Below are 115,343 nucleotides of genomic sequence, written 5' to 3' on the forward strand. Positions count from 1 at the left end.
GGACAGCGGCACCGCAGTGGTTCAACAGCAAAGGTAGACGCGCCGCACCGCGCGCGATCCTCCTACTGCAAGATCCACTTCTGAAACACGCCCTAGTGCCGCGCGTCGGGCCGGTAGGCGGATCCGCCGTACCGGCCCGGCGCTTTCACCGCCCTTGCGCGACGGCCTCCGCGACGATCTCCCCGACCGCCTTCCGGGCCCGCTCGGCGTCCGCCGCGACCAGCCCGATCCTGGTCCGCCGGTCGAGCACGTCGGCCGCGTCCAGCGCGCCCTCGTGGCTGACGGCGTAGGCGATCTCGGCCCGGGTGACGTCCAGGCCCTCCACGATCGGCTCCGGCTCCCCCGCCGCCAGCACCTCGTGGGCCGCGCCGCCGTGCCGGGCGAGCAGCGAGGCGGGCACCTCCCCGGCCGGGCGCGGCCGGCTGTCCCGGTGGCCGGGCGCGCCGACCAGCGGCAGCCGGGCCGTCCAGCAGGTCCGGGCGGGCAGCCCGCGCAGCCGGACGGCGGTGTCCACCGCGTCCTCGGCCATCCGGCGGTAGGTGGTGAGCTTGCCGCCGACCACGGTGACCACCCCCGACGGGGACTCCAGCACCGCGTGCTCGCGGGAGATGTCGGCGGTGCTGCCGTCCCCGGTGTCGATCAGCGGACGCAGCCCGGCGTGCGCGCCGATCACGTCCGACCTGGTCAGGGCGGTGGCAAGGGCGGCGTTGACGGTGCCGAGGAGGAAGGAGAGCTCGGCCTCGGTGGGCTGCGGCTCGTCCGGCACCGGGCCCGGGGCGTCCTCGTCGGTCAGCCCGACCGCCACCCGGCCGAGCTGCTGCGGCAGGGCGAAGACGAAGCGGCTGGTGGAGCCGGGCACCGGCACGGTGAGGGCGGCGGCCGGGTGGCCGAGCAGGCCGGCGTCCACCAGCAGGTGGGTGCCCCGGCTGGGCCGGAGCCGGATCGAGGCGTCCACCTCGCCCGCCCAGACGCCGGTGGCGTTGACCACCGCGCCCGCCCGGAGGTCGAGCCCCTGGCCGGTCAGGGTGTCGACCAGCCGGGCCGAGGTGCCGGTGACCTCCTCGGCGCGCACCCTGGTCAGCACGCTCGCGCCGTACTGCGCAGCGGTCCGCGCCAGCGCGACCACCAGCCGTGCGTCGTCGACGAGTTGGCCGTCATGGGCGACCAGGGCGCCGCGCAGGCCGGCCGTCCGCACGGCCGGCACCAGCCGGCGGGTCCGCTCGGCGTCGATCCGGCGCACCCGGGGCAGCAGCGCGCCCGGGGTGCCGGCACCCAGGCGCAGCGCGTCCCCGGCGTGGAAGCCGGCGCGGATCAGCGCGGCCTGGCCGGGGCGCAGCAAGTCCGGTATCAGCGGCACCAGTTGGGGCAGGGCGCGGATCAGGTGCGGGGCGGTGCGGGTCATCAGCACGCCGCGCTCGACGGCGCTCTCCCGGGCCACCTTGATCCGCCCGGAGGCGAGGTAGCGCAGGCCGCCGTGCACCAGCTTGGAGCTCCAGCGGCTCGTCCCGAAGGCCAGGTCGCGGGCCTCGACCAGCACCGTGCGCAGGCCGCGCGAGGCGGCGTCCAGGGCCACCCCGGCGCCGGTGACGCCGCCGCCGATCACCAGGAGGTCGATCCGGGGATCGTCGCCGAGCGCCCGGAGTTCCGACGCCCGCCGGGTGGCGTCGAGTCGGGCGGTGCCGGCGTACGGGCCTGCGGTGGGGGTCATGGCGTGAGGTATCCGTTCAGCGCTCTGGCCAGTTCGCGCCGCCAGGCCGCCTCGGGCAGCAGGGAGGCGACCATGCGGTGCGACTGGACGGTGGACTGGGCGATCAGCAGGACCATGGTGGCCAGTTCGAGCGGCTCGCCGGCCCGGATCGAGCCGTGCGCCTGGCCCCGCTCGATGCCGGTGCGCAGCGCCTCCAGCAGACCGCGCTGGCTGGCGCCGAGCCGCTCGACGACGTACTGGAGCAGCAGGTCGGAGTCGTCGGAGCGGAGCAGCGCGCCGATCACCGGGTGCTCGCGCAGCCGCACGGCGATCGCCACCATCCGCTCGACGAAGGCCTCCCGGTCCGGCCCGGTCTGCGGGGTGCCCTCCAGGGTGGCCAGGACCTCCCGGGTGAGCAGCGCGCCGATCACCGCCCGGACGTCCGGCCAGCGGCGGTAGACGGTCGGGCGGCTGACCCCGGCGCGGCGGGCGATCTCGGCCAGCTGGGTGCGGCGCACGCCGAGGTGGACGACCAGGTCGGCGGCGGCGTCCAGGATCGCGTCGTCGGTGCCGCGCTCGGTGGCGGTCTGCGCTCGCGGACGGGGCTGGGGCTCGGCGTTACTACTTGACATGATGTGTGAAACTGTAACGCATGCCACCTGAGACGCAAGCGGGACCGGCCGGCGCCGCGCTTCCGCTCCCCCCGATGAAGTGGGACGCCTGGGGCGACCCGGCCCTGGCCAAGGAGCTGTCCGCCGACATCAAGGGACTGCTCGCCGCCGCCCTCGGCGTCACCGGCGAGGCCGTCCCCGGACCGAGCGCCGACGAGGTCGTGCTGCGTGCGTCCCGGATCTCCGCCGAGGACCTGGCGGCGCTGGCCGGCGCCGTCGGCGAGGCGCACGTCAGCGCCGCCGACGCCGACCGGCTGCCGCGCGCCGGCGGCAAGTCCACCCCCGACCTGCTGCGCCGCCGCAGCCGCGAGCCGCAGGACGCGCCCGACGCCGTCGTGCTGCCCGGCACCGAGCAGGAGGTCGCCGCCGTCCTCGCGGTGTGCGCCGAACGCCGCATCGCCGTCGTCCCGTTCGGCGGCGGCACCAGCGTGGTCGGCGGCCTCGATCCGGAACGCGGGGCCTTCGACGCCGTCGTCTCGCTCGACCTGCGCCGCTTCGACCGCCTCCACGCCCTCGACGAGACCTCCGGCGAGGCCGTCCTCGGCGCGGGCCTCACCGGCCCGGCGGCGGAGGCGCTGCTCGCCGAACGCGGCTGGGAGCTCGGCCACTACCCGCAGAGCTTCCGCTACGCCACCATCGGCGGCTTCGCGGCCACCCGCTCCTCCGGCCAGGACTCCGCCGGGTATGGGCGCTTCGACGAGATGGTGCGCGGGCTGCGCGTCGTCACCCCCGCCGGGGTGCTCGACCTCGGCCGCGCCCCCGCCTCCGCCGCCGGCCCCGACCTGCGCCAGCTCTTCCTCGGCTCCGAGGGCACCCTCGGTGTGATCACCGCCGTCCGCCTGCGCGTTCACCCGCTGCCCGCCGTCAAGGCGTACGAGGCGTGGAGCTTCCCCGACTTCGCCACCGGCACGGCCGCGCTGCGCGCCGTCGAGCAGCAGGGCACCGGCCCGACCGTGATCCGGCTCTCCGACGAGGCCGAGACCATGGTCAACCTCGCCATGACCGAGCAGATCGGCGGCGCCCCGACGGTCAACGGCTGCCTGGCCGTCACCGTCTTCGAGGGCGGCGCCGCGCAGGTCGCCGCCCGGCGGCAGCTCACCCGCGACGCCCTGCTCGCCGCAGGCGGCACCTCGCTCGGCGAGGGCCCCGCCCGGGCCTGGGAGCACGGCCGGTTCAGCGCCCCCTACCTGCGCGACTCGCTGCTCGGCGCGGGCGCGCTCTGCGAGACCCTGGAGACCGCCGCCAGCTGGGAGCGGCTCGCCCACCTGCGCACCGCCGTCACCGAGGCGCTCACCGGGGCCCTGCCCGGCGCCCTGGTGCTCTGCCACATCTCGCACGTCTACCCGACCGGCGCCTCGCTCTACTTCACCGTCGTCGCCGCCCTCGGCGAGGATCCGCTCACCCGCTGGGGCGCCGCCAAGCGCGCCGCCGGTGACGCGATCCTGGGCGCCGGCGGCACCATCACCCACCACCACGCCGTCGGCACCGACCACCGGCCCTGGATGACCGAGGAGATCGGCGAACTGGGCGTGCGCGTCCTGCGCGCCGTCAAGGCCGAGCTCGACCCGGCGGGCATCCTCAACCCCGGCAAGCTGATCCCATGAGCCGTGGCCGTGGGGAGGGCGGCGTGAGGGCCGTCCGCAGGGTCGCCGTTCTCACCAACCCGGCGGCGGGCATCGGCCACGCCGAACCCGCCGCCCGCCGGGCCACCGCCCGGCTGCGGGCCCTCGGAGTCCAGGTCGAGCCGCACGCCGGGCGCTCCAGCGGGGACGCCGTGCGCCTGGCCCGTGAGGCGGCGGCGGACGGCGTGGACGCGGTGGCCGTGGTCGGCGGCGACGGCATGATCAACCTCGCCCTCCAGGCCCTGGCCGGCACCCCCGTCCCGCTCGGGGTGATCCCGGCCGGCACCGGCAACGACCACGCCCGCGAGTACGGCCTGCCGCTCGGCGCCCCCGAGGCCGCCGCCGACGTCATCGCCGCCGGGCGCACCCGGGGAGTCGACCTCGGCCGGATCACCGGACCGGACGGGGCTGTGCGCTGGTACGGCTCCGTCCTCGCCACCGGCTTCGACTCGCTGGTCAGCGACCGCGCCAACCGGCTGCGCTGGCCGCGCGGAAGGATGCGCTACAACCTCGCCATCCTCGCCGAGTTCGCCAACCTGCGCCCGCTGCCGTTCCGGATCACCCTCGCCGACGGCACCGTCATCGAACGCGACCTGACCCTGGCCGCCGTCGGCAACACCCGCAGCTACGGCGGCGGCATGCCGATGTGCCCCGCCGCGCTGCCGGACGACGGCCTGCTGGACGTCACCCTGGTCGACGCCATGCCCCGGCTGCGCGTCGCCCGCTTCTTCCCCACCCTCCTCAAGGGCACCCACACCACCCGCCCGGAGGTCACCACCCTGCGCACCGAGTCGCTGCGGATCGAGTCCCCGGGCATCACCGCCTACGCCGACGGGGAGTTCATCGCCCCGCTGCCGGTGGACGTCGCGGTGGCGAAGGACGCCCTGCGGATCCTGGTGCCGTGAGGCCGTGAGGCCGTGAGGCCGTGAGGCCGTGAGGCCGTGAGGCCGTGAGGCCGTGAGGCCGCCGCGCCCCGACGCTTCGGGGCGCGGCCGGTGGCTCCGGCCGCGCCCGCGTCAGCCGTGGCCGGCGTCGCCCTCCGCCGAAGTCGGCTCGCCGCTCCCGGGGTCGACCCGGAACACCCAGGCCCCGGTGGCGGTGGCGATCGTGATCCAGCCGTCGCCGGTCCAGGCCGCCGACTCGAACCTGCCCTCACCACCCGGGAACCCTTCACCCATCGCGGCGAGCGACCAGCGGCGGGTCGACCAGCCGCTCCCGGTCTCCCACCGGACCTCCCAGGATCGGCTCTCCGTCTCCGCACCGGGCCCGCCGTGCCGGACCACGACCAGCACGTGGTCCGCCCGCCCTGGCGAGCCGGCCCGGGTCCTCCCGCACCTGCTCGGCGCCGAGGCCGTGCAGCACCGAGCCGCCCAGCACCGGCAGCGGTCCGGCACCCCCGACCACCGCCACCGCCCGGCCGACGGCGTCCAGCCGACCCCGGACCCAGGCCCCCACCAGCAGCAGGACGACGGCCGCACCGAGCAGCGGCAGCGGCCGGTTCAGCGCGTCCACCACCAGCCCCCGCCCGCCCGAGCGGCTCTCCCACCGGCCCTCGCACCCAGCAGCAACGGCAGCACGGCGGCTGTCGCCGGCACCCCGCCGATCGTCCTCCGACGCTCCGTCAACCCCCCAGGTTCCCGGACACCCTAGGCCGACCGGAATCCCCCGGAGGGGCCGTTCCCGGCGGCGACGGACCGGCGGCGGACCGGCGGCGGCGGACAGGCGGACAGGCGGGCGCCCGGGCCGCCGGGGAGCGCGGAAAAACCGGATGCTTCGGAAGCCGACGGCCGGATAGCCTGCCGGCATGTCGAGCCCCGAGGCATCCAGGGTGGGGGCTTTCGGTCACGCGCCGTCAGCCCCCTGAAGACCCGGACCACCCAGGCCCCGGACAGGGCCTGGTTCCGGGCGAGCGCCGCGCCTGCGCCGCCCGGGGGCTGAGCGTGCGGTGACGAGATTCCCTCCCTCGTTCCCACCGCCCTTCCTCGGAGCCCCTCGATGCCCCTCCCCCTCTATCTGCTCGCCCTGGCCGTGTTCGCCATGGGCACCTCGGAGTTCATGCTGGCCGGCCTGCTGCCCGGCCTCGCCGCCGACCTCGGCGTCAGCGTCGGTGCGGCCGGCGGGCTGACCGCCGCCTTCGCGGTCGGGATGGCCGTCGGCGCGCCGCTGATGGCCGCGTTCGCGCGCGGCCGGAGCGGTCGCGGCAGCCTGCTCGGTTTCGTCCTGGCCTTCGCGGCGGCCCACGCCGTAGGCGCCGTCACCACGAGCTTCCCGGTGCTGCTCGCCACCCGGGTGGTGGCCGCGCTCGCCGACGCGGGGTTCCTCGCCGTCGCCCTGACCACCGCCGCCGCGATGGCGCCGGCGGACCGCAAGGGGCGGGCGCTCGCGGTGCTGCTGTCCGGGACGACGATCGCGACGGTGGCCGGTGTCCCGGGCGGGGCGGTGCTGGGCGCGCTGTTCGGGTGGCGCTCGGCGTTCTGGGCCGTCGCGCTGCTCTGCCTGCCCGCCGCCGTGGGCATCGCCAAGGGCCTTCCCCCCGTTGCCACGCCGACCGGCCAGGGCTCGCCGGCACTGCGCGCGGAGCTCGCCGAGCTGCGCCGCCCGGAGCTGCTGCGGGCGATGCTGCTCGCCGCGCTGGTGAACGCGGCGACCTTCGGCGGCTTCACCTTCCTCGCCCCCGTGGTGACCGGCCCGGCCGGGCTGGGCGACCTGTGGGTCCCGGTCGCGCTGGTGCTGTTCGGAGCCGGGTCGTTCGTCGGCGTCACCGTCGCCGGGCGGCTGGCGGACCGCCGCCCCGGCCCGCTCCTCGCCATCTGCGGCCCACTGCTGCTGGCCGGCTGGCCCGCCCTGGCCGGGTCGGCGGGCGAACCGGCCGTGCTGCTCCCCCCTGGTGTTCCTGCTGGGCGCGCTGTCCTTCGCCACGGGCGGCACGCTGATCACCCGGGTCCTGTACGAGGCCGCCGGTGCGCCCACGATGGCCGGCTCCTACGCGACCGCCGCGCTCAACGCGGGCGCCACGACGGGCCCGCTGCTCGCCGCGACCGCCCTCGGCGCCGGGGCCGGGAGCACCGGCCCATTCCACGCCGCCGGGCTCCTGGTCGCGGCCGCCCTGCTGATCGCCGCGGTCCGGCCGCTTCGGACGCCCGGCCGGTGACTGCCGCGTTTCCCCGCCGCATCGGGCCGCCGCATCGGGCCGCCGCGCCGCCCGGCCGTCCCGGTGCGGCGGCTCGGGGCGCACCGGGGTTCAGCCCGGCACGCCGGGTGTGGGCGGGCCCGAGGCGAAGATCAGCAGGGCCCAGCCGACGAGCGAGAGGACGGCCACCGACCGGGCGACCACGGCGGAGCGGAGGCCGCGGTGAAGGCCCCCGGCCCGCTGGAAGGCGCCGACCAGCGAGGCGATCGTCGCGACCGGCAGCGCGAGCCCGACCAGGGCCCCGCCCAGGCGGCCGAGCCCCGCGCCGGCCCAGAGGAGGTACAGCCCGGCGAGCACCGCCACGGGCCCCATCACGCACCCGGCGACGACGGTGGCGGCCCGGAAGCCGGCCGGCCCGGACCACAGGAGCGCCGCCTGGCACGGGAGGAAGCAGACCGCCACGACGGCGTACAGGCCCGAGGCGTGGAAGCCGTCCCGGACGCCGAGGAGCACCACCGGCACGGCGAACACACCCATCGCCAGCGCGACGAGCCCCGGAGGGCACTCGCAGGGACCGTCCTCATGGCTCCCCCTTCCACGACCATGGAATTGAACGCGTTCAACTTAGCAGCCCCGGGCGCGGGCCCCGCCGCAGGAGCTCGGCCGGAGTCCTCGCAGCGACCGCCGGGTGCCCACCACACCGTGAGTCCGCCACGGCCGCCCGAAGAAAAGGGGTGCCCTCAGGCCGTTCCCGAGGGCACCCCTTCCGAGCCCGTCGCGGCCCGCTACTGCCGCACCGATCCCAGCGCCGCCGGCCTGGTCCGCAGCAGGGCACGCACCGGCAGCCCGGTCGCGCCGAGGCAGAGCAGCACCGCTGCGGCGGCCAGGGGCAGGGCGAGCATCGGCGGAACGTACGGGGCGGAGCCCGCCACGCCCCGGGTGACCGGCACCAGGGTGATCCCGGCGATCACCGCGCCGACCGCGAGCCCGGCCGTGGCCACCAGCAGCGCCTCCCAGCGCATCATGCCGCGCACCTGGCCGCGGGTGGTCCCGGCCAGCCGCAGCAGTGCCACCTCGCGGCGCCGGTCCAGGACCGTCATCACCAGGGTGTTGGCGGCGCTGACGGCGGCGAACCCGCCGAGCACGGCGGCCATCACGGTGTTGGCCCAGCCGCTGAGCTCCAGGTCCTTGTCGGACTGGGCGACGAATCCCGCCCGGTCGGTGACGGCCGCCTCGGGCAGCCCGCCCAGCCCCGCGGCCACCGCCGCGCGGTCGGCGCCGGGCGCGTCGGCCACCAGCACCTGGCTGTCGTACCCGGCGGTGACGTGCCCGGCCACCGCGGCCCGGGGCAGCACCGCCTGCCCGACGCCGAGCCCGCGCTCGTACACCGCGACCACGGCGGGCCGGACGGCGGTGCCGTCACCGAGCCAGAGCGGCACCCGGTCGCCGACCTTCGCGCCGAAGGCGTCGGCCATGATCGTGCTCAGCGCGATGGTGTCGGGGGCGCGCCCGAGGTCGGCGAGCGAGCCGCTGCGCACGCCCAGGTCGAGCACCTTCGGCAGCCGGGCCGGGTCGCCGTCGACGCCGAGCACGGGGGCGGAGCCCAGCTGGCCCGCGTTCTCGTAGACGACGCCGGTGCGCAGCACGCCGACGGCGGTGTCCACCCCGGGCACGCCGGCCGCCCGCTCGGCGGTCCCGGCGGGCAGGCCGGAACCGGTGGCGCCGACGACGTGGTCGGCGGTGACGCCGGCCCGCACGTTCTCGCCGCTGGTGTGGCGCACGGTGCTCTGGAGCACCAGCAGGGTGCCGCAGAAGGCGGTGACCAGGACGATCGGGGTGATCGCGGAGGCCAGTCGGCGGGCGTTGGCGCGGGTGTTGTCGGCGGCCAGCGAGCCGGCCGCGCCGCCGGCCCGCAGCGGGGCGCCGAGCACCACGGCGGCGGCCCGGGCCAGCCAGGGGCCGAGCAGGGCGACGGCCGTCATGTAGCACATCACCACGCCGAGCGCGGTCTGCGCGGCCGTGGCGCCGTCCAGGGCGGTGGCGGCGACGACGGCGGCCGCGGTGCCGCCGGCGGTGAAGACCAGCCCGAGGACGGTGCGCACCTTGCCCGGGCGGGGCGGTTCAAGGGCGGCCTCGCCGAGCGCCTGGGCGGCGCGCATCCGGGACGGCCGGCGGGCGGCCAGGAAGCCGGCGGTCAGCGCGGCGAGGGTGCAGACGAGGACGGCGGCGAGCATCGGCAGCGGGCCGACGGCCAGCCGGACGCCCTCGGGGACGGCGCCGCGCTCGACCAGCTGGCCGAACCACCAGCGGGCGAGGGCGAGTCCGGGCAGGATGCCGAGCGCGGCGGCGACCGGCGCGACCAGCACCGCCTCGGCGGCGATGGTGCGGCGGATCTGGCGCGGGGTGGCGCCGATCGCGCGCAGCAGGGCGAACTCCCGGGCGCGCTGGCCGGTGGCGAGGGCGACGGTGCTCATCACCACGAAGACCGCCGTCATGGTGGCGTAGCCGCCGAAGCTGCCGCCGAGGGCCATCAGCGTCTCGCGGGCACCGCCGAGGGCGGGGTGCTCGACCGCGCCCCGGCCGTCCCCGGTGAAGGTCTCGGCCGCGCCGCCGACGGCCTGGCGGACCTGGGCGGCGAGCGCGGCGGTGGACACGCCCTCGCGGGGCTGCACGGCGATGGCGTCGACCCGGCCGGGGTGGCCGGAGAGGCGGTCGGCGGTGGCGTCGGCGAACCAGGCGGTGGGGCCGGCCTGCTGGGCGGCGGCCAAGCCGGAGACCCGGTAGCTCGCGGTGCCGCCGGGCGCGGTGAGCGTGAGGCTCGCGCCGGGCGCGAGGTGAGCGGCGCGCGCCGTGCCGGCGTCCAGCACCACCTCGTTCGCGCCGGGCGCACGGCCCTCGACCAGGGTGTCGGCGGGCCCCGCGATGCCGAGCGCGCCGAAGCCGCGGCCGGTCAGCGCCGGGGCCGGGCCGGTGGCGGGCAGCGGGAAGGCGGTGTCCGGGCGGGCCGCGGCGACCCCGGGCAGCGCGGCGATCCGGCCCACCAGCGCGGCGTCGGTGCGGGCCCGCTCCGGGGTGGCCTGCTCGATGGTCTCGGTGTCCTCGCCGACCTTCCGGTGGATCGTCACCGACTGCTCGGCCGCGACCACCACCGGGGCGGCCGCGTACCGGTCGGTCTCCAGGCCGGCGGTCAGGCCGGTCTGCAACAGCGTGCCGCAGGCCACCACCACGGCGGCGCCCAGCAGCAGGGCGACCAGGGTGCCCACGAAGGACGCGGGCCGGAAGCGCACCGAGGCGCGCGCGAGTCCGTTCGTCATGCCGCCACTCCCACCGGGCGGGCGGTCAGGGCGACCATCCGGTCAGCGACGGCCTGCGGGCTCGGGTGCGGCAGGTCGTCCACGAGGGCGCCGCCGGCCAGGAACAGCACCCGGTCGGCGAAGGAGGCCGCCACCGGGTCGTGGGTCACCATCACCACGGTCGCCCCGAGCGAGTCCACCGCCTGGCGCAGCAGGGTCAGCACCTCGTGGGCGGTCCGGGTGTCCAGCGCGCCGGTCGGCTCGTCCGCGAACAGCACGTCCGGTCGGGTGATCAGCGCGCGGGCGATCGCCACCCGCTGCTGCTGGCCGCCGGAGAGCTGGCCGGGCCGCCTCCGGGCGTGCTCGCCGAGGCCCACCCGCTCCAGCAACTGCCGCGCCCGGGAGCGGTCCTGGCGCTCCCCGGCGAGGCGCTGCGGAAGGAGCACGTTCTGCTCGACGGACAGCGAGGGCAGCAGGTTGAAGGACTGGAAGACGAAGCCGATCCGGCTGCGGCGCAGCTCGGTGAGCCGGTTCTCGCTCAGCGCGGTGATGTCCTCGCCGGCGAGCCGGACCTGCCCGGAGTCCGGGCGGTCCAGGCCCGCCGCGCACTGGAGGAAGGTGGACTTGCCGGAGCCGGAGGGGCCCATCACCGCGGTGAAGCTGCCGTGGGCGAGCGCCAGGTCGATCCCGCGCAGCGCCTCCACCCGCGCCTCACCGCGCCCGTAGCCGCGGCACACCCCGCGCAGTTCGATCGCGGGGGCCGGCTGCGCCGCCGATCCGTACGGCGCGGACCCGTGGGGCGCCGTTCCGTACGGGTCGGTGCCGTGCTGCTCGGTGCCGTACGCGTCGGTGCCGTGCTGCTCGGTCCTGCGGCGGTCTTGGCGGCGTGCCATGGATGGGCCTTCCTTCGGTGCTGCGTCGCTCGTCGTCAACGCGCTCCAACCTAGGAAGCCCCGGCACCGCGGACCATGCGGGCCACCGGCGGACCGGGGGTGGGGTTATCCCCCCACCGGTTCGGCGGGAACCCCCAGGTAGACGGCTCGCAGCTCGGCCAGCGCCGGATGGGCCGGGTCGAAGGCGGTGCCGTCCACGGCCGCCAGCGGGCGCACCCCGACGCCCGCGTTCACCGCGAAGGCGGCGGCGAAGCGGTCCAGCCCGGCGGCGGGCAGCGGCTCGCGGGACTGCGGGCCCCGGTACGCGCCGGACAGCAGCGCCTCGGTGACGCCGGGCAGGCTCGGGCCCTGCGGCCAGACCAGCTCGCCGCCGGCCAGGAAGCCCACGTTCCAGGTCGCGCCCTCGACCACCAGGCCCTCCTCGTCGACCAGCAACACGTCGTCGTACCCGGCGAGTTGGGCCTGCCGCCGGTGGTGGACCAGCCCGAACAGGCCGACGTGCTTGACCTCCGGCAGCTCCCGCCGGTAGGCGGTGGTGCGGACCCGCAGCGGGGCGGGCGCGGCGGCCGCGGCCGGACGGGTGGTCACCAGCAGGGCGGGCGCGGCCGGGGAGGCGGGGCGCTCCAGGCCGAGCGCCGGGTCGTACACGGTGACCCGGACGGTCACCGGCGTGCCGTCGGCGGGCAGCACCGCGGCGATCCGCTCGCGCACCACCGCCCGGTCCAGCTCGGCGCCGAACAGCACCCGGCAGTCCCGGACCAGCCGGTCCAGGTGCAGCGACAGCCCGCGCACCCGGCCCGCCTCGGCGCGCAGGGTGGTGAAGTGCCCGTAGTTGAGCAGCCCCAGCGCGGCCAGTCGCGCCGGGTCGGCGGGGGTGCCGTCGATCTCGATCTCAGCCATCCCCCGAGTCTGCCAGCTGCCGGGGCGGCGGCGCGGGCGGCCGCGGGGAGAGGGCGGCGGCCCCGGGCTCCGGGTGCGGCGAGGGGACGGACCCGGGCTCCGGCTGCGGGGAGAGGGCAGCGGCCCCGGACTCCGGCTGCGGCGAGGGGGCGGCCACGGACTCCGGCCGCACCACCGGGCGGTACGGGCTCACGAACCGCCGGCCCGCCTTCCGGGCGGCCCGCTCGAACTCCTCGATCCGGTACGCCAGTCCCTCCGGCTCCCCGGCGTCCGACCAGCGCCAGGCCTCCGCCCACCACTGCGGGCCGCGCACCAGCGGCCGTCCGGCCAGCGCCAGGCACAGGGCCAGGGTGGAGCGGGCGTACTCGTGCACCCAGCCGTCGCAGCCCCGGTAGTCCGCCGTCTCGTCCAGCCGCAGCCAGCGGCCCTCCTGCGCGGCGGCCAGTATCGGCACCCAGCCGCGCGACCGGTCCGCGACCAGCAGGAGCAGCCGCCCGTCCGCCTCCCGCACCCGGTGCGGCGGGAGTTGGGGCATCCGGGCGAAGGACAGCGAGTGCTTCCAGCCCACCACCCACAGGCCCCGGCGCAGGTAGTAGCGGACGGCCGGCTGCCAGGTCCAGTGCGCCTCCAGCCGGAACCCGGGCAGGCCCTCGGCGGTGGCCGCCTCGTACACCGCGTCCAGCGCGGCGGCGGCCAGGCCCCGGCCGCGCGCCGACGGGGTCACGTAGAGGGAGGAGACGGCGAGTTGGCTCGGGCCCTTGGTCCAGTTGTCCACGGCGACGGTGCCGACGACCGCGCCGGCCTCGTCCCGGATCCAGTAGCGGCGCCGGTACAGCTCCCCGCCCGGCCACTCCCGCCCGCTCTCGCCCAGGCGCTCCCGCCACCCGCGTTCCGCCTCCGGCGCCAGCTCGTCCGGGTCCACCCGCTCGCCCAGCTCGCCCTCCACCAGGGACGCCAAGTCCCAGAGGGCGAACCGCCGTTCCTCACCCGGCTCGACCGCCCGCAACCGCGGCCCCGCGGCCAACCGGCCCTGCGCCCGCTCCACCGCCGCACCCCACGACCTCCGCACACGGCGAGGATAGCGGCCGGGCAGGGACGATCAGTAGTCCATCGGCCACCGAACGTCAGTGCAGGCGGGCGTGCGCTCCGGCGCACCGGCCGGGGCGCGGCGCCCATGGCGCGGCACCCGTGGCGCGGCACCCGTGGCGCGGCACCCGGTGGTAGGGGAAACCCGACCATCGGACTCGACCTGGCCGTGATGACCCCGCCGAGCCGCGCCGATGCAATGAGGGGGTGACGAAAAGGACCTGGTGGTGGGGCGGCGGATGGCTGGTCGCGGCGGCGTGGGCGGGGGCGTTCCCGCTGCTGTCCGGGCTGGGGCCGCACCGGAGTTGGGGGCTCTGGGCGGCCTGCGGGTACCTGCTCGCGGCGCTCGCCGCGGTGCTGTCGCGGCGGCGCGGGCGTGAGCTGTCGGTGGCGGTCGCGGCCGTCGGGGCGGTGCTGGTGCCGCTGGGCGTCCTGGTCCTGGACGGACGGGGGCAGAGCGAGGTCGGGGTGGTCGAGCGCGCCGGCTCGCTGCTGCTGCGCACCGGCACGCCGTACCTGGCCGACCCGGGCTCCGTCGCGGAGTACACCCCGTACCTGCCGGGGATGGCCCTGCTCGGCCTGCCCCGGGCGCTGCTGGGCGACACCTCCCCGGGCAGTGGGGCGCTGGGTGACGCCCGGCTCTGGTGCGCGGCGGTGTTCCTCGTCTGCGTGCTGCGGGCGGTGCCCGCCGGGCGCCGGCTCGGCGCCGCCGCGCTCATCGCCTCGCCGCTGGTCGCGCTGCCGCTGTGCGTCAGCGGGGTCGACCTGCCGCTCACCGGTCTCTGCCTGCTGGCCCTGGTCCGCGCCGCCGAACGGCGGCCGGTGGCGGCCGGCTGGGCCCTGGCCGCCGCCTGCTCGCTGAAGTGGACGGCCTGGCCCGCGCTCGCCGTGGTGGCAGCCCTGCTGGCGGCCACCGCCGGGCGGCGCGCGGCCCTGCGCGGGGCGGCCCTCGCGGTGGGGGCGGCGGCGGTGGCGGTGCTGCCGGTGGCGCTGCGCGCGCCAGGGCCGCTGGTGGAGCAGGTGTTCGCCTTCCCCACCGGGCGCGGCCGACTGCCCACCCCGGCCGCCAGCCCACTGCCCGGGCGCCTGCTCGCCGGCCTCGGCGCGCCCGGCTGGTACGCCGCCGTCGGCCTGCTGCTGCTCGCCGGACTCGCCGTCGGGGCCTCGCTGTTCACCCACCCGCCCCGCACCGCGAGGGCCGCGGCGCACCGGCTGGCCCTGGGGCTGTCGGCGGCCTTCCTGCTCGCGCCCGCCGGGCGGTTCGGCTACCTCGCGCTGCCGCTCCTGCTCGTCCTGCTCCCCCTCCCGCTCCCCGATCCGCCCCCCGTCCCGTTCTCCGCTCCGCTCCCCGCACCGTTCTCCGCTCCGAAAGGCCTGCCATGGGCACCACCCTCGTCGTCACCAACGACTTCCCGCCGCGCCAGGGCGGCATCGAGACCTTCGTCCGGGCCATGGCCGACCGCCTGCCCGGCCACGACGTCGTCGTCTACACCTCGGCCGAGCCCGGCGCGCGGCGGCATGACGCCGCTCTCCCCTACCCGGTGATCCGCGACCGCGCCCGCACCCTGCTGCCCACCCCGCGGGTCACCCGCCGGGCCGCCGGGATCGCCCGCGCCCACGGCTGCGACCGGGTCTGGTTCGGCGCCGCCGCGCCGCTCGCCGCGATGGCGCCCGGGCTGCGGCGGCTGGCGCCCGGCATCCGGCGCACCGTCGCCACCACCCACGGCCACGAGATCTGGTGGGCCCGCACCCCGGGCGCCCGCGGCCTGCTGCGCCGGATCGGCCGCGGTACGGACGTGGTCACCTACCTCGGCGACTACACCCGCGCCCGGATCGCCCCGGCGCTCGGCCCGGACGCCCGGCTGGCGCGCCTGGTGCCCGGCGTCGACACCTCGGTCTTCCGGCCGGCCGGCGCCCCGGGCCGGGACGGCCACCGGAGCCCGGGCGGGTCGCCGGTGATCCTCTGCGTGGCGCGGCTGGTCCCTCGCAAGGGCCAGGACGTGCTGATCCGCGCCCTGCCCGCGATCCGCCGGGCCGTGCCGGGGACCACCCTGGTGCTGGTCGGCCGGGGCCCGGACGAGGACCGGCTGCGGGGTCTGGCCCTGCGGCTGACCGAGCCGGGCAGCGTGGTGTTCACCGGCGGCCTCGACCACGCCGCCACGGCCGCCCACTACGCCGGGGCGGACGTCTTCGCGATGCCCTGCCGCACCCGCCGGCTGGGCCTGGAGGCCGAGGGCCTCGGCATCGTCTACCTGGAGGCGGCCGCGGCCGGGCTGCCGGTGGTGGCCGGCCGCTCCGGCGGCGCACCGGACACCGTCCTCGACGGCGTCACCGGCACGGTCGTCGACGGCCGCTCCCCGGCCGAGGTCGCCGCCGCCCTGACCCGGATCCTGCTCGCCCCACCCGCCGAGCGCGCCCGGACGGGGGCGGCGGGGCGGCGCTGGGCCGAGGAGCACTGGAGCTGGGAGGCCTCGGCGCGGCGGCTCGCCGCGCTGCTCGACCCGCGGGCACCGCTGCCCGGCCCGGGCGCGCCCCTCACTCCGGCTGCCCCCGCAGGTGCCTGACCAGTCGGGCGATCGCGGCGGCCCCGCCGTTGGCGCGGACCGCCGACACCCAGTTCCGGGCCTGGCCCGCCAGGTCCTCCCGGCTCGGGCAGGAGAAGCTGAACAGCCAGACGTGGGCGGACAGATCACGCTCCGGGACCGAGCGCCACTCCTCGCCCCCGGCCTCCGTCAGCGTCTTCTCGCAGGTGGCCAGCGCCAAGTCCCCGTCCCCGGACCATTCCTGGCGCAGCCACAGCAGGAAGTTGGCCTGGGCCGTGGTGGTGTCCTCCCTGGTCGCCTCGCCCTTGAGCATGCGGTTGACGATCGCGCTCTGCGGTTCCGGTGTCCGTGCCATGACGCCATCGTTCCGGCACCGCGACCTCCGTGACAAGGGGGTGATCCGTCACCCAGCCGCCCCGCGCAGGTGTGCCAGCACCGCGAGCACCCGCCGGTTGCCGTCGGTCGGATCCAGGTCCAGCTTCATGAAGATGTTGCCGCAGTGCTTCACCACCGAGGCCTCGGTGATGCTCAACCGCGCCGCCACCGCCTGGTTGTTGAGGCCTTCGGCGATCAGTGCCAGCACCTCGCGCTCGCGCGGGGTCAACCGGGCCAGCGGGCGGTCGGCCGACTGGCCGCGCAGCAGCACCCGGACCACCTCGGGGTCGATCACCGTCTCCCCGCCGGCGACCCGCCGCAGCGCGTCCAGGAAGTCCGCGACGTCACCGACCCGGTCCTTCAACAGGTAGCCCAGACCGGCCGGTTGGGCGCCGGCGGCGGCGAGCAGCCGGGCCGCGTACGGGGTGGCCACGTACTGGGAGAGCACCAGGACGGGCAGGCCCGGGTGGCGCTCGCGCAGGGCGAGGGCCGCGCGCAGGCCCTCGTCCGTGTGGTCGGGGGGCATCCGGACGTCGGTGACCACGATGTCCGGCCGGTCGGCGTCCACCGCCGCGGTCAGCGCCCCGGCGTCGCCGACCGCGGCGGTCACCGAGTGGCCGCCCAGGGCGAGGAGTTCGACCAGTCCGGCGCGCAGCAGCACCGCGTCCTCGGCGATCACCACCCTCAGCACGGCACCTCCAGCCGCAGCGTCGTCGGGCCGCCCACCGGGCTCGTCACCATCAGCCGTCCTCTCAGCAGTGCCACCCGGTCGGCGAGTCCCGCCAGCCCGGCCCCGGCGGCCGGGTCCGCCCCGCCGCGGCCGTCGTCCGTCACCCGGACGACCAGCCGGCCGCCCGTGACCCGCCCGTGGACGGTGATCGCGCCGGCCCCGCTGTGCTTGGCGGCGTTGGTGAGCGCCTCGGTGACGGTGAAGTAGGCGGTGGCCTCCACGAGGGCGGGCAGCCGCTCCGGGAGGACGATGTCGGTGGCCACCGGGATCGGGTGGCGCAGCGCCACCTCGGCGACGGCGGCGGCGAGCCCGTGGTCGGTGAGCACCTGCGGGTGGATGCCGCGCACCAGTTCGCGCAGCTGCGCCAGGGCCTGCCGGGCCTCGCCGCGCGCCCGGGTGACGAGTTCGGCCGCCCGGCCCTCCTGGTCGCGCAGCTCGTACTCGGCGAGCCCGAGAGTCATGCTGAGCGCGACCAGCTGTTGCTGCGCCCCGTCGTGCAGGTCGCGCTCGATCCGCCGCCGCTCGGCCTCGAAGGCGTCGGCCAGCCGGGCCCGGGAGCGGGTGAGTTCGACCACCTGGCGGCCGAGGTCGTCCTCCCGGGGCTCGAGCAGGAAGCGGGCCAGCGCGACCTCGGCGCAGGCCAGCAGCGCCCCGGCGTACGCGCAGAGCAGCAGGCCGGCCAGCCCGGCGGCACTGAACGGCAGGGCCGCGAGCGGCCCGGGGACGGCGTGCCCGGGAAGCAGCATCACGGTCTCCGGGGCGAGCGCCCAGACCACCAGCGGGGAGAGGACGTACAGGGCGGAGCAGGCCAGCAGCGCGGTGAAGCCGAGCGAGGCGGCGGCCAGGACGGTCGAGGCGAGCGCGGTGTGGGCGAGTTCGCGCCAGGTGGCCCGCTCGCGCAGCCGGGTGCGGACCCGGGCGCGGCGGCCCGCCCCGGGCAGGGCGCGGTGCGGATCGGGCAGCGGGAGCGGTTCGACCAGGCGCAGCCGCCACCGGGCCACGGCGGCGGCCGGGATGCCCAGGAGCGCCAGCGCGACCAGCACCGGCAGCCCGACGCCGACCACCGACAGGCCCAGGCCGAGCACCAGCAGCGCCGCGACGACCACCAGCAGCAGCGGTCCGAGCAGGGCGCCGCCGAGCAGGTACGCCCAGCAGCGCGGCACCCAGCGGGTGAACGGGAAGCGCAGCGGATCGGCCCGCAGCGCCTCGCGTACGGCCCCGGGCCGCTGGTCCCCCTCGCTCATTCCGACCACCCTAACCGACCGGCTGACGCTCCTTCGGGGCCGGTGCGGGGGCCCGGCGCGGCCGGGTCAGCGCGACGGCGGCGATCACCAGCGCGCCGCCGGCCAGGGCGTTCCAGCCGACGGGCTCGGCGAGGAAGGCCGCGCCGACGGCCGTCGACCACAGCGGGATCACGTAGGTGACGGCGGAGGCCACCGTCGTTCCGGCGCCGCGCACCAGCCCCAGGTTGAGCAGGTAGGCCAGGCCGGTGCCCACCGCGCCGAGGGCCAGCAGGGCGAGGGCCGCACCGGCGCCGGGCCAGCGCGGCGGGCCCGCGGCGAGCGGCGCCACCAGCGCCAGCTCGGCTGCGGCACAGGTGATCTGGAGCACCGAGAGGGTGGTCACCGACTCCGGGCGGCCGGCCAGGAAGCGGCGCAGGTAGGCGAAGCCCGCGCCGTAGCAGCAGGCCGCGGCCAGGCAGGCCAGTGCCCCGGCGCTCGCCCCGGTGCCGAGGCCGTGCCAGACCCCGAGCACGACGAGCACGCCGACGAAGCCGAGCCCGAGCCCGGCCAGCCGGCGGGCACCCGGGCGGCGCTCCTCCCGGACGGTCAGCACCGCGAACAGCAGGGTGAACAGCGGGGTGGTCGCGTTCACCACCCCGGCGAGCACCGAGCTGACCCTGGTCTCGCCGAACGAGAACAGGGTGAACGGCACGCTGTTGAGCAGCACCGCGACCACCGCCGAGTGCCCCCACAGCGCCCGGTCGCGCGGGACCGGCTCGCGGCGCACCAGCAGCACCGCCCACAGCGCGGCGGCGCCGAGCAGGCAGCGCCACAGCGCCACCCACAGCGGCGGCACCCCCGCCTCGACCGCCACCTTGATCAGGGCGAAGCTGGCGCCCCAGATCGCCGACAGTGCCACGAAGCCCGGCAACCAGCGCCGCACCCCGACCACCTCCGTACTTCCGTCGCGTCTCCTGGACAGCGTGTTGTGGGCAGCCCGCTCCGGACAGCGCCCTCGGGACAGGAGTCCGTGGGCGAAGCTGAAGCTCCCCGGGCAGAGCCCTTCCGGCCGGGAGCTTCCTGGACAGAGCGTGGCGCAGCGGCACAGCATGAGTCCAACAAGTGGCACCACACCCGCGATGAGGAACCCTCATGACCCCGGACGTCAATCTGGCCCAGCTCCGCGCGCTGGTCGCGGTCGCCGACACCGGCGGCTTCGGCGCGGCCGCCGACGAACTGGGCATCAGTCAGTCGGCGGTCTCGCACGCCGTCGCCGCGCTGGAGCGCGCCCTCGGCGCGCCGGTGCTGCGGCGCTCCAGCCCGTGCCGCCCCACCCCGCTGGGCGAGCAGGTCCTGCCGCACGCGCGGACGGCCGTCGCCTCGGCCACCGCCGTCCGCGCGATCGCCACCCGGCACCGCGGCGGTCTGACCGGCACCGTACGGCTGGCGGCGCCGACCACCGTCTGCCAGGCGCTGCTGCCCGGACTGCTGCGGGAGTGGCGGGCGGCCCACCCCCAGGTGACCGTCCGGGTCTTCGAGGGCGAGGACGACGAGCTGCCGGCCTGGCTGGAGGCGGGCACGGTGGACGCCGCCGTCCTGGTGGACCCCGGGCCGCTGCCACCCGGGGCGGTCGCGCTCGGCCGTGACTCGATGCACGCGCTGCTGCGCCGCGACCATCCGCTGGCCGGCCAACCGACCGTCCACGTCGCGGAGTTGGAGGATGACGATTTCCTGCTCTCGGAGGGCGGCTGCGAGCGCCACGTCCGCGAGGCCTACCGGCGGGCCGGCGCACGCTTCACGCCCCGGCACCGCATCCGCGACCTGAACACGCTGATCGGCATGGTGCACGCGGGCGTCGGGGTCACGATGATGCCGGCGCTGGCGCTGACCATGCTGCCGGCCGACTGCGTCCTGGTCCCGATCCGGCCCGCCGTCCACCGGACGCTGTCGCTGACCGGTCCGACCGGCCGCCCGTGGTCCCCGGCGGTCAGCGGACTGCTGGCGGGGGTGGCGGCGGGCTTCACGACCGGGACCTGAGCGCGGCAGGGGCTCAGCGTGGCAGGGGCTCAGCGCGGCGGGGCCTGGGCCGTGGCGGGAGCCGAGCGCGACGGGGAGTGAACATGGCGGGGTCTGAGCGTGGCGGGGCGCCGCCGCGCCGCCCCTCCACCGGGTCTTGACCGGCGCGCGAGGAGAGGTCTATACCAGTGAGAGCCTGCGGCAACCACCCGTCGCCCCCGGGCAGTTCGGCCTGCCGCCGCGCCACCCCCACCTCCGGCGCGAACGGGCACTTCCCCCACCGCCGTTTCCTGGAAAGGCCTCCAATGGAACGCGCACGCCCACCCCACCCCACCCCCACCTCGCCGGAACCACGCCGACGCCGCCCCCGCCGCGCCGCGCTCGCCGTGGCGACCGCGCTCGCCCTGGTCCTCGGCGGTGCCGCCGCCCTGGCCGGCACCGGCTCCGCCGCCGCGGACACCACCGGTACGACCGCTGCCGCCGGAGGCATCGGCAACAACTGGTACGCCTCGGCGCCCTACCTGATGCCCGAGGACAACAGCCCGCCGGACGCCGCCGCCGTCATGGACGCCACCGGCCAGAAGGCCTTCCAGCTGGCGTTCATCCTGGCCCAGAGCAACAGCTGTTCGCCCGCCTGGGGCGGCACCTCCTCGATCGACACCGACACCACCATGCCGAGCGTCATCCAGACCATCCGCGGCAAGGGCGGGGACGTCTCGGTGTCGGTCGGCGGCTACAACGGCACCAAGCTGGGCCAGGTCTGCGGCACTCCCGAGGCGACCGCCGCCGGCTACCAGAAGGTGATCACCAAGTACGGCCTCAAGGCGGTCGACTTCGACCTGGAGGAGCCCGAGTACGAGAACACCGCCGCCATCCACAACGAGATCGGCGCGGCGAAGATCCTCCAGCAGAACAACCCGGGCCTGTACGTCTCGGTCACCACCGCCGGCACCAACGCCGGCACCGGCTGGTTCGGCACCCAGATGCTGAACGAGGCCAAGTCCCAGGGCTTCACGCCCGACAACTTCTCGATCATGCCGTTCGACGGCGGCTTCAACGGCGCGGCGGCGCAGACCGACGCGCTGGTGAAGTTCAACCAGATCCTCCAGACCACCTTCGGCTGGAACGAGGCCACCGCGTACGCCCACGAGGGCATCTCGATGATGAACGGCCGCACCGACGCCGCCGAGTACTTCCACCAGGCGGACTTCCAGACGGTGCTGGACTTCGCCACCGCGCACGGCCTGGCCCGGTACACCTACTGGTCGGTCAACCGGGACCGCCAGTGCCCGGGCACCGTCGATCCGGGGCTGTCCGGCTCCTGCTCCAGCGTGGCGCAGAACGACTGGGACTTCACCAAGTACACGGTGAGGTTCGCCGGGGCGACCCCGCCCAGCACGCCGCCGCCGACCACCCCGCCGCCGACCTCGCCCGCGCCGACCACCACCGGCGGCTGCCTCAACCCGGTCTGGAGCGCGAGCACCACGTACAGCGCCGGGGCCAAGGTCTCGTACAACTCGCGCAACTACCACGCCAAGTGGTGGACGCTGAACGAGGTGCCGACCGCCAGCGGCCAGTGGGGCGTCTGGGCCGACGACGGGCCCTGCTGACGGAGCGGCCGACCGGTACGCACGGGCGGGGGCCCGGGGTCACACACGGCCCCGGGCCCCCGCCCGGCCTCCGCGCCCCGCCGGCGGCCCCACCGGCGCCCCGCCCGCGTCGGCGGAACGCGGCGGGGCTCACTCCCCGGCGAACCGCTCCCGCAGCTCCGCCAGCACCTGCGCCGCCTCCGGCAGCCCGACCGCCTCGCAGCGCGCGATGCCGGCCGTCAGCCGGGCCACCGCCGCCCCGGTGCGGCCGAGGTCGCTGCCCTCGATCAGCGCGGCCAGCCGGACGCACTCCGCCCGCGGCGACTCGGCCCGCTCGCCGCCCGCCTCGTACTCCGGGATCGCCCGCTCGACCTCGGCCAGCGCCTCCTCGTACCGTTCGGCGACGGCCAGCGAGCGCGCCCGCTCGTAGCGCGAACCACCGCGCAGGTACCAGGAGTTGTACTCCTCGCCACGCTGTTCGGCCGCCTCGCCGACCGCGTCCGCCTCGGCGAGCAGGGCGAGTGAGACGGGCAGCCCCTCGGCGCCCTGCGCCCGCATCGTCAGCCTGGCGAACTCCCGCAGGGTGGCGGCCAGTTGATCGACCTGCGGGGCACGGCCGTGCGCCTCGCGGGCCCGGGCCAGCGCCGCCTCGGCGGCCTCCCAGCGGTCCGCCTGGGCGAGCGCCAGGGCGGCCTCGCAGGCGACCATGGTGTGGGTCTCCTGCTCCTCCCAGCCGGCCACCAGGTCGGCCAGCCGCAGGTACTCCTCGGCGGCGTCCCGGTACTCCTCCAGCTCCCCGAGGCCCCGGGCCAGGTCCAGCCTGGCCTGGGCGACCATCCGGACGTCCAGCCGGGCCGCCGAGGCGTCCCCCAGCACCGACTCCAGCACGGCCACCGCGTCCGCCGCCCGGCCGGTGTCGCGCAGCACGTCGGCCAGTTGCAGACGCACCTGGGCGGCCTCCTCGACCGCCTCGGCGCCCTTGCGGTCGTAGCGCGCGGCCGCCTCCGACAGCGCCCGGACCGCCCCGCCGAGGTCTCCCGACCGCAGGCAGGAGTGGCCGAGCATCATGTACGTCGGCGCGTACGGGTAGGAGTCGTCGCCCCAGCGCACGGCCTCGGCCAGCGCCCGGTGGAACACCTCGACCGCCTGGCCCGGCTGGTCGCCCTGCACCAGCACCTGACCGAGCAGGCCGAGCACCCGGGGGGTGTGCCAGGGCAGCTCGGCGGCCTCCAACTGGGCGAGCACCTCGCGCAGTTCGGCCTCCGCCTCGGCCAGCCGGCCCTGGCGGGCGGCGGCGTCGGCGGTGTACTGCCGGGACGTCGCGGCGCGGCGCTCGGAGCCGAGCCGGACGGCGGCCTGCCGGTAGGCCCCGACCACCGCCTCGAAGCGCTCGGCCACCTCGTCGGCGGGCTCGGGCAGTGCCTCGGACAGGTCGTGGTGGGCGGCGTAGGCGCGGGTCTGGAGCAGGATCAGGTAGTCGTCGTCGGTCAGTTCACCGGTGGCGCGCAGTTCCTCGGCCCGGGCCAGCGCGGCGTCGAGCGCCGCCCAGTCGGCCCGCCGGGCACCGCCCTCGCCGCCCTCGCCGTGCTCACCGTTCCCGCCGCCCGGGGCCCCGTCACGCTCGTCCAGGTCGGCGATCAGCGCCCGGGTGCGCACCATCAGCGCCGGCCCGGCCAGCCCCGCCCGCTCGAACAGTTCGGCGGCGGCCAGCAGCCCCGCCTTGCCCTCGGCGTACGCGTCGCGCTGCAACGCCTCGTGCGCGCGCTGCTCGGCGAGTTCGGCGCGCAGCCGCTCGGGGCTGCCCAGCTCGGCGCTCTCCGGGTGGACGAAGCCGGCCGTCTCCACGCGCTCGGCGACCCGCTTCCACAGCCGGTCGGAGTCCGGGTGGCCGAGCAGCTCCAGCTCACGGGCCCGCAGCACCAGGGCGGTGAAGTCCTCCGGCTCCGGCTCGACCACCCGGCGCGGCGCGGGCGCGGCGGCCGGGGCGGCGGACAGCTCGGGCGCGGCGGCGGCCCGTACCCCCAGCGCCAGCGGCTCGGCCAGCAGCGGCTCGACGGCCAGCCTGGCGCGCCGGGCGGCGCTGACGGCCCCGGTGCCGTTGCGGGCGTCGAACCGGGCGGCCAGCGCGTCGGCCTCGGTGCGCAGGTGGGCGAGCAGGGTGTCCACCGTCCAGGTGCCGCCGGCCGGGCCGGCGACCGCGAGCGCGCCGTGGCCGGCCCGGGCGAGCTGGGCGGCCAGCACCTCGACGCCGGTCAGGAAGTCCAGCCGGGAGGCGGGCTCGCCGGTGACCGCGAACAGGTCGCGGTTCTCGGCGAGCAGTTCCAGGCCGCGCGGCTCGTTGCCGGAGAGCGCGCAGAACTCGATGTGCAGGCCGACGGCGTGCAGCATCGAGGCCTTGCCGCGGGCGTAGCGGTAGCCGGCGAGGTGGCCGGAGCGGGCCTCGTCCAGCCGGCCCTGGCGCAGCTGTGCGAGCAGCGCGGTGGCCTGGCTCAGGTAGGGCTCCTGCTCGCAGCCGCTGCGGCCGTCCAGCACCGGGGCGAGCGTCTCCAGCGCCCGGGCGTCGTCCCCGGCGGCGAGGAAGTGCCGGGCGCGGGCACGGGTCTCGCAGGCGTGGCAGTCGCTCAGCTCGGAGCGGGGGCGGGCCGCCCACAGCTCGTAGGCGTCCTGCACGTCGAGGCCGGTGTGCGCGGCCAGGTGGTAGCGCTGGGCGTAGTACGGCTGGAGGTCGTGGCCGGCCGCGCGGTAGCGGTCGCGCAGTTCGGTGTGCCAGCGCCGGATCGCCGAGAGCGGGACGTCCGGGGTGTCCTTGAGCGCGTCGGCGACCCACTTGAAGCGCCAGAGCACCTGCTGCGCCGCCCATTCGCCGAAGCCGTCCGGGTCGGTGTCCCAGAGCTTGAGGACGCGGGCGAAGACCACCGGGCTCTTGCTGCGCTCGCCGTCGTACTCGTAGGCCTCCATCAGCTCCAGCAGGGCCATCGAGCGGACCCCGGTGTCGTCGAACTGCTCGGCGGCGTCGACGAGTTCCTCGGCGGTGACGGTCCTGGTCCGTCCGTACGGGCGGGCGTCGTTGTCGCGCAGCGCGGCCATCACCGCGTCGGGGGTGTCCAGCATCACGCCTCCTTCCCGCCGTCGGCGTCGCCCTCGGAGGAGCCGGTGCCGGTGCCGGTGCCGGAGCCAGTGCCAGTACCGGTGCCGGAGGGGCCGGTGCCGGAGCCGGTGCCGCCGGAGGGGCCGGCGGCGGCGCCTTGGGAGGAGCCGCCGGCCGCCTCGTGGCCGAGCATGGCGTGATCGAGCAGGCTGATGAACGAGCGGTTGAGCAGGGCCGACTCACTGGCCTTGAGCGGGCGGCGGGTCATCAGCACGGCCTGCCCGTACAGCGCCTCGACGGCGGTGACGGCCAGCTCGCGGCTGGTGACGGTGGCGGCGCGGCGCACCAGCGGGTTGAGGTGGTTGAGCACCAGCTGGGCGCGGGGCACCTCGGCGCGCAGCGAGCCCAGGATGTCCGCCCACAGCCCGTCCGCCTCGTCGGCGAGCTGGGCCCGGGTGCGCTCGTGCCGGGCCTCCCGGTTGTCGAGCAGCAGGGCGGGCGCGTTGGTCGGGTGGAAGCTGCGCAGCGCGACGTCGCAGTCGAACCGGCCGACCACCTCGCGGGCGATCGCCAGGAAGGCGCCGGCGGCCAGCTCGGTGGCCGGGTCGACGGAGTCCAGGTGCGCGGTGACGGTGCCCGGATCGAGGTCGGAGACCGAGACGCCGGGGCGGATCTCGGGCAGCCGGTGCACCAGGTCGCGGTCGTAGGTGTAGCCGCCGTTGACCACGCCGAGCCCGGCCGCCCCGGCGATCGGGGCGACCTGCCGGAACTCCTCGACGGTGCGGGTCACCAGCACCACCGGGTGGCTGCGGGCGAACTCGTCCAGGGTGACGTTGCCGTCGGTGGTCTCGAACGGCAGCCAGGGCAGCATCATCCGCAACAACTCGTCGTCGTAGCGGGCGAGTTCCTTGACGGCGAGGTGGTGGACGGACAGGAAGCGGTGCAGCAGCGCCGGGTCGCTCGCGGACAGGCCGGTCAGCCAGTCGCGGATCCGGGCGCCGAGCGCGTCCCGGACGGCGGCCAGCGTCTCGTCGGCGTACAGGCCCTCGCGGGAGGCGGTGGGGCGCAGCCCGTCGGTGTCGACGACGCAGCGCACGAAGAACGCCCAGTCCGGCAGCAGTTCGTGGGCCTGGTCGGAGAGCAGCATGCCCTTGAGGTGCACCCGGTGGCCGTTGCGGCGCGAGGGCGGGGCGGCGTCGGGCAGGACGTACGCGACGCCGCGCAGGCCGACCAGCGGCAGGTCCAGCTCGATGGTGTCGAGCGGGGTGAAGTCGAAGGCGGCGCGGCAGTACTCGGCGAGCGCGTCGCGCTTGGCGAGCGGGGAGGCGTGCCGCGCGGCCCACGGCGGGGTGCGGTTGACCGGGTGCTCGGTGCCGTGGGCGTCGATCACCGTCACGTCGTGGCGCAGCAGGCTGCCGAAGTCCCGGGCGAGGCTGAGGACCCGGCCGGGGCGGGTCCACTCGGCGGCGTCGGCGCGCGGGGTGAGGGTGACGGTGGTGCCCGGCTCGGGCTTGGCCGAGGCGGGCAGGGTGCGGATGGTGTAGCTGCCGTCGGAGCTGCCGCGCCACTCGATCGCCGGGGCGTTCGGGGTGGCGGCGGAGCGGGTGAGCACGGCGATCTCGTCGGCGACGACGAAGCAGGCGAGCAGGCCGATGCCGAACTGGCCGATGAAGTCGCCGCGGGCGCGGGCCAGTCCGGCGCCGTCGAGCCGGCCGTCGGCATCGCGCTTGGAGCTGCGGCCGATGGTGGCGAGGAAGGTGTGGACGTCCTGCTCGGTCAGGCCGATGCCGGTGTCGGTGACGGACAGCTCGTCGTCGGCGCGCACGGTGATCGCGGCCGGCGCCCCGGGGTCGAGGGCGCGGCGGGCGGAGATCGCGTCCACCGCGTTCTGCAGCAGCTCGCGCAGGTAGACCCGGGGGCTGGAGTAGAGGTGGTGGGAGAGCAGGTCCACCAGGCCGCGCAGGTCCACCTGGAAGGTGTGCGCACTCGTCGGGTTGTCGGTAGGGGACACCGGAGGCTCTTTCGATCGCGGGGTGGGTGACGGTGGTGGGTGGGACCGGCGGATGCCGGCTCAGCGCCGGGCGGAGGCGCAGCGGTCGCGGTGGACGCGGAAGGCCTTGACCGGTTCGCCCGCCAGGTAGTGCCAGGGCGCGCTGGTCACGCAGCCGTCCAGCGCGTCGAACAGCAGGCGCGCGGTCTTGGGCTGGTCGGCGAGGGAGAAGGCCATCGCGAAGGCGTTGAAGCTCCGCTGCCAGCCGCGCACCGGGGTGAAGTCCGGGTGGAGGACGGACCGGAAGGCCGCCTCCTGGAGCCCGGAGACCACGGCGGGACTGGTCAGGTAGGCGCGGTCCTCGCCTTCCGGGAGGGCCAGCCAGTGCTCCAGGTGCGCCAGGGCCACCAGCTCGCCGAGCGGGCTGCCCTCGGGGGCGGCGAGCATCGTGGCCCGGGCGAACGCGTGCATCTCCTCGTGCGAGCCGCCCCACTTGGCGCTCAGCTGCTGGAGCCTGGTCCGGTACGGGTCGGGGTTCGCCGGCGCCCGGCGCACCGCGGCCTCGAAGCGGGTGGTGGCGACGTCCGGGCCGAGCGAGGCTCCGAGGGCGCTCCGCTGGAGGAAGGCCCAGGGCACCTGCCAGGCCGGCTCGCGCTCGGCAACCTCCAGCAGCTGCTCCTCGGCGCTGTCCAGCCGCTTGTGGAACAGCTTCCAGCGCTCCTCGGTGACGTCCTTGGCCCGGGCGCCCGTGCGGGCCTCCCAGCCCCAGACGACGTGCCGGGCGCCGGACACCGCCAGGAGCAGGGTGTCGTCCGGGGTCTCGGCGAGCGCCCGGGCCGTCCACTGCTCGACCCGGGGCAGCTCGGAGATCGCCCCGACGAGGAAGGAGAGGTCCCCGTCGTCGGCGGCGGCCAGCACCGGGCGCACCGCGGGCCAGTCACCGGCGGCGGCCTGCCGGAGCATCAGGCGCACCGCGTCGTCCCCGTACGCCGGGTCGAGGCGCGGCTCACCGCCACCGGACGGCGCGCCCTGCCCGGTGCCCCGCCGGCCGAGGCCGAGCCCGAACCCGCGCCACCCGGAGCGGTCCTGCGCGCCCTCCTCGCCGGAGCGGCGTCGGAACAGCGGCATGTGGGGCCCCCTCGAACGTCATCGGTATCTGTCGCATGGCCCGACGATGGCCACGAGATAGGTACATATCACGGCCGACTGACATCCGTTTGCCCAGCCCAGCGCCGTGCCCGGGCCAGGAAGGAGCGGCTCAGCCGATGCCGAGCCCGGCGTCCGGCGTCGCTCCGGACTGCGCCTGTTCGATCCGCTTCACCAGCATCACCGCGAACCTGCGCGTCGCCGCCACGTCCACCGGACCGCCCTCGCTGGTCACGCTCGCCACCACGGTGCCCGAGCGCACCACGATGCCGACGCCCTCGCCCTCGGCCAGCGTCCCCTGGAAGGCCTGGCTCTCGCTGCCCAGCGCCGGGGTGTCGACCTTCCTGAACGGCCCGGTGGCGTAGGAGGCGTAGTTCTCCTTCAGCCGCTGCGCGGCCGCGTCCCGGCTGGGCAGGGTGTCCACCAGGAAGCGGACGACCACGTCGCCCGAGGAGAAGCGCACCGACCCGCTCAGCGGCTTGCCGGCGCAGGAGGCGGCGGCGGCTCCGGCGCAGGTGACGGTGTGGTCGGCGGTGTCGACCCTGCGCTTCTCCTCCTCCCATCCGGCCATCGCCTTGGCGTCCGGCAGCACCTGCCCGACCACCTTGTCGTCCAGCAGCGCCGTCTCCAGGTCCCCGTGCGGCGCCTCCACCGCGGCGGTCGGCGCCGGTGCGGGGGCTCCGGTGCCCGTCGCGCCCGGGGCGGGGGCACCCGCGGACGCGGACTCCCCCGCCGTGGTCGTCGCCGTGGCCACCGCACCCGTCGCCGCCCCCGGCCCCGGCGCCGACGATGCCGCGGCAGCCGCCCCGCCCGCGCCCTTCGACCCGCCGGAGGAGCACCCCGCCAGCACGCCCGTCAGCACCCCGGCCGCCGCCACCGCGGCGAACACCCGCCGACCACCCATCCCCATGCCCTCCCCAGCCGTGTCAGTGACCCCACAAGATAGCGACCGCCCGCGCGCGGACGCCGACGGGGCGGCGACCTGCCGGTCACCGCCCCGCCGTACTGCCGCGTCGTCCCGCGCTACCGGTGGATCAGGCCGCCGGGGCCGGGAAGGTCGGGTACTCGACGCCCGAGATGTGCTGGACGACCCGGATGACCTGGCACGAGTAGCCGAACTCGTTGTCGTACCACAGGTAGAGGATCGCGTTGTCGCCGTCGACCTTGGTCGCGCCGGCGTCCACGATCGAGGCGTGGCGCGAGCCGATGAAGTCGCTGGAGACGGCGTCCGGCGAGTCGATGAAGTCGATCTGGCGCTTCAGCGGCGAGGTCAGCGAGACGTTCCGCAGGTACTCCAGGACGTCCTCGCGGTTGGTCTCCCGCTTCAGCTGGAGGTTGAGGATCGCGATGGAGACGTCCGGCACGGGGACGCGGATCGAGCTGCCGGTGATCTTCGCCTGGAGGTCCGGCAGGGCCTTGGCGACGGCCGAGGCGGCACCGGTCTCGGTGATCACCATGTTCAGCGGTGCCGAGCGGCCGCGGCGGTCGGCCTTGTGGTAGTTGTCCAGCAGGTTCTGGTCGTTGGTGAACGAGTGGACGGTCTCCACGTGGCCGCGGACCACGCCGTACTCGTCCTCCATCGCCTTCAGCGGCGGGACGATGGCGTTGGTGGTGCAGGAGGCGCAGGACAGGATCCGCTCGTCCGGCTTGATCATGTCGTGGTTGACGCCGTGCACGATGTTCGGGACGTCGCCCTTGCCCGGGGCGGTCAGCACGACCTTGGCGATACCGGGGCGCAGGTGCTTCGACAGGCCCTCGCGGTCGCGCCAGCGGCCGGTGTTGTCGATCAGGATCGCGTCCTTGATCCCGTACTCCGTGTAGTCGACCTTGGTCGGGTCGTCGGAGTAGATCACCGTGATCTCGTTGCCGTTGGCGATGATCTTGTTGTTCGCCTCGTCGACGGTGATCGTGCCCTGGAACTGGCCGTGGATCGAGTCGCGCCGCAGCAGCGAGGCGCGCTTCACCAGGTCGTCGCCACCGCTGTTGCGCACGACGATGGCCTTCAGCCGCAGGCCGTTGCCCGAGGCCTTCTCGACCAGCAGGCGGGCGACCAGCCGCCCGATGCGGCCGAACCCGTACAGCACGACGTCCTGCCCGGACCGGCGCTCCAGCTTGTTCTCACCGGTGGCGCCGGCGACGGCCTGGGCGGTGAACTCCGCCACCGACAGCCCCCGGTCGTCCGCCTTGTACGTCGCGGCGAGCATGCCGAGGTCGATCTGCGAGGGGCCGAGGTCCAGGGTGGTCAGCGCCTCCAGGAACGGCATCGTCTCGGTGACCGAGAGCTCCTCGCCGGCTATCTGGCGGGCGAAGCGGTGCGTCTTGAGGATGCTGACCACCGACTTGTTCACCAGGGACCTGCTGTGGAGCAGAACGGTGACGTCCCGCTCCCGGTGCAGCCGCCCGATGATCGGGATCATCGACTCCGCGATCTCCTCGCGGTTGTTCCAGTCCGTGAACACGTCGTCGTTGACAGTCACAAGTCCATCTTTCGAGCTGAGGGTGTTGCCCACATGGTAGCTTCGCCCGCCCGCGCCCCCGACCCCCGGTCCCTCCCGACCCCTCCCCGCCCGAGCCCCCCACCTGCGCCTTCTCCCCCGCCCCCGCCCCGAAGGTGATCACCGCCACCCCGGTCCGGCCGCCCTCCGGACGGCCCGCCGCGACTGATCACCGGGGCCAGTACAGTGAGGCGCACGGCCCGGCCGGACGGACGGGCACGGGGCGCGCGAGGGGGCCGGGGTGGCGACGCTGGGCATGCACCGGGACTTCCTGATGGAGTTCGCGGCGCTGGAGAAGCCGGTGCAGCGCCGGGTCTTCGAGACCTTCGAGAAGTTCACCGAGGCCACCCACGCCGGCGTCCACCTGGAGAAGCTCACCAACCAGCGGGACCCCCGGATCCGGACCATCAGGATCACCGACTACTGGCGCGGGGTCGTCCTCAAGGCCGACCGGGGCGACGGCTACCTCCTGCTGAAGGTCCTTCCGCACGACAAGGCCAACGACTGGGCCGTCAAGCACCGGGCCTCGGTCAACGCCGCCACCCAGGGCGTGGAGATCCGCAACGACGTCGCGCTGGAGCGGGCCTCCCGGTCGCTGAAGGCGCTGGCCGCCGACGAGCCCCGGCGGCTGTTCGCCGACCGCTCCGACAAGGTCCTGCGCAGCCTGGGCGTCGACGAGGAGATCCTGCCGATCATCCGGCTGCTCCCCGACGAGGCCCACCTGGAGGCGCTCCACCGGGTGCTGCCGGAGCAGCAGTTCGACGTCCTGGTCGGCCTGGCGAGCGGGATGGAGCCGGCCGAGATCGACCGGGAGATCGTCCGGGCGTACGCCCGGGCGGCCGCCCCGGTGAGCGTCGAACAGCCCGCGGACGGCCTGGTCTCGGCGATGGCCCGGGCGCGCGGCCGGGTCGCCCTGGTGTCCGGCCCCGACGAACTGCTGGAGATCCTGGAGCGCCCCTTCGACGCCTGGCGGATCTTCCTGCACCCGGCCCAGTACCGGGTCGCCTACCGGGAGTCCTACAGCGGGCCGGCCCGGGTCACCGGTGGTCCGGGGACGGGGAAGACGGTGGTGGCCCTGCACCGGGCCTATCACCTGGCTCGCCGGCTGCCCGCCGACGCACCCGACGGAACGATTCTGCTGACCACCTTCTCCGGGGACCTCGCCGCGGAGCTGGAACGCTGCCTCGCCCTGCTCGTCGCGGACGCGCGGATCCGGGCGAAGGTCCGGGTCGTCACCGTCGACGCGCTGGCCGACGAGGTCCTGCGGCGGTCCCGCGCCGGAGCGCCGTCGAAGGTCCTCTTCCAGCAGCGCGCCGTCCTCGCCCGCTGGGGGCGGGTCGCCCGCCGGCTCGGCACCGGGTTCACCGACCTGTTCCTCGACCAGGAGTGGCGGCAGGTCGTCCTGGCCCAGGCGATCGAGAGCCGGGAGCAGTACCTGAAGGCACCGCGGTCCGGCCGGGGCAGGGCCCTCGGGGCGCCGGAGCGGGCCGAACTGTGGCGCGTGGTGGCCGAGTTCGAGGAGGAACTGCGCCGGGCCGGGGAGCTCACCTCCCTCCAGGTCTGCGCGCGGGCCGCACGGGCGCTCGACGACGCCGACGAACGCCCGTTCCGGCACGTGGTGATCGACGAGGCGCAGGACCTGCACCCCGTCCAGTGGCGCTTCCTGCGCGCCCTGGTGGCCACCGGGCCGGACGACCTCTTCCTCGCCGGCGATCCGCACCAGCGGATATACGGGAACAAGGTCTCGCTGCGCTCGCTGGGCATCCAGGTGGTCGGCCGCTCCTTCCGGCTGCGGGTCAACTACCGGACGACGCAGGAGATCCTCAGCTGGTCCGCGTCCCTGCTGACCGGCGAGCGCCCGGACGACATGGACGGCGGGGAGGAGTCGCTGGCCGGCTACCACTCCACCCTGCACGGCGCCCATCCCGAGGTCCACGGCCACCGCGACCAGGCCGAGGAGATCCGGGCCGTCGTCACCCGCGTCGGGGAGTGGACGGCCTCCGGCGTGAGCTCCGAGGACATCGGGATCGCCGTCCGCACCGTCCGGTTCGGCCGGGACATCGCCGAGGCCCTGGAACGGAGCGGGACGCCGGCCCACGTGCTCGGCAGCGCCCCCTCCCCCGGCGTGCGGATCGGCACCATGCACCGGATGAAGGGACTGGAGTTCCGCTGCGTCGCCGTGGCGGGCGTCAGCGACGGCCTGCTGCCCATGCCCGGCGCGATCACCCCGGAGGACACCGACCCGCTACAGCACCGCGAGGACCTGGACGGCGAGCTGAGCCTGCTCTTCGTCGCCTGCACCCGAGCCCGCGAAGCCCTCGCCGTCTCCTGGCACGGCGCTCCCAGCGTCTTCCTCGAACCGGTCCTCCCGGAGCGGTCGCCCGCACGATGAGCCGCGGCCCCGCCGGGCGGAGTCGGCTGCGCCTCGCCCGGGCGGAGTCGGCTGCGCCTCGGCGGGCGCCCGGGCGCGGTTGCTGCGGCCCCGGCCCGGTGGGGTAATGGGAGGCGGCCGGTGTTCGAGGGTGTGACGAGCAGCCCCGGGAGCCTGGGATGAGCGAGCTAGGGACGAGCGGTGGGCCGGAACCGATCAGTGCCGAGGGCCTGCGTGCGGTGCGGGAGGAACTGGCGCAGCTGCGGGCGGAGCGGGGGGAGGTGGCCGCGACGCTGCGGGGGGTGGAGCCGGTGGGAGACCGGGCGGACGCCGCGGACGAGTTGCAGCGGGCGTCGGAGGTGACGCGGCTGGACCGGCGGATCGCCGAGCTGGAGGAGCGGCTGCGCGAGGCCGGGGCGGCCGGGGAGCCGTCCACGCGCGTGGTGGGAGTGGGTTCGACGGTGACCGTGCGGTTCGGCGACGGGACGGAGGAGACCGTCGAGATCTCGGAGGAGGCGGAGGAACGGGACCTCACCCTGGTGACCTTCGACAGTCCGCTCGGGAAGGCGCTGCTCGGACGGCGCCCCGGGGAGACGGTGACCTACGAGACCCCGGCCGGGGCGGCCAGCGCGCTGGTGCTGTCGGTGGGGCACGAGGGGTAGGAACGCCCCCTCGGACGGGCGAGGATTGATCCGCAGGGTCCGCACGGACGCGCGAGTGTGCGAACGTACGGACGACCGGACCGATCCCACCGAGGAGCCGCGACCATGGGCCGAGTGACCGTCCCCCGCAGAGTGCTGCGCCTGCGCCAGGGCACGCCCTCGTACCGCCCCGACACCCTGGCCGCCGAGGAGCCGATGGAGATCCGGGTGGGCGGGCGCCCGTTGACGGTGACCATGCGCACCCCCGGCGGCGACTTCGACCTGGCGGTCGGCTTCCTGGTCAGCGAGGGCGTGGTGCACGCCGCCGAGCAGGTGGCCGGCATCCGCTACTGCGCCGGCGCCACCGCCGACGGCGGCAACACCTACAACGTGGTGGACGTCCTGCTCGCCCCCGGCGTACCCGCCCCCGACGCCTCGCTGGAGCGCAACTTCTACACCACCTCCTCCTGCGGCCTGTGCGGCAAGGCCAGCCTGGACGCGGTGCGCACCACCGCGCCGTGGAGCGTCACCAAGGACGGGCTGCGCGTCACCCCCGCCCTGCTCTCCGCGCTGCCCGAGCGGCTGCGCGCCGCCCAGAAGGTCTTCGAGAGCACCGGCGGACTGCACGCGGCCGGGCTGTTCGACGCCGAGGGGCGGCTGCTGTGCCTGCGCGAGGACGTCGGCCGGCACAACGCCGTGGACAAGGTGGTCGGCCACGCGCTGCGCGAGGGCCTGCTGCCGGCCCGCGGCACGGTGCTGATGGTCAGCGGCCGGGCCTCCTTCGAGCTGGTGCAGAAGGCCGTGATGGCGGGCGTCCCGATGCTGGCGGCGGTCTCCGCGCCGTCCTCGCTGGCCGTGGAGCTGGCCGAGGAGACCGGGCTGACACTGGTCGGCTTCCTGCGCGGGGACTCGATGAACGTCTACACCCGCACCGACCGCGTCGACCTCGATCGCGTGGACAGCGGTCGAGGCGGCACCGGTGAAGGCGGCGCCGACGAGGGCGGCACCGACGAGGGCGGCACCGGTCAAGGCGGCACCGGCGAGGGCGGCACCGACCGCATCGGCACCACCGCGGAGACCGCCGGGTGACCGACCGGGCGACCCGGCGGGTCGGCCGGGCGGCGTCCGGAAAGACCCCCGGGCAAAAGGTAAAGGTTCTACCAAGTACGCAAGTATGACGCTCGGACGGGGATAAGCTCTGACCAGTTGGGGTGAGCCGGCGGTCGCGTCACGGGGGCCGGTGCACTCCTTGCCGCGTCGATGACACGCACCACGGGGTGCGCCGGCCGGGAGGAGGCGAGAGACATGGATTGCAGTAGTCCGGGCCACAGTTGCCCCTGCCCCCGCCTGCCCTCGTACACCTCCGGCACGCGGTAACCCACTTCCCTGCGCGATCTCCTGACGGTACGTCAGACGACGTCGGACACCGTCGGGTCCAACACGCCACGCCAGCACGCGACTTCGCCGTGCCCGCACGCCTTCGTCCGGGCCGCGCCGCCGCGCGCCGATGCGCCGTGCCCGCACCCACGCAGGGAACGCCGCCGCCTGCCTCCGACCCGCCCCGCCCGTCCGGGGCCCAGGGAGGAACCACCATGACCACCCACGCCACCCTCGACCCCACCGACTCCACGGTGCCCGGGCCGCGTTCGGCCGTCCTCGACGACGCGCACGTCGGCGACATCAAGGGCGCGCTCGGCACCATCCGGCTCGACGACACCACCCCTCGCCACGGCCTGTCGGCGAGACTGAAGACCCTGCTCGCGATCGTCGGCCCCGGCCTGATCGTGATGGTCGGCGACAACGACGCCGGCGCCTTCTCCACCTACGGGCAGGCCGGTCAGGACTACGGCACCAAGCTGCTGTGGACGCTGCTGATGCTCGTCCCGGTGCTCTACGTCAACCAGGAGATGGTGCTGCGCCTGGGCGCCGTCAGCGGGGTCGGGCACGCGCGGCTGATCCTGGAGCGGTTCGGCAGGTTCTGGGGCGCGTTCAGCGTGATCGACCTGTTCCTGCTGAACGCGCTGACGCTGGTCACCGAGTTCATCGGGGTCACGCTGGCGGCCGGGTACCTGGGCCTGCCGAAGGTCGCCTCGGTGGTGCTGGCGGCCGGGATCATCATCGCCTCGGCCTTCACCGGCTCCTTCCAGCGCTTCGAGCGAGTGGCCGTCACCCTGTGCATAGGCTCCTTGCTGCTGGTCCCGATCTACTTCCTGGTCCACCCGAAGACCTCGCAGATGGCCCACGACTTCGTCGTCCCGAGCATGCCGGGCGGCTCCGGGCAGCTCGCCGCCGTGATGCTGGTGATCATCTCCATCGTCGGCACCACCGTCGCCCCCTGGCAGCTGTTCTTCCAGCAGTCCTACGTCATCGACAAGCGGATCACCCCGCGCTTCATGACGTACGAGAAGGTCGACCTCTGGATCGGCATCGTCGTGGTGATCGTCGGCGCCGCCGCCATGATGGGCTTCACCGCCGCCGCCTTCGCCGGCACCGACGGCTTCGGCCGGTTCTCCGACGCCGCCGCCGTCGCCCGGGGCATCGAGGACAAGGCCGGGCACCTGGCCGGCGTGCTGTTCGCCGTCGCGCTGCTGGACGCCTCGATCATCGGGGCCTTCGCGGTGTCCCTGTCCACGGCGTACGCGATCGGCGACGTGTTCGGCATCAAGCACTCGCTGCACCGGGGCGTGAAGGGCGCGAAGGGCTTCTACGGGATCTACGCGGGCCTGGTGGTCGCGGCGGCGGCGATCACGCTGCTCTCCACCGACTACACCCAGGGCCTGATGACCCAGTTCGTCCAGGTGCTGGCCGGGGTGCTGCTGCCCTCCGCGACCGTCTTCCTGCTGCTCCTGTGCAACGACAAGGCCGTGCTCGGCCCCTGGGTCAACGGCCCCAGGACCAACGCCTTCACCTCGGCCGTGGTCGGCGCCCTGGTCATGCTCTCGCTGATCCTCACCGCCGCCGTGGTCTGGCCGGACATCAGCTCCGGGGCGATCCTGTGGATCATGGCCGGCTGCGGCGTCGCCGGGGTGCTCGTCGCCGGGTACTTCTTCACCTTCGGGCGCCGGGGCACCAAGGAGGACCCCGTCGACCGCACCGGCCGGGAGGACTGGCGGATGCCCCCGCTGGAGACCCTCGACAAGCCGGTGATGTCCACCGCCCGCAAGGTCGGCATGGGCGCGCTGCGCGCCTACCTGCTGGTCGCGATGGCCATGGTCGTCGTCAAGATCGTCCAGACCGCGCTGAACCACTGATCCACCCCCCTTCCCCGTCCGTCGTCCCGTCACGGAGGTGACCTGCCATGACCATCGTCGCCGCTTTCCGGCCCACCCGTCCGACCACCGACCGGGGCCGACTGCGCTCCACCCTCGCCGCCGTCGGCCGACGCCTGGCAGCGAGCCCGCTGGACAGCACCGTCCTGAGGGCCGTCCCGGCCCCGTCCGCCGGGGCGGCGGACGGGACGGTGGGCGGGAGGACGGTGGGCGGGAGCGCCGGCGGGCTGCGGGCCCGCTGGCGGACCGTCACCGCGCCGGACGGCACCGCCCGGCTGGAAGCCACCTGGCACCACGGCCGCTGAGCGGCCCGGCCACCGCACGCCCGGCCACCGCACGAACCGCCGGCGCTCCCGTCCGTCCGCGCTCCCGACCGTCCGCGTTCACGCCCCACCAGACCCCGAAGGAGTCCTTTCCGCCATGGTCCTGCGCTACCCCAGGCTCGACGCCCTCTTCTCGGACCACTCCGGGCCCGCCCCGGCCCGTCGCCCGGCCCCGCCGCGGCCGGCCCCCGCGCCCGGCCTGGTGGTGGACACCGAGCAGCGCACCGTCACCGTCGAGGGCCGTCAGGTCACCATGCCGTACCTGGAGTTCGAGCTGCTCGCCCACCTGGTCGGCAACCCGCTGCGGGTGCACTCCCGGCGCCAGCTGATGGAGAACGTCTGGGGCCGCCCGGACACCGGCGACTCCCGCACCGTCGCCACCCACATCGCCCGGATCCGGCGCAAGCTCGGCCCCGGGCACCGGGAGGCGATCGCCACCGTCCGCCAGATCGGCTACAAGTACGACCCCCGGCTGGTCCGGGCCTCCTGACCCCTGCCGCCACCACCGCACGAGAAGGCACCCCCGCCCCGGAAAAACGACGACCACCGAAGGAGGACCCCGCGATGACCCGAACCGTCCTGTTCCCCGGGACCGGCAGAGGGACCGCGCTGTGCGGCGTCCTGCTGCTGATCACCATCGAGGGCCTCGCCGTCGGCCTCGCTCCCGACCCGCTGCGGCTCTTCCTGTCCGGCACGTTCATCGGCGCCTCGGTCGCCGGGCTGCTGCTCGCCCTGCTGCTGGCCACCAGCCGGCGGCGGGCGGGCGCGGCCGCGGCCCTGGCAGGCGCCGGGCCGCTGGGCGGGGACACCCCGTGGTTCAGCGCCCGTTCGCTGGACGGCTTCCCGATGGAGCAGGTCCGGCCGCTGCTGCTCTCCCCCGGCGCGCCCGGCCTGAACCGGATGTACACCGCCTGGGTGTTCGCCACCCACGGGCACGACCCGCAGTGGATCGCCCGGCACCTGGACCTGCCCACCCGGACCGCCCGGCTGCTGGTCACGGCGGCCCGGAGGCACGGCCGGGCCGGACCGTCCGACCAGCCCGGACCGTCCGGTCCGCTCGCCCCGTCCACCCCGTCCAGCCCGTTCGACCCGACCAGCCCGTTCGACCCGACCGGCCCGACCGGCCCGTCCGAGAGGAGGCCGCAGTGATCACGGCCCTCGACCCCGTCCGGCTCTCCGCCCCACCCGGCAGTGAGGCGCTGCTGCGCGCCTTCTACGGCGACGTCCTCCAGATGGCCGAGATCCCCGGACCCCGGCCGCCGACCGGCCTCGGCGGCTGCTGGTTCGCCGCCGGCGGCGGGCGGGTCCGTCTCCACCTGGGCATCGAGGAACGGTTCCGGCCCGGCGCCAAGGCGCGCCCCGGGATCGCGGTCCACGAGATCGACGAGTTCGCGCTGCGACTGTCCGAACTGGGCGTCCAGGTGGTCTGGGACGAGCGCCCGACGCCCCGGCGCCGCTTCCACACCACCGATCCCGTCGGCAACCTGCTGGAGTTCGTCGAGGCCCCCGCCGGCCCGACCGGGTAGGACCCCGGGCAGGCCCCCGGGCGGGACGGGTTTGCGTACGGACGTACGGAGGGAGCAGACTGCCCGGGTTTGCGCCGGAGGTGCCCCATGACCCTGCCGAAGTCCGCCCCGGCCCTGACCCGGGGCCCGCTGCCCGCCCGGGCGGCGAGCCGTCTGGGCGGCAGGGTGTGGGTGGACCTGGCCGTCGCGGCCGCCGTCCTGGTGCTGCTCTACCTGGCGCTGCGCCTCGGCCAGGGCGGCACCCTCCGCTTCTCCACCGCCCGGGACGCGGCCGTCGACACCGACCCCGCCCGGCTGCCGTACGACGCGGTGCGCTCGCTGCTGCGGATGTTCGTCGCGCTCGCGGTCTCGGTCGTCTTCACCTTCTGCTACGCCTACGCCGCCGCCCGCAGCCGCCGGCTGGAGCGGGTGCTGATCCCGGCGCTGGACATCCTCCAGTCGGTGCCGGTGCTCGCCTTCCTGAGCGTCGCGGTCTCCGGGTTCCTCGCCCTGTTCCCCGGCTCGATGCTCGGCCTGGAGTGCGCGGCCGTGTTCGCCATCTTCACCTCCCAGGCCTGGAACATGACCTTCGCCTTCTACCAGGCGCTGGTCTCGCTGCCGCGCGAACTCGACGAGCTGTCACGCTCGTTCGGGTTCAGCCGGTGGATGCGGTTCTGGAAGGTCGAGCTGCCCTCGGGCATGATCGGCCTGGTCTGGAACGGCATGCTCGGCTTCGGCGGCGGCTGGTTCTTCCTGGTCGCGTCCGAGGCGATCACCGTGGACGACCAGCGGTACGCGCTGCCCGGGGTCGGCTCGTACGCGGGCGCCGCCATCGCCGCCGGGGACCTGGGCCGGGTCGGCTGGGCGATCGCCACCATGGTGGTGCTCGTGATCGGCGTCAACTTCCTGTTCTGGCGGCCGCTCACCGCCTGGGCCGAACGGTTCAAGAACGAGCAGTCCGAGGCCACCGAGATCCAGCGCTCCGTCGTGCTGGACCTGCTGCGCCGCTCCCACCTGCCCACCGCGCTCGGCGGGGCGCTGCGCCCCGCCGGGCGGGCCCTGAACCGGGCCGGACGGGTGTTCGGCACCGCCGGATCGGCTTTCGGCGTCGCCGAGCGGGCCTCCGGTACGCGGGTCTTCGACACCGCCCAGCGGGTTCCCGGCACGCGGGTTCCCGGCACCACCGAGCGGGTTCCCGGCGCCGTCGGACGCCGTGCCGCCGTGCGCCCCGCCCGGCGGCGGGCCGGGGACGTGGCCTTCGCGCTCGTCTCCGGCGGCATCGTGCTCTGGGGCGTCGTCGACCTCGGCCGCTACCTCGCCGACCGCACCGGCCTCGGCGTCTTCGGCGAACCGCTGCTGCTCGGCCTCGCCACCGCCGCCCGGGTGGTGGTGCTGGTCGCGGTGGCCACCGTGGTCTGGGTGCCGATCGGTGTGAAGATCGGCTTCTCACCCCGGCTGACCAGGATCGCCCAGCCCGTCGTCCAGGTGCTGGCCGGCTTCCCGGCCAACTTCCTCTTCCCGCTCGCCGTCTGGCTGCTGCTGCGCACCGGGGTGTCGATCGACCTCGGCGGCATCCTGCTGATGGCCCTCGGCTCCCAGTGGTACATCCTGTTCAACGCCATCGCCGGCGCCATGGCCGTCCCCACCGACCTGCGCGAGGCGATGGACGACCTCGGCGTCCGCGGTTGGCAGCGCTGGAGGCGGCTGATCGTCCCCGGCGTCTTCCCGGCGTACGTCACCGGTGGCATCACCGCCTCCGGCGGTGCCTGGAACGCCTCCATCGTCGCCGAGGTGGTCACCTTCGGCGGCACCACACTGACCGCGACCGGCCTCGGCGCGTACATCGCCCGGGCCGCCGAGCACGGTGACCACCCGCGCCTGCTCGCCGGGGTCGCGGTGATGAGCCTGTACGTCGTCGCCCTCAACCGCCTGCTCTGGCGCCGGCTGTACCGGCTGGCCGAGCGCCGTTACTCGCTGTAGTCCGGAGTCCGCGATGCGCTTGCCCTTCCGTTCCCGTGCAGCCCGGCCCGGCACCGCCCTCGGCCCCGGTCCCGGCCCCGGCCCCGCCCTCGGTCCCGGTCCCGCACCGGTTTCCGCCCCGGTTGCCGCCGCGGCGGGCGGCGACGAGGTCCTGATGGAGACCGTCGGCCTGACCAAGGCCTACGCCGGGGCCGCCGGGGAGCTGCCGGTGCTCTCCGGCATCGACCTCACCGTGCGGTCCGGCGAGGTCGTCGCGCTGCTCGGGCGCTCCGGCTCCGGCAAGTCCACCCTGCTGCGCTGCCTGGCCGGCCTCATCCCGCCCACCTCCGGCACCGTCCGCTACCGCGGCACCCCGCTCACCGGCGCCAACCCCGGCACCGCGCTGGTCTTCCAGAACTTCGCGCTGCTGCCCTGGCTGACCGTCCGGCAGAACGTCGAACTCGGCCTGGAGGCCCGCGGGGTGCCGCCCCGGGAACGCGCCCGGGCCGCCGCCCAGGCCATCGACCTGATCGGTCTGACCGGCTTCGAGTCCGCCTACCCCAAGGAGCTCTCCGGCGGCATGCGCCAGCGGGTCGGCTTCGCCCGGGCCCTGGTCGTCGAACCGGACGTGCTGATGATGGACGAGCCGTTCTCCGCGCTCGACGTGCTCACCGCCGAGAACCTGCGCGGCGAGCTGATGGAGCTGTGGGAATCCGGCCAGTTCCCCACCCGGGCCGTCGTGCTGGTCACCCACAACATCGAGGAGGCGGTGCTGATGGCCGACCGCATCGTGGTCCTCGGCGCCCGCCCGTACGGGACCATCCGGGAGACCGTCGAGGTCGACCTGGAACGGCCGCGCGACCGCGACTGCGCCGCCTTCGACGAACTGGTGGACCGGGTGTACCGGATCATGACGGGCCGCCCCAAGGACACCCGCGGGCCCGGCCGCGCCGGTGCCGACCCCGGCCCCGGCCCCGACGGTCCGGAGCGCCGCACCGTCGCGGGCACCCCGCTGCCCACCGCCGGTGTCGACGGGCTCACCGGCCTCGCCGAGACGATCGCCCACCGGGGCGGGCGCTGCGACCTGGCCGGGCTCGCCGACGAACTCGGCCTGGACATCGACGACCTGCTCCCCCAGGTCGACGCCCTCGACCTGCTCGGCTTCGCCGAGGTCCACGGGGACGACCTGCTGCTCACCGAGTCCGGCGCCGCCTACACCGGGGCCGACGGGCAGGACGCCCGGGCCGTCTTCGCCGCGGCCGCCCTGGACGTCCCGCTGGTCAAGCTGATCGCCAACAGCCTCGGCGGCCGGCCCGGCGCCACCGTGCGCACCGGCTTCCTGCGCGACCTGCTCGGTCGTCACTACACCGTCGAGCAGACCGACCGGCAGCTGGAGACCGCGACCGACTGGGGGCGCTACGCCGGACTGTTCGCGTACGACGCCGACCGGCAGGAGTACCGGCTGGACCATCGGCCGGAGCCACCGGGGCGCTGACGGGCCCGATCCGGACCGTCTCGGTCCGGATCCAGTCCAAGTCGGTCAGATCCGGTCCGGCTCAGCCCGTCGCCGGACGTCGCCGCACCGCCCGGACGGCGCGGGCGAAGGGCTGCGGCGCGGTCTCACCGGCCGGCGCCGCGCCGCCGTCGCCACCGCCGTCGCGGCGGGAGGGCAGGTCGTGGGCGATCAGTGCGGCCTCGGTGAGCAGCCCGCGCACCTCGGTGGCCCGGTAGAAGATCCGCGTCCCCTCCCGCCGCGCCACCACCAGCCCGGCCGCCCGCAGCTTCGCCAGGTGCTGCGAGGTCGCCGCCACGTGCGCCCCCAGCAGCTCGGCCAGCTCGCTCACCGGCAGCTCCCGCCGGCTCAGCGCCCACAGCAGCCGGTAGCGCGAAGGGTCCGCCACCGCCTTGAGCACCGCCACCGCCCGGTCCGCCGCCTCCGAGTCCCAGGCCTCTTCCTCCGCACCACCCATGCCCCCGATCGTACCGACGCCGGTCGGGCCCGCCCCGCCCGCGCCGGTGACCCCGGCCGGACGGTGGTCCGCCACCGGAGTCCGGGGCGGCGCCGGACGGCCCCCGACGGCCCCGGACCGCCTGGGAACGTTCCCGAAGGCCGTTCCAGGCTGGGGTGAAACCGCAGGTCGGAGGGGGTGGAACCGTTCCAGCGTCCCGCCTTGGCCGACAGGCCTGGCGGACCGGCCGGCCGGCGGACCAGAGTGCTGCCCAGCGGTCGGCGCCGACGGCCCGCCGCCCGGTCCACTCCTTCACCCACATCCGTTACGGGGGAACCTCCATGTCCGCTCGTCGCTCCGCGGCCACCCGCCGCGCCCTGTTCGTCCCGGCCGCACTCGCCCTGGGCGCCGCCCTCACCCTGACGGCCTGCGGGACCGGCAGCGGCGAGGCGGCCCAGCCCGCGAAGCCCGCCCGGACCACCGCACCCGCCGCCGAGGCCCCCACCGCGTCCGGCACCGCCGCGCCCGCCGCCCAGCCGTCCGCCGGCGCCCCGGCCACCAAGGCGCCGGCCGGCGCCGCGCCCGCCGCCACCGGCTCCGCCCGCCCCAAGAACCCCGTCACCCCGGCCACGGGCGGCGGGGGCGCGGCCGGCGGCGATGAGGCGTACGCCTACACCCACTCCTGCAAGGGCGACGTCGTGACGGTCAAGGTGAGCACCCGGGCCGGGGCACCCAACCAGCGGGTGATCGAGGTGCACAACCCGGGCAGCACCTACTGCGGCCTGAGCTACTACCCGCTCGTCGCCATCGGCAAGGCGGACGCCGCCGACCGCGGCGACAACGTCACGCCGCTGGTCCCGGGCGGGCTGGGCGGCCCGCCGGCCTACGCCCTGGCGCCCGGCAGGAGCGCCTACGCGGTGATCGACCTCAACCCCGGCAGCGGCGTCTCGCGCGACTGGGACGAGCTGAACGTCCTGGCCGACGACCAGATGCCCAACGCCTACACCCACGACTTCCCGCTCGGCGCGGGCGCGAAGGTGGGCAAGCAGCCCAAGCTCGGCCTGTACCGGGAGACCGTCGAGGGCGCCGCCTCCTCGATGGAGCAGGCCGGCAAGAGCTGACCGCCCCTCCCGCTCCGCGCTCCCGCGCTCCCCCTGCTCCGGGCCCCGCCCGGGTCTGCCGGTACGGTGATCCGCGGATCGACGGCACCCCGGGCCGGGCCGGGGTGGGGGAAGGGCGGCACATGAGCGTGGAGACCGAGGAGTTCGCGGCGATGCTGCGCGAACTGAAGGAGCGGTCGGGCCGCAGCTACGGCGCCCTGGCCACCCGGCTGCACGTCAGCACCTCGACCCTGCACCGCTACTGCAACGGCGCCGCGGTGCCGGCCGAGTACGCGCCGGTGGAGCGGCTGGCGCGGGCCTGCGGGGCGGGCGCCGAGGAACTGGTCGAGCTGCACCGCCGCTGGATCCTGGCCGACGCGGCCCGCCGCCGGGAGACGCCCTCCGCGCACACCCCGGCCGCACCGACTGCCCCCGTTGCCGCCCCGGTCGCCGCCGAGCCGACGCCCGTGCCCGAACCCGAACCCGTGCCCGCCCCGCGGTCCGCCGATCCCGCGCCGGAGGAGGAGGTGACGACCGTGCACCTCACGCCCCGGCCCGCCGCACCGCGCCGCCGCACCCGGGTACTGCTGAGCGCGGCCGCCGTGGCCGCGCTGGCCACCGTGGTCTCGGTCGTCGCCCTGCGCCACGGTGGCGGCGCCGCGAACCCCGGCGCCGCCGCCACCGCCACTCCCGTGGTCGCCGCCACCGCCACCACCGCCGCGGCCGGCACCGCCCCGCCCGCCGACGCCACGCCCGCCGGCACCCCGGCTCCCCCGGCGCCCACGGACCCCTCCGTCGCTCCCGGCGGCGCCGGCACCCCGTCCGCGACCGCCTCGGCGAACCCCGAGGAGGCCGCCGCCCCCTTCCACGTCACCGTCCTCAACAACAACTGGGGCAGCCTCTGCGACCAGTGGTTCCTCTCCGCCCGCGCCCCCTCCCAGGTGACCCCGCCCCCGCCGTCCTCCGGCCGGGTCGACAGCTGGGCCGCCTCCCAGCGGATGGTCCCGGCCGGGCACCTGCGGATCGAGCTCACCGCCCAGGGCGCGAGCGCCGACACCGTCGTGCTGAACGCCATGTACGTGCAGGTGGTCAGCACCCGGCCCGCCCCCAAGTGGAACGCCTACACCCCCGGCTCCGGCTGCGGCGGCAACCTCGAACCGGCGTCCTTCGCGGTCGACCTCGACCAGCCCGCACCGCGTGCCGTCCCCGTCCCGGGCGTGGAGGGCACCCGGAAGACCGGCACCGCACCCTTCCCGTACAAGATCACCAGCAGCGATCCGCAGGTGATCGACGTGGACGCCTCCACCCGCTCCCAGGACGTCAGCTGGTTCCTCGAACTGGTCTGGTCCGACGGCACCCAGAAGGGCACCCTGCGGGTCGACGCCGGCGACCACCAGCCCTTCCGCACCGTCGGCCGCCACGGCGCGCCCAACTACTTCCACGACGGCACCTCCTGGACCCCGGCCCACGACGAGGGCTGAGCCGCCGCACCCCGCCGGGCCGGGGGTGTCAGAGGTCGTCGAGGGGGTCGTCGAGGATGCCCTGGCGGGCGATGATGTAGCCGAGGTGGCCGCGGCTGCGGCTGCCGAGGAGTTCGCTGGCCTTCTGGATGTGGCTGGAGACGGTGCGGGTGCTCATGCCGAGGCGGGTGGCGATGGCCTCGTCGGTGTAGCCGTTGACCATCAGGCGCAGGACGTTCTGGCGGGTGCGGGCGGTCAGCAGGCGGGGGCGGTGGTGGCCCGGCTGGTAGGTGACGGGCTCGGCGCGCTCCCACATCAGCTCGAAGATCTTGAGCAGGTACTCGACCAGCGGCGGGAGTTGGATGAGCATCGCCGCGGCCTCGCGGTCGGCACCGACCGGGATGAAGGCGGTGGAGCGGTCGCAGATGATCAGCCGGTCGAAGACCTCGTTCAGGGTGCGCACCTGGGCGCCCCGGGCGGTGACCTGCTCGATGTAGGCCAGCGTCGGGCCGTGCGAGCGCACGGTGTGCTGGTAGAGGGTGCGCTGGCGCACGCCGCGGTCGGCCAGGGCGAGGTCGCGCGGGAGCGCGTCGGCCAGTTGGTCGGGGGCGCGGCCGCCGCCCGGCTGGGCGGTGAGCAGTTCCTCGGTGCAGGCGGCGACGGCCTTCTCCAGCGCGGGGCTGATCTCGTCGTGGGACAGCACCCGGATCGGCAGCTTGGCCCGCCGCATGACGTCCCGGTAGGCGTGTTCGGCGGCGTGGAACGAGCTCTGGAGCGCGGCGAGCCGCTCCTGGTGGGCCAGGACGGCGAGTTCGAGCGGCCGGGTCAGGCCGGTGGCGGCGATGTCGGGCGGGACGGGGGCCAGCCGGTCACCGGAGCCGGGAAGCGGGCGCAGCAGACCCATGGCCAGCAGGCACTCGGGGGCCTCCCCCCGCGCTTCGCCCTCGGCCAGCGCCGCCCGGTAGAAGTCGATGCCGCGGTCGCAGAGTTGCGGGGTTCCCGTTTCGCCGCTGTTGTCCTGGCATGGGCACATCTGGGCATCCTTCCGGCTTCGGCATTGCGGTTTCACGAATGCCCGTACCGGCCATCACCAGGCATCAGAACCGGCAAGATGAGGAGTGACTACCGTTCGAAAGCCGCCCCCCTGGCTCCGACAGCGGTGAGTGTACGCCCAACGGTCGCGGAAATCATCGGCTGACGGTAGTCAGGCGAGCACGGAGGCGGGGGAGCCGGTGGTCACGGTCACGGACCCGCCGCACCCGGCAGTGGTGACCGGATCGCCGGCGCAGCGCACCTGGTGCCCCGTCAGGCAGGGGGGAGCGGCTCTCGGCGGACGACACGGCCTACAGAGAGGCACCCCCAGTTGCGAGCTGATTCCGACCCCGCGTCACCGTCCGACGCCCTCACCGGCCTGGTGGACCAGCGTCTGGTACGGCAGTTGGCGGAGGCCGCCGCCGCCCAGGTCGGCTCCGGCGCGGTCCGGCTGCTGGGCGAGGGCGGGCTGCTCCAGGCCTTCGCCAAGCAGTTGATCGAGGGCGCTCTGGAACTCGAACTCCAGGAGCACCTGCGGAAGTCCGTGCCCACCCCCGGCCCGGACACGGGCGCCGGGGCCGGCGCGAGAGCCGGTACAGGAGACGGCGCGGGAACCAGCGCCGGCACCAACGGCCGTAACGGGGCCCGGACCAGACGGCTGCTCACCGAGGTCGGGCCGGTCGAGGTGCGGGTGCCCCGGGACCGCGAGGGCAGCTTCTCCCCCAGGGCCGTGCTCCCCCGGGCCCGCCGACTGCCCGGGCTCGACCGGCTGGTGATCTCGCTGACCGCGCGCGGCCTCAGCTCGGGCGAACTGGTGGCGCACCTGGCCGAGGTGTACGGCGTGGAGCTCAGCCGGGAGACCGTCTCGGCCATCACCGACCAGGTGCTCGACGAGCTCGCCGAGCGGCGCGGGCGGCGGCTCGACCCGGTCTACCCGGTGGTCTTCGTGGACTCGGTGCGCAGCGGCCGCTCGGGCGGGCCGCTGGTGCACCTGGCGCTCGGGGTCTCGGTCGAGGGCCGGCGCGAGGTGCTGGGGCTGTGGCCGGCCGCGGACGGGGAGCAGTGGCCGCGGGTGCTGGCCGGGCTCGCCGAGCGCGGGGTGCGGGAGGTCTGGGTGCTGGTCGGCGGCACCGGCGCGGTGCTGGTCGAGGCGGCGGCCGGGCAGTGGCCGCGGGCGGTGGTGCACGGCTCGGTGGCCCAGCTGCTGCACTCCGCGCTGCGGCACGCGCCCGGCGAGGACTGGGGAGCGCTCTCCCGGGTGCTGCGCGAGACCTGTACGGCGCCCACCGAGGAGGTCGCGCTGGAACGGCTGTCCCGGGCCGAGCGGGAGTGGGGGCCGGGCCACCGCGAGGTGTTCCGGGTCTGGCGGTCGGCCTGGCCGCTGCTGGCCCCCGGCTTCCGCTTCGGCCCCGAGGCGCGGCGCCTGCTGACGGGCGGGGGCGCGCTGGAGCGGCTGCACGCCCGGCTGCGCCGGATCGAGCAGTCGGCGGGCCGGGTGCAGGACGAGCGGGCCGCGCTCAAGCGCGCCTACCTGGCGACGCTCGCCCTGGAGTCGCCCGCCGGGGCGGGGCGGCCGGGTGTCGAGAACTGGCCCGCCGTCCGGGAGGAGCTGCGCCGGGCGAGCGCCACCGAGCCGGGTTCCCACCACTGATCTGACAGCACCTGGTGCGATTTGGATCATGTCTGTGCGCTTTTGCCATCATCTGACCAGGCTTCCGGTTCACGCATTGCGTGTTCACGATCAGAGTCAGAGCTTCCACCTGTCTTCGGGCCTTCGGCAGGATGCGTCCCAGAACGAACAGGGCGGACCGCCCTTCCCAGGAAGAGGTTCAGAGATGCCAAGCCTTGCCCTTCACGTCCACGAGACGCTCGGGGTTCGCGCCGTTCCGCCGACCGCCGATGCGCCGCCCTTCCTGGACTCCGGCTGGGGCCGGTGACCCGCGCCGCCGGCTGACCGCTCCCGCTCCGCCCTTCCGCCCTGCCCGTACCGCCCGCACTGCCCGTCCTGCCCGCACTGCCCGCACTGAGAGGAACCGACGATGGCGAACCCGTTCGAGGACCCCGAGGCCAGCTACCTCGTCCTGGTGAACGACGAGGGGCAGCACTCGCTCTGGCCGGCCTTCAGCCCGGTGCCCGCCGGCTGGCAGCAGGTCTTCGGAGTCGCCGGACGGCAGGACTGCCTGGACTTCGTCGAGCGGAACTGGCAGGACCTGCGCCCGAAGAGCCTGATCGCGCACCTGTCCGGCGAGCACTGACCACGACCACGGCGCCCGGACCACGGGATCACCGCCCACGGAAGAGCCACCGCTCACCGGGCCGCCGGGCCACCGGGCCGCCGGACGGCCGACCGCCGGTCCGATGAGCACCACCCCCGCCGAGCACCGCCCCCTGCCGAGCACCAAGCCCGCTGACACCGCCTCACCACACCACCGCGCCGTCCCGTCGCCGCGCGGTCGCACCGTCATGCCGCCGGAGTCCGCCCGGGACCGGCATCTACGCGCGTGCACCGAAACAGCCAGCCACACCCGCCACCGCGGGAGCCAGCCGCACGAGGGAGAGAGCCACATGTCCGGGGTCCAGCACACGCGCGCAGCCGAGCAGCGGACGTCCGTTCCGGCCGACGCCCCCGCCCCCGACGCCCCCGACGGCCCGGCCCCCGAGGCCCCCGACGCGCCGGCCGCCGCGGTGGCGACGCCGGACACCGGCCCGACCCTCGCCGAGCTGGTCGACGCCCAGGTCGCCCGCACCCCGGACGCCCCCGCGCTGTACGCCGAGGGCGCCACCCTCACCTACGCCGAGCTGGACGCCCGCGCCAACCGGCTGGCCCGGCTGCTGGCGGCCCGCGGCCTGGGCACCGAGGACGTCGTCGCGCTGGCCCTTCCGAAGTCCCCCGAGGCGGTCGCCGCGATCCTCGCCGTCGCCAAGACCGGCGCCGCCTGGCTGCCCGCCGACCCGGCCTACCCGGCCGAGCGGCTGCGCCACATGCTGGCCGACTCCCGCGCCGCCCTGGTGCTCACCACCGCCGAGGCCGCCGGGCGGCTGCCCGGCACCGGCGCGCCCCGGCTGCTGGTCGACTCCCCCGAGCACCTCGCCGCGCTCGGCGCCCAGCCCGGCAGCCCGTTCACCGCCGCCGAGCGGGTACGGCCGCTGAGCGCGTCGAACACCGCGTACGTCATCTACACCTCGGGCTCCACCGGCCTGCCCAAGGGCGTGGCCGTCACCCACACCGGGCTGCCGAGCATGATCGCCACCCAGGTCGCCGTCACCGGGGTCGGCCCCGGCAGCCGGGTGCTCCAGGCCTCCTCGCTCAGCTTCGACGTCTCGGTCTCCGACCTGGCCGCGGCGCTCACCACCGGCGCCGCGCTCGTCCTGCCCCGCGAGCAGGGCGAGCTGGTCGGCGAGGCGCTGGCCGCCCTGATCGACCGGTACGGGGTCACCCACGCCGACCTCGCCCCCGCGATGGCGGCCACCCTGCCGGACGTCCCGCTGCCCTCCCTGCGCACCCTGGTCAGCGGCGGCGAGACCGTCCCGCGCGAGCTGGCCGCCCGCCTCGGCCGCGACCGGCTGATGTTCAACAGCTACGGGCCGACCGAGGCCACCGTCAGCGTCACCCTGAGCGAGCCGCTCACCGGCACCGAGCGGCCCCCGATCGGCCGGCCCTTCCGGGACGTGCGCGTCCACCTGCTGGACGAGCGGCTGCGCCCGGTCGAGCCGGGCACCGTGGGCGAGCTGTACCTGTGCGGCCCGCACCTGGCGCGCGGCTACCTCGGCCGCCCCGCGCTGACCGCCGAACGCTTCGTCGCCTGCCCCTTCGGCGAGCCCGGCGACGGAACCCCCGCCCCCGGCCCGGCCGGTGGGCGGTGCTCCCGGCCCGTCTGCGGGCCGGGAGGGAGGATGTACCGCACCGGCGACCTCGGCCGCCAACGGCCGGACGGGCAGCTGGAGTTCGTCGGCCGGGCCGACGACCAGGTGAAGATCCGCGGCTTCCGGGTCGAGCTCGGCGAGATCGAGCGGACCCTCTGCGCCCACCCCGGGGTGCGCCAGGCCGTGGTGCTCCTGCGCGAGGACCGCCCGGGCGAGCGCCGGCTGGTCGGCTACACGGTCGGCCCCGCCGACCCGGCCGAGCTGCGCGCGCACTGCGCCGAGCGGCTGCCCGGCCACATGGTGCCGCTGGTCGTGGTGCTCGACCGGATGCCGCTCACGCCCAACGACAAGGTGGACCGGCGCGCCCTGCCCGAGCCGGTCCTCGGCGCCGCCGGCGACGGCGGCCGGGCGCCCGCCGGGGAGACGGAACACACCCTCGGCCGCCTGTTCGCCGAGGTGCTGGGCCTGCCGCGGGTCGGGGTCGCCGACTCCTTCTTCGAACTCGGCGGCGACTCCATCGTGGCCATCCAGCTGGTGGCCCGGGCCCGGCAGGCCGGACTGCGGCTCACCCCGCGCGAGGTCTTCGACGCCCCGACCGTCGAGGCGCTGGCCCGGCTCGCCCGCCCGCTGGACGGGCCGGTCACCGCCGAGCCCGCCGGGGCCGGCCTCGGCGAGGTGCCGCCGACGCCGATCGTGCACTGGCTGGCCGCGCAGCACGGCGCGGTCGAGAGCTTCTACCAGGCCGCCCTGTTCACCCTCCCCGCGGGCACCGGCCGCCGGCAGCTGACCACCGCCCTCCAGGCGCTGCTGGACCACCACGACGTCCTGCGCGCCCGCACCCGCCCGCTCGCCGAGCGCCCCTGGACGCTCCACGTGCCCGAACCCGGCGCCGTCCCCGCCGGGAGCGTGCTGCGCGACGCCGCCGGACCGGCCACCGCCGAGGCGCTGCGCGCCGCGACCGAGGCCGCGCGCGACCGCCTCTCCCCCGAGGACGGCCGGATGCTCCAGGCCGTCCGCTTCGACGAAGGACCGGACCGGCCCACCCGGCTCCTGCTGGTGATCCACCACCTGGTGGTGGACGGCGTCACCTGGCGCATCGTCGAGGAGGACCTGCTCGCCGCGCTCGCCGCCCTGCGCGAGGGCCGCGCCGTCGAGCTCGCGCCGGTGCCCACCTCGTTCCGCCGTTGGGCCGAGCGGCTCACCGCCGAGGCCCGCACCGACCGCCGGGCGGCCGAACTCCCGCTCTGGCAGGCCGCCCTGGCCACCCCGGACCCGCTGCTCGGCGACCGGCCGCTCGACCCGGCGAAGGACACCTACGCCACCCAGGGCGTCCTGCGGCTGGTGCTGCCCGCCGAGACCACCCGGGCCCTGCTGACCGAGGTCACCGCCGCCTACCACGCCCAGGTCAACGACGTGCTGCTGACCGCGCTGGCCCTCGCCCTCGGCCACTGGCGCGGCCGGGAGACCACCGGGCCCGAGGGCGCCGTACTGGTCAGCGTCGAGGGCCACGGCCGCGAGGAGGTCGTCGAGGGCGTCGACCTGCACCGCACCGCCGGCTGGTTCACCTCGGTCCACCCCGTCCGGCTCGCCCCCGGCGCGCTCACCTGGTCCGAGGTCACCGCCGCCGGGCCCGAACTCGGCCGCGCCCTCGGCCGGGTGAAGGAGCAGCTGCGCGCCGTCCCGGACAACGGCATCGGCTACGGCCTGCTGCGCCACCTCAACCCGGCCACCGCCGCCGCCCTCGACGGCCGCGCCGAGCCGCAGGTCGAGTTCAACTACCTGGGCCGGTTCCAGCCCGAGGGCGTCACCGCGGACGACGTGCTCGCCGGGGCCGAGGCGGTGACCGAGGGCGCCGCCGACGGCCTCGCGCTCGCCCGGGTGCTCGGTCTGGACGCCACCACGGTCGACACCCCGCAGGGCCCGCTGCTGGTCGCCCAGTGGTCGTACGCCGCCGAGCTGCTGGACGAGGACCGCGTGCGGGCCCTCGCCGAGGACTGGTTCACCGCACTGCGCGCGCTCGCCGAGCACGCCGGGCGGCCCGGCGCCGGCGGGCACACCCCCTCCGACTTCCCGCTGGTGGCGATCGACCAGCCCGAGCTGGACCGGCTCGCCGAACTCCACGCCCCCGCCGCCCTGGTGGACGTCTGGCCGACCTCGCCGCTCCAGCAGGGCATGGCCTTCCACGCCGCGTACGACGCCGAGGGCGCCGACGTCTACACCGCCGTCTGCACCTTCGACGCCACCGGGCCGCTGGACTCCGACCGGCTGCGGGCCGCCGCCGAGGCGCTGCTGCTGCGCCACCCGAACCTCAAGGCCGCCTTCCACCAGCGGCTCGACGGCCCGCCCGTGCAGGTCGTCCCGGACACCGTCGAACTCCCCTTCCGCGTGGTCGACCTGAGCGACCACGCCGACCCGGAGGCGGAGGCCGCCCGGATCGCCGCCGCCGAGTACGGGCGCCGCTTCGACCTCGCCCGGCCGCCGCTGCTGCGCTACACCCTGCTCAGGCTCGCCCCCGGACGCCACCGGCTGATCGCCGCCGCGCACCACATCCTGCTGGACGGCTGGTCCACCCCGCTGTTCGCCGAGGAGCTGTGGGGCCTGTACTTCGGGCGGCCGCAGGCCCCGGCGGTCCCGTACCGCGAGTACCTGCGCCGGCTCACCCGGCGCGACGACGCGGCGGCCCGCGCCGCCTGGGCCCGGGCCCTGGCCGGCACCGACGAGCCGACCCTGCTCGCCCCCGGCCGCCCCACCGCCGCCCCGCGGCTGCCGCTGCGCCTGCACGACGGGCTCACCCCGGAGGCCACCGAGGCCCTCGTCCGCACCGCCCGCCGCTACGGCGTCACCCTCAACACCCTGGTCCAGGCGGCCTGGGGAGTGCTGCTCGCCCGGCTCACCGGACGCGAGGACGTGCTCTTCGGCACCACCGTCTCCGGGCGCCCGCACGACCTGCCGGGCGTGGAGCGGATGGTCGGCCTGCTCATCAACACCGTGCCGGTCCGGGTGCGCCTGGACCCGGCGGAGAGCTGGGGGCGGCTGCTGCTGCGCCTCCAGCACGAGCAGTCCGCGCTGCTGGACCACCAGCACCTCAGCCTCACCGAGATCCAGCAACTCGCCGGCGTGGGCAGCCTGTTCGACACCGTCACGGTGTACGCCAACTACCCCGACCCGTCCGCCCTGGACGGCGCGGACCCGAGCGGCGCCACCCGGGTCACCCTGGTCGAGGACGTCGACAGCGCGCACTACCCGCTGGTGCTGGCGCTCACCCCCGGCGACGGCCTCCAGCTGCGGCTGGACCACCAGCCGGACGCCTTCACCGCCGAGGAGGCCCGCACCCTGCTGGACCGCTTCCTCGCCCTGCTGGCGCGGATCACCGCCGACCCGGCCGAACTCATCGGCACCGTCGAGGTGTCGACCGAGGCCGAGCGCGCCCGGCTGCTCGCCTGGAGCGGCAGCCGCGCCCCGGTCCCGGCGGGCTCGCTGCCCGAGCTGTTCGAGGCGCGGGCCGCCGCCACCCCGCAGGCCCTCGCGCTCACCGCCGAGGACGCCGAGCTGACCTACGCGGGGCTCAACGCCCGCGCCAACGCGCTGGCCCGGCGGCTGGCCGAGGCCGGAGTCACCCGGGAGACACCGGTCGCGCTGATGATCGACCGCTCGGCCACCCAGGTGGTCGCCGTCCTGGCCGTGCTGAAGGCCGGCGGCTTCTACGTGCCGCTGGACGACGCCCAGCCGGCGGACCGGCTGCGGGCCGTGCTCGCCGACGCCGGGGCCGCCCTGGTGCTGGCCGACGAGGCGCACCGCGACCACCCCGCGCTGGCCGGGCTGACGGTGCTCGCCCCGCACGCCGGCGAGCACCCCGAGAACCTCGGACTTCCCCTGCGCGCCGAACAGTTGGCGTACGTGATGCACACCTCCGGCTCCACCGGAGTGCCCAAGGGCATCGCCGTCCCCCAGCGCGCGGTGGTGGACCTGGCGCTCGGCGGGCAGTTCACCGGCGGCGGCCACGAACGGCTGCCGGTGCACGCGCCCTCCGCCTTCGACGCCTCCACCTACGAGATCTGGACCCCGCTGCTCTCCGGCGGCCGGCTGGTGATCGCCCCGGCCGGCCGGCTCGGGATCGCCGAACTGGCGGCGGTGATCGGCCACGACCGGACCACCGCCACCTTCGTCACCGTCGGCCTGTTCAACGTGCTGGCCGCCGAGGCCCCGGAGACCTTCGCCGGACTGCGCGAGGTGTGGACGGGCGGCGACATCGCCTCGCCGACCGCCATGCGGCGGGTGCTGGACAGCTGCCCCGGGCTGCGGCTGTTCAACGTCTACGGGCCGACCGAGACCACCACCTTCGCGACCCGCTTCCCGATGGACTCGGCCGCCGAGGTGCCGGACGTCGTGCCGATCGGCCGGCCGCTGCCCAACACCCTGCTGTACGTGCTGGACGCCGGGCTGCGCCCGGTGGCCGCCGGGGTGGCCGGCGAGCTGTACATCGGCGGCTCCGGCCTGGCCCGCGGCTACGTCGGCCGGCCCGGCCTGACCTCCGAGCGCTTCGTGGCCTGCCCCTTCGGCGAGCCCGGAAGCCGGATGTACCGCACCGGAGACCTGGTGCGCTGGACGCCCACCGGCGACCTGGAGTTCGTCGGCCGCGCGGACGACCAGATCAAGCTGCGCGGCTTCCGGATCGAACTCGGCGAGGTGGAGGCCGCGTTCGCCGCCCACCCGGGCGTCGGCCAGGTCTGCGCGGCCGTCCGCCAGGACCAGCCGGGCGACAAGCGCCTGGTCGCGTACGTCACCGGCCGGGTCCGGGCCGAGGAGCTGCGCGCCTTCGTCGCCGACCGGCTGCCCGGCTACATGGTGCCGGCCGCGATCGTCGTCCTCGACGAGCTGCCGGTGAACCCCAACGGCAAGGTGGACCGCAAGGCCCTGCCCGCGCCCGGCTACGGCGGCGCCGACGGCGGGCGCGAGCCGCGCACCGCCACCGAGCGGGCCCTGTGCGAGCTGTTCGCCGAGATCCTCGGGCTGGCCCGGATCGGCATCGACGACAGCTTCTTCGACCGCGGCGGGCACTCGCTGCTCGCCACCCGGCTGGTCAGCCGCCTCCGGGCCGCCCTCGGCGCCGAGCTGCCGATCCGCACCCTCTTCGAGCACCCGACGGTCGCCGCCCTCGCCGCCGCGCTGCCCGACTCCGCGACGGCCCGCCCGCCGCTGCGCCCCGCCGATCGGCCCGAGCGCGTCCCGCTCTCCCCCGCGCAGCAACGCCTGTGGTTCATCGAGCAGTTCGAGGGCCCGAGCGCGCTCTACAACACTCCCGTCGCGGTCCGGCTGACCGGCACCGTCGACCTGCCCGCCCTGGAGCAGGCCGTACGGGACGTGGTGGCACGGCACGAGGTGCTGCGCACCGTCTTCCCGACCGTCGACGGGCAGCCGCACCAAGTCGTGACGGAACGGCCCGAGTTGGCGCTCCGGCGGATACCGGTGGCCGACGAGTCGCAGCTGCGGGCCGCGCTGGTCGCGGCCGGGTCGGAGGTCTTCGACCTCGCCCACGACCTGCCGGTGCGCGCCACCCTGCTGTCGCTGCCGGAGGACGAGCACGTCCTGCTGCTGCTGATGCACCACATCGCCGGGGACGGCTGGTCGGTCGCCCCGCTCTTCCGCGACCTCGCCGAGGCGTACCGGGCCCGGCTGGCCGGCACCGCGCCGCACTGGCGGCCGCTGCCGGTGCAGTACGCCGACTACACCCTCTGGCAGCGCGAACTGCTCGGCACCGACGAGCGGCCCAGCGCCCTGCTCGGTGAGCAACTCGCCTACTGGCGAACGGCTCTGGCCGGCGCCCCGGAGGAACTGGCCCTGCCCTACGACCGCCCGCGCCCGGCCGTTCCGGGACACCGCGGCGGCCTGGTGCAGGTCGCCGTGGGCGCCGAACTGCACGGCGCCCTCGCCGACTTGGCCGCGTCCCGGAACGCCAGCCTGTTCATGGCGCTGCAAGCCGCCGTCGCCACCCTCTACACCCGCCTCGGCGCCGGCACCGACCTGCCACTCGGCACCCCGGTCGCCGGACGCACCGACGAAGCCCTGGACGACCTCGTCGGCTTCTTCGTCAACACCCTCGTACTGCGCACCGACACCTCCCCCCGCTCCGCTGGGGACACCCCTGGCGGCGACCCGAGCTTCCGCGAACTGCTCGACCGCGTCCGCCGCACCGACCTCGACGCCTACGACCACCAGGACACCCCCTTCGAGCGCCTGGTCGAACACCTCAACCCCACCCGCACCCCCGCCCGCCACCCCCTCTTCCAGACCCTGGTGGCCCTGGAGAGCCGGGCCCCGGTGCCCGCCGCCTTCGGCGACCTGGGCTGCGCGGAGCACCCCTTCGAGCTGGACGTGGCCAAGTTCGACCTGTCCTTCCGCTTCACCGAGCAGGGCCCCCGCGAGGGCCTGACGGTGGCGGTCGAGTACGCGGCCGACCTCTTCGACCACGCCACCGCCCGCTCCCTCGCCGAGCGGCTGCTGCGCGTCCTGCGCGCCGCCGTGGCCGACCCGGACGCCCCGATCGGCGACATCGAGATCCTCGACCCCGCCGAGCGCGAACGGCTGCTCACCGGCTGGAACGACACCGCCGCGCCCGTCCCGGACGCCACCCTGCCCGAGCTGTTCGAGGCCCAGGCCGCCGCCACCCCGCACGCGCCCGCGGTGGTCTGCGGGGGCGGCACCCTGAGCTACGCCGAACTCGACTCCCGGGCCGAGCACCTGGCGGCCCACCTGGCCGGGGCCGGAGTCGGCCCGGACTCCCCGGTGGTCCTGCTGATGGACCGCTCCGCCGACCTGCTGACGGCGATCCTCGCGGTGGCCAAGGCGGGCGGCTGCTACGTCCCGCTGGACGACCGGCACCCGGCCGAGCGGCTGCGCGCGATCACCGCCGGGACGGGCGCGGCGCTCGTCCTGGTCGACGCCGCGCACCGGGACCACCCGCTGGCCGCCGACGCCCCCTGCCCCGTCCTGCCGCTCACCGAGGGCTGGTTCGACGGTCCTCGCGAGCGGCGCGCGGAGCGGGCCGCTCCCCACCCGGAGCAGCTCGCGTACCTGATGTTCACCTCCGGCTCCACCGGGGAGCCCAAGGGCATCGCGATCAGCCACCGGGACGTGGTGCAGCTCGCCACCGACCCGTGCTGGGGGCGCGAGGAGGGCCCGCGGGTGCTGTTCCACGCGCCGCACGCCTTCGACGCCTCGACGTACGAGATCTGGGTGCCGCTGCTGTCCGGCGGCCTGGTGGTCGTGGCGCCGCCGGGCGACCTGGACGCCGCCGCCATCCGCGAGCTGGTGCGGGTCCACGCGCTCACCCACGTGCACGTCACCGCGGGCCTGTTCCGGGTCATCGCGGAGGAGGACCCGGGGATCTTCGCCGGTGTGCGCGAGGTGCTGACCGGCGGGGACGTCGTCTCCGCCCCGGCCGTGCGGCGGGTGCTGGAGGCCGTCCCGGGCGTCGCGGTGCGAGCGCTCTACGGGCCGACCGAGACCACCCTGTGCGCGACCCAGTACCCGATGCCGCTCGCCTCGGCGGTGCCGGACACGGTGCCGATCGGGCGCCCGCTGGCGAACACCCGGCTGTACGTGCTGGACGCCGGGCTGCGGCCGGTGCCCGCCGGGGTCGCGGGCGAGCTGTACGTCGCCGGGGCCGGCCTGGCCCGCGGCTACGCCGGGCGCCCGGCGCTGACCGCCGAGCGCTTCGTGGCCTGCCCGTTCGGCGGCGCGGGCGAGCGCATGTACCGCACCGGGGACCTCGCCCGGTGGACCGCCGACGGCGTCCTGGAGTTCCTCGGCCGGGTCGACGACCAGGTCAAGATCCGCGGCTTCCGGATCGAACCCGGCGAGGTGGAGGCCGCGTTCACCGCCCACGAGAACGTCGGCCAGGCGCTCGCGGTGGTCCGCGAGGACCAGCCCGGCGACAAGCGCCTGGTGGTGTACGCCACCGGCAAGGCCACGGCCGACGAACTGCGCGCCTTCGTCGCGGACCGCCTGGCCGGCTACATGCTCCCGGCCGCCGTGGTCGTCCTCGACGCCCTCCCGGTGACCGCCAACGGCAAGGTGGACCGCAAGGCCCTGCCCGCCCCCGAGTACACCGGGGCGGCCGGGGGCCGCGCCCCGCGCACCGACCGCGAGCGGGCGCTGTGCGCCCTGTTCGCCGAGGTGCTGGGCGTGCCGGCGGTCGGCATCGACGACCGGTTCTTCGACCTCGGCGGGCACTCCCTGCTCGCCACCCGACTGGTCAGCCGCATCCGCGCCGCCCTCGGCGTGGAGCTGCCGATCCGCACGCTGTTCGACGCCCCGACGGTCGCCGCCCTCGCCGCCGTGCTGCCCGGCGGCGACCGGGCGCCCGCGCCGAGGAAGGCCCGCCCGGCCCTGCGGCCGATGCGCCGCCCGGGCGCCGGCCCCTCCTGACCGGCGGCGGAACCCGGGCCGTCCGGCACCGGACGGCCCGGCCTCGGCGCCCCCTCACCCACCACAGCAACAGCACGTCGCCAGTCGGAGGCAGACCTTGATCCCGTTGTCGTTCGCCCAGCAGCGGCTCTGGTTCATCGAGCAGTTGGAGGGCCCGAGCGCCCTCTACAACACTCCGTTCGCCCTGCGGCTGAAAGGCGAGCTCGACCCCGCCGCCCTCGAAGACGCGCTGGGGGACGTGGTGGACCGGCACGAGGCGCTGCGCACCGTCTTCCCCACCGCCGACGGCCGGCCCCACCAGCACGTCCTCGCCGAGGGGCGCCCGGAGCTGCGCCGCGTCCCGGTGGCCGACGAGGCCGAGCTGCGCGAGCGGCTGCGCACGGACGCCGGGCAGGTCTTCGACCTCGCCTCCGACCTCCCGCTCCGGGCCTGGCTGTACTCCCTCCCCCCGCGGGGCGAGCCTCCCCTGCCGGACGAGCACGTCCTGCTGCTGCTCACCCACCACATCGCCGTGGACGGCTGGTCCCTCGCGCCGCTCCTGCGCGACCTCGCCGAGGCCTACCGGGCCCGGCTGGCCGGCACCGGACCGCGGTGGGAGCCGCTGCCGGTGCAGTACGCCGACTACACCCTCTGGCAGCGCGAACTGCTCGGCGAGGAGGACGACCCGCAGAGCCTCGTCTCCGAGCAACTGACCTACTGGAAAGAGGCGTTGTCCGGCCTGCCGGAGGAGCTGGCGCTGCCCTGCGACCGCCCCCGGCCGGCCTCGGCGAGCCGTCGCGGCGGCACCGTCGAGTTCGAGCTGGACGCCGAACTGCACCGCGCGCTCACCGAGTTGGCCTCCGAGCGGAACGCCAGCCTGTTCATGGCGCTGCAAGCCGCCGTCGCCACCCTCTACACCCGCCTCGGCGCCGGCACCGACCTGCCACTCGGCACCCCGGTCGCCGGACGCACCGACGAAGCCCTGGACGACCTCGTCGGCTTCTTCGTCAACACCCTCGTACTGCGCACCGACACCTCCCCCCGCTCCGCCGGGGACACCCCTGGCGGCGACCCGAGCTTCCGCGAACTGCTCGACCGCGTCCGCCGCACCGACCTCGACGCCTACGACCACCAGGACACCCCCTTCGAGCGCCTGGTCGAACACCTCAACCCCACCCGCACCCCCGCCCGGCACCCCCTCTTCCAGACCGTCGTCACCCTGAACGCCCAGCGGCCCGGCGACCTCCGGTTCGGCGCCGCCACCGCCGTACCGGTCGAAGTCGGCGAGCCCCGGGCCCAGTTCGACCTCAACTTCCACTTCGTCGAGCGGCTCGCCGCCGACGGCGGCTGCCTGGGCGTGCGCGCCGCCGTCGACTACGCGGCCGACCTCTTCGACCACGCCACCGCCCGCTCCCTCGCCGAGCGGCTGCTGCGCGTCCTGCGCGCCGCCGTGGCCGACCCGGAGGCCCCGATCGGCGACATCGAGATCCTCGACCCCGCCGAGCGCGAACGGCTGCTCACCGGCTGGAACGGACCGGTGGCGGACGTCACCGAACTGAGCCTGCCCCGGCTGTTCGAGGCCCAGGCCGCCGCCACCCCCGGGGCCCCCGCCGTGATCTCGGGCACCGAGCGGCTGGACTACGCCGAACTCAACGACCGTGCCAACCGGCTCGCCGCGCTGCTGCTGGCGCGCGGTCTGACCGCCGAACAGCCGGTCGCGGTGCTGATGGAGCGCTCGGCCGCCCTGCTCACCGCCGTCCTCGCGATCGCCAAGGCAGGCGGCACCTACGTCCCGCTGGACGACCGCTACCCGTTGGACCGGCTCCGGCACATCCTCGCCGACACCCGAACCGCCCTGCTGCTGACCGACCCGGCCCACCGGGGCCACCCGGTGCTGGGCCCGCTCCCCGGAGGAGACGGCCGGGCCGACGAGGACGTCACCGGCGTCGAGGTCACCGGCGTCGAAGTCACCGAGGCGCTGCTCGCCGAGGCCCCCGCGGCGGCGAACCCGACGGTGCCGGTGCTGCCCGGCCAGCTGCTGTACGTGATGTACACCTCCGGCTCGACCGGGGTGCCCAAGGGCGTCGCCGTGACCCACCGCAACGTGGTGGACCTGCTGGGCAACCCGCAGTTCCGGGCCGGCCACCACGAGCGGGTGCTGCTGCACTCGCCGACCGCCTTCGACGCCTCCACCACCGAGATCTGGGCGCCGCTGGTCACCGGCGGGGCGGTCGTCCTGGCCGAGCCCGGCGAACTGGACGTCCGGCGCCTCGCCGAGACCGTCACCACCCACCGGGTGACGCTGGTCCAGGCGCCGTCCGGCCTGCTGCGGCTGATGGCCGACGAGGACCCCGCCGCGTTCCGGCACGTCCGGCAGGTGTGGACCGGCGGCGACGTCGTCCCGCCGGAGTCCGTGCGCCGGCTGCTGCGGGCCTGCCCGGACACCGCCGTGGTCGCGGTGTACGCGCCCACCGAGACCACCGCCATCAAGACCACCTTCACCATGAGCGCGGCCGGGTCCGTCCCGGCCGTGGTGCCGATCGGGCGCCCGCTGGCCAACACCAGGCCGTACGTGCTGGACCCCGCGCTGCGGCCGGTACCGGCCGGCGTGGCCGGAGAGCTGTACCTCGCCGGGGCCGGCCTGGCCCGCGGCTACGTCGGCCGGCCCGCCCTGACCGCCGAGCGCTTCGTGGCCTGCCCCTTCGGCGAGCCCGGAAGCCGGATGTACCGCACCGGGGACCTGGTGCGCTGGAGGGCCGACGGCGTCCTGGAGTTCCTCGGCCGGGCCGACGACCAGGTCAAGATCCGCGGCTTCCGGATCGAACCCGGCGAGGTGGAGGCCGCGTTCACCGCCCTGCCGGGCGTCGGCCAGGCGTTCGCCGTGGTCCGCGAGGACCAGCCCGGCGACCAGCGGCTGGTGGTGTACACCACCGGCACCGGCACGCCCGCCGAGCTGCGCGCCGCCGTCGCCGACCGGCTGCCCGGCTACATGCTGCCGGCCGCCGTGGTCGTCCTCGACGCCCTCCCGGTGACCGCCAACGGCAAGGTGGACCGCAAGGCCCTGCCCGTCCCCGACTACACCGGGGCCGGCGAGGGCCGCGCCCCGCGCACCGACACCGAGCGCGCGCTCTACGAACTCTTCGCCGACGTCCTCGGGACGGACCGGATCGGGATCGACGACAGCTTCTTCGACCTGGGCGGCCACTCGCTGCTGGCCGCCAGGCTGGTCGGCCGCATCCGCGGCGCGCTCGGCACCGAGCTGCCCGTCCGGGCACTGTTCGACGCCCCCACCGTGGCCGCCCTCGCCGAGGCACTGCCCGCCCCCGGCGCCGCCCGCCCGCGCCTGCGGCCCGTCGAGCGGCCCGAGCGCGTCCCGCTCTCCCCCGCGCAGCGGCGCCTCTGGTTCATCGACCAGTACGAGGGCCCGAGCGCGCTCTACAACACCCCGTGCGCCCTGCGGCTGACCGGCGAGGTCGACGCACCCGCCCTGGAGCAGGCGGTGCGGGACGTGGTGGCACGGCACGAGGTGCTGCGCACCGTCTACCCGGCCACCGACGGGCAGCCGCACCAGCTGGTCCTGGACGCGCCCCGACTGCCGCTGCGCACCGCCTCGGTGGCCACCGAGGAGGAACTCGCGGCGGCCCTCGCCGAGGCCGGGTCGCAGGTCTTCGACCTGGCCCGCGACCTCCCGGTGCGCGCCACCCTGCTCTCCCTGCCGGGCGACCGGCACGTCCTGCTGCTGCTGACGCACCACATCGCCACCGACGGCCACTCCGTGGGCCCGCTGCTGCGCGATCTCGCCGAGGCCTACCGGGCCCGGCGCGCCGGCACCGCCCCCGACTGGCGGCCGCTGCCCGTCCAGTACGCCGACTACGCCCTGTGGCAGCACGAGCTGCTCGGCACCGACGAGCGGCCCACCGCCCTGCTGACCGGGCAACTCGCCTACTGGCAGGAGGCCCTGGCCGGCCTGCCGGAGGAGCTGGCCCTGCCCTTCGACCGCCCCCGCCCGGCCGCCCCGAGCCGCCGGGGCGCCACGGTGGAACTCCGGCTGGACGCCGAACTCCACACCCGTCTGGTCGAGTTGGCCCAGCAGAGCCGGGCCAGCGTGTTCATGGTGGTGCAGGCCGCGCTGGCCACCACGCTGAGCCGGATCGGCGCGGGCACCGACCTGCCGATCGGCACCGTCGTCGCCGGGCGCACCGACGAGGCCCTGGACGACCTGGTCGGCTTCTTCGTCAACACGCTGGTGCTGCGCACCGACACCTCCCCCCGCTCCGCCGGGGACACCCCTGGCGGTGACCCGAGCTTCCGGGAGCTGGTGGAGCGCGTCCGGCTGACCACCCTGGCGGCCTTCGAGCACCAGGACGTGCCCTTCGAGCGGCTGGTCGAGCTGCTCAACCCGGCACGCTCGACCGCCCGCCACCCGCTGTGCCAGGTGATGCTGACCTCCGGCGGCGAGGCCGGGCAGGCCGACCTCGACGGCCTGCCCGGCCGGGTCGAGCAACTGGAGTCGGGGCTCGCCAAGTTCGACCTGACCTTCGCCTTCGGCGAGAGCTTCGACGCGGCCGGCGCGCCCGCCGGGCTGGGCCTGACCGTCGAGTACGCCGTCGACCTGTTCGACCGGGCCACCGCCGAGGCGACGGCCGCCCGCTTCGAGCGTGTCCTGCGCGCGGTGCTGGCCGATCCGGACCAGCCGGTGGGCCGGGTCGAGGTGCTGGATCCACGGGAGCGCGAGCTGTTGCTCACCGGGTGGAACGACACCGCCCGCCCGATCGCGCCCGCCACCTTCCCCGCGCTCTTCGAGGCGCGGGCCGCCGCCCGTCCCGAAGCCGTCGCGCTCGCCTTCGGCCCCGAGCAGGTCACCTACGGCGAGCTGAACGAGCGCGCCAACCGCCTGGCCCGGCTGCTGACCGAGCACGGCGCGGGCCCCGAGCACTTCGTCGCCATCGCCCTGGAGCGCTCGATCGAGCTGATCGTCGCCCAACTGGCCGTGCTCAAGGCGGGCGCCGCCTTCCTCCCGCTGGACCCGCGCTACCCGGCCGACCGGATCGCCCACATGCTCGGCGACGCCCGGCCCGCCCTGGTCCTCACCAGCGCCGCCCTGGCCGACGGGCCGCTCGCCGGCAGCGCCGTCCCCCGGCTGCTGATCGACGACCTGGACACCTCCGGCCACCCGGCGCACGACCTCACCGGCCGGGCGACCAGCCCGCACTCGGCGGCGTACGTCATCTACACCTCGGGCTCCACCGGCCGCCCCAAGGGCGTGGTGGTCACCCACACCGGCCTGGCGAGCATGGTGGAGAGCCAGCGCGAGGCGTTCGCCGTCACCCCCGACAGCCGGGTGCTGCTGTTCGCCTCGCCGTCCTTCGACGCCGCCGTGTCGGAGCTGGGCATGGCCCTGCTCACCGGCGCCCGCGCCGTCCTCGGCGACGCCGACCAGCTGCTCCCCGGCCCGGCGCTCGCCGAGCTGATCGCCGAACAGGGCGTCACCCACCTCACCCTGCCGCCCACCGCCCTCGCCGTCCTCCCGCCCGATGCCATCCCCGAGGGCGCCACCCTGGTCGTCGCCGGCGAGGCCTGCCCGCCCGACCTGGTCGAGCACTGGTCCGCCCGCACCCGGATGCTCAACGCCTACGGCCCCACCGAGTCCACCGTCTGCGCCAGCATCAGCACCCCGCTCAACGGCCGCGTCAATCCCCCGATGGGCCTGCCGGTGGTCAACACCCGCCTCCACGTGCTCGACTCGAACCTCCAACCCGCCCCGGCCGGAGTCGTCGGCGAGCTGTACATCGCCGGCGCCGGCCTCGCCCGCGGCTACCTGGGCCGACCGGACCTGACCGCCGAGCGCTTCGTCGCCGACCCGTACGGCCCGCCCGGCACCCGGATGTACCGCACCGGCGACCTCGCCCGCCGCCGACCCGACGGCACCCTGGAGTACCAGGGCCGCGCCGACCACCAGGTCAAGATCCGCGGCTTCCGCATCGAACCCGGCGAGATCGAGGCCGCCCTCGCCCGGCACCCCGCCCTCGCCCAGGCGTTCGTCCTGGTCCGCGAGGACCGCCCCGGCGACCGCCGCCTCGTCGGCTACGCCGTCCCCCACCCCGGACAAGACGTCAGCCAGACCGAACTGCGCGCCCACGTCGGCGCCACCCTGCCCGACTACATGGTCCCCTCCGCCGTCGTCCTCCTCGACGCCCTGCCGCTGACCGCCAACGGCAAGGTCGACCGCACGGCGCTGCCGGCCCCCGACGACGCCCGGCCCCGCTCCGGGCGGGCGCCCGCGACGCCCCGCGAGGAACTGCTCCGCGGCCTGTTCGCCGACGTGCTCGGGTTGGAACAGGTCGGCGTGGACGACAACTTCTTCGAGCTGGGCGGGCACTCGCTGCTGGCCGGCCGGCTGGTCGCGGGCCTGCGCGAACTGGTCGGCGAGGACGAACGGATCGGCGTCCGCGCGGTGTTCGAGGCGCCGACCGTCGCCGCCCTGGCCGAACGGCTCGCCCGGGGCCCGGCCGCCGAGACCTTCCCCGTCCTGCTGCCGATCCGCACCCGCGGCGCGCGCCCGCCGCTGTTCTGCGTCCACCCGGCCGCGGGCATCAGCTGGGTCTACACCGGGCTGCTGCGCCACCTCGACGCCGAGCAGCCGATCTACGGCCTCCAGGCCCCCGGCCTGGCCGACCCGGCCGCACGGCCGGCCTCGGTCGAGGAGCTGGCCCGGACCCACCTCGCACGGATCCGCGCCGTCCGCCCCGAGGGCCCGTACGCCCTGCTCGGCTGGTCCTTCGGCGGCGCCGTCGCCCACGCGATCGCCGCGCTGCTGCGCGAACAGGGCGAAGAGGTGCGGCTGTTGGCGCTGCTGGACGCCTACCCGGGCACCGGGGAACCGGCCCCCGAGCGGTGGCGGGACGACGACCCGGCGCAGCTCGCGGAGATCCTCGACTCGCTCGGCCACCCGGCCGCGGAGGTCACCGCCTGGCCCGCCGACGAGGACGGCTACGCCGCGCTCGTGCGGGGCGGCGAGGGCCCGCTCGCCGGCCTCAGCGGCGCCGGGGTGGCCCGGGTGGTCTCGGTGTTCCGGGCCAACGCCGAGCTGTCCCACGCGCTCCCGCTGCCCGGCTACGACGGCGACGCGGTGTTCTTCACCGCCGCCAAGGACCGGCCGGCCGGCGCTCCCGACCCGGAGAGCTGGCGCCCGTACCTGGGCGGCCGGCTCGACGTCCACGAGGTGCCGAGCACCCACGGCGCGATGACGGGCGCCGAGGCGCTCGCCCACATCGGCCCGGTGCTCGCCGCCCGCCTGACGTCCTGATCCGCCCGCCCCACCGACCCCACCACCCCGACCGACCGCAGGTGACCGGCCTGCGCAGCCACCGCGGACCGCATCCGGTCCGCCCACGGAGAAACGGACACCACCATGACCACCGCGTCCATCCCCGACTCCTGGCGCGGCATCACCCCGTCGCCGATCACCTCGACCGACGCCTACAACGGCTTCATCGCCGCGAACGTGATCTTCGCGCTGGACCGGATCGGCCTGCTGGAGGCGATCGGGCGCGGCGAGCCGCTGGCCGCCGCCGAGGCCACCGCCCGCTCCGGCGACACCGCCCGCACCGAGGCCGTGCTGCGCGCCGCCGCCGACTACGGCTACCTCAAGGCCGACGGCGGCGCCTACCTGCCCACCGAGGCGGGCCTGGAGATCGCCGCCGCGCGCGGCTACTTCACCTGGGCCGTCGGCGGCTACCACGACGTGTTCGGGCGCGCCGGCCAGCTGAGCGCCGGCACCCGCCGCTACGGCGAGGACGTCTTCCGCGACGAGGCGATGGTCGCCCTCGGCTCCGCCCAGTGCGACCAGTCGCTGTTCGCCGCGCAGCTGACCGACGTGCTCTCCGGCATCGACTTCCGCACCATCGCCGACCTGGGCTCCGGCACCTCCGCCCGGGTGCGCCGGGTGGTCTCCCAGCGCGAGGGCAGCCGGGGCCTGGGCATCGACATCAGCCGCCCGGCCACCGACATCGCCCGCCGCGAGATCGCCGAGGCCGGGATGGAGGACCGGGTCACCGCCGTGCGCGCGGACGTGCTGGGCCTGCTCGGCACCCAGGTCGACAACGACGCCGAGGCCGCCGAGGTGGCCGAGGTCGACGCCGTGATGAGCTTCTTCCTGCTGCACGACCTGCTGGCCGACCCGGACACCCGCTCCTCGATCTTCACCCGGATGCGGGAGGCCTTCCCCAAGGCCCGCACCTTCGTCCTCGGTGACACCATGCTGCGCGACCCGGGCACCTCCGAGGGCGCCCAGCCGGTCTTCTCGGTCGGCTTCGAGCTGGCGCACGCCATGATGGGCGTGCCGCTGCACACCAAGGCCACCTACGAGGAGCTGTTCACCGGGGCCGGCCTGCGGATCGAGCGCGTCGAGGCGCTGGCCACCCCGCACTCCTGGCTCTACGTGCTCCAGGCCGACTGATGGCCACGGCACCCGCCGGACACCGGCCGGCGCGGAACGAGCACCCGTACCCGCCGCCGTCCGTGCTCGCCGCGCTGACCGCGGCCGCCACCGACCTGCACCGGTACCCGGACCTCCGCCCGGAGCGGACCGCCGGGATCGTCGCCGACCGGCAGGGCGTAGCGGCCGGGCAGGTCGTGGTCGGCCACGGCTCGGCGGGCGTGGCGCTGGGCCTCTTCCACGCGGTGGTCGGGCCCGGCGACAACGGGGTGCACTCGGTGCCCGGCTTCGGCGCCCGTCCGATCTTCCGCGAGTTCACCCGGGCCGGGGCCCGGCCGGTGCCGCTCGGCCCGGACGCCCGGCACGACCTGCCGGCGACGGCCGCGCGGACGGACGGGCTGCGCGCGGCGCCGGAGCGCCTGGGTGCCGATGTCCGCCACCACCCCGGCCAGGGCGTCCGGGTCGGCCTCGGCACGGGGGACGCCAACGACGCGGTGGTCGCCGGCTTCACCGCCGTCGCGCCGCTCGTCCCTCGAAACCTCCCGTCCTCCTCATGAGAGAGCTCCACCGATGACCGACCGTTCCTCTCCCTCCACCGCCCCGGTCCCCGTCGAACTGGACCACGTCGAGTTCCACGTCGCCGACCTGGGCGCCGAAACGACCCGGCTGACCACGGAGTACGGCTTCGAGCCACTCGTCCCGCCGACCGAGCGCGGCGGCGCCGCCGAGCGCTGCCTGTCCGCGCTGGTCGGCCAGGGCTCGATCCGGCTGCTGCTCACCCAGCCGCTGGCCGCCGGACACCCCGCCACCGGCTACCTGGCGCGGCACGGCGACGGCGTGGCCGCCCTGGGCCTGCGGGTGCCGGACGCCGCCGGGGCGTTCCGCACCCTGACCGACCGGGGCGCCACCGCGCTGCGCCCGCCGCTGGCCGAGGACGGCTGCGTCACCGCCGTGGTCGACGCCTTCGGTGACGTGGTGCACACCCTGGTCGAACGCGCCCCGGGCACCCCGGCCGGCCGCATCCCCGGCCTGCCCGACCCGGCCCCGCTGACCGGCGCGGGCACGGTCGGCCTGCGCTCCGTCGACCACTTCGCCGTCCTGGTCCCGTTCGGCGAGCTGCGCTCCACCGAGCGCCGCTACCGCGAGGTCTTCGGCTTCCGGACGGTCTTCGAGGAGCGGGTCGAGGTCGGCGCGCTCGGCATGGACTCGGCGGTCGTGCAGAGCGCCGACCGCAGCGTCACGCTCACCCTGATCGAGCCGCTCGGCGCGGACGCGGGCGGCCAGATCGCCTCCTTCCTGGCCGGCCACGACGGCGCCGGGGTGCAGCACGTCGCCTTCGCCGCCGAGGACGCCGTGCACACCGTCTCCGCCATGGCCGGGCGCGGCGTGCCGTTCCTGCACACCCCTGCGGCCTACTACGACTCGCTGCCGGGACGCCTGACGCCGCTGCGGCACTCCACCGACCGGCTGCGCGAGCTGAACCTGCTGGTCGACCAGGACCACGACGGCCAGCTGTTCCAGATCTTCACCCGCTCCCGGCACCCTCGGCACACCTTCTTCTTCGAGGTGATCGAGCGCATCCGGGCCCGCAACTTCGGCAGCAACAACATCCGCGCCCTCTACGAGGCCGTGGAGCTCCAGCGCGACGCCAGCGGGGTGGCCGGATGAGCGCGCCCGTCCGCAGTGCGCCGCCGGCCGCCGGGGGCCCGGCGCTGTGCGTCGCCGAGTACGCCGAGCGGGCCCGGGCCGTGCTCGCGCCCGAGGTGTGGGAGTGGCTGGAGGGCGGCGCGGAGCGCGAACTGACCCTCGCCGCCAACCGGAACGCCTTCGACCGGGTGGGACTGGTGCCCCGGGTGCTGGCCGACGTCGGCACCCGGGACACCACCGCCACCCTGGTGCGCAGCCGGTCGGCCCTGCCGGTCGCGGTGGCGCCCGTCGCCTACCACCGGCTGTTCCACCCCGAGGGCGAGCTGGCCTCGGCCCGCGCCGCCGCGGCGGCGGGCGTGCCGTTCACCGTCGGCACGCTCAGCAGCGTCGGCTTCGAGGAGCTGGCGGGGACCGGGGCCACCCTCTGGTTCCAGCTGTACTGGCTGCGCGACCGAGGCCGGCTGCTGGAGCTGGTGCGGGCGGCCGAGGCGGCGGGCAGCGAGGCGCTGGTCGTCACCGCCGACGTGCCGTACATGGGCCGCCGGCTGCGCGACGCCCGCAACGCCTTCGCGCTGCCCGGGCACGTCCGCGCCGCGCTGCTGGAGGACGGCGCCGCCGGGCGGGCGCACGAGTCCACCGCCGCCGTCTCCGCGGTGGCCGCGCACACCGCCGAACTGCTCTCCCCCGGTGTCACCTGGGCCGACCTCGACTGGCTGCGCGAGCGGACCGGACTGCCGCTGGTGGTCAAGGGGGTGCTCGACCCGGCGGACGCGCGGCGGGCCGCCGACCTCGGCGCCGCGGCCGTCGTGGTCTCCAACCACGGGGGCCGCCAACTCGACCGCGCGGTGGCCGCGTTGACCGCGCTGCCCGCCGTCGCCGAGGCGCTGGCCGGCCGGGACTGCCAGGTGCTGATGGACAGCGGGGTGCGCGGCGGCTCGGACGTGCTCACCGCGCTGGCCCTCGGCGCGTCCGGGGTGCTGCTCGGGCGTCCGCTGATCTGGGGCCTGGCGGCCGGCGGCGAGGCCGGCTGCGCCGAGGTCCTCGACCTGCTCGCCGCCGAACTGCGGCACGCGCTCGGCCTGGCCGGCTGCGCCGACCTGCGGGCCGCCGCCGGCCTGCGCACCACCCCCCTGCCCGGCCCGACCTGGAGCACCCCGTGACCGCCACCGCCGCACCGGCCGACCTGCTGCTGGCCGGCCTGCACCCCTCCCTCGCCGATCCGGCGATGACCTCGATGAACCTGCTCAACGAGATCTCCATCCGCTACCCGCGGGCCGTCTCCTTCGCGGCCGGCCGCCCGACCGAGCGGTTCTTCGACACCGACGACGTCCACCGCCACCTGGACCGCTACCTCGACCACCTGCGCACCGAGCGCGGACTGACCGAGGAGGCCGCCCGCCGCCAGGTGCTCCAGTACGGGCGCACCAAGGGGATCATCCACGACCTGATCGCCACCCACCTCGCGACCGACGAGGGCATCGAGGTGCCCGCCGAGTCGATCGTGGTCACGGTGGGCTGCCAGGAGGCGATGTTCCTGGTGCTGCGGGCGCTGCGCCGCGGCCGCGAGGACGTGGTGCTGGCCGTCTCCCCCACCTACGTGGGGCTGACCGGCGCGGCGCTGCTGGCCGACCTGCCGGTGCGGCCGGTGGCCGACGGCCCGGACGGCGTGGACCTCGCCGACCTGCGCCGGCAGCTGGCCGCCGCCCGGGCCGGGGGGCTGCGCCCGCGGGCGCTCTACCTGGTGCCGGACGTGGCCAACCCGAGCGGGGCCAGCCTGCCGGTGGAGCTGCGCCGGGAGCTGCTGGCCCTGGCGGAGCGGGAGGACTTCCTGCTGCTGGAGGACAACCCGTACGGCTTCTTCGCCGGCGAGGAGCGGCTGCCCTCGCTCAAGGCGCTGGACACCGGGCGGCGGGTGGTCCACCTCGGGTCCTTCGCCAAGACGGCCCTGCCGGGCGCCCGGGTCGGGTACGTGGTGGCGGACCAGCTGGTGGCGGACGACCGGGGCGCCACGGTGCTGCTCGCCGACCTGCTCGGCATGGTCAAGAGCATGACGACGGTGAACACCTCGCCGATCGCCCAGGCGGTGATCGGCGGCGCGCTGCTGGAGCACGGCCACAGCCTGCGGGCCGCCAACGCCGAGGTGGCCGCGCTCTACCGGCGCAACCTGTCGCTGGTGCTGGAGGGCCTGGCCCGGCGGTTCCCGCCCGGCTGCGGGGTGACGTGGAACGAGCCGCGCGGCGGGTTCTTCGTGGTGCTCACGGTGCCGTGCGTGGTGGACGACGCGCTGCTGGAACTCTCGGCCTCGCGGTACGGGGTGATCTGGACCCCGATGTCGCACTTCCACCCGGGCGCCGGCGGGGAGCACCAACTGCGGCTCTCCGTCAGCCAGGTGGACCCGGCCACCGTCGACCGGGGCCTGGACGCGCTGGCCGAACTCCTCACCGCGCGGTCCTGACCGCCGCCGTCGGGGGCGCGCCGGGCGGGGCGCCCCTAGCGGCCGTCCCTCCCGGCTGCCGCCGGCGCCGTCCGCCCTGTCCGTGGTCGGGGCGGTGGTGCAGAATCGATCACCAGCAATCCACGACCGACCGGGGACACACATGACCGAGCGCTTCGCCGTCCTGGACGAGCTGGCCGCCACGTGGGGCCTGAGCGGTCTCGAACTCGTCGGCAAGGGGCTGGAGTTCAGCGTCTTCCGGGCCCGGGGGCGGGACGGCGGGCCGGTGGCCGTCCGGATCGCGCACCGGCGCTTCGACTCCAACGCCAACGACCCGTACGTGGACACCCGCGACCTGCTGGTCCAGGAGTACACCATCGCCCGGCACCTGGCCGCCCACGGCCTGCCGGTCGCCCGGCCCCGGGAGCTGGTCCTGGGGGACGACCCCGGCTCGCCGGACGTGCTGCTCTCCGACTACGTCGAGGACGACGGCTCGCCGCTCGACTCGTACGCCCTGGGGCAGCTCCTGGCCAGGCTGCACCGGGTGCCTCCGCCGCGGCTGCGGCCGGTCGCGGCGGAGGGCGGTGGCACGGCGCGGGCGCTCGCCGCCCGGACGGCCCGCCGCTGGGCGGAGGTGGGCCGGCTGGTCGCCGACTGGCCCGAGCCGCCGGCCGCCGGCCTGCTGACGGGGCTGACGGCCGGCCTCACCGAGGGCAGCCTGCTCCACCTGGACGTGCGCAGCTCCAACATCCGGCGCGCGCGGGGGCGCGCCACCGCCCTGCTGGACTGGTCGAACGCCCTGCTGGGCACCCCCGCCCTGGAGTTCGGCCGACTGGCCGAGTACGCCCGCTACCCGGAGAACGAACTCGACCCGGCGGCGCTGCGGGAGGGCTACGCGAGCCTCGCCGACGTCCCCGCCGCCGACGACCCGTGCCTCCTCGCCGGCCGCCTGGACGCCGCCCTGATGCTCGCCAACGTGTTCCTCTCGGAGGCCGCCGATCCCACCCGCGGTCCGGCCGCCGCCGCCCACGCCCGCGACCTCGCCGAGCGCCTCGCCCCGTGACGTCGTGCCCCCGCAGGCCCCCGGCACCCGCCGGGGGCCTGCTCGCGTCGCGGCGCGGGATCGGCCACCGCGGGGCAGCGGAAGGCCGGATTCCGGTCGATCGTCCGGCGCGGGGTTGACGGCCAAATTGGTCTATGCCACTTTCTGATCGCGCGGCCCCGACCACCTCCTCCCCCCACCTCGCCGGACCGCGGGTGGGACCGGGCTCCCCTCCGCCGGTGCCGCGCGTCGTCCCCCACGCCAGGAGAGGAACCCCCATGAGCACCCGAACCAACCGCCGGCGCTCCCGCGTCCGCGCGGCGCTCGCCGCCGTCGTCGCCGCCGGGCTCGGCGCCGGCCTGCTCGGCGCGGCCGTGCCCGCGGCGGCCGTCGGCGAGTCGCTCGCCGTGCAGTACCGCAACGGCGGCAGCGGCGGCGCCGAGGCCGCGCCGTGGCTGAAGGTCGTCAACACCGGCTCCGCGCCGGTCGCCCTGAACCAGGTCAAGCTGCGCTACTACTTCAAGGCCGCCACCCCCTCGGCCGTCTACCGCTTCGCCTGCGACTGGGCCGCCCGGGGCTGCGCCAACGTCACCGGCACCTTCGGCACCATCGGCGAGCCGGGCGCCGCCGCCGACCGCTACCTGGAGATCGGCTTCACCGCGGGCGCCGGCACCCTGGCCCCCGGGGCGAGCAGCGAGGACCTGCAACTGCGTTTCCACCGCGCGGACTGGCAGCCCGTGAACCAGGGCGAGGACTACTCCTACGGCGCCGCCCAGAGCGGGTACGCGAACTGGGCGAAGGTCACCGCCGGCGTCGGCGGCGTCCAGGTCTGGGGCACCGCCCCGACCGCGCCGACCCTCCCGGGCGGCGCGGTGCTCTTCGACGACTTCGACTACACCGGGTACGACGACCCGGCGCTCGCCGCCCACGGCTGGAGCGTGCGCTCCGGCGGCGGCGGGCCGGGCGTGTGGGGGGCGAGCTGGGCGCCGGAGAACGTCACCTTCGCCCGGGAGGCCGGGAACGGCGTGATGACCCTGCGGACGACGACCGAGGGGACGGCCGGGTCCACCCGGCAGAGCGAGTTCCACAGCGACGCCATGAAGTTCCGCTACGGCACGTACGCCGCCCGGGTCCGCTTCTCCGACGCCCCGGTGAGCGGGCCCGACGGCGACCACGTGGTGCAGAGCTTCTTCACGATCAACGACCTGACGGCCCCGATGGCCAAGGACTACTCGGAGTACGACTTCGAGTACCTCCCGAACGGCGGCTGGGGCGAGACCTCGAACATCTTCTTCGCCACCTCGTGGGACACCTACGGCCCCGAGGGATCGGTCAACCAGTACACGACGACCCGGAGTTCGCTCGACGGCTGGCACGACCTCGTGCTGACCGTCGACGACACCGGCATCGTCTACTACGTCGACGGGGCCGAGTTCGCCCGCCACGACACCCGCTACCTGCCCGAGCGGCCGATGCTGATCGCCTTCAACCAGTGGCTCACCGACCTCACCGGCCACACCGGCACCGAGGCGCGCGCCTACGAGGAGCAGGTGGACTACGTCCTGCACGTCAAGGACCGGGTGCTGACGCCCGCCCAGGTCGGCGCCGCCGTGGCGGGCTACCGGGCCGCCGGGGTGTCCTTCACCGACTCCGTCCCCGCGCCCTGAACCCGACCACCCACCGGCGCGGCGCCCTCGTCCGGGCGCCGCGGCGGTGGGCAGCCGGGGCCGGCGGTCAGTCCCGGCCCTCGACCAGGACGGCGGGCTCCAGCGGCGAGGCGATCTCCTGCGGCTTGCTGCGCGAGGCCCAGTCGCGGATGCCCATCAGCACCATCACGAAGAAGATGCCGTAGACGATGCCGGAGAAGTACAGCTCGGAGTGGACGGCGAGCGGCACGCCCACCAGGTCGACGGCCAGCCAGAAGAACCAGAACTCCACGTAGCGGCGGGCCTGGCTGTACATGGCGAGGATCGAGCCGACGAAGATCCAGGCGTCGGCGAGGACCATCCACAGCGGCGCGCCGGGGTAGAACGAGGCGTCCGTCCACTTGAGCACCGCGCCGAACGCGGCCGTCCCCAGCGCCATCGCGGCGATCAGCAGGGCGCGCTCCCTGCCGGACGCCCAGCGGACGTTGATCGTGCCCTCCTGCTCGCGGCTGCGCTTCCAGGTCGCCCAGCCCCAGGAGGCCGAGACGATGATCACGATCTGCCGGGCGGCGTTGCCCCCGAGGTGGACGTTCAGACTGGCGATCAGCAGCAGCACCGAGCCGAGGATCTGCACCGGCCAGGCCACCAGCGAGCGCCGCAGCGCCAGCCAGACGGTGGCGAGCGCCAGGATGTTGCCGAGGAAGTCGGACCAGTAGACGGGGAGGCCGAAGAAGCTGAACTGCTCGTTCAGCCAGTGGAATGCGCTCATGACTCACACCTTTGTTCGTGCGGAGCGAGGTGGGGGAAGCCGGTCGGCCCCACCGGAGGTGGGGGAAGCGGGGCCGACCGGGCACGTGGGCGCAGGGCGCACGCGGGGATGCGCGCCGAGCAGGTGAAGGAGGGTGAAGCGTAGGGGTGGTGACGTCGCGTCAGCTGCGGGCGGCGGCGAGGACGAGCCGCCCGTGCGCGGAGTCCAGCAGGGCCTCCGAGCGGCGGACGTCCTCCCGGGCGGCGAGCAGCAGCTCGCCGACGGAGGCGAACCGCTCGGTGTCCCGGATGCGGGCGACGAACCAGAGGTCGACGCGCTCGCCGTACAGGTCGTCCGAAGTGTCGTGGCAGTACACCTCGGTGTGGATCTCGGGGGTGTCGCAGAAGGTGGGGTTGGTGCCGATGCTGACGGTGGCGCGGTGCACGGTGCCGGTCGCCCGGCGCGCCAGCCAGCCGCTGTAGATCGCGGGCGGCGGGACGGACGCGCCCGGGTCGGGGGCGATGTTGGCGGTGGGGAAGCCCAGGCCCCGCCCCCGGCCGGCGCCGTGCACCACGGTGCCGGCCAGGGGGGCCACGGCGCCGGCCGGGGGGTTCGCGGCGCCGGTCAGGGGGTTCGGCGGAGCGTCAGGCATGGGGGCTGAGCTCGCGGAACTGGCTGGTGTGGAAGACCAGCGGCTCCACCCCGGGGAACAGCTCGGAGGTGAGCAGCTCCATCAGGACGATCTCGTGGTCGCCGCCGTCGTACACCGCGCTCACCCGGGCGGTCAGCCACAGGGCCGCCTCGTGGATCAGCACCGCGCCGTCCGCCGTCGCCTGCCAGCCGGCGCCCTCGAAGCGGTCGCCGGCGCGGGAGGCGAGCCGGCGGCAGAGCGCGCCCTGGCCGTGGCTGAGCACGCTCAGCCCCAGCACCGGGGCCTCCAGCAGCCTCGGCCAGGTGGTCGAGGTGCGGGCCACGCTGACGGCGACCATCGGCGGCTCCAGCGAGATGGACACGAAGGAGCTCACCGCGAGGCCGACCGGCTCGCCGTCGCGCAGCGCGCCGAGCGCGACCACCCCGGTGGGGTAGGCGCCGAACGCCTGGCGCAGCACCGCGGCGTTCAGCTCCGCGCGGCTCGGCTCCGCCGGGGTCCGGCCCGCCGGGCCGGGCTCCGCCGGGGCGGCTTGCGCCGGGGCGGGTTCGTGAGTGGGGGTGACCATGGTCGTCGCCGTCCTCTCGTCGCGGGTCGGGCGGGTCAGTGGCGGTACTGGGCGGCCGGGTGGCTGGCCGGCAGGTCCCGGCCGGGGGCGCCGGTCAGCCGCTCGCGCAGCGACTCGCCGGCCGCGTACTCGCCGCGGAAGAGGCCGCGGGAGCGCAGGATCGGCAGCACCGACTCGACGAACTCCGTGGTGGAGGCGGGCTGGACGGTCGGCGAGAGCAGGAAGCCGTCCAGGTCGGCGCCCTCGGCCAGGGCGCAGATCTCGTCGGCGATCTCCTCGGCGGTGCCGACCACCGGCCGGGCGCCGACGCCGTGGGTGTGCCAGTCGGCGAGCACGTCGCCGACGGTCTTGCCGGCGAACCGGGCGACCTGGGTCTGCGACATCTCGGTGGACAGCTCCGACATCGGGGTGTCGGGCGCGTAGGAGGACAGGTCGAGGCCGGTGAACATGGCGTAGCTGGCGACGGTGACCTCGGGGCGCTGGGCGTCCAGGACGCGCTGCCAGCGGCGCTCGGCGTCCGAGGTGGTGGCGCCGACGACGCAGGAGAACGCGGACATCACCTTGACCTCGTCCGCACGGCGGCCGGCCTTCACGGCCTCCTCGCGGATCGCCGCGGTGTGCCCGGCGAGCTGCGGGACGGAGCCGCTGCCGACGAACATGCACTCGCCGTGGCGCCCGCCGACCCGCCGGCCGGCCGGGGAGGCGCCGGCCTGGAACAGCACCGGGGTGCCCTGCGGGGAGCGGGCGGTGTTGCCGTAGCCCTGGGAGCGGAAGTACGGGCCCTCGTGCTCGACCAGGTGGACCTTCGCCGGGTCGGCGAACCGGCCCTCCTTGTCCTTCTCCAGGGCGTCGGCCTCCCAGGCGCCCTCCCAGTACTTGTAGACCAGGTCGAGGAAGTCCTCGGCCATCTCGTACCGGTCGTCGTGCGCCACCATGTCCATGCCGAAGGCCTTGACCGCGGTGTCGGCGGTGCCGGTGGTCACGATGTTCCAGCCGAGGCGCCCGCCGGACAGCTGGTCGAGGGTGGCCAGCCGGCGGGCGAACGCGTACGGCGGCTCCACCAGCACCGAGCCGGTCACCACCAGGCCGAGGTCGGTGGTGCTCGCCAGCAGCGCCGAGGCGATCACGAACGGGTCCAGGCGCGGCAGGTCCAGGGTCTCCTCGGTGGCGATCGGCGGGCGCACGCCGTCGATCTCCGACCAGCCCCAGGCGTCGGCCAGGAAGAGGAAGTCCAGCTTGGCGTCCTCGCAGACCTTCGCGATCTCGCGCCAGTAGCCGAGGGTGTCGAACAGGTGCCGGCGGCTGTCGGGGTGGCGCCAGGTGGCGGTGCCGCTCGCGTTGGTCTGGGCGTTCTCGAACAGGCCGATCTTGAGGTTCCGCATGGGGTGTTCTCCGTTGAACTGGTGGTGCGTGGGGGCGTGGGGCTGGGGGCCGTCGGGGAACGGCGGGGCTTCAGGAGGCGGTGGGGCCCTCGGGGCCGGTGGCGGAGTCGAGCTGCGCCGCGGACGGCATGGAGGACTGGGCGCCGAGGCCGGTGACGGCCAGCGAGGCGGCACGGACGGCGCGTTCGGCGGCGGCGAGCAGGTCCGCGCCCCGGGCGAGGGAGTCGGCGAGGGCGCCGCAGAAGGTGTCGCCGGCGCCGACGGTGTCGACGGCGTCCACGACGGGGGCCGGCACGTGCACGGCCGGGCGGTCCGGCCGCTTGATCAGCGCCCCGTCCGCACCGAGCGTCACCACGACGGCCCGGCAGGGCAGCCCGGCCCGCTCCAGCAGCTCGCGCGCCGCGTCCGGCCCGGCGGGCGGCGGCGCACCGAGCAGGGCGGCGAGTTCACCGAGGTTGGGCACCAGCACGTCGACCGCGGCGAGCACCTCCGGGGCGACCGCCCTGGCCGGGGCCGGGTTGAGGACGACCGTGCCGCCCTGCTCCCGGGCCCGCAGCACCGCGGCGGCTACCACCTCGGCGGCGATCTCGTGCTGCACCAGGACCACCTCGCCCGGCGTCCGGACCAGGCGGGCCGGCAGGTCGGCGACCGACAGCTCGGCGTTCGCGCCCGGGTTGACCACGATGGTGTTCTCCCCGGCGCGGTCGACCACCACCGAGGCGATCCCGGTGGACGCCTCCGGTGCCGGGTGGACCGCCTCGACGTCCACGCCTTCGCCGGCGAGCGCCCGCAGGATGGCCCCGGCGTCCGCGCCGACCCGGGCGACCAGCCGCACCCGGGAGCCGAGCCGGGCCGCCGCGACGGCCTGGTTCGCGCCCTTGCCGCCGACGCCCTCGACGAAGCCCCGCGCGAGCACGGTCTCGCCGGGCCGCGGCAGGTCCTCGACGGTCAGGACGAGGTCGCGGTTGACCGAACCGACGACGGTGATGGCTGGCATCAGCACTGGCATCCGCACTCCCTGGGAGATCGATCTCCCACACTGTGGACCAGGCCCCGGGAACCGTCAAGTACCCTTCGTGCTGCGCATTCCGCCGACCCGCGACCGCCGAGCCCGCCCCGGACCCGACGATCCCCGCCCCCGACCGCGAAGGACCCGCCCACGTGACAGCGCCCCGACTCCTCGACGTGGCCGCGGCCGCCGGCGTCTCCCGCGCCACCGCCTCACGCGTCCTGGCGGGCACCCCGCGCAACGTCGACCCCGAGCTCGCCCGCCGGGTCGAGGAGGCCGCCCGGCGCCTGGGCTACCGGATCAACCACTCCGCCCGGGCGCTGCGCACCGGCTCCACCGGCACCATCGGCGTGGTCGTCCCCTCGCTCGCCAACCCGTACTTCGTCCAGCTCGCCGACGCGATAGCCCAGCAGGTCCGGGCCGCCGGCGGGCAGCTGGTGGTCTCCGACGCCGCCAACGACACCGCCATCGAGGCCGAGCAGATCGAGACCCTGCTCGGCGGCCGGGTCGACGGCCTGCTCGTCGTCCCCGTCTCGGCCGGCGCGTCCGGCGCCGCCGTCCGGGCCGCCGCCAAGCGCGCCCCCGTCGTCCTCTTCGACCGCTGGGCCACCGGCTCCGGGACGGTCGCCGTCACGCTCGACAACGCCGCCGCGATGCGCCTGCTGCTCGACCACCTCGAAGGCCTCGGCCGCCACCGGATCGCCCTGGTCGCCGCCGACCAGGCCTCCTCCTCGGGCGCGGAACGCCTCGCGGCCTTCACCGAGGCCCGCGGCGCCGACGCCACCACCGTGCTGCTGCCCAGCTTCACCACCGACGCGGGCCGCACGGCGGGCCGGCGCATCGCGCAGCGGCACGACCGGATCGACGCCGTGGTCTGCGGCGCGGACGTCCTCGCCGTCGGGCTGGTCAGCACCCTGCAGCGCTCGGCGGTCTCCGTCCCCGGGCAGATCGCCGTCACGGGCTTCGACGACACCGAGATCCTCGAACTCCTCGACCCTCCGATCACCTCCATCCGCCACCCGCTCACGGCGATGGCCGAGCGCGCTCTGACGCTCCTTCAGTCCCCTTCCCGGGAGCGGGCGGAGGGCGTGGAGCGGTTCGCCCCGAAGCTGGTGGTGCGCGCCTCCACGGACGCGAGCGCCTGAACCCGGACCGGAATGTGACGGAGCGTCGGATGTCTCAGCCGCGGTGCCGGGCACCGCTCGGCTTGCGGCGCATCCGCACCACGACCCAGCGGCCGACGACCAGCAGCCCCACCGCCACCACACCCTTGGACACCCAGCCCCCGTACTCCTCCACCAGCGTCCAGTTGTCGCCCAGCCAGTAGCCCAGCAGCACGAACACGGTGTTCCAGATCAGGCTGCCGGCGGCGGTCATGAGGGTGAAGGCCACCAGCGACATGCGCTGGATCCCGGCCGGTACCGAGATGAGGCTGCGCACCACCGGCACCATGCGGGCGATGAACACGGCCTTGCGGCCGTGCCGCTGGAACCACGCGTCGGCCTTGTCGACCTCGTGGGCGCTGAGGAGGGGGAGACGCTCGGCGATGGCACGGGTCCGCTCGATGCCCAGGAGCGCGCCCGCGGCGTACACGATCCAGGAGCCGACGACGGAGCCGACCGTGGTCCAGACGATGACGGCCGGCAGGCTCAACTCGCCCCGCCCGGCCGCGAAACCGGCGACCGGGAGGATGATCTCGCTGGGGATGAACGGCAGGACAGTGTCGACCAGGTTGGTCAGACCGGCGCCCACGGCGCCGAGGGTGGACATCACGTCGACGGCCCATCCGGCGACACCACCCACGGGCTCGGCGGAAGCGGAGCCGGTGGCGGTGGAGACGGCGGAGAGCGAGGCGGTGGCCAAGGTTGCGATCATGCCCTCGACGCTAGAAGCCGGGCCGGGACGCCACCATGCGGTCGACCGCCCGGCCACCCTGCGGTTTTCCGCACCCCCGCCCGGAACGGCCCCGCCCGGGGCGACGAACGGGCCGCCGTCCCGGACAGGGGATGCCGGATCGACCGGCGTGGCTCGGCGGGGCCGGAGCTGCCCGGCGACGCACGCCGGCCGGCCGGGGAGCACCGGCCGCGCCGCCAGGGCCCGCCCGGCCCCGCGACGCGTCGACCGGACCGGCTGGGCCGGTCCGGTCGACGGTGGGCCCGGCCCCGGAGCCGCCGCCCCTACACCCGGACGTCGCGGGCCAGGGCCGCCACGCGCTCCACCGTGGGCTCGGCGAGCAGCTTGGGCAGCTCGGCCATGAAGGCGGCCTCCTGGTCCTTGGTCAGCAGCTCCCGGCAGACGGCCGCGAGCATGCCGAGCAGCGACACGGAGTCCCCGCCGAGGTGGTGGAAGTCCGACTGGACCTCCATCCGGGAGCGCTCCGCCCCCAGGGTGCGCGCCCAGATGTCGGCCACGGCCTCCTCGGTCGGGTCCATCGGGGCGAGCGGTTCCCCGCCGGAGGGCGCGGCGGGCGACTGCCCGGCGAACGGGTCCGGCAGCGCCTTCAGGTCGACCTTGCCGCTCACCGTGTAGGGCAGTTCCGTCACCATCGTGATGGCGGCGGGCACCATGTACGGGGGCAGCACCCCGGTCAGGTGATCGGTCAACTCATCGGGCGTGACGGCCGAGTTGGTCAGGGCGTAGCCGTACAGGGCCTTGCCCGACCCCCCGGCCCGGCTCCGGGCGACCACCACGGCCCGGTCCACCGCCGGGTGGTCCTCCAGGGCCTGGGCCACCTCGGCCGGCTCCACCCGGTGGCCGCGCACCTTGACCTGGTCGTCGATCCGTCCCACGCACTCGATCTCGCCCGAGGGCAGCACCCGGGCCAGGTCGCCGGTGCGGTAGACCCGGCTGCCGTCGGCGAGGTGGACGAAGCGCTCGCGGTCGAGCTCGGGGCGGCCGAGGTAGCCGCGGGCGAGCTGGGCGCCGCCCAGGTACATCTCCCCCGTCTCGCCCGGGGCGACGAACCGGCCGTCCGCGTCGAGCAGGTGCACCGTGGTGTTGTCCGCCGGCAGTCCGATCGGCACCACGGCGGCGCCGCCGTCCCGTTCGGGGTCGAAGGTGTGCGCGGTGCAGCCGATGGTGGCCTCGGTCGGCCCGTACTCGTTGATGATCCGGCAGTCGGGCCCGAACATCTCCTGGGCCCGGGCGGCGACCTCCACCCGCAGCTGCTCGCCGATGACGATCACCGTGCGGTACCCGGTGGGCGACAGGTCGAGCCCGCCGATCAGGTCGAGGTGGGAGGGGGTCAGGTTGAGCGCGTTGGCGCCCGACTCCTCCAGCAGCCGGCGCAGCGAGAGGTGGTTGGGGTCCTCCGGCATCAGGATCACCCGGCCGCCCGCCAGCAGCGGCAGGAAGACGGAGGTGCCGGTGACGTCGAAGGAGGGCGAGGTCACCAGCGGCAGCCGGGTGTCCTCGTCCACGTCGAAGGCGCGCAGCCCCCAGTGGACGTAGTTGACCAGGTTCCGGTGCTCGATCTGCACGCCCTTGGGGCGCCCGGTGGAGCCCGAGGTGTAGATGACGTAGGCCAGGTCCCCGGGGGCGACGGCGGCGTCCTGCCAGTCCTTCGGCGCGGCGCCCTCCACGGCGAGGTCGTCCAGGAGCAGCGGCTCGCAGCCCGCCGGGAAGCACCCGCGGACGTCGTACGGCCGCTCCACCAGGCAGTGGGTGCAGCCCGCGTCGGTCAGCAGGTCGGCCAGGCGCGCGTCCGGGTGCCGGATGTCCAGCGGGAGGTAGCAGGCCCCGGCCCGCAGCACGCCCCACGTCGCGGCGATCGAGGCCACCGTGCGGCCGGCGAGCAGTCCGACCACGTCGCCGGCGCCGACGCCCCGCGCGCGCAGGTCGGCGGCGACCGCGTCGGCACGGCGGCTCAGCTCCCCGTAGCTGACCTCGCCCTCGGGGCCGCTGAGGGCGATCCGCTCCGGGGTGCGCTCGGCCTGCTCCCGGAACAGCTCGACCACCGAGCGCTCGGAGGGCAGCGGGCGCTCGGTGCGGTTGCCCTCCCACTGCCGGTGCGCGCGCGGGGAGAGCGCCTCCTCGATGGTGTCCAGGACGGCGTCGGCCCGCTCCGCCAGACCGGGCCCGTCGTGCCAGGCCACCGTGACCTCGGTGCGGCCCGCGCTCTCCAGCAGGTTGACCTCCAGCGGGCCCCCGGGGCCCGTGGTGCCCAGCGGGTAGACCGCGTCCGCCCGGAAGCCTCCCGCGTGGAAGTCGGCCAGGGCGACGTTGCCCATGTGGGAGACGTACGCGAGGCTGTTGTACCGGTTCTTCCTGGCCGCGAAGAAGTCGATCCCGGCGTTGACCAGGCGCATCACCGGCAGCGGCGTGCGCAGGATCGAGTCGGGGAACTGCGGGGCCAGTTCGGCGTCGGCGGCGAGCAGGGTGAGCAGCCGCTGCTGCACCTCCTGCCAGCCGTCGCCGGCCTCGACGTGGAGTTGGACCGCGCGGGCCAGCGAGGCGGTGGAGCGCAGCTCCGGACGGTGCCGGCGCAGGTCGACGGGGACGAAGAAGCGCCCGCGCCCGGAGCCGTACGACGTCGCCAAGGCCGCAGCCACCTTGGCGGTCGCCGCCGGGTGGCGGCCGTCGACGGCCCGGCGGCGCCAGAGCACCCCGGAGGAGCCCGGTGAGCGGCGGCCGAGCAGCGGCGCCCACTCCAGCTTCGGGTTGGGCGGGGCCGGCGGCAGGCCGTCCGGCCGGTCGAGCCCCTGGATCAGCTCGCTGTCGTTGAGCCGGGAGTCCGCGCCGAGCGGCTCCTCGCCGCGCAGCGCCCGGAACACGTCCGCCGCCCACTGGAGCAGACCGCGCCCGTCGGTGATGCCGTGGAAGGCACGGAACACCACGGTGGAGCGCTCTCCGGGCACCAGCAGCACCTCGCAGGCTCCGCTGCCGGCGTCCAACGGGCGTTGCAGAGCGGGTGATCGGAGCAGGTCGCCGGCGGCGTCGAGCACCCGGACGGGCGGGGGCGTGCCCCGGTCCACCCAGTGCCTGCCCTGGCGGACCAGCCGCATTCCGGGGGACGCCTGCGCGGCGGCATCGACCGCGCGAACGAGCTGGTCCCTGGTCAGTTCTCCTTCGCCCTCGACCACATGGGCGACGCAGTGACCGGGCCCCATGGCCAGGAACACCCACTCCATCGGGGAGACGTTGCGGGTGTAGGGCCGGGCGCCGGGGGAGCTTCGAGCCCGCGGGCCCGGTAGTGAGTCTCCGCCTGGTTGAGTACTCAAGATTGATCACACTCTTTTCATGGCCCGGTCAACATCACCGTGCGCGGCCAAGTAGTATGTCGGTAGCCACGCGTGACGATGTCGGCACCCGAAGTGCGCCGGGGTGCCGTCCCGCTGGCTAACCCCGGACGCTATGACCTCGCACCGGGCCCGAGTACCCCTCATCCCCCCTACGTACAGCGGGTGTTCAACTCGACACGCCCGGGCGCCCGTTCGGCCGATTCGGCCGGACGGGCGCCCGGGCTCGGATGTCCGGGCTCAGGCGTCCTCGCTCAGGCGTTGAGGTACGCGAGGACCGCCAGCACACGCCGGTTGCTGTCGCTGTCCGGCGGCAGCATGAGCTTGCCGAAGATGTTCGAGATGTGCTTGGCCGCCGCGCCCTCGGTGATGAACAGGCGCTGCGCGATGGCGGTGTTGGAGCAGCCCTCGGCCATCAGCTCCAGGACGCTGCGCTCCCGCGCGGTGAGCGCGCCGAGCGGTTGGTCCCGCGCGTGGCTGACCATCAGCTGGGCGACCACCGCCGGGTCCATCGCGGTGCCGCCGGCGGCGACCCGGCGGATCGCGTCGATGAACTGCTCGTTGTCGAAGACGCTGTCCTTGAGCAGGTAGCCGATGCCGCCGGTGCCGTCGGCGAGCAGTTCCCTGGCGTACATCTGCTCCACGTGCTGGGAGAGCACCAGGATCGGCAGCTTGGGGATCTCGCGCCGGGCCTGGAGGGCGGCCTTGAGGCCCTCGGTGGTGAAGGTCGGCGGCAGCCGGACGTCGACGATCAGGATGTCGGGCCGGTGCTCGGCCGCGGCGGCCAGCAGGTCGGGGCCGTTGTCGACGGCCGCCACGGTCTCGAAGCCGTAGGCGTCGAGGAGTTGGATCAGCCCCTGCCTCAGGAGGAAGAGGTCTTCAGCGAGGACAACACGCACGGTATCTCCATCTTGATCGCGGTCGGGCCGCCCAGCGGGCTGCTGATGTCGAGGGTTCCGTCGAAGGTGGCCAGCCGCCGGCGGATGCCGTGCAGCCCGGTCCCCTTGGTGGCGTCGGCGCCGCCGCGGCCGTCGTCGGTGACCCAGGCGCGCAGGACGGCGCCGTCGTGCCAGGCGCTGACCTCGACGTGCTCGGCGTCGGAGTACTTCAGGGCGTTGGTCAGCAGCTCCGACACCGCGAAGTACAGGGCTGACTCGAGCGGCGGCGGCGCCTCGCCCGGGATGCTCACCCGCACCTCGACCTGGAGCGGGCTGGCCAGGCCCAGGGCGCGCAGGGCGTCGGCCAGGCCGCGCTCGGCGAGGATCGGCGGGTGGATGCCGCGCACCAGGTCGCGCAGTTCGCGCAGCGCCGCGACGGAGGAGGTGCGGGCGTCGCGCAGCAGCCTGCGGGCCTCGTCGGACTCGCCCACGAGGTGGCGTTCGAGCGCCCCGAGGGTCAGTCCGAGGGCGACCAGCCGGGCCTGGGCGCCGTCGTGCAGGTCGCGTTCGATCCGGCGCAGTTCGGCGGCGGCCGCGTCCAGGGCGCCGGTGCGGGTCTCGGCCAGGTGCTGGACCCGCAGGGCGAGGCGGGAGCTCTCGGTGGGGCCGAGCAGCAGCCGGCTGAAGAGCGCGTGCACGGTGAGGAAGAGCGGGCTGAACCAGGCCCAGGCGACGAAGAGCGCCGTCGCCGCCAGCGCGGCCAGGGCGGCGGTGGGGTAGCTGTCGACCGGGACGAAGAAGTACTCGCGTCCGGTGCCCTGCGCCCGGAGGACGGGCCGCCAGAGGCCGAACGCCAGGGCGAATCCTTCGAGGACGTAGTAGAGCACCACGGCGGGCAGGAAACCGATCATGCCGACGACCGAGTTGAGCAGCAGCCAGAGCAGGTCCCGCCAGGTGGCCTGATCGGTCAGAATCCATTTGCAGCGGCGGATCCAGCCGACGATGTCCTTCTCGAACTCGTCGGGTTCCGGCTGGTAGGGAACGGCGATCTCGATTCCCGATCGGGCGGCCACCCGCCGGTTGGCGTTGCACAGCCAGCGGACCCACTTGGTCACGATCGGCAGCACCATCGCGCCGATGCCGATGACGAACAGGATCACGAAATAGGCGGTGATCAGGAACAGGCAGATCGAGAGCATGGCGCCCATCGCGATCAGCACCCCGACCACCAGTTCGGTGCCGGCCCGGCTGAGCCGGGCGGGGAACTCCCGCAGGCGGTTCCCGAGGCTCAACCGGACGCGCAAGGTCCCTCCCCGCGGGATATCGCCCGGCGCGACAATGCCCGCCGTAATGCGGCCGGGGCGGGGGAAGGGCGGTAAGCGAAGCACACCTGAGCGATCGTCCATCCGTGACGGCAGTGATTTTCTGATCATTGCCACGTTACTAAAATTCAACGGGCCGCGACGAGTTGAGCGGCCGACGGTTCACAACCGGCCCGGTCGGCCGAAAACATCCGGCCGGAAAACGGCTGCGGGGCCGCTCCTCCGTCCGGGGGTGACGGAAGAGCGGCCCCGGCCTGCCGGTCAGGCGGGGGACCTGGCCGTTTCGATCGGCGGCGTCCGCATCCCCCTCCAGGAGGGGAACAGGGTCGCGCCGAAGATCAGGGCGAGCGCACCGAAGACGATCGCGAGGTAGATGCCGATCGAGCCCTTCGGGAGGATCGAGTCGGCCTTCACCAGGCTGTACGGGACGATCGTGGTCGCCGAGGCGATGGTGCCCAGGACGGTCGCGACGACGGCGACCAGGGCGCCTTCCACGCTCAGCATGCCCAGCACCTGGGCCTTGGTGGAGCCGGTCAGCCGCTGGAGGCCGAACTCGCCCTGGCGCTTGCGGGTGACCGCCACCAGGCTGTTGATCACGGTGATCGCCGCGTAGCCGACGATCATGGCGACGATGGTGTAGTTCGACGAGACCAGGATCTGCTGGATGTTGTTGTTGGAGCTGGTCAGCGTGGAGCGGTCGGAGATCTCGGTGCCGGGCACCGAGGCCGCCACGGCGTCCAGGCGGGACTCGATCTGGGCCCGGTCGGCGCCGCCGTCCGCCTTCACCAGGATCTTGGCCGGCAGGCCGCTGGTGGTGTGCGGGGCGAGCACGTCGGAGGGCAGCAGCAGGTACTGCTCCTTCGGGTTGTCGGCGTAGGTGGCCACGACCTTGGGCTCGGCGGCCGTGCCGTCACCGAAGTGGATCTTCAGGTTCTCGCCGATGGCGACGCCGAAGTCCTTGGCCTGCTTGTCCGACAGGGCGACGGTGTTGCCCTTCAGGTCCGCGATCGACCCGTTCAGCGAGTCCAGCGCGATGGTCTGCTGGACGCCGTTGGCGGAGACGCCGCGCAGGTCCATGGTGTCGCCGGCGGCGGAGTCCACGAAGCCGATGGAGCTGACCAGTTCGGAGGCGCCGGACACGCCCGGGATGGAGCGGACCGAGTTGACCACGCCCGGCCCGAAGCCACCGGTCGAGGAGTCGAGCACGTAGTCGGCCAGCACGTTGTTCTGGTAGCTCTTGGCCGAGACGGTGTCCTCGGTGGCCTGCATGTACAGGGTGCCGGTGGCGATGCCGATCAGCAGGATGATCGGGGCCACCGCGCCCGCCATCCGGACGTTGTTGGTGGTGGCGTTGCGCAGCGCCAGGTACCCCGACAGGCCGGAGACCGCGCGGACCGGCACGCTGAGCACCGTCACGATGCCCTTGGTGATCCCGGGGGCGAGCATCGCCAGACCGATCGCGAACAGGACGGAGGCCGGGCCGGCGGTGCTCGCCAGGGACGGCCCCTCCTTCATCACCGTCACGGTGACGACCGACAGCATGACGCCGTTGAGCATGAAGAACAGCGCCAGCAGCAGACGGGGGGTGGTGAGCCACTTGGCCTGGAAGGTGCTCTCGGCCAGCGCCGCGACCGGCTTGGTCTTCGCGGCCTTGCGGCCGGCGAACAGCGCCGCCCCCATGGCGGCGGCGATCGCCGCGACGGCGCCGACCGTGAGCGGGATCCAGCCCTCGTGGAAGACGATCTCCTTGGACACCACGCCGTTGCTGGTCAGCTGCCCGTACAGGAGTTTGCCGATGAGGAGGCCGGGGGCGATCGCCAGGGCGGTGGCGATCACCGACAGCACGGCTGTCTCGCCGAGGATCATCCGGCGCACCTGCTTGGAGGTGGTGCCGATCGCCCGCAGCAGGGCCATCTCGTGCGCCCGCTGCTGGAGCGAGAGCCCCATCGTGGAGGCCACGCCGAACATCACGATCAGAACCGCCCAGCTGCCGAAGATGGCCGACAGGATGGTCACGGTCTGCTGGCTGGACAGCACGCCCGGCAGGTCGGCCAGGCCGCGCCGCTCACCGCTGAGCACCATCGCCTTGCCGCTGACCGCCTCACCGACGGCCTTCTCCACCGCGGCGACGTCCGCGCCGGGCGCCGGCTGGACGCCGATGGAGTCGAACTTGCCCTCGGCCCCGGCCAGTTGCTGCGCCTGGGCGTCGGAGAAGAACAGGCTCGGCTTGATCGTCCCGCCGGTGTCGTGCTGGGCGATGCCGGAGACCGTGAAGTTGCGGGCCGTGCCGCGCACGTTCAGCTGCACGGTGGAGCCGACGCCGGCGCCCGAGTCGGTCGACAGCTTGGAGTCCAGGACCACCTGGTTGGTGCCCGGGGCCTGGCCCTGGGTCAGGGTGAACGGGGTCAGCCCGGCGCTGGACCAGTTGTGGCCCTTCGAGCCGGCGTCGATCGCCTTGCCGCCCACCACCACGGTCGCGGGGAAGGACAGGTCGGTGATCGCGTTGCCGACGCCGGGGACCGCCTTGACGGTGTCGAGCACCCCCGCGTCGATCCGGTTGCGCTCGGTCAGCGCGGTGTCGTCGTACGTCTGCTCACCGGTGACCACGAACGGCACGCCGGCGAGGCGCTGCGGCGGGGCCGCCATCCGGACGCCGGTCTCCATCAGGCCACCGCAGGCCATCACGATCGCGGCTCCCAGGAACATCGCCACGAAGGTGGCGATGAACCCGGCCTTGCGGAACTTCAGTGTGCGAAGAGCCAGCAGCAGCATCAGCGGCCACCCCCCGACAGCGAGGGCTCGTCGTCCCAGGCGCCGAGCCGGGTCATCCGCGCGGCGACCGCCTCGGCGGTCGGCTGCCACAGCTCGCCGACGAACTGGCCGTCCGCGAGGAAGACCACGCGGTCGGCGTAGGAGGCGGCCACCGGGTCGTGGGTGACCATGACCAGGGTCTGGCCGCCGGCCGTCACCGACTCGCGCAGCAGGCCGAGCACGGCCGCGGCGGTACGGGTGTCCAGGGCGCCGGTCGGCTCGTCGGCGAAGACCACGGCGGGCCGGGTCACCAGGGCGCGGGCGATCGCCACGCGCTGCTGCTGGCCGCCGGAGAGCTGGCCGGGCAGGTGGTCGAGCCGGTCGGCCAGGCCGACCCGGTTGACCACCATCAGGATCTGGTTCTTGTTGGGGCGCTTGCCGGCCAGCTGGAGCGGCAGCACGATGTTCTGCATCACCGTCAGCGCCGGAAGCAGGTTGAACGACTGGAAGATGAAGCCGATCCGGTCGCGGCGCAGCTTGGTCAGCGCCACCTCGTCCAGGTCCGCGAGGTTGGTGTCACCGACCAGCACCTTGCCCGAGGTCGGCTGGACCAGACCGGCGGCGCAGTGCAGGAAGGTGCTCTTGCCGGAGCCCGAGGGGCCCATCACGGCCGTGAAGCTGCCGGTCTCGAAGGTCATGCTCAGTCTCTTGAGCGCGGCCACCTCGTTGTCGCCTTTGCCGTAGATCTTCTCGACGGCATCCAGACGCACGGCCACTGTCCGCTGACCGTTCTCCTGAGTCTGCACTGGAACTCCCACCCGGTTAGTCACGCACCTCACGCGAACTGACAACAACGTTAGAAGCGGCGGCGGTTCGGCACATTGCCATTGGTTGGCGTATCGGAGGTAGAACTTTCTCTACCTCCGCGACGGAGGTTCTTCCACCGGCCCAAGCCGCTTCCGGGAAACACGGGGGGCGCGAAGCCGACGGCTTCGCGCCCCTGGTCACCGGCCCTGGCGCCGGGCCGGCGGGTGGTTCAGCTCTCCGCGTCCTCCAGGCCCGAGAGCCAGGCGTCGACCGCCGCGGCGGCGTCCGGTGCCGACTCCTCCAGGATGGTGAAGTGGGTGCCGGGCACCTCCCGCAGCTCGTGCTCGCCGCTCCACGAGGCGCGCCAGTCCTCGGTGCCCGGCGCGTCGGTGAAGGACCGCTGCGGGCGCACGAAGAGCACCGGGGCCGACAGCGCGCCCGGCAGGCAGTCCGTGATCAGGTCGCTGTAGCGGCTCATCGCGGCGAGCCGGGCGGCGCTGAACCGCCCGAAGGAGGACTCCCGGTCCAGCATGCCCCGGAACATCTGCGGCCAGAGCTCGTCCTGGCCCTCGCCGTCGGGCAGGTAGGTGTCCAGCAGGACGACGCCGGCGGCCGGGGTGCCCGCCTTCTCCAGCACCTCGGCGGTGGCGTGCGCGAACTGGCCGCCGGAGGAGTAGCCGACCAGGACGAAGGGCTCCCCCGCCGCCGCGGCCAGCACGCCGTCGACGAAGACCTCGACCGCCGCGTCCACCGAGCGCGGCAGCGCCTCCCCCGGTCCGAAGCCCGGCACCGGCGGCACCACCACCTCGCGGCGGCCGCGGAAGTGCGAGGCGAACCGGGCGTACTGGTGGGCGCCGCCGAGGGCCATCGGGGAGGGGAAGCAGATCAGTTTCGGGCCCCGCTCCCCCTGGGCCAGCCGGACCGGATCGGCCAGGTGCCCCAGTTCGGCCGCCGAGGAGAAGGCCGGCAGGATCTCGGCGACCGCGTCGAGCAGCGCCATCCCCTTCATCATCCGGCCCTCGGCGGCGGCCCGGCGCAGCAGTCCGCTGATCGACTCCAGGTCCTCGGCGGCGCCGCCGGCGGCCGGCTCGGCGGGCTGCTCGGCGGCCAGCTCGGCGGGCGCGGAGCCGCCGCGGGCCAGCTCGGCCCGCAGATGGGCGGCCAGGTCGGCCGGGGTGCGGTGGTCGAAGACCACCCCGGCGGACAGGGCCAGCCCGGTGGCCGCGGAGAGCGCGCCGCGCAGCTCCGTACCGGAGACCGAGTCCATCCCGGACTCCAGGAAGCCGGCCTGTGCCTCGATCGCCTCGGCGTCGGCGTGGCCGAGGATGGCGGCGGCCCGGCTGCGGACCAACTCGACCAGCAGCGCCTGCTGTTCGGCCTCGTCGAGCCCGGCGAGGCGTTCGCGCAGCGGCGCCGCCCCGGCCTCCTCGGCCCGCTGGTCGGGGACGTCCAGCGCGCCGACGGTCAGCGGGACGTCGGCCGCCAGCCAGTACCGCTGGTGCTGGAAGGCGTACGTGGGCAGGTCCGCGCGCTCGGTGCCGGGGAAGACCGCCCGCCAGTCGGGAGACAGGCCGTCGACGTGGAGCTCGGCCACTCCCGTCAGCAGGGTGGCGCTCTCCGAGCCGAGCCTGCGGCCGAGCGGGACGAACACCGCGTCCTCCGCCTGGGTGTTCTCCCGCGCGAGTCCGGTCAGGACGGCGTCGGGGCCCAGTTCCACGAACCTGGTCACCCCCGCGGCCTCCAGCGCCCGGACACCGTCCGCGAACCGCACCGCCTCCCGCACATGGCGCACCCAGTACTCCGGGTCCGCCAGTTCCTCGGTCGCCAGTGCGCCGGTGACGTTGGAGACCACCGGAACGGTCGCCCGCCCGTACGACAGAGAGGCCGCGACCTCCCGGAACTCGGCCAGCATCGGCTCCATCAGCGGCGAGTGGAAGGCGTGGCTGACCCGCAACCGCTTGGTCTTCTCGAAGGACCCGGCGATCCGCAGCACCTCGGACTCGACGCCCGAGACCACCACCGCCCTTGGCCCGTTGACCGCCGCGATGCCCACGCCCTCGGTCAGCAGCGGCAGCACCTCGGCCTCGGTCGCCCGCACCGCCACCATCGCACCGCCCTCGGGCAGCGCCTGCATCAGCCGGCCCCGCGCCGCGACCAGCCGGCAGGCGTCCGCCAGCGACAGCACCCCCGCCACGTGCGCGGCCGCGATCTCACCGATCGAGTGCCCCGCCAGGTAGTCCGGCCGCAGGCCCCAGGACTCCACCAGCCGGAACAGCGCCACCTCGAACGCGAACAGCCCGGTCTGCGCGTACAGGGTCCGGTCGACCGCCGCCGGGTCGGTGCCGAACAGCACCTCGGCGGTGCCGACCCCGAGCCGCTCGTTCACCTCGTCGAAGGCCTCGGCGAACACCGGGTGGTGGGCCCGCAGTTCGGCGCCCATCCCGAGCCGCTGGGCGCCCTGCCCGGTGAACAGGAAGGCCGTCCTGGCGCCCGTGCGGGCCCGGCCGCTCAGCACCGACGGCGCGCTCTCCGAGGCGGCCAGCCGCCCCAGCCCGTCGAGGAGCCGCTCGCGGTCCGGGCCGATGACGGCGGCCCGGTGCTCGAAGACGGCGCGTTCGGTGCCGAGCGACCTGGCCACCGCGCCCACCGCCTGCTCGGGGCGGTCGGCGGCGAAGGCCCGCAGCCGCCCGGCCTGGGCCGCCAGCGCCTGCGGGGTGCGGGCGGACAGCGGCCACAGGGCCACCGGCGGCGCCGGGTCGGGCTCGGGCCGATCGGCGGCGGCCGGGGCCGGGGCCTGCTCCAGGATGACGTGGGCGTTGGTGCCGCTGATGCCGAAGGAGGAGACACCGGCCCGGCGCGGACGCCCGGCCTCGGGCCACTCCCGCGCCTCGGTCAGCAGCCTGACCTCGCCGGCCTCCCAGTCCACCTTGCCGGACGGCTCGTCCACGTGCAGGGTCTTCGGCAGCACGCCGTGGCGCATCGCCTCGACCATCTTGATCACACCCGCCACGCCCGCCGCGGCCTGGGTGTGCCCGATGTTCGACTTCACCGAGCCCAGCCACAGCGGCCGGTCCGCCGGGCGGTCCTGCCCGTAGGTGGCCAGCAGCGCCTGGGCCTCGATCGGGTCACCCAGCGTGGTGCCGGTGCCGTGCGCCTCCACCACGTCCACGTCCGCGGCCGACAGCCGGGCACTGGCCAGCGCCTGACGGATCACCCGCTGCTGCGACGGCCCGTTGGGAGCCGTCAGCCCGTTGGACGCACCGTCCTGGTTGACGGCCGAGCCCCGCAGGACGGCCAGCACCCGGTGCCCGTTGCGCCGGGCGTCCGAGAGCCGCTCCAGCACCAGGACACCGACGCCCTCGGCGAAGCCGGTGCCGTCCGCGCTCTCGGCGAACGCCCGGCAGCGGCCGTCCGGGGAGAGCCCGCGCTGGCGGCTGAACTCCACGAAGGTGCCCGGCGAGGCCATCACCGTCACCCCGCCGGCCAGCGCCAGGGTGGACTCGCCGCCGCGCAGCGACTGCGCCGCCAGGTGCATCGCCACCAGCGAGGAGGAGCACGCCGTGTCGATCGACAGCGTCGGCCCCTCCAAACCGAGGGTGTACGCCACCCGGCCGGAGACGATGCTGCCGCTGCCGAACGCGCCGAAGTAGTCGTGGTACATCACCCCGGCGAACACCCCGGTGCGGCTGCCCTTCAGCGAGACCGGATCGATCCCGGCGCCCTCCAGTGCCTCCCAGCAGCTCTCCAGCAGCAGCCGCTGCTGGGGGTCCATCACCAGCGCCTCGCGCGGCGAGATCCCGAAGAACCCCGCGTCGAACGCCCCGGCGTCGTGCAGGAACCCGCCCTCGGCCGTGTAGGACTTGCCCTCCAGGCCCGGCCGAGGATCGTGGAGGTCGGCGTCCCACCCCCGGTCGGTGGGGAACGGCGTGATGCCGTCCCCGCCCTCCGTCACCAGCTCCCAGAGCTGCTGCGGCGAGGTGACCCCGCCCGGGTAGCGGCAGGCCATGCCCACGATCGCGATCGGCTCGCGCAGGGTCGCGGTGAGCTTGCGGTTCTGCTCCCGCAGCCGCTCGGTCTCCTTCAGCGAGGCCCGCAGGGCCTCGACCATCCTGGCGTCCGGGGTCCCGGTCACAGCTCCTCCTCCTGTCCGCCGAGGTCGTCGAGGGCCAGGTTCATCAGGCTCTCGATGTCCATCGCGTCGATCGACTCGCCGCCCTCGCCGTCCTCGTCCGTCGCCCCGGCGGCGGACTCGGCCTGGAGCCCCGCCAGTTCGAGCAGGCTGTCCAGGAGTCCGGCGTCCCGCAGCCGGGCCAGCGGGATCGCGCCCAGCGCCCGGCGGACGGCCGCCTCCTGCCCCTCGCCCGCGGCGTCCTCGGCCGGAGCCAGTTCGGCGTCCAGGTGCTCGGCCAGCACCGTCGGGCTCGGGTAGTCGAAGATCAGCGTGGCCGAGAGCCGCAGCCCGGTGGCCTCGTTGAGCTGGTTGCGGAACTCCACCGCCGTCAGCGAGTCGAAGCCCAGCTCGCTGAACGCCCGGTCCAGAGCGACCTCGGCAACCCCGAGCACCCCGGCCGCCTGGGCACCGACCAGGTCGAGCAGGAGCGCGATCCGCTCCGGGCCGGCCAGTTCGGCCAGGCTGCGCCGCAGCGCGGCCGAGGCCGTGGAGGCCGCCTGCGCCACCCGCCGCGAGGACGAGGAGCGCACCAGCCGGCCGAGCAGCGGCGGGACCCGGTTGCCCTGGGCCATCGCCGCCAGGTCCAGCTGGGCCGGCATCAGGACGGCTTCCGCCCGGCCGACCGCGGCGTCGAACAGCGCCAGGCCGGCCTCCTCGGTGAGGCTGCCCACGCCGGACTGGGCCATCCGGCGGCTGTCCGCCTCGCCGAGGCGGTCCGCCATGCCGCCGCTGCCCGACCACGCGCCCCAGGCCAGCGAGGTGGCCGGCAGGCCGACCGCCCTGCGGTGCAGGGCCAGGCCGTCGAGGTAGGCGTTGGCGGCGGCGTAGCTCGCCTGCCCGGGGCTGCCGAGCAGGCCGGCCGCCGAGGAGAACAGGACGAACGCCGACAGCTCCCGGTCCTTGGTCAGCTCGTGCAGGTTCCAGGCCGCGTCCACCTTGGGGCGCAGCACCGCGGAGAGCCGCTCGGGCGTCAGCGAGGCGAGCGTCCCGTCGTCCAGCACGCCGGCGGAGTGCACCACCGCGGAGACCGGGTACCGCGCCAGCACGCCGGCCAGTTCCTCGCGGTCGGCCAGGTCGCAGGCCAGGATGGTCACCTCGGCGCCCAGGCCGGTCAGTTCGGCCCGCAGCTCGGTGGCGCCGGGCGCCGCCTCGCCGCGCCGGCTGAGCAGCAGCAGGCTCTCCACCCCGTGCGCGGTGACCAGGTGGCGGGCCACCAGGCGGCCCAGCGCCCCGGTGCCGCCGGTGAGCAGCACCCGGCCGCGCCACTCGACGGGGGCGTCCAGCACGGCCTTCGCCGCCCTGGTGAGCCGCGGCGCGCCGAGCGCGCCCGCCCGCACCGCGAGCTGCGCCTCGCCGCTGGCGACGGCGGCCGGCAGCAGGTGCCAGCCCGGGTCCGCCGCGTCGTCGGCGTCGTGGTCGTCCAGGTCGACCAGCACGATCCGGTCGGGGTTCTCCGACTGGGCGGTGCGGATCAGTCCCCAGGCCGCGGCGGCGGCGAGGTCGGTGACGTCCTCGCCGGAGCGCGAGACCGCGCCGCTGGTCGCCACGACCGCCGTCGCCCGGGCGAACCGCTCGTCGGCCAGCCAGGACTGGAGGCGGCCGAGCAGCGCGGCCAGGCCCTCGTGGACGGCCCGCGGCTCGTCGCCGCCCGCCCAGGGCAGCACCAGGACGTCCACCGGGTCGGCCAGTGCGGCGAGTTCGTCGAGGTCGGCGACCGTGCTGACGGTGGCGACCCGCGCCGCCAGGGCGTCCAGCAGGCGCCGCCGGTGGGTGCCGAGCACCGCCCAGTGGCCGCCCGAGGGCGCCTGGCCGGCGGTGATGCCGGTCCACTCCAGGGCGAACAGCGAGTCGGTGCCGCCGGCCGTCGCCAGCCGGTCCACCGCGACCTCGCGCAGCACCAGCGACTCCACCCGGGCCACCGGGGCGCCGGCCCCGTCGGCCAGCTCGATCCGCACCGCGTCCGCTCCGGCCGGGCTGATCCGCACCCGCAGCGCCCGCGCGCCGACCGCGTACAGCTCCACCCCGCTCCAGGCGAACGGCAGGCTCATCCTCCGCTCCGCGCCGGCCCGCAGGCCGATCGCGTGCAGCGAGGCGTCGAGCAGGGCCGGGTGGATGCCGAACCGGTCGGCCTCCACCGGGAGTTCGACCTCGGCGAAGACCTCGTCGGCCAGCCGCCAGGCGGCCTTGAGGCCCCGGAAGAGCGGGCCGTACTCGGCGCCCAGCTCGGCCAGGTCCTCGTAGGTCCCGGCCAGGTCGAGCGCCTCGGCGCCGGCCGGCGGCCAGGCCTGCGCGGTGCCGGGCTCGGGGGCCGAGGCGGCCCGCAGCAGACCGGTGGCGTGCGCGGTCCACGGTCCGTCGTCCCTGGTGCGGGAGTGCACCTGGAAGGTCCAGGTGCCGGCCTCGGCCGGACGCACCGCGCACTGGAGGCGGACGGTGCCCTGCTCGGGCAGCAGCAGGGGTTCGGCGATGGTCAGCTCCTCGACGGCGCCGGCCCCGAGGTCCGCGCCGGCCGCGAGCGCCATCTCGACGAAGGCGGCGCCGGGCAGCAGCACCACCCCGCCGACCGCGTGGTCGGCGAGCCAGGGGTGGCTCTGGAGCGAGAGCTTTCCGGTGAACAGCGTGCCCTCGCCGTCCGCGAGGTCCACCGCGCTGCCCAGCAGCGGGTGGTCCGACGTCGCCCGGTAGCCCGCCGGCTCGCTCGCCATCCAGTACCGGCGGCGCTGGAAGGCGTACGTCGGCAGGTCGACGGCCACGCCGGCCGGCAGCAGCCGCGCCCAGTCCACCGTCACGCCGTGGACGTGGAGGGCGCCCAGGGCGGTGAGCACCGCCGCCGGCTCCTGCCGGTCCTTGCGCAGCAGCGGGATCAGGGCGGCCTCGGCGCTCTGCTCCTCGGTCAGGTTCTCGGCGGCCAGCGCGGTCAGCACCCCGCCCGGGCCGATCTCGACGAACCGGCGCGCGCCGGCCTCCGTCAGCGCCCGTACGCCGTCGGCGAAGCGCACCGCCTCGCGCACGTGGCGCACCCAGTACTCCGGCGAGCACAGCTCCTGTTCGGTGGCCCGGGCGCCGGTCAGGGTGGAGACGATCGCGATCCGCGGCGGGTGGTACTCCAGCCCGGCGGCGACCTCGCGGAACTCGTCGAGCATCGGCTCCATCAGCGGCGAGTGGAAGGCGTGACTGACCGTCAGCTCCCGCTTGCGCTCGAAGCGTCCGGCGATCGCCCGGACGGCCCCGGCCTCGCCGGAGACCACCACGGAGCTCGGGCCGTTGACCGCCGCGATGCTCACCCGGTCGCTCAGCAGCGGCTCGATCTCGGCCTCGGTGGCCTTGACCGCCACCATCGCGCCGCCGGCGGGCAGCGCCTGCATCAGCCGGCCGCGCGCGGCGACCAGCCGGGCGGCGTCCGCCAGCGACCAGACCCCGGCGACGTGGGCGGCGGCGAACTCGCCGATGGAGTGCCCGGCCAGCAGGTCCGGGCGCACGCCCCAGGACTCCAGCAGCCGGAACAGCGCGACTTCGAGCGCGAACAGGGCGGGCTGGGTGTACTCGGTGCGGTCCAGCAGCTCGGCCGAGGACAGCGCCTCGCGCAGCGGCCGCTCCAGCAGCGGGTCCAGCTGCTCGCAGACCTCCGCGAAGGCGGCCGCGAAGGCCGGGAAGGCCTCCGCCAGCTCCTCGCCCATGCCGACCAGTTGCGAGCCCTGGCCGGAGAAGAGGAACGCGGTGCGGCCGGCCGCCGCGGCGCCCAGCACCACGGCCGGCGAGGCCTGGCCCTCGGCCAGCGACCGCAGGCCGCGCAGCAGTTCGTCCCGGTCGGCGCCGCTGACCGCGGCGCGGTGGGCGTGGTGGCCGCGGGCGGTCGCCAGCGCCGCCGCGACCAGGCGCGGATCGAGCCCGTCGCGCTCCTCCAGGTGGGCCAGCAGCCGCCCGGCCTGGTCGCGCAGCGCCTGCGGGCCGTGGCCGGAGAGCAGCAGCGGGACCTGGTGGTCCGGAGCCGCGACGGCCTCCTCCACGCCCTCCTCGGCGGGCGCGGCCTCGATCACCACGTGGGCGTTGGTGCCGCTGATCCCGAACGAGGAGATCCCGGCCCGGCGGGGGTGGTCGTACTCGGGCCACTCCCGGGACTCGGTGAGCAGCCGGACGTGGCTGTCCGTCCAGTCGACGTGCCGGGACGGCTCGTCCACGTGCAGGGTCTTCGGCAGCACCCCGTGACGGATCGCCTGGACCGTCTTGATCACGCCGGCCACACCGGCCGCGGCCTGGGTGTGCCCGATGTTCGACTTGATCGAGCCGAGCCAGAGCGGGCGCTCCTCGGTGTGCTCGCTGCCGTACGTCGCGATCAGGGCCTGGGCCTCGATCGGGTCGCCCAGCGTGGTGCCGGTGCCGTGCGCCTCGACCAGGTCGACCTCGCCGCCGGAGACGCCCGCCGCCGCCAGCGCCCGGCGGATCACCCGCTGCTGGGCGGGGCCGTTGGGGGCGGTGATGCCGTTGGAGGCGCCGTCCTGGTTCATCGCGGTGCCGCGCACCACGGCCAGCACCTGGTGGCCGTTGCGGCGGGCGTCGGAGAGGCGCTCCAGCAGCAGGACGCCCGCGCCCTCGCCGAAGCCGGTGCCGTTGGCGGCATCCGCGAACGGGCGGCAGCGCCCGTCGCGGGACAGGCCGCGCTGGCGGCTGAACTCGACGAAGGTCCCCGGGGTGGCCATCACCGTCACGCCGCCGGCCAGGGCCAGGGTGCAGTCCCCCTGGCGCAGCGACTGCACCGCGAGGTGCAGCGCGACCAGCGAGGAGGAGCAGGCGGTGTCCACCGTCAGCGTCGGGCCCTCCAGGCCGAGGGTGTACGCCACCCGGCCGGAGACCACGCTGCCGGAGCCGTAGCTCTCGAAGTAGTCGTGGTACATCAGGCCGGCGAACACCCCGGTGGAGCTGCCGCGCAGCGAGGCCGGGTCGATGGAGGCCCGCTCCAGCGCCTCGTAGGAGGTCTCCAGCAGGACGCGCTGCTGCGGGTCGGTGACCAGCGCCTCCTCCGGGTCCATGCCGAAGAAGTCGGCGTCGAAGTCGCCCGCGTCGTACAGGAACGCGCCGTGCTTGGCGTAGCTGGTGCCGGGGCGGTCCAGGGTCGGGTCGTAGAGCGACTCCAGGTCCCAGCCGCGGTCGGTGGGGAACTCTCCGATGGCGTCCACCTCGCCGACGACCAGCTTCCACAGGTCCTCGGGGGAGTTGACGCCGCCGGGGTAGCGGCAGCTCATCGCGATGATCGCGATCGGCTCGTCGTCGGCTCCGGTGGTGGCGGCGGCCTTGACCGGCGCGGCCGCCAGGTTGCCGACCAGCTGGTCGAGCAGGTAGCCGGCCAGCTCGCGCGGGTTGGGGTAGTCGAACACCAGGGTGGCCGGCAGGCGCAGCCCGGTGGCCGCCGCCAGGCCGTTGCGCAGCTCGACCGCGGCCAGCGAGTCGAAGCCCAGCTCGCGGAAGGCCTTGTGCGCCTCGACCGCGTCGGCCGAGCGGTGCCCGAGCACCGAGGCGGCCTGGGTGCGCACCAACTCCACCAGGACGGGCCCGCGTTCGGCCTCGGCCAGGGCGGCCAGCCGGCCGCGCAGCGAATCGGCGCCGGCGGCGGGCTGTCCGGAGACGGCCTGGCGCCGGGAGCGCACCAGGGCGCGGAACAGCGGCGACAGGGCGTCGCCCTGGGCCCGCAGTCCGGCCGGCTCCAGCTTCATCGGCAGCACGGCGGGGAGCCGGGAGTGCAGCGCCTCGTCGAAGAGCTCCAGGCCCTCGTCGGTGGCCAGGGCCGCCACGCCGCCCCGGGAGATCCGGGACAGGTCGGTGTCGTCCAGCGTGCCGGTCATCCCGCTGGCCTGCGCCCACAGACCCCAGGCCAGCGACTGGCCCGGCAGGCCGAGCGCCTGGCGGTGGACCGCCAGGGCGTCCAGGAAGGCGTTGGCGGCGGCGTAGTTGGCCTGTCCGGGCGAGCCGAGGGTGGCGGCGGCCGAGGAGAACAGGACGAACGCCCCGAGGTCCAGGCCGGCGGTCAGCTCGTGCAGGTTCCAGGCCGCGTCCACCTTGGGGCGCAGCACGGTGTCCAGCCGCTCGGCGGTCAGCGAGGAGAGCACGCCGTCGGCGAGCACCCCGGCCGCGTGCACCACGCCGGTCAGCGGGTGCTCGGCGGGGATCGCGGCCAGCACCTCGGCGAGCGCTTCGCGGTCCGCGACGTCGCAGGCGGCTCCGGTGACCTCGGCGCCGAGGGCGGTCAGCTCGGCGACCAGCTCGGGGTCGGCGCCGCGGCGGCTGAGCAGCAGCAGGTGCCGCACGCCCCATTCGGTGACCAGCCGGCGGGCGATCAGGGTGCCCAGGGCGCCGCTCGCGCCGGTCAGCAGGACGGTGCCGGCCGGGTCGAGTTCCAGCGGCTCCGGCTCGGCGGCCGGTTCGGCCCGGACCAGCCGGGGCAGCCGGACGGCGCCCTCGCGGATCGCCAGGTGCGCCTCCCCCACGGCGGTGGCCGCGGGCAGCAGCGCCTCGGAGGCGGGGTCCTCGTCCAGCTCGACCAGGACGATCCGGTCCGGGTTCTCGGACTGCGCCGAGCGGACCAGTCCGGCCACCGCGGCGCCGGCCAGGTCGGGGCCGGTGGCCACCAGCACGGTGGACTCCCCCGCCAGGTGCTCGCGCAGCTGGCCGAGGACGGTGTGGACGGCGGCCCGGACCTCGTCCGCGCCGGTGCCGGCCGGGCTGCGCAGCACCACCGGCCGGTGGGCGGGGTCGACGGCCGGGGTCGGCGCGGCGATCCACTCCACCCGGTAGAGCGAGCCGGCCCGCGCCGACTTGGCGGCGGCGGCGAGCTGTTCGGCCGGGATGGGGCGCAGGGCGAGCGAGCCGACGCTCGCCACCGGCGCGCCGCCGGCGTCGGCGAGGGTCAGCTCCACCGCGCCGGCCTGCTCCAGCGGCCGGACCCTCACCCGCAGGTCCTTGGCGCCGGTCGCGTGCAGCCGCACCTCGTTCCAGGCGAACGGCAGCAGCGCCTCGTCCTCGGCGACGCCGGTCAGGCCGACGGTGTGCAGGGCGGCGTCCGCCAGCGCCGGGTGCAGGCCGTAGCCGTCCACCTGCTGGGCGAAGGACACCTCGGCGTAGACCTCCGGGCCCAGGCGCCAGGCGGCGCGCAGGCCCTGGAAGGCGGGGCCGTAGCCGAGTCCGGCCTCGGCGAGCTGCTCGTACAGCCCGTCGAGGTCGATCGGCTCGGCGCCGGTGGGCGGCCAGACCGTGAGCTCCGGGCCGGCCGGGGCGCCGCCGGTGGCGAGCATGCCGTCGGCGTGCCGGGTCCAGGGCAGTTCGTCGCCCTCGCTCTCGGGGCGGGAGTAGACGCCGACCGGGCGGCCCGCCTCCTCGGCCGCGCCGACCACCACCTGGAGCTGCACCGCGCCGTGCTCGGGGAAGACCAGCGGGGCGTGCAGGGTGAGGTCTGCGACCCGGTCCAGGCCGACCTGGTCGGCGGCCTGGAGGGCCAGTTCGAGGTAGCCGGTGCCGGGGAACAGCAGTTCCCCGCCGACCACGTGGTCGGCCAGCCACGGGTGGGTGCCGAGCGAGAGGCGGCCGGTGAGGACGGTGCCGTCGGTGTCGGCGCGGGTCATCGCCGCGCTGAGCATCGGGTGCTCGGTCCGGTTGAGGCCCGCCGAGGTGACGTCGGCGTTGCCGGAGACGCTGTCCAGCCAGAACCGCTCGTGCTGGAAGGCGTAGGTCGGCAGCTCGACGCGGCGCGGTCGCGGGCTTCCGAAGACCGTCCGCCAGTCGACCGTGACGCCGTGGGTGAAGGCCTCGCCGAGCGCGGCGGCGAACCGGGCCGGGCCGCCCTCCTCGCGGCGCAGCGAGCCCAGCGCCCGGACGCCGTCGAAGGTCTCCTGGAGGCCGACGGTGAGCACCGGGTGCGGGCTGCACTCGATGAACACGCCGTGGCCCTTGGCGACCGCCGCCGCGGCGGCCTGCTCGAAGAGCACGGTCTGGCGCAGGTTGGTGTACCAGTACTCGGCGTTCAGCTCCGTGGTGTCGATCGGCTCGCCGGTGACGGTCGAGTAGAACGGCACCTCGGCGGGGCGCGGCGAGACGTCCGCGAGGGTCTCCAGCAGCCTGGTGCGGATCGACTCGACCTGCGCGGAGTGCGAGGCGTAGTCCACCGGCAGCCGCTTGACCCGGACGCCCTCGTCCTTGAGCTCGGCCTGGAGGCGGTCCAGCGCGTCCACGAAGCCGGAGACCACGACCGAGCCGGAGCCGTTGCGCGCGGCGACGGACAGCCGGCCGTCGTAGGCGGCGAGCCGCTCCTCCACCTGGTCGACGGGCAGCGCGACCGACATCATGCCGCCCCCGCCGGACAGGTCCTGGGCGATGGCCTGGCTGCGCAGGGTGACGATCCTGGCGCCGTCCTCCAGGGAGAGCGCTCCGGCGACCACGGCCGCGGCGATCTCGCCCTGGGAGTGCCCGATCACCGCGGCGGGGCGCACCCCGTGGGAGGTCCACGTCCGTGCCAGCGAGACCATGACGGCCCAGAGCAGCGGCTGGACGACGTCCACCCGGTCCAGCGGGCCGTTCAGCTCGGTCAGCAGGTCCCAGTCGGTGAACGGCGCGCAGGCGGCGGCGCACTCGGCCATCGCGGCCGCGAACACCGATGAGGCGGCGAGCAGTTCGGTGGCCATGCCCTGCCACTGGGAGCCCTGGCCGGGGAAGACCAGGACGGGGCGGGAGCCGGTGGCGGTGCCCTCGACCAGGCCGGGGGCGGTGCGCCCTTCGGCCAGTGCGGCCAGCGAGTCGCGCAGTTCGGCGCGGTCCGCGCCGGTGATGGCCGCGCGGTGCTCGAAGTGGGACCGGGTGGTGGCCAGGGCGTGGGCCAGGTCCGCGGGGGCGAGGTGCGGATCGGCGTCCACGAGGGCCAGCAGCCGTTCGGCCTGGGCGGGCAGCGCCGCCTTGGACTTCGCGGAGAGCAGCCAGGGGGCGGTGGTCTCCGGCTGCTCGGCGGCCGGCTCGGCGGCCGCTTCGGCGGCGGGCTCGGGGACGGCCTCGATGATGGCGTGGGCGTTGGTGCCGCTGATCCCGAAGGAGGAGACGCCGGCCCGGCGCGGACGCCCGGCCTCGGGCCACTCCCGGGCCTCGGTCAGCAGCCGGACCTCGCCGGCCTCCCAGTCCACGTGGGTGGACGGCTCGTCCACGTGCAGGGTCTTGGGCAGCACGCCGTGGCGCATCGCCTGGACCATCTTGATCACACCCGCGACGCCCGCGGCGGCCTGGGTGTGGCCGATGTTGGACTTGATGGAGCCCAGCCACAGCGGCCGGTCGGCCGGGCGGTCCTGCCCGTAGGTGGCCAGCAGCGCCTGGGCCTCGATCGGGTCGCCCAGCGTGGTGCCGGTGCCGTGCGCCTCCACCACGTCGACGTCGCCGGTGGACAGCCCGGCGTTGGCCAGGGCCTGCTCGATCACCCGCTGCTGGGAGGGCCCGTTGGGGGCCGTCAGGCCGTTGGAGGCACCGTCCTGGTTGACGGCGGTGCCCCGGACCACGGCCAGCACCCGGTGCCCGTTGCGCTCGGCGTCCGAGAGCCGCTCCAGGACGAGGACGCCGACGCCCTCGCCCCAGACCGTGCCGCCGGCGCCGGTGGCGAACGGGCGGCACTGCGCGTCGGGGGCGAGCGCGCCCTGCCGGCTGAACTCCACGAACGGATCCGGGGTCGACATCACCGCGACGCCGCCGACCAGGGCGAGGGTGGACTCGCCGCCGCGCAGCGACTGGGCCGCGAGGTGCAGCGCCACCAGCGAGGAGGAGCACGCCGTGTCGATCGACAGCGACGGGCCCTCCAGTCCGAGGGTGTAGGCCACCCGGCCGGAGACGATGCTGCCGCTGCCGAACGCGCCGAAGTAGTCGTGGTACATCACGCCGGCGAACACGCCGGTGCGGCTGCCCTTGAGCGAGACCGGGTCGATCCCGGCGCCCTCCAGCGCCTCCCAGGAGCTCTCCAGCAGCAGCCGCTGCTGGGGGTCCATCAGCAGCGCCTCGCGCGGCGAGATCCCGAAGAACCCGGCGTCGAACGCGTCGGCGTCGTGCAGGAACCCGCCCTCGTGGACGTAGCTGGTGTCGGGGCGCTCGCGGGTCGGGTCGTAGATCCGGTCGATGTCCCAGCCCCGGTTGTCCGGGAAGGAGCTGATCGCGTCGGTCTCCCCGATCACCAGGTCCCACAGCCCCTGCGGCGAGGTGACCCCGCCCGGGTAGCGGCAGGCCATGCCGACGATCGCGATCGGCTCGTCGGTACGGGCGCTGCTCGCCCGGGTGGCCTTGCGCGGGCCGGACTTGACGCCGCTGAACTGCGTGGCCAGGTAGCCGGCCAGCGCCTCGGGCGACGGGTAGTCGAAGACCAGGGTGGCGGGCAGCCGGTGGCCGGTCTCGGCGGTGAGGGCGTTGCGCAGTTCGACGGCGGCCAGCGAGTCGAAGCCGAGGTCCTGGAAGGCCCGGCCCGGGTCGATCGCCTCCGCGGAGGCGTGCCCGAGCACGGCCGCGACCTGCGCGCGGACCAGCTGGAGCAGGGCGTCCGCCCGCTCCTGCTCGCCGAGTTCGGCCATCAGGTCGGCGAAGGAGAACTCCGAGCCGGCGGCCGCCGCCGCCTCGCGGCGCACGGTGCGGCCCACCAGGGAGCGGAAGACCGGGGCGAGCGCGGCGCCCTGGCGGCGCAGCGCCGCGAGGTTCAGCCGCACCGGGGCCAGCGCCGCCGCCCCGGTGGCCCGGGCCAGGTCGAAGAGCGCCACGCCGTCCTCGGCGGACAGCTCGGTCATGCCGCCGCGCGAGATCCTCGCCCGGTCGGCCTCCTCCAGGCTGCTGGTCATGCCGCCGACCGGCGCCCAGGGGCCCCAGGCCAGCGAGAGGGCGGGCAGGCCGAGCGCGTGGCGGTGCGCGGCCAGCGCGTCCAGGAAGGCGTTGGCCGCCGCGTAGTTGCCCTGGCCGGGTGCGCCGACCAGCCCGGCGACGGAGGAGAACAGCACGAAGGCGCGCAGCGGGGCGTCCGCGGTCAGCTCGTGCAGGTTGAGCGCGCCGTCCACCTTGGGCCGCAGCACGGCGTCGATCCGCTCGGGGGTCAGCGAGGCGACCACGCCGTCGTCGAGCAGGCCGGCGGCGTGCACCACGGCGGTGAGCGGGTGGGCGGCCGGGATCTCGGCCAGCACCTCGGCGAGCGCGGCGCGGTCGGCCACGTCGCAGGCCCGGACGGTGACCCGGGCGCCGAGCTCGGTGAGTTCGGCGCTCAGCTCCTGGGCGCCGCCGCGCCGGCTGAGCAGCAGGAGGTGGCGCGCGCCGAGGGCGGTGACGAGGTGGCGGGCGAGCACCGGGCCGAGGCCGCCGGTCGCGCCGGTGAGCAGCACGGTGCCCTCGGGGTCGAGCTCGGCCGCGTCCTCGCTGCCCGGCTCGGCGGCGGCCAGCCGGGCCGCGTGGGCGGCCCCGGCGCGGATCGCCAGCTGCGGCTCGCCGGAGGCGAGGACGGCGGCGGCGAGCGCCTCGGCGTCGGCGTCCTCGTCGAGGTCGAGCAGCGTGAAGCGGTCGGGGTTCTCCGACTGCGCCGAGCGCAGCAAGCCCCACACCGCGGCGCCGGCCAGGTCGGCGACCTGCTCGCCGGCGATCGAGAGCGCGCCGCGGGTGACCACCAGCAGCGGGCGCGGGTCCTCGTCCTGGGCGGCGGCCAGCGCCGCGTGGACGGCGGCCCGTACGGCCTGGGCGTCGGTGCCGGGCACGCTGTGCAGCACCCGGTGGTCGGTCTCGTCCGCCGCCTCGGCCAGCTGGACGGGGCTCCAGCCGAGCCGGAACAGCGCGTCGTTCGCGGGGCCCTGCGGCCGGCGCAGGTTGGTCAGCGGCCGGGAGGCCAGCGAGGCCACCGAGGCGACCGGGGCGCCGGTGGCGTCGGCGAGGTCGACGGCGAAGGAGTGCGTTCCGGTGGCGCGCAGCCGCACCCGCAGCACCGAGGCGCCGACGGCGTGCAGCGAGACGCCGGAGAACATGAAGGGCAGCCGGGCGGTCTCGTCGTCGGAGCCGTCGCCGAGCAGGGCGAGCGCGTGCAGCGCGGCGTCGAAGGCGGCCGGGTGCAGGCCGAACCGGCCCGCGTCGGCGGCCGGGCGCTCGGCGAGGCGGACCTCGGCGAACAGCTCGTCACCGCGCTGCCAGGCGCCGTGCAGGGCCTGGAAGGTCGGGCCGTAGTGCAGGCCGGAGGCGGCGTGCCGCTCGTAGAGGCCGGCCGTCTCCAGCTCCTGCGCGCCGGCCGGCGGCCACTCGGTGAGGCGCTCGCCGGTGCCGGCGGGCGCCTGGCCGAGCAGGCCGGAGGCGTGCAGGGTCCACGGCTGTTCGGCGGACGCGCTCTCGGCGCGCGAGTAGACGCTCACCGTACGGCTGCCGGCCGCGTCGGGGGCGCCGACGGTGACCTGCACCCGGATGCCGTCCTGCTCGGGCAGGACCAGCGGCACCTCCAGGGTCAGCTCCTCCAGGTGGCCGCAGCCGACCTGGTCGCCGGCCCGGATGGCCAGTTCGACCATGGCGGTGCCGGGCACCACGACCCGGTCGCCGACCACGTGGTCGGCCAGCCACGGGTGGGTGCGCACGGAGAGCCGCCCGGTGAGCACCGCGCCGTCGGAGTCGGCCAGCATGGTGGCCGCGCCCAGCAGCGGGTGCTCGGTGGAGTCCAGGCCGACGGAGGTGACGTCGCCGGCCGAGGCCGGGACGTCCACCCAGAAGCGGCTGCGCTGGAAGGCGGTGGTGGGCAGGTCGACCCGGGCGGCGCCCTGGAACAGGGTGCCCCAGTCGGGCGAGCAGCCGCCGATGTGCAGCTGGGCGAGCGCGGTGAGCAGGGTCTCCGGCTCGGAGCGCTCGCGCCGGGTGGCGGCGGCGAGCACGGCGTCCTCGGAGTCCAGGCACTCGCGGGCCATCGCGGTCAGCACGGCGTCGGGGCCCAGCTCCAGGAAGCGGGTGACGCCCGCGGCCTCCAGGGCCCGGACACCGTCGTGGAAGCGCACGGCCTCGCGGACGTGGCGCACCCAGTACTCCGGGTCCGCCAGTTCCTCGGTCGCCAGTGCGCCGGTGACGTTGGAGACCACCGGAACGGTCGCCCGCCCGTACGCCAGGCCCGACACCACCGCGCGGAACTCGGCCAGCATCGGCTCCATCAGCGGCGAGTGGAAGGCGTGGCTGACCCGCAACCGCTTGGTCTTCTCGAAGGACCCGGCGACCCGCAGCACCTCGGACTCGACGCCCGAGACCACCACCGCCCTCGGCCCGTTGACCGCCGCGATGCCCACGCCCTCGGTCAGCAGCGGCAGCACCTCGGCCTCAGTCGCCCGCACCGCTGCCATCGCACCGCCCTCGGGCAGCGCCTGCATCAGCCGGCCCCGCGCCGCGACCAGCCGGCAGGCGTCCGCCAGCGACAGCACCCCCGCCACGTGCGCGGCCGCGATCTCACCGATCGAGTGCCCCGCCAGGTAGTCCGGCCGCAGGCCCCAGGACTCCACCAGCCGGAACAGCGCCACCTCCACGGCGAAGAGCGCGGCCTGGGTGGTGGCGGTACGGTTCAGCGGCTCGGCGTCGGTGCCGAAGACGAGGTCCTTGAGCCCCTCGTCGAAGTGCCCGCAGACCTCGTCGAAGGCCTGCCGGAACGCCTCGAACTCCTCGTACAACTCCCGCCCCATACCAGGGCGTTGGGAGCCCTGACCGGTGAACAGGAAGGCCGTCTGGCCCTTGACGGTCCGGCCCTTGAGCACCCCGGGGGCGCCCTCGGCCAGCGCGGCCAGGCCGCTGCGCAGCTGCTCGCCGTCCCGGCCGAGCACCACGGCCCGGTACTGCTGGGCGGTCCGGGTGGTGGCCAGCGAGAAGCCGGCGTCCACCGGGTCCAGCGTGTCCGCCACGGCGGCCAGCCGCAGCGCCTGCGCGCGCAGCGCCTCGGGGGTGCGCCCGGAGACCAGCCACGGGATGGTCGAGGGCGCCCGGCGCGGCTCGCGCTCGACGGCCTCCTCGGCGGGGGCCTGCTCGATGATGGTGTGGGCGTTGGTGCCGCTCGCGCCGAAGGAGGAGATGCCGGCCCGGCGCGGGCGGTCGACCTCCGGCCAGTCCCGGGCCTCGGTGAGCAGCTTGACCTCGCCGGCCGTCCAGTCCACCTTGCTGGACGGCTGCTCCGCGAACAGGGTCTTGGGCAGCACGCCGTGGCGCATCGCCTCGACCATCTTGATCACACCCGCGACACCGGCCGCGGCCTGGGTGTGGCCGATGTTCGACTTGATCGAGCCCAGCCACAGCGGCCGGTCCGCCGTACGGCCCTGGCCGTAGGTGGCCAGCAGCGCCTGGGCCTCGATCGGGTCGCCCAGCGTGGTGCCGGTGCCGTGCGCCTCCACCACGTCCACGTCACCGGTGGACAGCCCGGCGCCGGCCAGCGCCTGACGGATCACCCGCTGCTGCGAGGGCCCGTTGGGGGCCGTCAGCCCGTTGGACGCGCCGTCCTGGTTGACGGCGGAGCCGCGCACCACGGCCAGCACCCGGTGCCCGTTGCGCCGGGCGTCGGACAGGCGCTCCAGCAGCAGCATGCCGGCGCCCTCGCCCCAGCCGGTGCCGTCCGCCTCCTCGGCGAAGGACTTGCACCGGCCGTCCTGGGAGAGCCCGCGCTGACGGCTGAAGGCGATGAACGCGCCCGGGGTGGACATCACCGAGACGCCGCCGGCCAGCGCCAGCGTGCACTCGCGCTGGCGCAGCGCCTGCACCGCGAGGTGCAGCGCCACCAGGGCCGAGGAGCACGCGGTGTCGATGGTGACGGCGGGCCCCTCCATGCCGAGGGTGTAGGAGATCCGGCCGGCCATCACCGCCGCCAGCACGCCGGTGCCGAGCGCCGCCTCCGGGTCCTTCGGGAGCTTGGCCAGCACGTCGCGGTAGTCCTGGCCGTTGGTGCCCGCGAACACCCCGATCCGGGCGCCGCGCACCGAGTCCGGCGCGATGCCGCCGCGCTCCAGCGCCTCCCAGGCCACCTCCAGGAGCAGCCGCTGCTGGGGGTCCATCAGCAGCGCCTCGCGCGGCGAGATGCCGAAGAAGTCCGGCTCGAAGTCGGCGGCGTCGTGCAGGAAGCCGCCCTTCAGCACGTAGCTCTTCCCGGAGGCGTCCGGGTCGGGGTCCAGGAGCGCGTCGCCGTCCCAGCCCCGGTCCTGCGGGAAGTCCGTGACGGCGTCGGTGCCGTCGGCGACCAGCCGCCAGAGCTCCTCGGGGGTGCTGACGCCACCGGGGAAGCGGCAGCTCATCGCCACGATGGCGATGGGCTCCTTCTCCTCGGTCTCCACGTCGCGCAGCCGCTGCCGGGTCTGGGCCAGGTCAGCGGTGACCCTCTTGAGATAGTCGAGCAGCTTGTCATCGTTGGTCATCGAGTGTCGCCACTTCTGTGCGGAAGATTCGGCCTGGCGTGCGGGGCGTGGACGGCGGTGGTGGTCACGTCGTCACGCCGTGCCCAGCTCGTTGTCGATGAAGGCGAAGAGGTCGTCGGCAGAGGCGTTCTCCAGCCTCCCAGCGACGGACTCGCCGCCGGCGGCGGACAGGGTCTCGGTCAGCCCGTTGAGCATCGTCTGGAGGCGGGCGGTGAACCGGCCCTGCTCGATCTCCTCGACCTTCAGACCGGCGAACGCGGCCTCCAGCCGGTCGAGTTCGGCCAGCAGCGCGTCGGCCGAGGAGCCGCCGTCGCCCTCGCCCAGCTCGCTGCCGAGGTGCTCGGCCAGCGCGGCGGGCGTCGCGTAGTCGAAGATCAGCGTGGCCGGCAGCGACACCCCGGCGGCGGTGCTGAGCCGGTTGCGCAGGTCCACCGAGGTCAGCGAGTCGAAGCCGAGGTCGCGGAAGGCGGTGCTGGGCTCGATCCCGCCGGCCGCGCCGTAGCCGAGCACGGTGGCGGCCTGGGTGCAGACCAGGTCCACCAGGGCGCGCTTGCGCTCGCCGCCGGTCAGGCCGGCCAGCTTCTGGGCGAAGCCGTCGGGGACGGCGTTGTCGCCGCCGCCGGACGCGGCCAGGCCCTGGACCTCGGGCAGGTCGGCCAGCAGCGGGCTGGGCCGGGCGGAGCCGAAGGCGGGCGCGAAGCGGGTCCAGTCCACGTCGGCCACGGTCAGCGTGGTGTCGCCGCCGTCCAGCGCCCGGCGCAGCGCGGTCAGCGCCCGGTCGGGGTCCATCGCCGAGATGCCGAGGCCGCGGCCGGCGTCGCGCACGGCGCCGTGGTCGGCCATGCCGGCACCGCCCCACATGCCCCAGGCGATCGAGGAGGCCGCCAGGCCCTCGCCGCGCCGGTACTCGGCCAGCGCGTCCAGGAAGGCGTTGGCGGCCGCGTAGTTGGCCTGCCCGGCGCCGCCGACGGTGGCGGTGAGCGAGGAGAAGAGGACGAACGCCGACAGGTCCAGCCCCTTGGTGAGCTCGTGCAGGTTCAGCGCGGCCCGCGCCTTGGGCCGCAGCACCGCGTCGAAGCGCTCGGGGGTGAGCGCGTCCAGCACGCCGTCGTCCAGCACGCCGGCCAGGTGGACCACGGCGGTCAGCGGCTGCTCGGCCGGGACGGTGGCCAGCAGCGCGGCCAGGGCCTCGCGGTCGGCCGCGTCACAGGCGGCGAAGGTGACCTTGGTGCCGGTCGCGGCCAGCTGCTGGCGCAGGTCGTCGGCGCCGGGCGCCGCCTCGCCGCGGCGGCTGGTGAGCAGCAGGTGCTCGGCGCCCTGCTCGGCCAGCCAGTTCGCCACCCGGGAGCCGACCGCGCCGGTGGCGCCGGTGACCAGCACCGTGCCGGTGGGCTGCCACGGGGTGCCGGGCCGCACCGGTGCGTGCTCCAGGCGGCGGGCGAACAGGCCGGACTCGCGCAGCACCAGCTGGTCCTCGTCGCCGTACCCGGTGAGCGCGGTGGCGAGCCGGGCCAGGGTGAGCGGGCCGAGTTCGGCGGGCAGGTCGAGCAGACCGCCCCAGCGGTCGGGGTGCTCCAGCGCGGCCACCCGGCCCAGGCCCCAGACCTCGGCCTGGGCGAACCCGCTCGGGCGGGCCGAGGACTCGTGGGCCATCGCGTCGCGGGTGACGGCCCACAGCTTCGCCTCGATCCCGGCGTCGCCGAGCGCCTGCACCAGGGCGGCGGTCACGGCGGCCCCGGTGTCGAGCGCCAGCAGGGAGAGCACGCCGTCCACCGCGCCGCGGCCGTCCAGCAGTTCGGCCAGGGCGGGGCGCAGCCGCGCGCCGGCGGGCACGGGGAGCAGCTCGACCTGGTGGCCGCGCTCGCGCAGCGCGCCCAGCGCGGCCTCGACCCACGGGTCGGCGGCCAGCGCCTCGGAGACCACGGCCAGCCAGCGGAACGCGCCGGGCCGGTCCTCGGAGCCGGGCAGCATCCGCCAGCCGATCCGGTAGCGCCAGCCGTCCACGGTGGCGTTGGCCTGCCGCTGGTCGTACCAGGAGGCCAGCGCCGGGATCAGCGCGGCCACCGGGGCCTGGTCGTCGACGCCGAGGGTCGCGGCGACCGCGGCCACGTCCTGCTCCTTGACCAGCTCCCAGAACTCGCCGCCCTCGTCGCCGCCGCGGGCCGGGGCGGCGGCGGCCGTGATGGACGGGGCGTTCTCCCAGTGCCGGTCGCGGCGGAACGGGTAGGTCGGCAGGTCCACCACGCGGGCGCCGGTGAACAGCGCCGGCCAGTCCGGGCTCAGGCCGCTGACGTGCAGCCGGCCGAGCGCCGTGAGCAGCGCCCTGGCCTCGCCCTGGTCGCGGCGCTGGGTGGCGACCACCTCGGCCACGATGTCCTGGGACATGCCGGTGAGCACCGAGTCGGGGCCCACCTCCAGCAGCCGGGTGACGCCCTCGGCGGCCAGGGTGCGCACGCCGTCGTGGTAGCGGACGGCCTCGCGCACGTGGCGCACCCAGTAGTCGGGCGAGGTCAGCTCGTCGGCGAGCGCCCCGGTCAGGTTGGAGACGACCGGCAGCCGCGGCTGGTGGAACTCCAGGGTGTCGAGCACGGCCCGGAAATCCGCCAGCATGCCGTCCATGCGGTGCGAGTGGAAGGCGTGCGAGACCTTCAACCGGGTGGTCTTCTCGAACCCGGCGGCCACCGCGAGCACCGCCTCCTCGTCGCCCGAGACGACCACCGCGCGCTCGCCGTTGACGGCGGCGATGTCGGCGCCCTCGACGAGCAGCGGGGCGACCTCGGCCTCGGCGGCCCGGATCGCGACCATCGCGCCGCCGGTGGGCAGCGCCTGCATCAGCCGGCCGCGCGCGGCGACCAGGGTGACGGCGTCGGCCAGCGAGAGCACGCCGGCGACGTGGGCGGCGACCACCTCGCCGATCGAGTGCCCGCCGAGCAGGTCGGGGCGGATGCCCCAGGACTCCAGCAGGCGGTAGAGGGCGACCTCGAAGGCGAAGATGCCGGCCTGGGTGAAGACGGTCTGGTTCAGCAGCTCGGACTCGGCGTCCAGCACCACCTCGCGCAGCGGGCGGTCCAGGTGCTTGTCGAACTCGGCGCAGATCTCGTCGAAGGCGCGGGCGAACCCGGGGAAGCCCTCGACCAGTTCGCGTCCCATGCCGGCGCGCTGGGAGCCCTGGCCGGAGAAGACCACGGCGAGCTTGCCGGGGCCGGCGGCGACCTGCGGCAGCTCCCGGCCCTCGGCCAGCGCGCGCAGCCCGTCCAGCAGTTCGGCGCGGTCGCGGCCGACCACCGCGGCGCGGTGGGTGAGCTGGGCGCGGGTGGTGGCCAGCGAGTAGCCGACGTCCAGCGGGTCGAGGTCCCCGGCGGCGGCGATCAGCCGGCTCGCCTGGTCCTTGACGGCCTCCGCGGTCTTGGCGGAGAGCACCCACGGGACGACCGGCAGTTCGGCGCGCGGCTCCCGCGGCGTCTCCTCCTCGGCCGGGGCCTCCTCCAGGATGGTGTGGGCGTTGGTGCCGCTGATCCCGAAGCCCGAGACGGCGGCGCGGCGCGGCCGGCCGTCGGTCTCCCACGGCCGGGCCTCGGTGAGCAGCTCGACGTCGCCCGCCGTCCAGTCGACCTTGGTGGTGGGGTTCTCGGAGTGCAGCGACTTGGGCAGCACGCCGTGGCGCATCGCCATGACCATCTTGATCACGCCCGCCACGCCGGCGGCGGCCTGCGGGTGGCCCATGTTGGACTTGATCGAGCCCAGCCACATCGGCCGGCCCTCGGGCCGGTTCTGCCCGTACGCGGCGATGACGGCCTGGGCCTCGATCGGGTCGCCGAGCTTGGTGCCGGTGCCGTGCGCCTCCACCACGTCGATCTGGTTCGGCGACAGCTGGGCGTCGGCCAGTGCCGACTGGATCACCCGGACCTGGGCCGGGCCGCTGGGCGCGGTGAGGCCGTTGGAGGCGCCGTCCTGGTTGATCGCGCTGCCGCGGATCACCGCGAGCACCCGGTGCCCCTTGCGCCGGGCGTCGGAGAGCCGCTCGACCAGCAGCACGCCCGCGCCCTCGGCCCAGGCGGCGCCGTCGGCGTCGTCGGAGAAGGACTTGCAGCGCCCGTCGGGCGACAGCGCCCGCCGCTCGCTGAACTCGATGAACATCTCCGGGCTGGCCATCACCGCGGCGCCGCCGACCAGGGCGAACTCGCACTCGCCGCGGCGCAGCGACTGGGTCGCCTGGTGCAGGGCCACCAGGGAGGCGGAGCACGCGGTGTCCATGGTGACGGCCGGGCCCTCCAGGCCCAGGGTGTAGGCGATCCGGCCGGAGACGATGCTGCCGGAGATGGTGCCGCCGACGTAGTCGTGGTGCATCAGGCCGACGAAGACGCCGGTCTGGGTGCCCTTCATCGCCTGCGGGTCGATGCCGGCGCGCTCGAAGGCCTCCCAGGAGGTCTCCAGCAGCAGCCGCTGCTGCGGGTCGGTGCCGGGCGCGTCCTTGGGGCTGATGCCGAAGAACGCCGGGTCGCACTCGGCGGCGTCGTGCAGGAAGCCGCCGTGGCGCACGTAGCTCTTGCCGGGGGCGCCGACCTCGGGGTCGTAGAGGTTGTCGATGTCCCACCCGCGGTCCACCGGGAAGCCGGAGACCACGTCGGTGCCTTCGCTGACGATCCGCCAGAGGTCCTCGGGCGTGCGGATGCCACCGGGGTAGCGGCAGGCCATCCCGATGATCGCGATCGGCTCGCGGTTGAGTTCCTCCAGCTCGCGCACCCGGCGGCGGCTGCGCTCCAGCTCGGTGGTCGCCCGCTTCAGGTAGTCGCGGAGCCTGTCGACGTTGGCCGGGTCTACCATCACTGGACTCCAGATTCGTTGTCGATCGTCGCGAAGAGTTCTTCGTCGGTGGCGGTGTCGAAGTCGTCCGGCGCCCCGACGTCCGTGCTGTGGGAGTCACGCCAGGTCCGCAGCAGCGCTTCGAGGCGCGCGGTGATCCGGGCGTGGGAGCCGTCCTGGTCCGGCAGCGCGGTCAGCGCCGCTTCGAGCCGGTCGACCTCGGCGACCATCAGCCGGGCCTGGTCGGCCGGGCCCGGGACGAGTTCGGCCTTGAGGTAGGCGGTCAGGACGACCGGCGAGGGCTGGTCGAAGACCAGGGTGGCGGGCAGCGAGAGGCCGGTGGCCGCGCCGAGCAGGTTGCGCAGCTCGACCGCCGCCAGCGAGTCGAAGCCCATCTCCTGGAAGGCCTTGTTCGGGTCGAGCGCCCGGGCCGAGGCGTGGCCGAGGACGGAGGCCACGCCGGTGAGCACCAGCTCCAGCAGCAGGCGGTCGCGCTCGGCGTCCGGCAGCGGGGCGAGGCGCTCGCGCCAGCCGCTCCGCGCGTCGGCGCGTGAGGCACCGGCGGGCGCGGTCCCGGCGGCGCGCCGGGAGGCGCCGCGGACCAGTCCGCGCAGCAGGGTCGGCACGCCGTCGGTCCGGGCCCGCACCGCGGCGACGTCCAGGCGCATCGGCACCACGAGGGCGTCCTCGGCGGCCAGGGCGGCGTCGAACAGTTCCAGGCCCTCGGCGGCGGGCAGCGGCGGCAGGCCCAGCCGGTGCATCCGCTCCAGGTCGGCGGCGTCCACCTGGTCGGCCAGTCCGCCGACCTCGGACCACAGGCCCCAGGCCATCGAGACGGCCGGCAGCCCGGCGGCCCGGCGGTGGGCCGCGAGGCCGTCCAGGAAGGCGTTGGCGGCCGCGTAGTTGGACTGGCCGCCGCCGACCAGCAGGCCGGCGGTGGAGGAGAACAGCACGAAGGCGCTGAGCTCGCGGTCCTTCGTCAGCTCGTGCAGGTTCCAGGCGGCGTCCACCTTGGGGCGCAGCACCCGCTCGATCCGCTCGGGGGTCAGCGTGGCGAGCAGCCCGTTGTCGACCACGCCGGCCGAGTGCACCACGGCGCCGACCGGGTGGCGCTCCAGCAGTTCGGCGAGCCGGCCGCGGTCGGCCGCGTCGCAGGCGGCGATGGCGACCTCGGCGCCGAGCGCTTCGAGTTCGGCCCGCAGGTCGGCCGCGCCGGGGGTGTCCTCGCCGCGCCGGCCGGTCAGCAGCAGCCGCCGCACGCCGTGGGTGCCGGCGAGGTGGCGGGCGATCAGCCGGCCGAGGCCGCCGAGGCCACCGGTGATCAGCACGTAGGACTCGGGGTCGAAGCGCGGCGGCTGCGCGGCCTTCGCCCGGGCGAGCCTGGGCGCCGACAGCTCGCCCCCGCGCACCGCGACCTCGGGCTCGCCGCAGGCGAGCGCGGCGGCCAGCCCGTCGGTGCCGTCGCTGTCGACCAGCAGGAAGCGGCCGGGGTTCTCCGCCTCGGCGGCCCGCACCAGGCCGGCCAGCGGCGCGTGGGCGAGTTCGCCGGCCCGGAGCACCACCGCCAGCCGGGAGCGGTCGAAGCGCCGGTCGGCGAGGAAGTCCCGCAGCACGGCGAAGGCGTCGGCGACGCCGCGGTGCACCGCGGCGGGCACGTCGTCCTCGGCGGCGGGGGCGGCCGGCAGCACGATCAGGGCCGGGGCGTCGTCGATCGAGGCCAGGTCCGGGTGGACCGGCACGCCGAGGCCGAGGTCGTCGGGGCCGCAGACCACGGTGTCCGCGGGCGGCGCGGTGGCCGGGGCGGTGTCGAGCGGTGCCTGCTCCAGGCGGAACAGCGACTCCCCCGGTCCGGCGGCCAGTTGGCCGGCCGAGACCGGGCGGGCCACCAGGGTGCGGACGGTGGCCACCGGCGCGCCGGTGCCGTCGGCGACGGCCAGCGAGACCGCGTCCTGGCCGGCCTTGGCGACGTGCAGCCGCAGCTCGCCGGCCCCGGCGGCGTGCAGGGTGACGCCGCCCCAGCTGAACGGCAGCACCGCCTGGCCGGCGCCCAGGTCGAGCAGGTTGACGTGCAGGGCC

At 75.5% G+C, this 115,343-nt stretch carries 64 protein-coding genes and 2 pseudogenes (1 of these 66 running past the window's edge); 31 read left to right on the forward strand and 35 right to left on the reverse strand.

Going from position 1 to position 115,343, the window contains the following annotated elements; genetic code table 11:
* Window positions 1–145 precede the first annotated feature (145 nt).
* Both ACZ55U_RS08255 and ACZ55U_RS08260 read right to left on the reverse strand, forming a co-directional pair.
* Window positions 146–1,708 carry a glycerol-3-phosphate dehydrogenase/oxidase gene (locus ACZ55U_RS08255; protein ID WP_465523712.1) on the reverse strand — a complete coding sequence of 521 codons (1,563 nt, stop codon included), beginning with the start codon at window positions 1,706–1,708 and terminating at the stop codon, window positions 146–148.
* Window positions 1,705–2,319 (reverse strand): TetR/AcrR family transcriptional regulator, encoded by a 615-nt coding sequence (locus tag ACZ55U_RS08260; protein ID WP_465523714.1) that lies wholly within the window; start codon window positions 2,317–2,319, stop codon window positions 1,705–1,707. The genes ACZ55U_RS08255 and ACZ55U_RS08260 overlap by 4 nt, the downstream gene beginning before the upstream one ends.
* Before the next feature lie 74 nt (window positions 2,320–2,393).
* Between ACZ55U_RS08260 and ACZ55U_RS08265 the strand changes: the two genes are divergently transcribed.
* Window positions 2,394–3,962 carry an FAD-binding oxidoreductase gene (locus ACZ55U_RS08265; RefSeq protein WP_465523716.1) on the forward strand — a complete coding sequence of 523 codons (1,569 nt, stop codon included), beginning with the start codon at window positions 2,394–2,396 and terminating at the stop codon, window positions 3,960–3,962.
* Window positions 3,959–4,885 carry a diacylglycerol kinase gene (locus ACZ55U_RS08270; protein WP_465523718.1) on the forward strand — a complete coding sequence of 309 codons (927 nt, stop codon included), beginning with the start codon at window positions 3,959–3,961 and terminating at the stop codon, window positions 4,883–4,885. The genes ACZ55U_RS08265 and ACZ55U_RS08270 overlap by 4 nt, the downstream gene beginning before the upstream one ends.
* A gap of 111 nt (window positions 4,886–4,996) precedes the next feature.
* Here ACZ55U_RS08270 and ACZ55U_RS08275 read toward each other — a convergent pair whose 3' ends face one another.
* Both ACZ55U_RS08275 and ACZ55U_RS08280 read right to left on the reverse strand, forming a co-directional pair.
* Window positions 4,997–5,158, reverse strand: coding sequence for a hypothetical protein (locus tag ACZ55U_RS08275; protein ID WP_465523720.1), 162 nt, complete (start codon window positions 5,156–5,158; stop codon window positions 4,997–4,999).
* Complete coding sequence (locus ACZ55U_RS08280; protein WP_465523721.1) at window positions 5,151–5,492, reverse strand: hypothetical protein; 342 nt, start codon at window positions 5,490–5,492, stop codon at window positions 5,151–5,153. Before ACZ55U_RS08280 ends, ACZ55U_RS08275 begins: the two co-directional genes overlap by 8 nt.
* Before the next feature lie 483 nt (window positions 5,493–5,975).
* On the opposite strand from ACZ55U_RS08280, the pseudogene ACZ55U_RS08285 reads away from it, so the two are divergent.
* Window positions 5,976–7,131: pseudogene (locus ACZ55U_RS08285) on the forward strand (Cmx/CmrA family chloramphenicol efflux MFS transporter).
* 90 nt (window positions 7,132–7,221) lie between these two features.
* Here the strand turns inward: ACZ55U_RS08285 and ACZ55U_RS08290 are convergent.
* The 5 genes from ACZ55U_RS08290 to ACZ55U_RS08310 all read right to left on the reverse strand — a co-directional run bounded on the left by ACZ55U_RS08290 (window position 7,222) and on the right by ACZ55U_RS08310 (window position 13,265).
* Window positions 7,222–7,647, reverse strand: a complete 426-nt coding sequence (locus ACZ55U_RS08290; RefSeq protein ID WP_465523722.1) for a hypothetical protein — start codon at window positions 7,645–7,647, stop codon at window positions 7,222–7,224.
* A gap of 248 nt (window positions 7,648–7,895) precedes the next feature.
* Window positions 7,896–10,424, reverse strand: a complete 2,529-nt coding sequence (locus tag ACZ55U_RS08295; protein WP_465523724.1) for an ABC transporter permease — start codon at window positions 10,422–10,424, stop codon at window positions 7,896–7,898.
* On the reverse strand, window positions 10,421–11,296 hold the full coding sequence (locus tag ACZ55U_RS08300; protein ID WP_465523726.1) for an ABC transporter ATP-binding protein: 876 nt from the start codon (window positions 11,294–11,296) through the stop codon (window positions 10,421–10,423). Before ACZ55U_RS08300 ends, ACZ55U_RS08295 begins: the two co-directional genes overlap by 4 nt.
* A gap of 105 nt (window positions 11,297–11,401) precedes the next feature.
* On the reverse strand, window positions 11,402–12,196 hold the full coding sequence (locus tag ACZ55U_RS08305; protein WP_465523728.1) for an aminotransferase class IV: 795 nt from the start codon (window positions 12,194–12,196) through the stop codon (window positions 11,402–11,404).
* Window positions 12,189–13,265, reverse strand: a complete 1,077-nt coding sequence (locus ACZ55U_RS08310; RefSeq protein ID WP_465523730.1) for a GNAT family N-acetyltransferase — start codon at window positions 13,263–13,265, stop codon at window positions 12,189–12,191. The genes ACZ55U_RS08305 and ACZ55U_RS08310 overlap by 8 nt, the downstream gene beginning before the upstream one ends.
* Before the next feature lie 224 nt (window positions 13,266–13,489).
* Between ACZ55U_RS08310 and ACZ55U_RS08315 the strand changes: the two genes are divergently transcribed.
* Both ACZ55U_RS08315 and ACZ55U_RS08320 read left to right on the forward strand, forming a co-directional pair.
* Complete coding sequence (locus ACZ55U_RS08315; protein WP_465523732.1) at window positions 13,490–14,827, forward strand: hypothetical protein; 1,338 nt, start codon at window positions 13,490–13,492, stop codon at window positions 14,825–14,827.
* Window positions 14,734–15,846, forward strand: coding sequence for a glycosyltransferase family 4 protein (locus ACZ55U_RS08320; RefSeq protein ID WP_465523931.1), 1,113 nt, complete (start codon window positions 14,734–14,736; stop codon window positions 15,844–15,846). The genes ACZ55U_RS08315 and ACZ55U_RS08320 overlap by 94 nt, the downstream gene beginning before the upstream one ends.
* Here ACZ55U_RS08320 and ACZ55U_RS08325 read toward each other — a convergent pair.
* From ACZ55U_RS08325 to ACZ55U_RS08340, 4 genes are read right to left on the reverse strand one after another with little or no spacing between them, the layout of a single operon-like run.
* Entirely contained in the window at window positions 15,818–16,180 is a 363-nt protein-coding gene (locus ACZ55U_RS08325) for a hypothetical protein (RefSeq protein WP_465523734.1), read from the reverse strand. The two genes, ACZ55U_RS08320 and ACZ55U_RS08325, sit on opposite strands and share 29 nt — an antisense overlap.
* A gap of 48 nt (window positions 16,181–16,228) precedes the next feature.
* Entirely contained in the window at window positions 16,229–16,891 is a 663-nt protein-coding gene (locus ACZ55U_RS08330) for a LuxR C-terminal-related transcriptional regulator (protein ID WP_465523736.1), read from the reverse strand.
* Complete coding sequence (locus ACZ55U_RS08335; protein WP_465523738.1) at window positions 16,885–18,174, reverse strand: sensor histidine kinase; 1,290 nt, start codon at window positions 18,172–18,174, stop codon at window positions 16,885–16,887. Before ACZ55U_RS08335 ends, ACZ55U_RS08330 begins: the two co-directional genes overlap by 7 nt.
* A 10-nt stretch (window positions 18,175–18,184) precedes the next feature.
* A complete protein-coding gene (locus ACZ55U_RS08340; RefSeq protein WP_465523740.1) occupies window positions 18,185–19,096 on the reverse strand; it encodes a DMT family transporter in 912 nt (303 codons plus the stop codon).
* Between the two features lie 209 nt (window positions 19,097–19,305).
* Here ACZ55U_RS08340 and ACZ55U_RS08345 point away from each other — a divergent pair, with 209 nt between their 5' ends.
* Both ACZ55U_RS08345 and ACZ55U_RS08350 read left to right on the forward strand, forming a co-directional pair.
* Window positions 19,306–20,190 (forward strand): LysR family transcriptional regulator, encoded by an 885-nt coding sequence (locus tag ACZ55U_RS08345; protein ID WP_465523742.1) that lies wholly within the window; start codon window positions 19,306–19,308, stop codon window positions 20,188–20,190.
* 284 nt (window positions 20,191–20,474) lie between these two features.
* Complete coding sequence (locus ACZ55U_RS08350; protein WP_465523744.1) at window positions 20,475–21,779, forward strand: chitinase; 1,305 nt, start codon at window positions 20,475–20,477, stop codon at window positions 21,777–21,779.
* Between the two features lie 129 nt (window positions 21,780–21,908).
* Here ACZ55U_RS08350 and ACZ55U_RS08355 read toward each other — a convergent pair whose 3' ends face one another.
* The 5 genes from ACZ55U_RS08355 to ACZ55U_RS08375 all read right to left on the reverse strand — a co-directional run bounded on the left by ACZ55U_RS08355 (window position 21,909) and on the right by ACZ55U_RS08375 (window position 30,459).
* The gene (locus ACZ55U_RS08355) at window positions 21,909–24,869 is read right to left on the reverse strand and encodes a hypothetical protein (RefSeq protein WP_465523746.1); all 2,961 of its coding nucleotides are present in this window, start codon (window positions 24,867–24,869) and stop codon (window positions 21,909–21,911) included.
* Window positions 24,869–26,857, reverse strand: coding sequence for an HSP90 family protein (locus ACZ55U_RS08360; RefSeq protein ID WP_465523748.1), 1,989 nt, complete (start codon window positions 26,855–26,857; stop codon window positions 24,869–24,871). The genes ACZ55U_RS08355 and ACZ55U_RS08360 overlap by 1 nt, the downstream gene beginning before the upstream one ends.
* Before the next feature lie 60 nt (window positions 26,858–26,917).
* Window positions 26,918–27,964, reverse strand: coding sequence for a hypothetical protein (locus ACZ55U_RS08365; RefSeq protein WP_465523750.1), 1,047 nt, complete (start codon window positions 27,962–27,964; stop codon window positions 26,918–26,920).
* A 130-nt stretch (window positions 27,965–28,094) separates the two neighbouring features.
* Entirely contained in the window at window positions 28,095–28,886 is a 792-nt protein-coding gene (locus ACZ55U_RS08370; RefSeq protein WP_465523751.1) for a hypothetical protein, read from the reverse strand.
* A gap of 130 nt (window positions 28,887–29,016) precedes the next feature.
* Window positions 29,017–30,459 (reverse strand): glyceraldehyde-3-phosphate dehydrogenase, encoded by a 1,443-nt coding sequence (locus tag ACZ55U_RS08375; protein WP_465523753.1) that lies wholly within the window; start codon window positions 30,457–30,459, stop codon window positions 29,017–29,019.
* 259 nt (window positions 30,460–30,718) lie between these two features.
* On the opposite strand from ACZ55U_RS08375, the gene ACZ55U_RS08380 reads away from it, so the two are divergent.
* The 10 genes from ACZ55U_RS08380 to ACZ55U_RS08425 all read left to right on the forward strand — a co-directional run bounded on the left by ACZ55U_RS08380 (window position 30,719) and on the right by ACZ55U_RS08425 (window position 42,040).
* A complete protein-coding gene (locus tag ACZ55U_RS08380; protein ID WP_465523755.1) occupies window positions 30,719–32,869 on the forward strand; it encodes a UvrD-helicase domain-containing protein in 2,151 nt (716 codons plus the stop codon).
* Between the two features lie 158 nt (window positions 32,870–33,027).
* Entirely contained in the window at window positions 33,028–33,510 is a 483-nt protein-coding gene (locus tag ACZ55U_RS08385; RefSeq protein WP_465523757.1) for a GreA/GreB family elongation factor, read from the forward strand.
* Between the two features lie 105 nt (window positions 33,511–33,615).
* The gene (gene fdhD / locus ACZ55U_RS08390) at window positions 33,616–34,578 is read left to right on the forward strand and encodes a formate dehydrogenase accessory sulfurtransferase FdhD (protein ID WP_465523759.1); all 963 of its coding nucleotides are present in this window, start codon (window positions 33,616–33,618) and stop codon (window positions 34,576–34,578) included.
* 503 nt (window positions 34,579–35,081) lie between these two features.
* Window positions 35,082–36,740 carry an NRAMP family divalent metal transporter gene (locus tag ACZ55U_RS08395; protein WP_465523761.1) on the forward strand — a complete coding sequence of 553 codons (1,659 nt, stop codon included), beginning with the start codon at window positions 35,082–35,084 and terminating at the stop codon, window positions 36,738–36,740.
* Window positions 36,741–36,787: 47 nt separating this feature from the next.
* A complete protein-coding gene (locus tag ACZ55U_RS08400; protein WP_465523763.1) occupies window positions 36,788–37,063 on the forward strand; it encodes a hypothetical protein in 276 nt (91 codons plus the stop codon).
* A 115-nt stretch (window positions 37,064–37,178) separates the two neighbouring features.
* Window positions 37,179–37,571, forward strand: coding sequence for a winged helix-turn-helix domain-containing protein (locus ACZ55U_RS08405; protein WP_465523765.1), 393 nt, complete (start codon window positions 37,179–37,181; stop codon window positions 37,569–37,571).
* A gap of 74 nt (window positions 37,572–37,645) precedes the next feature.
* Window positions 37,646–38,230 (forward strand): hypothetical protein, encoded by a 585-nt coding sequence (locus ACZ55U_RS08410; protein WP_465523767.1) that lies wholly within the window; start codon window positions 37,646–37,648, stop codon window positions 38,228–38,230.
* Window positions 38,227–38,607 carry a VOC family protein gene (locus ACZ55U_RS08415; protein WP_465523769.1) on the forward strand — a complete coding sequence of 127 codons (381 nt, stop codon included), beginning with the start codon at window positions 38,227–38,229 and terminating at the stop codon, window positions 38,605–38,607. Before ACZ55U_RS08410 ends, ACZ55U_RS08415 begins: the two co-directional genes overlap by 4 nt.
* Window positions 38,608–38,694: 87 nt before the next feature.
* The gene (locus tag ACZ55U_RS08420; protein ID WP_465523771.1) at window positions 38,695–40,566 is read left to right on the forward strand and encodes an ABC transporter permease; all 1,872 of its coding nucleotides are present in this window, start codon (window positions 38,695–38,697) and stop codon (window positions 40,564–40,566) included.
* Window positions 40,567–40,720: 154 nt separating this feature from the next.
* Window positions 40,721–42,040, forward strand: a complete 1,320-nt coding sequence (locus tag ACZ55U_RS08425; protein ID WP_465523773.1) for an ABC transporter ATP-binding protein — start codon at window positions 40,721–40,723, stop codon at window positions 42,038–42,040.
* A gap of 61 nt (window positions 42,041–42,101) precedes the next feature.
* Here ACZ55U_RS08425 and ACZ55U_RS08430 read toward each other — a convergent pair whose 3' ends face one another.
* On the reverse strand, window positions 42,102–42,515 hold the full coding sequence (locus tag ACZ55U_RS08430) for an ArsR/SmtB family transcription factor (RefSeq protein WP_465523775.1): 414 nt from the start codon (window positions 42,513–42,515) through the stop codon (window positions 42,102–42,104).
* A gap of 320 nt (window positions 42,516–42,835) precedes the next feature.
* On the opposite strand from ACZ55U_RS08430, the gene ACZ55U_RS08435 reads away from it, so the two are divergent.
* Window positions 42,836–43,615 carry a DUF4232 domain-containing protein gene (locus ACZ55U_RS08435; RefSeq protein WP_465523777.1) on the forward strand — a complete coding sequence of 260 codons (780 nt, stop codon included), beginning with the start codon at window positions 42,836–42,838 and terminating at the stop codon, window positions 43,613–43,615.
* A gap of 122 nt (window positions 43,616–43,737) precedes the next feature.
* A complete protein-coding gene (locus tag ACZ55U_RS08440; RefSeq protein WP_465523779.1) occupies window positions 43,738–45,075 on the forward strand; it encodes a helix-turn-helix domain-containing protein in 1,338 nt (445 codons plus the stop codon).
* Between the two features lie 28 nt (window positions 45,076–45,103).
* Here ACZ55U_RS08440 and ACZ55U_RS08445 read toward each other — a convergent pair whose 3' ends face one another.
* Window positions 45,104–46,087 carry a LuxR C-terminal-related transcriptional regulator gene (locus tag ACZ55U_RS08445; RefSeq protein ID WP_465523781.1) on the reverse strand — a complete coding sequence of 328 codons (984 nt, stop codon included), beginning with the start codon at window positions 46,085–46,087 and terminating at the stop codon, window positions 45,104–45,106.
* Between the two features lie 330 nt (window positions 46,088–46,417).
* On the opposite strand from ACZ55U_RS08445, the gene ACZ55U_RS08450 reads away from it, so the two are divergent.
* From ACZ55U_RS08450 to ACZ55U_RS08500, 11 genes and pseudogenes are all read left to right on the forward strand, one after another.
* Window positions 46,418–47,737, forward strand: coding sequence for an IS256 family transposase (locus ACZ55U_RS08450; RefSeq protein WP_465523783.1), 1,320 nt, complete (start codon window positions 46,418–46,420; stop codon window positions 47,735–47,737).
* Between the two features lie 388 nt (window positions 47,738–48,125).
* The gene (locus ACZ55U_RS08455) at window positions 48,126–48,341 is read left to right on the forward strand and encodes an MbtH family protein (protein ID WP_465523785.1); all 216 of its coding nucleotides are present in this window, start codon (window positions 48,126–48,128) and stop codon (window positions 48,339–48,341) included.
* Between the two features lie 310 nt (window positions 48,342–48,651).
* Window positions 48,652–58,377: an amino acid adenylation domain-containing protein gene (locus ACZ55U_RS08460; protein ID WP_465523787.1), complete on the forward strand. Its 9,726-nt coding sequence runs from the start codon at window positions 48,652–48,654 to the stop codon at window positions 58,375–58,377.
* Window positions 58,378–58,474: 97 nt separating this feature from the next.
* A pseudogene (locus tag ACZ55U_RS08465) lies at window positions 58,475–65,662 on the forward strand (amino acid adenylation domain-containing protein); the annotation flags it as partial.
* Window positions 65,663–65,767: 105 nt separating this feature from the next.
* A complete protein-coding gene (locus ACZ55U_RS08470) occupies window positions 65,768–66,814 on the forward strand; it encodes an SAM-dependent methyltransferase (protein WP_465523789.1) in 1,047 nt (348 codons plus the stop codon).
* Window positions 66,814–67,350, forward strand: coding sequence for a hypothetical protein (locus ACZ55U_RS08475; protein ID WP_465523791.1), 537 nt, complete (start codon window positions 66,814–66,816; stop codon window positions 67,348–67,350). Before ACZ55U_RS08470 ends, ACZ55U_RS08475 begins: the two co-directional genes overlap by 1 nt.
* 13 nt (window positions 67,351–67,363) lie before the next feature.
* A complete protein-coding gene (hppD, locus tag ACZ55U_RS08480) occupies window positions 67,364–68,461 on the forward strand; it encodes a 4-hydroxyphenylpyruvate dioxygenase (protein ID WP_465523793.1) in 1,098 nt (365 codons plus the stop codon).
* Window positions 68,458–69,600, forward strand: coding sequence for an alpha-hydroxy acid oxidase (locus ACZ55U_RS08485; protein ID WP_465523795.1), 1,143 nt, complete (start codon window positions 68,458–68,460; stop codon window positions 69,598–69,600). Before hppD ends, ACZ55U_RS08485 begins: the two co-directional genes overlap by 4 nt.
* Window positions 69,601–69,665: 65 nt before the next feature.
* Complete coding sequence (locus ACZ55U_RS08490; RefSeq protein WP_465523933.1) at window positions 69,666–70,895, forward strand: aminotransferase-like domain-containing protein; 1,230 nt, start codon at window positions 69,666–69,668, stop codon at window positions 70,893–70,895.
* A 142-nt stretch (window positions 70,896–71,037) separates the two neighbouring features.
* Window positions 71,038–71,937, forward strand: coding sequence for a phosphotransferase family protein (locus ACZ55U_RS08495; protein ID WP_465523797.1), 900 nt, complete (start codon window positions 71,038–71,040; stop codon window positions 71,935–71,937).
* A gap of 257 nt (window positions 71,938–72,194) precedes the next feature.
* Window positions 72,195–73,583: a cellulose binding domain-containing protein gene (locus ACZ55U_RS08500; protein ID WP_465523799.1), complete on the forward strand. Its 1,389-nt coding sequence runs from the start codon at window positions 72,195–72,197 to the stop codon at window positions 73,581–73,583.
* A gap of 67 nt (window positions 73,584–73,650) precedes the next feature.
* On the opposite strand, the gene pnuC is transcribed toward ACZ55U_RS08500, so the two are convergent.
* The 5 genes from pnuC to ACZ55U_RS08525 all read right to left on the reverse strand — a co-directional run bounded on the left by pnuC (window position 73,651) and on the right by ACZ55U_RS08525 (window position 77,918).
* Window positions 73,651–74,331, reverse strand: a complete 681-nt coding sequence (gene pnuC, locus ACZ55U_RS08505) for a nicotinamide riboside transporter PnuC (RefSeq protein ID WP_465523801.1) — start codon at window positions 74,329–74,331, stop codon at window positions 73,651–73,653.
* 160 nt (window positions 74,332–74,491) lie between these two features.
* Window positions 74,492–74,962, reverse strand: a complete 471-nt coding sequence (locus ACZ55U_RS08510) for a riboflavin kinase (protein ID WP_465523803.1) — start codon at window positions 74,960–74,962, stop codon at window positions 74,492–74,494.
* Window positions 74,955–75,527: a flavin reductase family protein gene (locus ACZ55U_RS08515; RefSeq protein ID WP_465523805.1), complete on the reverse strand. Its 573-nt coding sequence runs from the start codon at window positions 75,525–75,527 to the stop codon at window positions 74,955–74,957. The genes ACZ55U_RS08510 and ACZ55U_RS08515 overlap by 8 nt, the downstream gene beginning before the upstream one ends.
* A gap of 35 nt (window positions 75,528–75,562) precedes the next feature.
* On the reverse strand, window positions 75,563–76,909 hold the full coding sequence (locus ACZ55U_RS08520) for an NtaA/DmoA family FMN-dependent monooxygenase (RefSeq protein WP_465523807.1): 1,347 nt from the start codon (window positions 76,907–76,909) through the stop codon (window positions 75,563–75,565).
* A 70-nt stretch (window positions 76,910–76,979) separates the two neighbouring features.
* Window positions 76,980–77,918 carry a ribokinase gene (locus ACZ55U_RS08525; RefSeq protein ID WP_465523809.1) on the reverse strand — a complete coding sequence of 313 codons (939 nt, stop codon included), beginning with the start codon at window positions 77,916–77,918 and terminating at the stop codon, window positions 76,980–76,982.
* 152 nt (window positions 77,919–78,070) lie between these two features.
* Between ACZ55U_RS08525 and ACZ55U_RS08530 the strand changes: the two genes are divergently transcribed.
* The gene (locus ACZ55U_RS08530) at window positions 78,071–79,063 is read left to right on the forward strand and encodes a LacI family DNA-binding transcriptional regulator (RefSeq protein WP_465523811.1); all 993 of its coding nucleotides are present in this window, start codon (window positions 78,071–78,073) and stop codon (window positions 79,061–79,063) included.
* Between the two features lie 34 nt (window positions 79,064–79,097).
* Here ACZ55U_RS08530 and ACZ55U_RS08535 read toward each other — a convergent pair whose 3' ends face one another.
* From ACZ55U_RS08535 to ACZ55U_RS08580, 10 genes are all read right to left on the reverse strand, one after another.
* Complete coding sequence (locus tag ACZ55U_RS08535) at window positions 79,098–79,793, reverse strand: DedA family protein (RefSeq protein ID WP_465523813.1); 696 nt, start codon at window positions 79,791–79,793, stop codon at window positions 79,098–79,100.
* Between the two features lie 302 nt (window positions 79,794–80,095).
* Window positions 80,096–83,047 (reverse strand): non-ribosomal peptide synthetase, encoded by a 2,952-nt coding sequence (locus ACZ55U_RS08540; protein WP_465523815.1) that lies wholly within the window; start codon window positions 83,045–83,047, stop codon window positions 80,096–80,098.
* Between the two features lie 362 nt (window positions 83,048–83,409).
* Window positions 83,410–84,054 (reverse strand): response regulator, encoded by a 645-nt coding sequence (locus ACZ55U_RS08545; RefSeq protein WP_465523817.1) that lies wholly within the window; start codon window positions 84,052–84,054, stop codon window positions 83,410–83,412.
* Window positions 84,018–85,337 carry a sensor histidine kinase gene (locus tag ACZ55U_RS08550; protein ID WP_465523819.1) on the reverse strand — a complete coding sequence of 440 codons (1,320 nt, stop codon included), beginning with the start codon at window positions 85,335–85,337 and terminating at the stop codon, window positions 84,018–84,020. The genes ACZ55U_RS08545 and ACZ55U_RS08550 overlap by 37 nt, the downstream gene beginning before the upstream one ends.
* Before the next feature lie 279 nt (window positions 85,338–85,616).
* Window positions 85,617–88,127 (reverse strand): ABC transporter permease, encoded by a 2,511-nt coding sequence (locus ACZ55U_RS08555; RefSeq protein WP_465523821.1) that lies wholly within the window; start codon window positions 88,125–88,127, stop codon window positions 85,617–85,619.
* On the reverse strand, window positions 88,127–88,912 hold the full coding sequence (locus ACZ55U_RS08560) for an ABC transporter ATP-binding protein (protein ID WP_465523823.1): 786 nt from the start codon (window positions 88,910–88,912) through the stop codon (window positions 88,127–88,129). Before ACZ55U_RS08560 ends, ACZ55U_RS08555 begins: the two co-directional genes overlap by 1 nt.
* A 230-nt stretch (window positions 88,913–89,142) precedes the next feature.
* A complete protein-coding gene (locus tag ACZ55U_RS08565) occupies window positions 89,143–93,045 on the reverse strand; it encodes a type I polyketide synthase (RefSeq protein WP_465523825.1) in 3,903 nt (1,300 codons plus the stop codon).
* The gene (locus ACZ55U_RS08570) at window positions 93,042–108,464 is read right to left on the reverse strand and encodes an SDR family NAD(P)-dependent oxidoreductase (protein WP_465523827.1); all 15,423 of its coding nucleotides are present in this window, start codon (window positions 108,462–108,464) and stop codon (window positions 93,042–93,044) included. Before ACZ55U_RS08570 ends, ACZ55U_RS08565 begins: the two co-directional genes overlap by 4 nt.
* Window positions 108,465–108,536: 72 nt before the next feature.
* Window positions 108,537–113,288 (reverse strand): type I polyketide synthase, encoded by a 4,752-nt coding sequence (locus ACZ55U_RS08575; RefSeq protein WP_465523829.1) that lies wholly within the window; start codon window positions 113,286–113,288, stop codon window positions 108,537–108,539.
* A protein-coding gene (locus ACZ55U_RS08580) for a type I polyketide synthase (RefSeq protein ID WP_465523831.1) crosses the window boundary here: on the reverse strand, window positions 113,288–115,343 show its final stretch. It continues 3,395 nt past the right edge of the window; only the last 2,056 of its 5,451 coding nucleotides appear in the window; the start codon falls outside the window, past its right edge; its stop codon occupies window positions 113,288–113,290. Before ACZ55U_RS08580 ends, ACZ55U_RS08575 begins: the two co-directional genes overlap by 1 nt.

It is taken from the genome of Kitasatospora sp. NPDC034533 (assembly GCF_055575155.1).

Excerpts from the sequence above, each read along its gene's own strand:
- ACZ55U_RS08510 (WP_465523803.1), bottom strand. The coding sequence starts at position 74,962 with ATGCCTGACGCTCCGCCGAACCCCCTGACCGGCGCCGCGAACCCCCCG.
- ACZ55U_RS08365 (WP_465523750.1), bottom strand. The coding sequence starts at position 27,964 with ATGCCGCTGTTCCGACGCCGCTCCGGCGAGGAGGGCGCGCAGGACCGC.
- ACZ55U_RS08520 (WP_465523807.1), bottom strand. The coding sequence starts at position 76,909 with ATGCGGAACCTCAAGATCGGCCTGTTCGAGAACGCCCAGACCAACGCG.
- ACZ55U_RS08515 (WP_465523805.1), bottom strand. The coding sequence starts at position 75,527 with ATGGTCACCCCCACTCACGAACCCGCCCCGGCGCAAGCCGCCCCGGCG.
- ACZ55U_RS08425 (WP_465523773.1), top strand. The coding sequence starts at position 40,721 with ATGGAGACCGTCGGCCTGACCAAGGCCTACGCCGGGGCCGCCGGGGAG.
- ACZ55U_RS08290 (WP_465523722.1), bottom strand. The coding sequence starts at position 7,647 with ATGGGTGTGTTCGCCGTGCCGGTGGTGCTCCTCGGCGTCCGGGACGGC.
- ACZ55U_RS08575 (WP_465523829.1), bottom strand. The coding sequence starts at position 113,288 with ATGGTAGACCCGGCCAACGTCGACAGGCTCCGCGACTACCTGAAGCGG.
- ACZ55U_RS08260 (WP_465523714.1), bottom strand. The coding sequence starts at position 2,319 with ATGTCAAGTAGTAACGCCGAGCCCCAGCCCCGTCCGCGAGCGCAGACC.
- ACZ55U_RS08320 (WP_465523931.1), top strand. The coding sequence starts at position 14,734 with ATGGCCGACCGCCTGCCCGGCCACGACGTCGTCGTCTACACCTCGGCC.
- ACZ55U_RS08400 (WP_465523763.1), top strand. The coding sequence starts at position 36,788 with ATGACCATCGTCGCCGCTTTCCGGCCCACCCGTCCGACCACCGACCGG.
- ACZ55U_RS08265 (WP_465523716.1), top strand. The coding sequence starts at position 2,394 with ATGAAGTGGGACGCCTGGGGCGACCCGGCCCTGGCCAAGGAGCTGTCC.
- ACZ55U_RS08405 (WP_465523765.1), top strand. The coding sequence starts at position 37,179 with ATGGTCCTGCGCTACCCCAGGCTCGACGCCCTCTTCTCGGACCACTCC.
- hppD (WP_465523793.1), top strand. The coding sequence starts at position 67,364 with ATGACCGACCGTTCCTCTCCCTCCACCGCCCCGGTCCCCGTCGAACTG.
- ACZ55U_RS08440 (WP_465523779.1), top strand. The coding sequence starts at position 43,738 with ATGAGCGTGGAGACCGAGGAGTTCGCGGCGATGCTGCGCGAACTGAAG.
- ACZ55U_RS08370 (WP_465523751.1), bottom strand. The coding sequence starts at position 28,886 with ATGGGTGGTCGGCGGGTGTTCGCCGCGGTGGCGGCGGCCGGGGTGCTG.
- ACZ55U_RS08535 (WP_465523813.1), bottom strand. The coding sequence starts at position 79,793 with ATGATCGCAACCTTGGCCACCGCCTCGCTCTCCGCCGTCTCCACCGCC.
- ACZ55U_RS08305 (WP_465523728.1), bottom strand. The coding sequence starts at position 12,196 with ATGGCTGAGATCGAGATCGACGGCACCCCCGCCGACCCGGCGCGACTG.
- ACZ55U_RS08300 (WP_465523726.1), bottom strand. The coding sequence starts at position 11,296 with ATGGCACGCCGCCAAGACCGCCGCAGGACCGAGCAGCACGGCACCGAC.
- ACZ55U_RS08295 (WP_465523724.1), bottom strand. The coding sequence starts at position 10,424 with ATGACGAACGGACTCGCGCGCGCCTCGGTGCGCTTCCGGCCCGCGTCC.
- ACZ55U_RS08395 (WP_465523761.1), top strand. The coding sequence starts at position 35,082 with ATGACCACCCACGCCACCCTCGACCCCACCGACTCCACGGTGCCCGGG.
- ACZ55U_RS08455 (WP_465523785.1), top strand. The coding sequence starts at position 48,126 with ATGGCGAACCCGTTCGAGGACCCCGAGGCCAGCTACCTCGTCCTGGTG.
- ACZ55U_RS08490 (WP_465523933.1), top strand. The coding sequence starts at position 69,666 with ATGACCTCGATGAACCTGCTCAACGAGATCTCCATCCGCTACCCGCGG.
- ACZ55U_RS08275 (WP_465523720.1), bottom strand. The coding sequence starts at position 5,158 with ATGGGTGAAGGGTTCCCGGGTGGTGAGGGCAGGTTCGAGTCGGCGGCC.
- ACZ55U_RS08350 (WP_465523744.1), top strand. The coding sequence starts at position 20,475 with ATGGAACGCGCACGCCCACCCCACCCCACCCCCACCTCGCCGGAACCA.
- ACZ55U_RS08525 (WP_465523809.1), bottom strand. The coding sequence starts at position 77,918 with ATGCCAGTGCTGATGCCAGCCATCACCGTCGTCGGTTCGGTCAACCGC.
- ACZ55U_RS08570 (WP_465523827.1), bottom strand. The coding sequence starts at position 108,464 with ATGACCAACGATGACAAGCTGCTCGACTATCTCAAGAGGGTCACCGCT.
- ACZ55U_RS08435 (WP_465523777.1), top strand. The coding sequence starts at position 42,836 with ATGTCCGCTCGTCGCTCCGCGGCCACCCGCCGCGCCCTGTTCGTCCCG.
- ACZ55U_RS08255 (WP_465523712.1), bottom strand. The coding sequence starts at position 1,708 with ATGACCCCCACCGCAGGCCCGTACGCCGGCACCGCCCGACTCGACGCC.
- ACZ55U_RS08445 (WP_465523781.1), bottom strand. The coding sequence starts at position 46,087 with ATGTGCCCATGCCAGGACAACAGCGGCGAAACGGGAACCCCGCAACTC.
- ACZ55U_RS08420 (WP_465523771.1), top strand. The coding sequence starts at position 38,695 with ATGACCCTGCCGAAGTCCGCCCCGGCCCTGACCCGGGGCCCGCTGCCC.
- fdhD (WP_465523759.1), top strand. The coding sequence starts at position 33,616 with ATGGGCCGAGTGACCGTCCCCCGCAGAGTGCTGCGCCTGCGCCAGGGC.
- ACZ55U_RS08555 (WP_465523821.1), bottom strand. The coding sequence starts at position 88,127 with ATGCTGCTGCTGGCTCTTCGCACACTGAAGTTCCGCAAGGCCGGGTTC.
- ACZ55U_RS08355 (WP_465523746.1), bottom strand. The coding sequence starts at position 24,869 with ATGCTGGACACCCCCGACGCGGTGATGGCCGCGCTGCGCGACAACGAC.
- ACZ55U_RS08410 (WP_465523767.1), top strand. The coding sequence starts at position 37,646 with ATGACCCGAACCGTCCTGTTCCCCGGGACCGGCAGAGGGACCGCGCTG.
- ACZ55U_RS08495 (WP_465523797.1), top strand. The coding sequence starts at position 71,038 with ATGACCGAGCGCTTCGCCGTCCTGGACGAGCTGGCCGCCACGTGGGGC.
- ACZ55U_RS08470 (WP_465523789.1), top strand. The coding sequence starts at position 65,768 with ATGACCACCGCGTCCATCCCCGACTCCTGGCGCGGCATCACCCCGTCG.
- ACZ55U_RS08325 (WP_465523734.1), bottom strand. The coding sequence starts at position 16,180 with ATGGCACGGACACCGGAACCGCAGAGCGCGATCGTCAACCGCATGCTC.
- ACZ55U_RS08500 (WP_465523799.1), top strand. The coding sequence starts at position 72,195 with ATGAGCACCCGAACCAACCGCCGGCGCTCCCGCGTCCGCGCGGCGCTC.
- pnuC (WP_465523801.1), bottom strand. The coding sequence starts at position 74,331 with ATGAGCGCATTCCACTGGCTGAACGAGCAGTTCAGCTTCTTCGGCCTC.
- ACZ55U_RS08485 (WP_465523795.1), top strand. The coding sequence starts at position 68,458 with ATGAGCGCGCCCGTCCGCAGTGCGCCGCCGGCCGCCGGGGGCCCGGCG.
- ACZ55U_RS08270 (WP_465523718.1), top strand. The coding sequence starts at position 3,959 with ATGAGCCGTGGCCGTGGGGAGGGCGGCGTGAGGGCCGTCCGCAGGGTC.
- ACZ55U_RS08385 (WP_465523757.1), top strand. The coding sequence starts at position 33,028 with ATGAGCGAGCTAGGGACGAGCGGTGGGCCGGAACCGATCAGTGCCGAG.
- ACZ55U_RS08345 (WP_465523742.1), top strand. The coding sequence starts at position 19,306 with ATGACCCCGGACGTCAATCTGGCCCAGCTCCGCGCGCTGGTCGCGGTC.
- ACZ55U_RS08460 (WP_465523787.1), top strand. The coding sequence starts at position 48,652 with ATGTCCGGGGTCCAGCACACGCGCGCAGCCGAGCAGCGGACGTCCGTT.
- ACZ55U_RS08430 (WP_465523775.1), bottom strand. The coding sequence starts at position 42,515 with ATGGGTGGTGCGGAGGAAGAGGCCTGGGACTCGGAGGCGGCGGACCGG.
- ACZ55U_RS08335 (WP_465523738.1), bottom strand. The coding sequence starts at position 18,174 with ATGAGCGAGGGGGACCAGCGGCCCGGGGCCGTACGCGAGGCGCTGCGG.
- ACZ55U_RS08475 (WP_465523791.1), top strand. The coding sequence starts at position 66,814 with ATGGCCACGGCACCCGCCGGACACCGGCCGGCGCGGAACGAGCACCCG.
- ACZ55U_RS08540 (WP_465523815.1), bottom strand. The coding sequence starts at position 83,047 with ATGGAGTGGGTGTTCCTGGCCATGGGGCCCGGTCACTGCGTCGCCCAT.